This is a genomic window from Kumtagia ephedrae (assembly GCF_003012745.1).
In the GTDB taxonomy this organism is placed as follows: Bacteria; Pseudomonadota; Alphaproteobacteria; order Rhizobiales; family Rhizobiaceae; genus Kumtagia; species Kumtagia ephedrae.
This window is the reverse complement of sequence record NZ_PXYK01000003.1, coordinates 1-111,312: the sequence shown is the minus strand read 5'-3', so window position 1 is coordinate 111,312 and position 111,312 is coordinate 1. Positions and strand designations below refer to the sequence as shown.

The following is a 111,312-nucleotide window of genomic DNA, read 5'->3' as shown; positions in this document are numbered from 1 at the left end:
GCTGCGACAGCGTGTCGAGCGCGGCCCGCGTCTCCTGCTTGATGCGCTCGATATCGGCGCGCGCCTCGCCCAGCGTGCGCCCGCGGATATGGGCGTTGAGGAAGTTGGTCGCCTCCTGGAGCTGCGAGATCGTGACGCCGGGGGGCAGGTCGACAACGCGGTTCTCGACGTCGCCGTTCTGCGACACCATGATGGCCAGCGCCCGCTCCGGCTCGAGCTGAATGAACTCGATATGCTTCAGCGGCGTCTCGTGCTTGGCCGTCAGCACCAGGCCGGCGCCGCGCGAAACGCCGGACAGCATCTGGCTTGCATCGGTCAGCATCTGCTCGATCGACATCCCTTCGCCCGACGCCTTGATCTGCGAATCGATCGACCGCCGCTCGTCCTCGGTGAGGTCGCCAAGCTCGAGGAACGCGTCGACGAAGAAGCGCAGTCCCTTCTGGGTCGGCAGCCGGCCAGCCGAAATATGCGGCGCATAGATCAGGCCGAGCTGTTCGAGGTCGCTCATGACGTTGCGCACGGTGGCGGGCGACAGCGTCGCCGGCAGCATGCGTGACAGGCTGCGCGAGCCGAGCGGCTCGCCGTCGAGCAGATAGGAATCGACAATGCGCCGGAAAATGTCGCGCGAGCGCGCGTCGAGCGATTGCAGCGTCGGATCGGCAACAGGCTTGTTCATGGCGTCGGCTACTCCATGACAGAGCATATAGTCGGCACGCCCGCGAACACAATTCCAAGTGAAGGGCGATCCACCGCATGGACGCAAGGGCCCGGCGGCACTACCTTCCGGCTGTCATGGACACCGCGCCCACACCGTTCCGACCGCCCGCGCCGACGCCGCGCACGCGGCCGCCTTCCATGCTGGAGATGATCCGCATCATCTACCGCAACCCGCTGGAGCTGTGGGGCGAGCCCTCCTACAACGAGCCGTGGATCGTCGTGAACGGCGTCGGCGGCCCTCTGGTGATCGCCAATGACCCCGGCCTGATCCGCCACGTGCTGGTTGACAACGCGAAGAACTACAAGCTCGCCACCGTACGCCAGAAGGTGCTGCGGCCGATCCTGCGCGACGGCCTGCTGACGGCGGAAGGCCAGGTGTGGAAGCGCTCGCGCAAGGCGATGGCGCCGGTGTTCACGCCGCGCCATATCTTCGGTTTCGCGCAACCGATGCTGCGGCGTACGCTGGCCTTCGCCGAGCGCTACGAGCAGGAGGACGGCACCGTCGACGTCTCCCAGGACATGACGATGCTCACCTTCGACATCATGGCCGAGACGCTGTTCTCCGACGAGATCGCCGGCGAGCCCGGCAGTTTCGGCAACCACATCGAGCATCTGTTCGAGACGATGGGGCGGGTCGACCCGCTCGACATCCTGCGCGCGCCGGACTGGCTGCCGCGCTTCACCCATATCCGCGGCCGCCGCGTCATGGCCTATTTCCGCAAGATCGTCACCGACACGGTGGCAATGCGCATCGAGCGCATGCAGAAGAACCCGAACGACGTGCCCGAGGATTTTTTGACGCTGCTCCTGCGCGCCGAAGGCAAGGACGGCCTGACCCGCCAGGAGGTCGAGGACAACATCATCACCTTCATCGGCGCCGGCCACGAGACGACGGCGAGGGCACTCGGCTGGACGATCTACTGTCTTGCCGAGGCGCCGTGGGAGCGGGCGCCGATCGAGGCCGAGATCGACGCGGTGCTGGAGAGCGAGCCCGACCCGACGAAATGGCTTGAGCGTATGCCGCTGACGCGGGCGGCCTTCGAGGAGACGATGCGGCTCTATCCGCCGGCGCCGTCGATCAACCGCGAGCCGATCGAGCCCGAAACCTACAAGACGCTGAAGATCCCGGCGCGCGCGCAGGTGCTGGTCATGCCCTGGGTTGTGCACCGCCACCGCAAGCTGTGGGACGACCCCAACGCCTTCCTGCCCTCGCGCTTCCATCCGGACAACCGCGAAAAGATCGACCGCTTCCAGTACCTGCCTTTCGGCGCCGGTCCGCGCATCTGCATCGGCGCGGCCTTCGCCATGCAGGAGGCGGTGATCGCGCTCGCGGTGCTCCTGTCGCGCTTCCGCTTCGACAGCGTCGCCGAGACGAAGCCCTGGCCGGTGCAGAAGCTGACGACGCAGCCGCAGGGCGGGCTACCGATGCGGGTGACGCAGCGCTGAGGCGCGACCGCAGGCGCATCGGCATCGATTTGGATGCGCCAACGCGGCGCAGCTGTGCTATCGTCGATGAGCTCTCCAGGGGACGGCGCAATGGCTCTCGAACAGCTCAAGGCCCAGATCGCGCTGCTGATGCAGCAGATGGTGAACCAGCCCGAGGACGCCTACGAGGTGCACGAGCAGGTGCGCGAAAAGCTCACCGAGTACCGCGCGCTCGGCATGCCGCTGCCGCAGGATCTGGTGGATCTGGAGCGGCGGCTGGACGAGGCGGGATATTGAGGCCTACCGCCGCGTGCCGTTGAGCACCATGTCGAACTGCACGACGTTGGAATAGATCGGCGTGCCGACATCCATGCCGTAGGGCGAGCGGTAGATCGACCCGGTGACGTGGAAGGAGATCGAGCCGCCACTCAGCCGGCGCAGCGTCGCGTCGAACTGAGCCTTGCGCGCTTTTCCCCTCGCCGTCAGCACGCCGTCGATCCGCGCCGCATCCTCGCCGATGCGCTTCACCGCGGTCGAGCGGAACGTAATTTCCGGATGGTTCGCCACGTCGAAGACGGCGTCCGAGCGCAGAAAGTTCTCCATGCGCGCCTCATTGGCATGCACGCTTTTGGGATAGAGCGTGATCGTCACGCTCGACTTCGCTATGTCCTGCCCATCGATGCGAAAGGCGCCGCTATAAGCGCCGAAGCTGCCCCTGATGCCGCCGCCGCCCGCCTGGTCGACGCTGAAGCGGATCGACGAGGTCTTGTCGATGCGATAGCGGCCGGCTGCCTCGGAAAGGGCGTCGGCGGAGGCCGGAGGGGCCCAGGCCGCCAGCGAGGCCAGGACGGGCCAGATGGCGGCCGCGGGACGAACTCGAAACAGGTCACGCATCATCGCTCTCCGTCGTGGTTTGCCGACCGGCCAGCCTGCGCGGCGAAAGGATCGGCAGCATTCGCGCAAGCACGTCGTCGCGCAGCAAAAGGTGGTGCCTGAGCGCGGCGCCTGCATGCGCCGCCGCGAGCAGAATGGTCGCCCAGGCGAGAAAGCCGTGCATCTGCCGCCAGAACGCCTCGGCCTGCTCGGACGGCACGAGCGGCAGGTGCGGGATCAGCACCAGCTTGAAGGCAAGCGTGGGGATGCCCAGCGTCGACGTGGAGGCCAATGCCCAGCCGGCGAGCGGGACGGCGACCGTGGCGGCAAGCAACAGAGCCTGCACGATCGCCGCCGACGCTCTTTCGACCGGCGACAGGGCCGGCGACGGCCGTGGCCTGCCGGCTCCCAGATGCCAACCCAAGCGCAGCACGGCCAACCCGAGGATCAGAAAACCGAAGGACTTGTGCCACTGTATCAGCTCGAACTGCAGCGCCATGCCCTTCACCTTGGTCATAGACAGCCCAAGCGCGAACTGGCCGAGGAACAGCAGTGCGATCGTCCAGTGCAGCAGCACGGCAATGGTCCCGAACGTTTCTTTCCTGTCGTGGCGCATATGTCCGAGGGGCGGCTGGCTTCGTTGATGCTAACGGTTCCGCCGACCTGGTTCTTCCGGCGGTCGAGGGTAAACTGGCCCGCAGACCGGACGCCCCTGCCCTCTTTCCGCCGGTGGCCCGGCTGTGGCATAAGCCGCGGCTCACCGCGAAAGCGGGTTTGGAGTTGGACATGACCCTTGCCGGTTTCATCGCCTATAGCGGCGCGCTGGCGCTCGCGGCCGCCATCCCGGGGCCGGGCATCACAGCACTGGTCGCCCGCGCGCTCGGCTCGGGCTTCCGCTCGTCGCTGATCATGTCGCTCGGCCTGGTCGTCGGCGACCTAGTCTACCTGACCGCTGTCGTGCTCGGCCTAGCCCTCGTCGCGCAAACCTTCGGCGCGGTGTTCCTCGTCATCAAGTGGCTGGGCATCGCCTACCTCGCCTGGCTGGCCTGGACCTTCTGGACGAGCGGCATCACGGCAGAGAAGGTGGAAGCGCGCAAGGGCGAAGGCGGCGCGGTCGGCGCTTTCCTGGCCGGGCTGGCAGTCACCCTCGGCAATCCGAAGACCATGGTCTTCTATCTCGCCATTACGCCGACCCTGCTCGACCTGAAGACGATCACGATAGCCGACTATGGCATCCTGGCAGCGCTGACCGTCGTCGTGCTGCTAGTTGTGCTGGTGCCTTATCTGGCGCTGGCCGCGCAGGCGCGCTGGCTGCTGCGCACGCCGCGGGCGCTGAAAGCGCTGAACCGCACAGCCGCCGGCTTCATGGCGGGTGCGGCGCTGGCGATCGCGGCGCGGCAGTAGGCCGGCCCGGTCAACCCGAGGCCGGCCCGGCTTCGATGAAGGACGTGACCACCGACCTGGTGTCGGCGCTGGAGACGACCGGCACGATCTCCATGGTCACGCCCGTTCCGCGCCAGTGCAGAATCCACTGCTGAAACAGCTTCGGATCGTCGCATCGCATGAGTTGGAAGCAACGCGCGAAATTGGCTTCGACCCAACTGTCGACGAACTCCAGGCCGTCGGGAAGGCCGCGCTCGCTCTCGCGAAAGCGCTCGTAGACCGGAACCATGTCGTTGTTGTCGAAGCGCTCGATAACCATGAAGAGCATTCGTTCTCGCTTTCGTCCCTGCCGCCGAAGAGCTTTGCGCCGAAGCCGGTTGCCGCAGCCGTTTTGTTCCGGTCGCGGGTCTCGGCACACGGTCCAATCTCGGCTATCTTCCCCGCCAAAAGCAATCAGGACCTCGATGATGAGCCAGCCGACCACCTCCACGCATGTCCCCGGCCGCGGGCGCATCTTCAACTCCATCACCGAGACGATCGGCGACACTCCGCTGGTCCGCCTCGACAAATTCGCCAGGGAGAAGGGCGTCGGCGCCAATCTTCTCGCCAAGCTGGAGTTCTTCAACCCCATCGCCAGCGTCAAGGACCGCATCGGCGTCGCCATGATCGAGGCGCTGGAGGCAGAAGGCCGCATCACCCCCGGCAGGACCACGCTGATCGAGCCGACCTCGGGCAATACCGGCATCGCCCTCGCCTTCGCAGCCGCCGCCAAGGGCTACAAGCTGATCCTCACCATGCCGGAGACGATGTCGCTGGAGCGCCGCAAGATGCTGGCGCTGCTCGGCGCCGAGCTGGTGCTGACCGAAGGCCCCAAGGGCATGAAGGGCGCCATCGCCAAGGCCGACGAACTGGCCGCCACGCTGCCCGACGCAGTCATCCCGCAGCAGTTCGAGAACCCGGCCAATCCGGAGATCCACCGCACGACGACGGCCGAGGAGATCTGGAACGACACGCAGGGCGGCGTCGACATCCTCATTTCCGGCATCGGCACCGGCGGCACCATCACCGGCGTCGGCCAGGTTATCAAGCAGCGCAAGCCGTCGCTGCATGTGGTGGCGGTCGAGCCGGAGGCCTCGCCGGTGCTTTCGGGCGGCCAGCCGGGGCCGCACAAGATTCAGGGCATCGGCGCCGGCTTCGCGCCGAAAATCCTCGACACGTCGATCTATGACGAGATCGTCACCGTCTCCAACGACGATGCGGTCGCCAATGCGCGGCTGGTTGCAAAACTGGAAGGCGTGCCGGTCGGCATCTCCTCGGGAGCGGCCCTGCAAGCGGCGGTCGTGGTCGGCTCGCGTCCGGAGAATGCCGGCAAGAATATCGTCGTGATCATCCCCTCCTTCGCCGAGCGCTATCTGTCGACGATCCTGTTCGAAGGGCTGGCGGGATAAACCCGCCCCTGACGGGGACACCAAGAGAGCAGGCGACGGCGGTCGCTTCAGAACCGCCCAGAAGCCCGGCGCCGCCGGGCTTCTCACGGTTGGCATCGCGGAAGGACGTCAGACGTCCAGATTCGCCACCGAAAGCGCGTTGTCCTGGATGAATTCGCGGCGCGGCTCGACCTCGTCGCCCATCAGGCGCGAGAACAGCGAGTCGGCGTCGGTGGCGTCGGGGACCTGAACCCGGAGCAGCGACCGCACGTTTGGGTCGAGCGTGGTCTCCCACAACTGCTCGGCATTCATTTCGCCGAGACCTTTGTAGCGCTGCATTGTGAGGCCCTTGCGGCCGGAGCTGAACACGGCGTCGAGCAGCGACAGCGGCCCGGAAATCGTCTCCGACGTCTCCTTGCGGCGCAGTACCGGCGGGGCGGCATAGACCTCGCCGAGACGGCCGGCATGGCGGTCGAGCGCCCGCGCGTCGGCCGAGTTGATCAGCGCCATGTCGAGCGTCACCGCATCCTTGACGCCGCGCAGCATGCGCTCGAACACATAGCCGCCGGAGCCGTCATTGGCGGTGGAGATGCGGCCTGTCCAGCCGCGCTCGATATCCTCGGCGACGGCGTCGAGACGAGCCGCCACGGCGTCCGCCACGGCAGCGGCACGGCCGAGGTCGTCGAATATCTCGGGCTTCAGCGCACCGGCGATCGCCGCCTGCTCGACCACCGGGCGGCTGTAGCGCGTGTGCAGGCCGTTGATCAGACCGCGTACGGCAAGCGCGTCGTCGATGACGGCGCGCAGGTCGCCGCCGGTACGGACCTCACCGGACGACAGCGTCAGCGAGGCCTCTTCGATGCCTGACTGGACCAGAAATTCCTCATAGGCGCTCTCGTCCTTGAGGTATTGCGAGCTCTTGCCGCGCGTCACCTTGTAGAGCGGCGGCTGCGCTATGTAGAGGTGGCCGCGCTCGATCAGCTCCGGCATCTGCCGGAAGAAGAAGGTGAGCAGCAGCGTGCGGATATGGGCGCCGTCGACGTCGGCGTCCGTCATGATGATGATCTTGTGGTAGCGCAGCTTGTCGGCGTTGAACTCGTCCTTGCCGATCGAGGTGCCGAGCGCGGTGATCAGCGTGCCGATCATGTCGGAGGACAGCATGCGGTCGAAACGCGCCCGCTCGACGTTGAGGATTTTTCCGCGCAGCGGCAGGATCGCCTGGTTCTGGCGCGAGCGGCCGCTCTTGGCCGAGCCGCCGGCCGAGTCGCCCTCGACGATGAAGATTTCCGACTTGGCCGGGTCGCGCTCCTGGCAGTCGGCCAGCTTGCCGGGAAGCGAGGTGATGTCGAGGACGCCCTTGCGGCGCGTCAGCTCGCGCGCCTTGCGCGCCGCCTCGCGCGCGGCGGCCGCCTCGACCACTTTTCCGACCAGCACCTTCGCTTCGGAAGGATGCTCCTCCAGCCACGTGCCGAGCGCCTCGTTAACCAGGCTCTCGACCACCGGGCGGACTTCGGACGAAACCAGCTTGTCCTTGGTCTGCGAGGAGAATTTCGGGTCGGGCACCTTCACCGAGAGCACCGCAGTCAGACCCTCACGGCAGTCGTCGCCGGTGAGCGAGACCTTCTCCTTCTTGGCGATACCGGAACCTTCCGCGTAGCCGGTCACCTGCCTGGTCAGCGCGCCGCGGAAGCCCGCGAGATGGGTGCCGCCGTCGCGCTGCGGAATGTTGTTGGTGAAGGCCAGCACGTTCTCGTGGTAGCTGTCGTTCCACCACATGGCGACCTCGACGGCGATGCCGTCGCGCTCGGCGCGGATGGCGATCGGCGAGGCGATCAGCGGCTTCTTGGCGCGGTCGAGATATTTGACGAACTCTTCGAGGCCGCCTTCGTAGCGCAGCTCGATCTGCTTGACGTCGGCGTGGCGGCGGTCGGTCAGCACGATGCGTACGCCGGAGTTCAGGAAGGCGAGCTCGCGCAGCCGGTGCTCCAGCGTGCCGTAGTCGAACTCGACCATGGAGAAGGTTCCGGTCGAGGGCAGGAAGGTCACTTCCGTGCCGGTCTCGGCGCCGGCCCCGCCAGTGACCGCCAGCGGCGCGTCGGGCACACCGTGGGTGAAGCTCATCTCGTGGATCTCGCCCTTGCGGCGTATCTTGAGCCTGAGCCACACCGACAGCGCGTTGACCACCGAGACGCCGACGCCATGCAGGCCGCCCGACACCTTGTAGGAGTTCTGGTCGAACTTCCCGCCGGCATGAAGCTGCGTCATGATCACCTCGGCCGCCGAGACGCCTTCCGAGGGATGCAGGTCGGTCGGGATGCCGCGGCCGTTGTCGGTGACGGTGCAGGAGCCGTCGGGATTGAGCGTGACAGTCACGAGCGTGGCGTGGCCGGCCAGCGCCTCGTCGATCGCGTTGTCCACCACCTCGTAGACCATGTGGTGCAGGCCCGAGCCGTCGTCGGTATCGCCGATATACATGCCCGGCCGCTTGCGCACAGCGTCCAGGCCCTTCAGGACCTTGATGGAATCCGCCCCGTACTCGGCGGCGCCGCCGTTGCCGTTCTCGGTCTCGTCGTTCATGAAGAGCTTTCGTGTCTATGTCTTCGGAAGGCGCGGACAATCACCCGATTCGCGTGCCGCAGAGATGAGTTAGATATAGGCGTTCGTGGCCCTTTTTCCAAATCCGCCGTCAGGTGGAAAACCGGCGCCGGAGTACCGTCATTTTCGCGCGTTGTCGAGTTTTGGCCATCCCGACGGGCCGACCATGCGGAGCGGGCATCTGCCCATGCCACTGCGGCGCGGTCATGGCTCATGGCCGGCCGGGGGCAGGGATATCCGGGGAAATGCTTTGCGCGGCGGCGCAGGCGGCGGTACAAGCCGCGAACGAATCCGTGAGTTCCAGGAGTCCCGATGCGCTCGTCCAAGCGACAGTTCGACGAAATGCGTCCGATCTCCTTCGAGCGCAACGTCTCCAAGCATGCCGAGGGCTCGTGCCTGGTCAAGTTCGGCGACACTCATGTCTTGTGCACGGCGAGCCTCGAGGAGAAGGTGCCCGGCTGGATGCGCAACAGCGGCCGCGGCTGGGTGACGGCCGAATACGGGATGCTGCCGCGCGCCACCGGCGACCGCACCCGCCGCGAGGCCTCGACCGGCAAGCAGGGCGGCCGCACGCTGGAGATCCAGCGGCTGATCGGCCGCAGCCTGCGCGCCGTCGTCGACCTGCAGGCGCTGGGCGAGATGCAGATCACCGTCGACTGCGACGTGCTGCAGGCCGACGGCGGCACGCGCACCGCCTCCATCACCGGCGGCTGGGTGGCGCTCTACGACTGCCTGCGCTGGATGGAGGCGCGCCAGATGACCACCGTCTCCAAGGTGCTCAGGGACCACGTCGCCGCCATCTCCTGCGGCATTTACGAGGGCCAGCCGGTGCTCGACCTCGACTATCTCGAGGATTCCTCCGCCGGCACCGACGCCAATTTCGTCATGACCGGCAAGGGCGGCATCGTCGAGATCCAGGGCACGGCCGAAGGCGTTCCCTTCAGCGAGGAGGAGTTTTCGGCGCTGATGGCGCTCGCCCGCAAGGGCATTTCCCGGCTGGTGAGCCTGCAGCAGATGGCGGTCTCATGACCCCCTCGGCAATCCTCGAATCGGCGCTCTACGTCACCGACCTCGAGGCGGCGGAGGCCTTCTATGGCGGCGTGCTCGGCCTGCCGGTGATCGCCAAGGTCGAGGACAGGCATGTGTTCTTCCGCTGCGGTACCGGCGTGCTGCTTCTGTTCGTCGCCGAGGCGACGAAGGTGCCGCCCGCGCCGGACGCCAAGCTGCCGGTGCCGCCGCATGGCACCGTCGGAGAGGGCCATCTCTGCTTTGCAGCGGCCGGCGACGAGATCGACCGCTGGAAGCGGCATCTCGAAGGCCGCGGCGTCGCGGTCGAGACCGAGTTCGAATGGCCGAGCGGCGGCCGATCGATCTATTTTCGCGATCCGTCCGGCAATTCGCTGGAATTCGCCGAACCGAAGATATGGGGGCTGTGATGCGCCAGCTCACGGAAAGAAAGCTCGTGGTCGCCAGCCACAACGGTGGCAAGCTGCGCGAGTTCGCCGACCTGATGGGACCTTTCGGCATCGAGGCGAAATCGGCCAAGGAGTACGGCCTGCCCGAGCCGGACGAGACCGGCACCACCTTCGAGGAAAACGCCTACATAAAAGCCTTCGCGGCGGCCAAGGCGACCGGTCTGCCGGCACTGTCGGACGATTCCGGTCTGTGCATCGACGCGCTCGGCGGCCAGCCAGGGGTCTATACCGCCAACTGGGCCGAGACGCCGGAAGGCGGCCGCGACTTCGGCATCGCCATGCAGCGCGCCGAGGTCGCCATGCAGGAGGTCGGCGCGGTCGAGCCGGCGCAGCGCACCGGCCGCTTCGTCGCGGTGATCTGCATCGCCTGGCCGGACGGCCACGCCGAATATTTCCGCGGCGAGGCGGCGGGCCATCTCGTCTGGCCACCGCGCGGCGACAAGGGATTCGGCTACGACCCGGTGTTCATGCCGGACGGCCATGATCTCACTTTCGGCGAGATGAGCGCTGAACAAAAGCACGGCTGGAAGCCGGGGCAGGCCGAAGCCCTGTCGCACCGGGCGCGCGCCTTCCAGAAGTTCGCCCGTGCCATGCTGGGATCGGCCTGACCGGTATGCCGCTCGCTGGAGAGCCCGGTTTCGGCGTCTACGTCCATTGGCCCTTCTGCGCGGCCAAATGCCCTTATTGCGACTTCAACAGCCATGTCCGCCACCAGCCGGTCGACCAGCCGCGCTTCGCAGCGGCGTTCGAGCGCGAGATGGCGGCGATGCGCGCCCGCACCGGTTCGCGCACCGTCACCAGCATCTTCCTCGGCGGTGGCACGCCGTCGCTGATGCGGCCGGAAACGGTTGGCGCCGTGCTGGAAGCGGTGGCAAGGCACTGGAGCGTGCCGGACGGCATCGAGATCACGCTCGAGGCCAATCCCTCCTCGGTCGAGGCGGAACGCTTCCGCGGTTACCGCGCCACCGGCGTCAACCGCGTGTCGCTCGGCGTGCAGGCGCTGAACGACGCCGACCTGCGCTTCCTCGGCCGGCTGCATGATGTCGAGGAGGCGCTGAAGGCGATCGGACTGGCCCGCGACATCTTTCCGAGGCTCTCCTTCGACCTGATCTATGCCCGGCCGGGACAGACGCTCGCCGCCTGGGAGGCGGAGCTCGAACAGGCGATCGGCTATGCGGCCGACCACCTCTCTCTCTACCAGCTCACCATCGAGGAAGGCACGCGCTTCCATGCGCTGCATGCGGCAGGCAAGATCGCCGTTCCGGACGGCGACCATGCCGCCGACCTCTACGACCTGACGCAGGCGGTGACCGCAGCGCGCGGCCTGCCGGCCTACGAGATCTCCAACCACGCGCGGCCCGGTGCCGAGAGCCGGCACAACCTCGTCTACTGGCGCTACGGCGAATATGTCGGCATCGGGCCCGGCGCGCATGGCCGTTTCGTCGAGGAAGGCCGCCGCGTCGTCACCGTCACCGAAAAGACTCCGGAAACCTGGCTGAACCTGGTCGAGGCGAAGGGGCACGGCATTGTCGACGGCGAGATATTGAGCCGCTCCGAGGAAGCCGACGAGTTTTTGCTGATGGGTCTGCGGCTGGCCGAGGGGATCGAACTCGACCGCTACGAACACCTCTCCGGGCAGGAGCTGTCACGCGAACGCCTGGCGGTTCTGCAGGGCGAGGGATTGGTGGCGCCGATCGGCAATTCGCGCCTGCGCGTCACGCCCGCCGGCATGGTGGTGCTCAACGCCGTGGTGGCCGATCTGGCGCGGTAGGTCCGTACCGCGGTGCAACTTTCGTTCCCGGCGCTAGATTTCGTCAGGGGGACGGGAAATGACCAGGGACGAATGGCGAGCACGTGCGCGTGACTTCGAACGAAGCGCGTCCGTTCTACTGGTGAATGGCCAATACGGGTAGCTTACCACCTTGCCGGTCTGGCGGTCGAATGCGCGTTGAAGGCCAAGATAGCGACGCTGTTCCGGAAAAATGATGTCCCCGAGAAGAACCTGATCGACGACTTCTATCGGAATGGCCATGTCCTGACGGTACTGATCAGGCTAGCCGGATTGCAGGCAGTTCTCGCTGCGGAGGAGGCTGCCTCTGCGGGGTTTCGGGGCAAACTGGGCCACTGTCTGCAGCCTGGAACGTCCATTCGCGGTATTTTGCTTGGACCCAGTTGGAAGCAACAAATATGATAAATGCGGTCTCATGGCGCGGAACAGGAGTGCTCCCATGGATAAGACGCCACTGGTAGGACCGGATTTCATTGCAGGGCGGGAACTGACTGAAGCGCTGGAAAGGGCAGGAATTCCGATCGCGTTCGCGGGCTGGCTGAATTTGCGGGAGACGTTTGATTGGCAGCTTTTTATCGCTTCACCTGATGTGCAGACTTATGGCCCAACAACCATCATTCGGTTTGTCGATACGATTCTTGCTGCGATGAAATCCCCCCTCTCGCTGGGAACGGTCCGGATCGTCAATACATCCAATCACTTCGTCAACAGAATTCCGGATTCGTTCGGGACTTCAGAGATCACTTCAAATCCAACGCGAATCGTCGGGTTGGCTTTCGACGATGGGGATATCGTCGAAGGTTTTGTCTACAAGATAAACAAGAAGGCGAAGGCTTCTAGAAGCGAACCTCGGGCAAATGCCGCCGTGCTCAAGCGCGCGAAATCGCTTGCCGCCTGAGAACCCCAAGCCGAGGACGAGGACTTCATGACAGCCTCCTGGCAGTTCTGGGCGGTCCTCTCGGCCGTCTTCGCGGCACTCACCGCCATCTTCGCCAAGGTCGGCGTGAGCGGCGTCAATCCCGACTATGCGACGCTGGTGCGCACCATCGTCATCCTGCTGCTGGTGGCCGGAATCGTGGCTGTCACCGGGCAGTGGCAGCCGCCGGCGACGGTAGGGGGGCGCACCTGGCTGTTCCTGGTGCTTTCCGGGCTGGCGACGGGCGCCTCGTGGCTCTGCTATTTCCGCGCACTGAAGCTCGGCGACGCCGCCAGAGTCGCGCCGCTCGACAAGCTAAGCGTCGTTCTGGTCGCGGTCTTCGCGGCGGCCTTTCTCGGCGAGCGCCTCACCCTTGCCAACTGGCTTGGCGTTCTTCTGATCGCCGGCGGCGCGGTTCTTTTGGCCTACCGCGCCTGAGCGACGGGCGGCGTTTTCGATCCGGCCGATCAGTCCGTCGAAACGCAGCGGCACCGGATCAGCGGCCTTTCTTCTCGGCGGCGATGGCGCGGGCAAGCCGCTCGCGGCACGCCTCCAGCCGGGCCTTCACGTCGGCCGAGGAAATTGCCGTCTTCTCGCCCGGCACGGCGTCGGCCTGCTTGCGCACAGCCTGCGTTTTCGCCTGCTTGCCGCCGGCATAGTAGGGAGCAAAAGCGTCCTGGATCTGCAGCGAATCCATCACATCCTCCTCAGGCCGCCGTCAACGCGCGTGGGAAGACTTCGTTCCGCCACCTCGGCAAAATTGCGGCGGCGAAGGAGTTTCTTTGCCAATTGCCGGCGCGGCATGGCACAAGGCCCCGGAATGGAGTCTCCGGCGTGAAGGACAGTCTCGACAAGCGCGTCTTCGTCGTCGGCCAGACCGAGATTCCGGCGCGGCCGCTGGAGCCGGCGCTCTATCTGGTTGCCACCCCGATCGGCAATCTCGGCGACATCACGCTGCGGGCTCTGGAGACGCTGGCGGCTGCGGACGTGCTCGCCTGCGAGGATACGCGGGTCACCCGCGTCCTGCTCGAGCGCTACGGCATGCGCAGGCGCACCACCGCCTATCACGAGCACAACGCCGCCGAGGCTGGGCCGCGCCTGCTCGAGGCGCTGGCCGCCGGCAGTAGCGTCGCGCTGGTCTCGGATGCAGGCACGCCGCTGGTCTCCGATCCGGGCTTCCGGCTGGTCGGGGAGGCGCTGAAGGCGGGGGTCCGCGTCGTCCCCATTCCCGGCCCGTCGGCGGTGCTGGCCGCGCTGACGGCGTCCGGCCTGCCCTCCGACACCTTCCTGTTCGCCGGTTTCCTGCCGGTCAAGGACGGTCAGCGCCGTACGCGGCTGGAGGAGTTGAAGGCGGTCCCGGCGACGCTGGTCTTCTTCGAATCGCCGCGCAGGCTGGCCGATACGCTGGCTGCGATGGCCGAGGTGCTGGGGGACCGCGCCGCAGCGGTCGGCCGCGAGCTGACCAAGACGTTCGAAGAGATGCGTACCGGCAGCCTGCCGGAGCTGGCGGAAAATTATGCGGCCGCCGACACGCCGAAAGGCGAGATCGTGGTGTGTGTCGGCCCGCCCGCCGAGCGGGAAGCTGCCGATGCGGGAGAGGTCGACCGGCTGCTGCTGGCGCTCGCCGCCGAAATGCCGGCCTCCAAGGCCGCCGCCGAGGCGGCGCGCATGACCGGCGCCCGCAAGCCCGACCTCTACCGCCGGCTGATGGAACTCAGGGCGGATGCGGAGGGATGAGGCCCGCTTTCGGCTGAAGGCCTACCGACGCGGGCACCGCGGCGAGTGGCTGGCGGCGCTCGCGCTGATGGCGAAGGGGTTCCGCATCGTCGCGCGCCGTTACCGCACCAAGCTCGGCGAGATCGACCTGATCGCCAGGCGCGGCGACCTCGTGCTGATCGTCGAGGTCAAGGCGCGGCCGACGCTGATCGAGGCCATGGATGCGCTTTCGCGCGAGTCGGAGCGCCGCATCGAGGGCGCCGCCGACCTGTGGCTCTCCAGGCAGCGCGATTTCGGCCGCCTGTCGATCCGTTTCGACATGGTGGCGGTGCTGCCGTGGCGCTGGCCGGTGCATGTGGAAAACGTGTTCTTCGGCAGGAACTAGTTTCGCAAAAAACGCCGCTTGCGCGCACTTCGCCAACCAATCACTCTTGTCTCCTGCACAGCCAGAGGGAGCAAGAACCATGTGCCATCATTGCGTCATCGACGCCGTCAAATCCGACATGCTGAGCCGCCGCAGCTTCTTCAGGGGCGGGCTGGCCGCGGCAGCGGGCGCCGCGCTTGCCGTCGCCGCCCCGCCGGCGCCATTGTTCGCAGCCGAGACCCCGACCAAGGCCGAGGATCTTACGCACGAACTGTACGACACCTTCCCGACCTATTTCGGCGGACAGCAGCTTTTCTATGACAAGAAGTTCGACTTCGCGAAGGACACCTTCAACCTCTATGAACTGCGCGTGAGCGAGCATACCGGCACGCATATCGACGCGCCGCTGCATTTCACCGCCGACGGCAAGTCGGTCGCAGAACTGCCTGTGGAGGACCTGATCGCGCCGCTGGTGGTGATCGACATCGCCGCCAAGGCGGCCGAGAACGCGGATGCGCAAGTGACCCCCGACGACATCAAGGCCTGGGTCGACAAGAACGGCGATCTGCCGGCCGGTGCGGTCGTGGCCATGCATTCCGGCTGGGGTGCGCATCTCGGCACCGAAAAATTCCGCAACGCCAGCGCCGACGGCAAGAGCCTGCATTTCCCCGGCTTCCATGTCGAGGCGGCGCAGTATCTGATCGAGCAGCCGTCGATCAAAGCGATCGCGGTGGACACGCTGTCGCTCGATTTCGGCGCCTCGCCGGACTTCATCGTCCACAAGACCTGGCTGTCGTCCGGCCGCTACGGCATCGAGGGCGTCGCCAATCTCGGCAATGTTCCGGCCAAGGGTGCGACCATCGTCGTCGGTGCGCCGAAGGTGCGCGGCGGCACCGGCGGTCCGGCACGGATTTTCGCGCTGGTTTGAGAGGAAAATAGCCCCTCCCGGCAGAGATCCGCGCGCAAGGAGAAGCGGCCCGCGGGCCTGGTGGGCGGCCGAACCTCTCGCCGTTCCCGGCCCGCGGGACGGAGCGTCGCAGTGGCGCAACGCCGCAAGGACTGCACCCTCCCGGCCGAATAGGCTATGGTGCAGCAACCAAAGCGAGAGGACCTGCCGTGACCCACCGGCCGAGGACCATAGCCGCTCGATCGAGGTATTCATCCGTACAGGCGACGGCCGGACTCGACCCAGCGCGATCCGGCCGGGCCGGCTTCGTGGGAGGCGCGGCATGTTCGGCCTGACGGCACTGGAATTGGCGCGCATCCAGTTCGGCTTCACCATCTCCTTCCACATCATATTCCCGGCCATCACCATCGGGCTGGCGAGCTACCTCGCCGTGCTGGAAGGCCTTTGGCTGTGGAAGCGCGACACGGTCTACCGCGACCTCTACCATTTCTGGTCGAAGATCTTTGCCGTCAACTTCGCCATGGGCGTGGTCTCGGGCCTCGTCATGGCGTACCAGTTCGGCACCAACTGGAGCTATTTCTCGGCCTTCGCCGGCAGTGTCACCGGTCCGCTGCTCGCCTATGAGGTGCTGACCGCCTTCTTCCTCGAGGCAGGCTTCCTCGGGGTCATGCTGTTCGGCTGGAACCGCGTCGGGCCGGGGCTGCACTTCTTTTCCACCATCATGGTGGCCCTGGGCACGCTGATCTCGGCCACCTGGATCCTCGCCTCCAACAGTTGGATGCAGACGCCGCAGGGTTTCGAGATCGTCGACGGCATCGTGGTGCCGGTGAACTGGTTCGAGGTGATCTTCAACCCCTCCTTCCCCTATCGCCTCGCCCACATGACCATCGCCGCCTATCTGTCGACGGCGCTGTTTGTCGGCGCTTCGGCCGCATGGCATCTGCTGCGCGGCAACGACAACGACCGCGTTCGCACTATGCTGTCGATGGCGATGTGGATGCTGCTGGTCACAGCGCCGATCCAGGTCGTCGTCGGCGACCTGCACGGCCTCAACACCCTGGAGCACCAGCCGGCCAAGATCGCGGCGCTGGAAGGCCATTGGGAGAACAAGCCGGGCGAGGCCGTGCCGCTCAACCTGTTCGGCTGGCCCGACATGGAGGCCGAGACGACGCGCTTCGCTGTGCAGGTGCCGCATCTCGGCAGCCTGATCCTGACCCATAGCTGGGACGGCCAGGTTCCCGCCTTGAAGGACTTCCCGCCCGAGGACCGGCCCAACTCCACCATCGTCTTCTGGACCTTCCGCATCATGGTCGGCATGGGCCTGCTGATGCTTTTGCTCGGCGGCTGGGCGCTATTGCAGCGCTGGCGCGGCGTCCTGTACCGGTCGCGGCCCTTCCTGCATTTCGCCACCTGGATGGGCCCGGCCGGGCTGATCGCCATCCTCGCCGGCTGGTACACGACCGAGATCGGCCGCCAGCCCTGGATCGTCTACGGCGTTATGCGCACCCGAGATGCGGTGTCCAATCATTCGGCGCTCACCATGAGCGTCACCCTCGTCATCTTCGTGGTCGCCTATCTTTTCATATTCGGCATCGGCACGCGCTACATGCTGAAGCTGGTCGGCAAGGGACCCGAGACCGGCGAGGACGAGCCGACCGGCGGCAGCAGCAGCGCCGCGCGGCCCGCCCGCCCGCTTTCTGCCGCGCCCGACCATCCCGACGCGACCGAACAGGCGAGGAGCTAGATCATGGGCATCGATCTTCCGGTGATCTGGGCCGTCATCATCGGCTTCGGCCTGATGATGTATGTCGTCATGGACGGGTTCGATCTCGGCATCGGCATCCTGTTCCCGTTCGTCGGCGAGCGCGACGACCGCGACGTCATGGTCAACACCGTGGCGCCGGTCTGGGACGGCAACGAGACCTGGCTCGTGCTGGGCGGCGCCGGGCTGCTGGCGGCGTTCCCCCTGGCCTATTCGGTGATCCTCAGCGCGCTCTATCTGCCTCTGGTGCTGATGCTGCTCGGGCTTATCTGGCGCGGCGTCGCCTTCGAGTTCCGCTTCAAGGCCGACGAGCACCACAAGCGCTACTGGGACTGGGCCTTCGCCGGCGGCTCCTATCTCGCCACCTTCTTCCAGGGCGTATCGCTCGGTGCCTTTCTCAACGGCTTTCCGATGCAGAACGGCGCCTATGCGGGCGGCGCGCTCGACTGGATCACGCCCTTCGGCCTGTTCACCGGACTGGGACTGCTGGTCGCCTATGCGCTGCTCGGCTGCACCTGGCTGATCATCAAGACCGAGGGGGCGCTGCATGAGCGCATGGTGGCGCTGGCGCGGCCGATCACCATCGCGCTGGTCGTCGTCATCGGCCTGGTCAGCCTGTGGACGCCGCTCGCCCATCCCGCGATCGCCGAGCGCTGGTTCACCTTCCCCAACATCGTCTTCTTCTCGCCGGTGCCGATCCTGGTGCTGGCCAGCGCCTGGGCCATCCTCCACAGCCTCGGCCGGACGCCGCATGTCGCACCCTTCGTGCTGGCGCTGTTCCTGCTGTTCCTCGGCTACAGCGGGCTCGCCATCAGCCTTTGGCCCAACATCATCCCGCCCGAAGTTTCCATTCGGGAGGCCGCGGCGCCGCCGCAGAGCATGGGCTTCGCGCTGGTCGGGGCACTGTTCATCATCCCGATCATCCTCGCCTACACCGCCTGGTCCTATTACGTCTTCCGCGGCAAGGTGAAGGCCGGCGAAGGCTACCACTGATGGCAGCCCCCTCGCCTGCGCCGGATTCCTGGCTGAAGCGGATCGGCTGGCTGGTGCTGATCTGGACGGCGAGCGTGCTGGCGCTCGGGCTGGTGGCGCTCGCCTTCCGCCTGATCATGAATCTTGCGGGGCTGACAGTATAAGGGTTGGTGCCGCTCCCTACCCCACCACCGCCTTTGCCTGCGCCGCCTCGGCGCGCAGCAGCATGCCGAACAGGTCGCGCGGCTCATCCGGGTCAGCGAGCAGGTCGAGTTCCTCGTAGAGGCCGGTGTCGCGTAGCTTGTCGCGGACGTAGCGCAGCGCCGAAAAGTCCTCGATGGCGAAACCGACCGAATCGAACAGCGTGATCTGCCGCTCACCCGAGCGGCCAGGCGCATGGCCGGCGATCACCTGCCAGAGCTCGGTGACGGGATGGTCGGCGGCAAGCTGCTGGATCTCGCCCTCGATGCGCGTCTGCGGCGGGAACTCCACGAAGATGTCGGAACGCAGCAGGATGTCGCGATGCAGTTCCGTCTTGCCGGGGCAGTCGCCGCCGATGGCGTTGATGTGCACGCCGGGGCCGACCATGTTGTCGGTGAGGATGGTCGCATACTGCTTGTCGGCAGTGACCGTGGTGATGATGTCTGCCCCCTCGACCGCCTCCTGGCCGGAGGCGCAGATGACGATGTCGAAACCCATTCCCGCCAGGTTTTTCGCGCACTTACGCGAGGCGCTTGAATCAACATCGTAGAGACGGAGCCGGTCGATGCCGACGATCGCCTTGAAGGCAACGGCCTGGAACTCCGCCTGCGCGCCGTTGCCGATCAGCGCCATGGTGCGGGCGCCCTGCGGCGCCAGGTATTTCGCGGCGACCGCCGACATGGCAGCAGTGCGCAGCGCCGTCAGGATGGTCATCTCGGTGAGCAGCATCGGATAGCCGCTGCCGACATCGGCCAGAACACCGAAGGCCGTGACGGTCTGCAGGCCCGCGCGCGTGTTCTTCGGATGGCCGTTGACGTATTTGAATCCGTACAGCTTTCCGTCGCTGGTCGGCATCAGCTCGATGACCCCGTCATGGCTGTGCGAGGCGACTCGCGGCGTCTTGTCGAACAGCTCCCAGCGGCGGAAATCGTCCTCGATGTAGTCGGCCAGCTCGGTCACGAAGCGCTCGATGCCGACCGCCAGCACCAGCTTCATCATGTGGTCGACGCTGACGAAGGGGACGATGTTCAGCTTGGGCGCGGACATGTCAAAAACTCCGGGTCGGGCGGTCCATGATGCGGCGGCCCATCAGGCTGGCGGTGAGATCGACCATCAGGGTGGCGGTGCGGCCGCGCTCGTCGAGGAAGGGATTGAGCTCGACCAGGTCGAGGCTGGCGACGAGCCCGCTGTCAGACAGCATCTCCATGACCAGATGCGCCTCGCGGAAGGTGGCGCCACCGGGCACCGTCGTGCCGACGGCCGGCGCGATCGACGGATCGAGGAAGTCGACGTCGAGGCTGACATGCAGGAGGCCGTCTTCCGCCGCGACACGCTCCAGGAAGGCGCGCAGCAGCGGCGCGACGCCGTGCTCGTCGACGGCGCGCATGTCGTGAACGGTGACGCCGGCCTCCGCCAGCGCCCGGCGCTCGGCCGGATCGACGCTGCGCAGGCCGAGTGCACAGATGCGCTTCGGATCGACCGTCGCCGGCAAATCGGGGAAATAGCCGGAAAAACCCGGCTGGCCGGCGGCATAGGCGAGCGGCACGCCGTGCAGGTTGCCGCTGCTCGTGGTGTCGAGCGTGTGGAAATCGGGATGGGCGTCGAGCCACAGCACGAAGAGCGGCCGGCGGCGCTCGGCAGCGCGGCGGGCGAGCCCCGCCAAGGTGCCGGCCGAGATCGAATGGTCGCCGCCGAGGAAGATCGGCATGCCGCTATCGCTCGCCTGATAGGCGCGTTCGGCGATCACCGCCGTCCAGGCTGAAATCTCGGGCAGCGCTTTCAGTGCCACGTTGCCATGGACGACCGGCCGCGGGGCGGCCGGTTGCACGGCGCCGAGATCTTCCACCTCATGGCCGAGTTCACGCAGCGCCGCGACCAGACCGGCAGTGCGCAGCGCGCTCGGCCCCATCTCGCAGCCCATGCGGCCGGCGCCGTCCTGGACGGGCGCGCCAACGATCCTGCACAGCATGGTGAAACCCTCGTCTTCGTTCTTGTGAGTCGAAAGGATTTCACCCGCAAAGACCGGCGAAACGAACAGGTAAAATTGGCAAATTTATTCATTCATGCTAGCAAAACGGTCGGTTCAACCACCAAATCGGCAGAATGAACACGCTCGACGAAAAGCTGATCACCCTGCTGCGGCACGAGGCGCGGCGCAGCATCTCCGACCTCGCGATCGATCTCGGCGTGTCGCGCGCGACGGTGCGTGCGCGCATGGAGCGGCTGGAGAAGTCGGGCGAGATTCTTGGCTACACGGTCATCCTGCGCGCCGACGCGGTCGACCAGCGGGTGCGCGGCATCATGATGATCGAGATCGAGGGCCACGCCGCCGACCGGGTGATCCGCGCGCTGGGCGGCCTGTCCGAGGTCTCCACGGTCCATACGACAAACGGCCGCTGGGACCTGGTGGTCGAGCTCGGCACCGCCACGCTGACCGAATTCGACGCCGTGCTGCGGCGCATCCGCCTGATCCCCGGCATCACCGGTTCCGAGACCAGCCTGCTGCTCGCCACGCCGCGGACGACCAGGGCGCGGCTGTAGCTCGGAGCACGGCACGTTGCCGCAGCGCGACGATGCGGGTTCGCTGACGTGCCTCGCCATGCTACGTGAAGGTCGAACGATCGAAGGTTTTGCGGGTGAGGAAAGGCTGGACAGCACGGAGGCTCGGGGTCGCGCTCGCCGCGGCCTGGCTGCTGCTCGTCCAGGCGCTCTCCGGCAGCTTCGCGCTGGCAGCCAGCAGGCAGCACGTTCCGCTCGATGCCTTCGGCAATCCGCTCTGCATCACCAGCGCCAACCATGACCTGCCGGCGCCCGGCTCCGAGCACGGCCCGCCGCCCGCATGCTGCCTGCTGGGCTGTGCGACGGGCGCTCCGCTTGCCGCGCTGCCACCGCTTCATGCGTGGCTTGCCGTCGCCTTTCCGACCGGGCCGGGTACGCCGCCTCTGCTCGCGCGGGAAATCGCCGTTCCGGCCGACCCGCATGATCCGGCCAGCCCGCGAGCGCCGCCTCGCGCCGGTTGACGGACCGCCGGGTGGCGTCTGCGCCACCGGGCAGTCGATCCCGCTCATTTCCGTTCGCGCGGCCATTCGAGCCGCAGCCCAATCCATGGACACCCCGATGAAACCCTTCCCAAACACGCCGACGCGCAGCGTCGCTCTCGCCCGCTTCCGCAGCATCGAGGAGCGGATCGGCCTCGCGGCTTTCACGCTCATGCTGCTCTTCGCCCTCTCGCGTCCGCTCTGGGCGCACGAGTTTAAGCTCGGGGAGATCGAGATCGACCACCCCTGGTCGCGCGAGGTACCGGCCGGCGCCAAGGTCGCTGCCGGCTACCTGGTGCTCAACAACCACGGAGCGGAGGCCGACCGCCTCCTCTCCGTGAGTTCGGCAATCGCCGGCAAGACGGAAATCCACGAGATGAGCGTCAACGCCGACGGCGTGATGACCATGCGCCCCGTCCCGGACGGCATCGACATCCCCGCTCATGGCGAGGTCGCGCTGAAGCCCGGCTCCTTCCACATCATGTTCATGGACCTGAAGCAGGAGCCCAAGGCCGGCGTGAAGTTCCCGGGAACCCTGACCTTCGAGAAGGCCGGCACGATGGACGTCGAATTCGCCGTCGAGGCGAAGAGCGGCGAGGCCGACCACTCGCAGCATTAGGCGGCTCTGGTTTCGGGAGCAGCGCCTGCGCCGGCCTGCGTCTGGCTCTTGAACCACGAGGGCGCCAGTCGGACAGGGGAGCGGGAGCACGACGTGGCGCCCCCGCCTCTTCCCCGTTAAGCTGACGCAGTCTACCGACCTGCAGGGAGAGCCGCCATGCCGGAGACCTGGTTCGATATCCGTCCGGTGTCGCCCGGCGTCACGCTGATCACGGAACCCTTCGTCCACCCCTTCTTCCGCGCCAATCTCTACCGGATCGAGGGTCGCGACTTCGACATCCAGCTTGATTTCGGCAACGGCGTCGCCAGCTTGTCGGCCGCCCTGCCGGGCTCCGGCAGGCCGGTGCTCGCGGTAGCTACCCACGCGCATGTCGACCATGTCGGCAGTTTCCACGAATATGCGCGCCGCGCCGGCCATGAAGCCGAGGCCGAGGTCTTTTCCACGATGAACGACGAAGGCACCTTCGCATCGTGGTTCGTCAATCATGAGGACATTCTGGAGCGGCTGCCGGAACCCGGCTATCGGCTCGAGGACTACAGGCTCATGCCGGCACCGCTGATCGAGCTGCTCGGCGAAGGCGGCAGTATCGATACCGGCGGCCGCGTCTTTCGCGTGCTGCATCTGCCCGGACATTCGCCGGGGTCGATCGGCCTGCTCGACGAGCGGAACGGCGAATTCTTTTCCGGAGACGCGATCTACGACGACCAGTTGATCGACGACATAACCGGAGCGGATATTCCGGACTATGTCCGCACCATGCGGCGACTGGCCGAGCTCGACGTGAGCGTCGTCCATGGCGGACATGGCGCCAGCTTCGGCAGGGCGCGCCTGCACGAGATCGCGCGCGGCTATGTCGAGGACAAGGCGGGACGTTAGACTGAAGGTGCGGTCTTCACTGAACCGCGAAATAATCCTCGATCCGCGCCGCCGCGCGCTTGAGCGGCGGCAGCACGGTGCGCCTCATCTCCGCCACCGAAAAACGCGCCGACTGGGTGGATACGTTGATCGCCGCAGCGATCCTTCCCTGGCGGTCGCGTACCGGCACGGCGATCGAGCGCAAGCCGAGTTCCAGTTCCTCATCGACGATCGCAAACCCTTGCTCCGCGGCCTGCCGCACCCTTTCGGCGATCTCGCCCCGGTCGGTGATCGTCTTCGACGTGTTCGCCTCGATCCGAGCCCCGGCCAGAAATTCGGTCAGTTGCTCCGGCGTCATTCCGGTGAGCAGCACCCTGCCCATCGATGTGCAATAGGCCGGCAGCCGCGTGCCGACCTGCAGGGCGACGCGCATGATGCGGGCGCCGGGAATGCGGGCAACATAAACGACGTCATGCCCCGACAGCACCGCGGCCGAGCAGGATTCGTTCATCCCGGCCGCGACTTCGCGCATGAACGGCTCGGCGAAGGACCAGAGCGATGTGCCTTCGAGCCAGGTCCGCGCCAACGAGAGAAGACGCGGCGACAGCACGAACTGCCGGCCGGTCTGACTGGCATAGCCGGCGGAGGCCAGCGTGAGCAGCAGGCGCCGGGCGCCGGCCCGCGTCAGCCCGGCCCGCTCCGCTGTCTCGGTCAGCGTCAGCCCGGCCGGGTTACCGGCAAGAATCTCCAGCACGCCCAACCCTTTCTCCAGCGAGCCGACGAGGTCGCGCGACGGCATGGTGTCAGGCATGGACGCGGTGTTCTCCAAGCGGCAGACCGCCTCATTGACTTCGGCGGCATCGGCCGGATAATATCGCATATAAAACAAAAGTTCGCAATTCGAACTTTCTGGATTGAGGTGGTGCCATGGCGACGTTCCTGCCGCTCAGCCGGGCGGTGTCCGATAACTTGAACGACGGCGACACTGCCGCCTTCGAAGGCTTCACCCACCTGATCCCGACCGCGGCCGCGCATGAGGCGATCCGCCAGGGTTTTAGGGACCTGACGCTGGTGCGCATGACGCCGGACCTTGTCTACGACCAGATGATCGGCATGGGCATGGCCAACAAGGCGGTGTTCTCCTATGCCGGCAATCCCGGCGTCGGGTTGCTGCGGCGCCTGCGCGACGCGGTCGAGAACGGCTTTCCGCAGCCGCTGGAGATCGAGGAGCATTCTCACGCCGCCATGGCCAACGCCTACGAGGCGGGCGCGGCCGGTCTGCCCTGCGCGGTCTTTCGCGGCTATCGCGGCGCCGAACTGGCTAGGGTCAATCCGAACATCAAGTCGATCGTCTGCCCCTTCACCGGCGAAAAACTGGCGGCCGTTCCAGCGCTCAGGCCGGACGTAACCTTCATCCACGCGCAAAAAGCCGACCACAAGGGCAACGTGCTGGTGGAAGGCATCATCGGCATCCAGAAGGAGGCCGTGCTGGCGGCCAAGCGCGCGGTGGTGACGGTCGAGGAGGTCGTGGACAATTTCGCCGGCATCCATCCCAATGCCTGCATCCTGCCGTCCTGGACGGTACATGCGATCGCCGTAGTGCCCGGCGGCTCGCATCCGTCCTACACCCACGGCTACTACGCCCGCGACAATGCCGCCTACCTGGAATGGGACGAGATTGCCTCGGACCGCGAGAGATTTCGGGCGTGGATGCAGGAAAACGTCATCGAAAAGAGCGCCGACGATTTCGCCGGGCGCGTCGCGCATCTGAGGAAAGCGGCATGAGCGACTTCACGCCCAACGAGATGATGACGATCGCCGCCTCGCGCGCGCTGAGGAGCGACGACGTCTGCTTCGTCGGCATCGGCGCGCCGTCGGCCGCCTGCAACGTGGCGCGGCTGACGCACGCGCCGGACATCACGCTGATCTACGAGAGCGGCACGATCGGCACCGCGCCCGACGTGCTGCCGCTGTCGATCGGCGACGGGGAATTGTGCGAGACGGCCGTCACCACGGTCTCCGTGCCGGAGATGTTCCGCTACTGGTTGCAGGGCGGCCGCGTCACCATCGGCTTCCTCGGCGCCGCCCAACTGGACAAGTTCGGCAACATCAACACGACCGTCATCGGCGACTACGCGCATCCCAAGACCCGGCTGCCCGGTGGCGGCGGCGCTCCGGAGATAGCCACCTCGTCGCAACAGGTCTACATCACCATGGCGCAGTCGAAGCGCGGTATGGTCGAGAAGATCGATTTCTTCACCTCCTTCGGCCATGGCGACGGCGGCGATCATCGCAAGCGCCTCGGTATTGACACGGCCGGCCCGACCCTGCTCATCACCGACCTCGCGATCTGGAAGCCGGATCCTGAGACCAGGGAGTTCACCGTGGTCTCGCTGCATCCCGGCGCCACCCGTGAGACGGTGCAGGAGACCTGTGGCTGGACGGTGAAGTTCGCCGAGCGGCTGGAGGAAACCCCTGCCCCGACCGAACTGGAACTGAAGACGCTGCGCGACCTGCAGGCCCGCACAAAGGCGGCGCATGCGGGGACCGCGAAGAAGGGGAAGGCGGCCTAGCATGACCGAAGCCTATATCTGCGATTTTATCCGCACCCCGATCGGTCGGTTCGGCGGGGCGCTCTCCTCCGTGCGCACCGACGACCTCGGCGCCATCCCGCTGCGGGCGCTGGCCGAACGCAACGCGGCGGTCGACTGGGCCGCGGTCGACGACGTGATTTTCGGCTGCGCCAACCAAGCCGGCGAGGACAACCGCAACGTCGCGCGCATGGCGCTGCTGCTGGCCGGCCTGCCCCAGGAGGTGCCGGGCACCACGATCAACCGGCTGTGCGGTTCCGGCATGGACGCGGTGATCGCCGCCGCGCGCGCCATCAAGGCGGGCGAGGCCGAGCTGATGATCGCCGGCGGCGTCGAATCGATGAGCCGCGCGCCTTTCGTCCTGCCCAAGGCCGACAGCGCCTTCTCGCGCAACGCCGAAATCTACGACACCACCATCGGCTGGCGCTTCGTCAACCCGCTGATGAAGAAGCAGTACGGCATCGATTCCATGCCGGAGACCGGCGAGAACGTCGCCGAGGATTTTGCGATTTCACGCGCAGATCAGGATGCTTTTGCCGTGCGCAGCCAGAATAAAGCCGTGGCGGCACAGGAAAACGGCCGACTTACGAAGGAAATCGTTGCGGTGACGATCCCGCAGCGGAAAGGCGAACCCGTCGTCGTCGCCAAGGATGAGCACCCGCGTGCCGGCACGACGGTGGAGACGCTGGCAAGATTGCCGACGCCGTTCCGCGAGGGCGGCACAGTGACGGCGGGCAATGCGTCGGGCGTCAATGACGGCGCAGCGGCGCTCATCATCGCCTCGGAAGCCGCGGCGAGGAAGCACGGCCTGACCCCGGTCGCCCGCATCCTCGGCGGCGCGGCCGCCGGCGTGGCGCCGCGCATCATGGGCATCGGCCCGGCGCCGGCGACAAAAAAACTGTGCGCGCGGCTGGGCATCTCGCCGAGAGACTTCGATGTGATCGAACTGAACGAGGCGTTTGCCTCGCAGGGCATCGCCGTGCTGCGCGAACTCGGCATTGCCGAGGATGCGGATCACGTCAACCCGAACGGCGGCGCGATCGCGCTCGGCCATCCGCTCGGCATGTCGGGCGCTCGCATCACCGGCACCGCGGCGCTGGAACTGCGCGAACGCGGCGCGAAACTGGCGCTGGCGACCATGTGCATCGGCGTCGGACAGGGCATCGCGGTGGCGCTGGAGCGCGTGTAACGGAAGCCATCCACCAGGGTCGCCGACGGCCAGTACATTGAAAACGTCGGCAGGACAGCGCTCCGCTGTCCACCCGACGTTTGCGGAGCCTCGAGTCCAACGCCGACGCCGTCGATTTCGTCCTCAGCGATGCGCCAAAATGTTCACCAGCCGTCCGAACGGGTCGCGCACGAAGAAGCGGCGCACGCCCCACGGCTCTTCCGCAGGGCCGTATTCGACGGCAATGCCGGCCTTGTGCACGCGCCGAAGCGCTTCGTCGAGATCATCGACCTCGACCGACATGTCGGGCACCGGCGTTCCCGATCCGCCTTCCGACATGATGCTGACCTGCACGCTCATCGTCTCGGCGTTGCCGTAGGTGGCGATCCAGCCGAGATCCATCAGCACGTCGAGGTCGAGCACGTCGCCATAGAAGTGTTTGGCGGCGGCGACGTCATCGGTGGCGACGTTGGCGACGATGCGGTTGACTTTCATAGCTGGCTCCTCGCCTGCGGCGCAGTGCAGTAGTGCCACCCACCGGTCCAGATAACAGCATATCGCCTTCCGTCCAGTATCCCATTCCGACCAAGCATGAGTTCGTCGAGGGCGAGATCGGACGACGCCGGGCGGAGCGCGGGGGAACCGACCGGCTATCAGCCGGCCGTCCCCATGTTTCCGCGGTCGAAGGTCACGGCCTTGACGACGACGAAAACCGGGCGACCCGGCTGCAGGCCGAGCGTCTCCACCGAACGGCGCGTCACGCGCGCGGCCAGGCGGTCGCCGCCGCAGTCCAGCGAGATCAGCGCGTCCGGTCCGCCGTCGGCCGAGATGCCGGTGATCGTTCCTGCAAGCACGTTGAGCGCGCTGATGCCCTGCGGCCGCTCGAGCGATAGCATCACATCGCGGGCCCGCACGCGGGCGCGGATTTTTGCGCCGACCGGCGCATCGACCCGCGGCAGCCGCCATTCGCCGCCGGCGGCATGCAGCACCGTCAGCCCGAACGCCTCCTCCTGGCCGGCGACGGTGAGGTCGACCATGGCGCCGGCCTCGCCACGCTGGTCCTCGGGCAGAAGATCGAAACGCGACAGGATATCGGCGGCCGGCCCGCTCGCCGCGACCGTACCGGCGGAAAGCACCACGACGCCCGTCGCCAGCCTCGCCACCTCGCCGACCGAGTGGCTGACATAGACGATCGGGATCTTCGTCTCGTCGCGGAGCCGCTCGATATAGGGCATGATCTCGGCCTTGCGTGCGTCGTCGAGCGAGGCGAGCGGCTCGTCCATCAGGATGAGTTTCGGGCTGGCGATCAGCGCCCGGCCGATCGCCACGCGCTGCTTCTCGCCGCCCGACAGCGAGGCCGGCCGGCGGGCGAGCAGATGGCCGATGCCGAGCAGGTCGACCACGGCGGAAAAGTCGGCGTAGCGCTCCGCGGCGGGCGTGAAGAAGCGGCCATAGCCGAGATTCTGCGCGACCGTCATATGCGGGAACAGCCGCGCATCCTGGAAGACGTAACCGATGCGGCGCCGGTGCTTGGGCACGAACACGCGCTTGTCGGCGTCCACCAGCACCCGACCGTCTACGACGATGCGCCCCTCCCGCGGGCGCACCAAGCCGCCGATCATATTGATCAGCGACGTCTTGCCGGAGCCGGACGGGCCGAACAGCGCGGTGAGCCGCCCGCTGCTCTCGAACGCCGCGTCAAGCAGGAAATCGCCTTGCTTGTGGCGGATGCGGACCGACAGCGTCATTCGATTTCGAGCCGCCGGCTGACCCGCCGCGCCAAGAGCTCGGACGCCACCAGGGCGATCATGGCGATGACGATCGACACCAAAGTGAGCCGCAGGGCGCCGAGATCGCCCCCCGGCACCTGGGTGAAGGTGTAGATGGCCGACGGCAGGGTCTGCGTCTCGCCGGGAATGTTGGAGACGAAGGTGATCGTGGCGCCGAACTCGCCCATGGCTTTCGCGAAGGACAGGATCATGCCGGCGATGATGCCCGGGAAGATCAGCGGCAGCGTGATGGTGGAGAACACCCAGGCGGGGTTGGCGCCGAGCGTGCCGGCCGCCGCCTCGAGTTTTTTGTCGACCGCCTCGATCGAAAGACGGATCGCCCGCACCATCAGCGGGAAGGCCATCACTCCGCAGGCCAGCGCCGCCCCCGTCCAGCGGAAGGAGAAGACGATGCCGAAATTGTCGGCCAGGAACGCGCCGACCGGGCCGCGCCGGCCGAAGGTTATGAGCAGCAGGTAGCCGGTGACAACCGGCGGCAGGATCAGCGGCAGATGCACGATGCCGTTGAGCAGCGACTTGCCCCAGAAATCCCGGCGCGCCAGCAGGAAGGCGATGGCGATGCCGAACGGCAGGGCGACGACGGTCGCCCAGACAGACACCCTTATGGAGAGCCGGACCGCGTTCCACTCGTCCGGGCTGAGGTCCAGCCACTCCATGCCTTCACATCATGCCGCTCAGTTGGAGACCGGCGGCACCAGTACCGTGAAACCCTGCTCCTCGAAAAGTGCCTTGGCCTTGGCCGACTGCATGCACTTCAGAAAGGCCGGCGCGGCGGCGCTGTCGGCGCCGGCCGTCACCGCCGCGGGATACTCGATGGGAGGATGCGAGTCCGCGGGAAAGGTGTAGATGATTCTTACCTTGGGATCGGCCTTGGCGTCAGTCTGGTAGACGATGCCGAGCGGCGCCTCGCCGGTGGAGACCAGCGCCAGCGCGGCGCGCACGTTCTCCGCCTGCGCCACCTTGCCTTCGGCCGAGGCCCATACGCCGAGCTTTTCGAGCGCCGCCTTGCCGTATTTGCCGGCCGGAACCGCATCGACATTGGCCATGGCGAGCCTGCCGTCGCCGAGCAGCCCGGCAATGTCGAAACCGGGCGCGATGTCGGCGGCGGCAGGCGAATCGGCCGGCGCGACCAGCACGATGCTATTGCCGAGCAGCTTTACCTCGGTGTCCTTCTTCGTCAGATTCTTCTCCGACAGATAAGCCATCCAGTCGAGATCGGCGGAGACGAAGAGGTCTGCCGGCGCGCCCTGCTCGATCTGCTTGGCCAGCGCCGAGCTTGCGGCATAGGAGATCGTCGCCTTGCCGCCGACATCCGCCTCGCAGGCGGTGTTCACCGCGTCGAGCCCATTCTTGAGGCTGGCGGCGGCGAAGATCGTCAAGCCGTCGTCGGCGTTTGCCGCGGGCGCGGCAAGCAGCGCCGTCATTCCGCCGGCGGCCAGCAGCAGCCGCAGCCCCAAGCCGTTGCATTTCATCGCGACAAGTCTCCATTCATGACAAATGCGTCCGCTCCTCACACGGCACGGCGGCATCGATATATTCAATCAAACATAACTCTTGGCGTTTGTCCAATGGCAAAGCTGTAGGGAGTCCGGCGATAGCCCCGTGTGTCATGCCGTCGGATTTCCGAGCAGGCGCAGCGCATCCCCATCGGGGAACTGCTCCGGCGATGGATGGCTGGAAAGCTTCCGGCGCGGCGACCAAACGATCTCGGCCGCGAGCGAACCGCCATCGCTATAGCTTCACTGAAATAGCCCAGGGGGTCGGACACGTTTTGACGAAAACCCGTTGTCCGCCTGTCACATTCGGCCGATACTCCCCGATGCGAAGCAACCCCTTCGCCAATGACAAAACGGGAGTGAAACCATGAAGATCAACGGCGTGGCGGCCGTCACCGGCGTCGCCTTCACCCTGCTTTCCACCACCTCCTCCTTCGCTGTCACCGAGATCTCCTGGTGGCATGCCATGACCGGCGCCAACAATGAGGTCGTCGAGCAGCTTTCGAAGGAGTTCAACGAGAGCCAGAGCGACTACAAGGTGGTGCCGGTATTCAAAGGCACCTATCCGGAGACGCTGAATGCCGGCATCGCCGCCTTCCGCGCCAAGCAGCCGCCGACGATCATGCAGGTGTTCGACGCCGGCACCGGCACGATGATGGCCGCCGAGGGCGCCATCAAGCCGGTCGCCGACGTGCTGGCAATGGGAGACAAGCCGTTCGACAAGAGCCAGTACCTGCCCGGCATTGTCTCCTACTATTCGAAGCCGGACGGCACCATGCTGTCCTTCCCCTACAATTCCTCCTCGCCGATCCTCTATTACAACAAGGACATCTTCCAGAAGGCCGGCCTCGACGTCGACAACCCGCCGAAGACCTGGAATGAGGTCTGGGAGGCGGCCAGGAAGATCAAATCGAGCGGCGCCGCGCCCTGCGGCTTCACCTCGACCTGGCTCACCTGGATCCACACCGAGAATTTCGCCGCCTGGAACGATTATCAGTGGGGCACCAACGAAAACGGCATCGCCGACCTAAATGTCGAGCTGAAGATCAATGCCGAACCCTTCGTGAAGCATTTCCAGGCGCTGGCCGACCTCGCCAAGGACGGCACGTTCAAATATGGCGGCCGCACCTCCGAGGCCAAGCAGGTCTTCCTGGCCGGCGAATGCGGCCTGTTCACCGAATCCTCCGGCGGCCTCGGCGACGTCGTGAAGTCGGGCATGAATTTCGGCACGGGCATGCTGCCCTACGATACGGAGTCGCAGAACATGATTCCCGGCGGCGCCTCGCTGTGGGTCTTCGGCGGCAAGTCGGATGAGGAATACAAGGCTGTCGCCGCCTTCTTCAATTTCCTGTCGCAGACCGACATCCAAGCCCGCCTGCACCAGGTCTCTGGCTATCTGCCGGTGACACTTGCCGCCTACGAGAAGACCAAGGCGGACGGCTTCTACGAGAAGAATCCGGCGCGCGAGATCCCGATCAAGCAGATGATGGGCAAGGCCCCGACCGAGAATTCCAAGGGCGTGCGGCTGGCCAACCTGCCGCAGGTCCGCGACATCCTGAACGAGGAATACGAGAAGATGCTGGCGGGCGATCAGACCGCCCAGCAGGCGCTGGACAACGCCGCCCAGCGCGGCAACAAGGCGATCCAGGAAGCGCTGGGGAATTGATGCGGGCCGACGTATTCTCCCCCCTCGAGGGGGAGATGGCCGCGCAGCGGTCACAGCACGCGAATTCGTGGCGTCGAGCACTGCCGCTCGTGCCCCACCCGGCGGGCTGCACCCGCCGACCTCCCCTCAAGGCGGAGGTAATGCCCTCATGACACCCCGCGTCGTCTTTCCCAACAAGATCCTGCCCTATCTGCTGCTCGCGCCGCAGCTCGCCATCACGCTGATCTTCTTCTACTGGCCGGCTTCGCAGGCGCTCTACCAGTCGATGCTGCGCGAAGACCCGTTCGGGCTGAAGACGCAGTTCGTCTGGTTCGCCAATTTCCGCAAGGTCCTGGCCGATCCGAACTACGTGAACTCGCTCTACGTCACGGTGGTCTTCTCCGTCGCCACCACGGTGGTGGCGATGGCGGTGGCGCTGCTGCTGGCCGTCATGGCCGACAAGGTGGTGCGCGGACGCGGCATCTACCGCACGCTGCTCATCTGGCCCTATGCGGTGGCTCCGGCGATCGCCGGCATGCTGTGGCTGTTCCTGTTCAACCCGTCGATCGGCTCGCTTTCCTATGCCTTGCGCGCGATGGGTATCGCCTGGGATCCCCTGCTCAACGGCAACCAGGCCATGGTGCTGGTGGTGGCCGCGGCCGCGTGGAAGCAGATCAGCTACAACTTCCTGTTCTTCGTCGCCGGCCTGCAGGCGATCCCAAGGACACTGATCGAGGCGGCGGCGATCGACGGCGCCGGCGAGACGAAGCGGTTCTGGACGATCGTCTTCCCGCTGCTCGCGCCGACGACCTTCTTCCTGCTGGTGATCAACACCACCTACGCCTTCTTCGATACCTTCGGCATCATCCACGCGGTGACCGGCGGCGGCCCCGGCAAGGCGACCGAGACGCTGGTCTACAAGGTCTACAATGACGGCTTCGTCAACCTGATCCTCGGCGACTCCGCCGCCCAGTCGGTGATCCTGATGGCGATCGTCATCGCGCTCACGGCCGTGCAGTTCCGCTACGTCGAGAAGAAGGTGCATTATGGTTAGGCGCGGCGCATTCTCCCCCCTCGAGGGGGAGATGTCGGCGAAGCCGACAGAGGGGGTCGCCGAGGCAGCGCGCCAAGTATCCCTCCCCCTCGAAGGGAGGGTGGCCGCGAAGCGGCCGGGTGGGGTAAGTCCGGCAACGCGCCGGCCCTTTCTGAAACGCACGCGAACAACAGGGCGTCGAGCACGGCCGCTCGTACCCCGCCCGGCGGGCTGCGCCCGCCGACCTCCCCTCAAGGGGGTGGAGCCGCGCCGGGCCGGGCGCCGCGAACCTTTCGTCGCCGGCGAAAGGTTGGTTCCTCCTGAGGCTACCCCCTCCGCCGCCTTCGGCGGCACCTCCCCCTCGAGGGGGGAGGAAAGCCCATGATCGGCTCCTCCCCACTCCGCACCTACATCGCCCATGTCCTGCTGATCCTCGGCGTGGTGCTCGTCGCCTTCCCGATCTACTACACCTTCGTCGCCTCGACGCAGACGCTGCAGACGATCCTGCGCCCGCCGCTGCCGCTGGTGCCGGGCGATCGCTTCTTTGCCAACTACTACGAGGCGATATTCGGCGGTGTCGGCCGTATCGGTGGGGTCGGCGTCGGCACGCTGCTGTTCAATTCGACGGTGATGGCGCTCGGCATCGCCGTCGGCAAGATCGTCATCTCTATCCTGTCGGCCTATGCCATCGTGTTCTTCCGCTTCCCGCTCAGGATGACCTTCTTCTGGCTGATCTTCATCACGCTGATGCTGCCGGTCGAGGTCCGTATCCTGCCCACCTACAAGGTGATGGTCGATTTCGGGCTGATCGACACCTATGCCGGGCTGATCGTGCCGCTGATCGCCTCGGCCACCGCGACGCTGCTGTTCCGGCAGTTCTTCCTGACCATTCCCGGCGAGCTGGTCGAGGCCGCGCGCGTCGACGGCGCCGGTCCGTGGAAGTTCTTCAAGGACATCCTGCTGCCGCTGTCGCGCACCAACATCGCCGCGCTCTTCGTCATCCTCTTCATCTACGGCTGGACGCAATATCTGTGGCCGCTGCTGGTCACCAACCGCAACGACATGAACACCATCGTCATCGGTCTGAGAAAGATGGTGTCTTTCGCCGATGCCGACACGGAATGGCATCTCGTCATGGTGACGGCGGTGCTGGCCATCCTGCCGCCCATCCTGGTGGTGGTGCTGATGCAGCGGTGGTTCGTGCGCGGTCTCATCGAAACGGAGAAGTGAGTGGCCACCGTCGACCTGAAGGACGTCCGCAAGACCTATTTCGGCAATGTCGAGGCGGTGAAGGGCGTCTCGATCGCCATTCCCGACAAAGCGCTGTGCGTGCTGGTCGGGCCGTCGGGCTGCGGCAAGTCCACGCTGCTGCGAATGATCGCCGGGCTGGAGGCGATCACGTCGGGAACCGTGTCCATCGGCGAAAAGGTGGTGAACGCCGTCGGCCCGGCCGAGCGCGACATCGCCATGGTGTTCCAGAACTACGCGCTCTACCCGCATATGAACGTCTACGACAACATGGCCTACGGCCTGCGCAACCGCGGCACGCCGAAGGAAGAGATCGACGCCCGCGTGCGCGCCACCGCCAAGACGCTGGAACTCGCGCATCTGCTGGAGCGCCGGCCGCGCGAACTTTCCGGCGGCCAGCGCCAGCGCGTCGCCATGGGCCGGGCGATCGTGCGCTACCCGAAGGTGTTCCTGTTCGACGAGCCGCTCAGCAATCTCGACGCCAAGCTGCGCGGGCAGATGCGGGTCGAGATCAAGAGCCTGCAGCGGGCGCTCGGCGTCACCTCGGTCTATGTCACCCACGACCAGCTCGAGGCGATGACGCTGGCCGACATCCTCGTCGTCATGAATGCCGGAGAGGTCGAGCAGATCGGCGCTCCGCTCGACGTGTACGAGAAGCCGGCTTCCACCTTCGTCGCCGCCTTCATAGGTGCACCGCCGATGAACCTGCTGCCCGTAGCCGCATTGTCCGCCGGGCGGACCGCGCTGGCTGCGCCCGCCGATGCGGCAACCCTGGGCTTCCGTCCCGAGGACGCGACATTGAACCCCCGCGGCGGCGCAGCTTCAGGCAATGGAGCGGCCGGCCTGTCTCTCGATATGGCGGTCGAAGGAGTCGAACCGGTGGGGGCGGAGAGTTTCATCTACTGCCGCATGGCCGGCGAGCGCCTCGTCCTGCGTGCCGCCGGCCGCACGGCGACGCAGACAGGCGACGGCCTGTCGGCCATGGTCGAGACCGCAAAACTCCACTGGTTCGACGTGGCCGGAAAGCGGCTGTGACGGACTTTCCGATCGTCGGCCGCTATGCTGACGGGCGTTCCGATTCGTGCTGAGCTCGCCATGACGACCGATCCTCGTTCGACACCCTCCGGCAAGCCGCGGGCCCGCGCCTTCGCCATTCCCTTCGAGGGCGAGCCGACCGCTGGAACGCCATCACCGGCGTGCCGGGCGTTTCGGTCGGCTATGTCTCGCTGATCTCCGGCGACGGACCGCTTGTCGCCGGCAAGGGGCCGGTGCGTACCGGCGTCACCGCCATCCTGCCGAGACCGGTGGCCGAGCTGGCGACGCCGGTCTATGCCGGCATCTTCAGCGCCAACGGCAATGGCGAGTTGACCGGGTCGCACCTGATCGAGGAGATCGGCGCCTTCAACTTCCCAATCACCATCACCAACACGCATTCCTGCGGCGTCACCCGCGACGGCACTTTGCGCTGGCTGAACAAGGCCTTGCCGAAGGCCGTTGAATCGGCCTGGGGCCTGCCGGTGGCGGCCGAGACCTATGACGGTTTCCTCAACGACATCAACGGCCATCACGTAACCTTCGAGCACGTGTCGCAGGCGCTGGACACGGCAGCCTCCGGGCCGATCGAGGAAGGCAGCGTCGGCGGCGGTACCGGCATGGTCGCTTTCGGCTTGAAGGCCGGTTCGGGCACGGCCTCGCGGCTGGTCGACTGGCAGGGCCAGCGCTTCACCGTCGGCGTGTTCGTGCAGGCGAACTTCGGCAACTGCAAGAACTTCACCGTGCGCGGCCTGCCCGCCGCGCCAACCTTGTCGCAGCCCGAACTCGTGGAGAAGACGCTGCGTGCCGAGAAAGGCTCGATCATCGCCATCGTGGCGACCGACGCGCCGCTGCTGCCGCATCAGCTCAAACGCCTGGCGCGGCGTGTACCGCTCGGCGTGGCGATGACCGGCGGCCTCGGCTATCACAGCTCGGGCGACATCTTTCTCGCCTTCTCGACCGCCAACGCGGAAGCAGCAACCGCCGAGGCTGGAAAGCTTTGCCGGGCGGACTTCATTCCCGATTCCGACATCGATCCGTTTTTCGACGCTGTGGTGCAGGCGACCGAGGAGGCGATCCTCAACAGCCTCGTCGCCAACGACGACATGACCGGCCGCGACGGCAATCTCGTGCCGGCCCTGCCGAAGGAGTGGCTGGAACGGACCTTCCCTGCGGCGAGGTAGGTTACGGCCCCGCCGGCTTCGGCAGGCCCTCGCCCTCATAGACCGGCACGCCCTCGATCATCGTGGCCAGCACCTTGCCTTGGGAAATCTCGGTCGGCGGCACCTTGGTGATGTCGCGGTCGAGCACGACCACATCCGCTCGCTTGCCCACGGTCAGCGAGCCGGAATTGTCCTCGTCGAAAGCGGCATAGGCGCCGTTGATCGTATAGGCCGCGACCATGTCCATCACGTCGAGCTTGTGCTGCGGCGTCAGCACCTTGCCGTTGGGGTCGGCGATGTCCTGCCGCAAGACACCGGTCTGGATCGCCTCCAGAGGGTTCATCGACGATACGCTCCAGTCGCTGCTGCCCGCGAGCGTCGCGCCGGCGTTCTTCAAGGCGCCGAAGGGATAGAGCCATTGCGAGCGCTCCGGCCCGATCTTCTGCTCGGTCAGGTCGACGATATAGGTGTCGGGATAGGCCCACAGCGCCTGGATGTTGGCGATGACGCCGAGTTCCTTGAAGCGCGGGATGTCGGCCGGGTCTATCAGCTCGAGATGGGTGATCTGGTGGCGGCTGTCGCGCGCCCCGTTGGCCTTCCGCGCCGCCGCATAGGCGTCGAGCGCCATGCGCACGGCACGGTCGCCGATCGCATGTGCGTGCAGTTGCAGATTGACCCTGTCGGCCGCGACTGCAACGGCATCGAGTTGCTCCTGGGTGAACAGCGGGTCGCCGGCTGAATTGGAGCCGACATAGGCTTCGAGCAGCGCCGCCGTGCCGGTCTCGATGACGCCGTCGACGAAGAGCTTCACCGACGTCACCTCCAGGTGCGGACTGGTGTAACGGTTCTTGAGGCCAAGCACGCGTTGCGCGCCTGCCGCGCCCTCCTCCGCCTCGATCTTGACGGCGGCCTCCACGTTGAGCTTGAGTTTTTCCGCGCCGTCGGCGCGCTGGTAGCCGGCCAGCATCCACTCCGTGGCGGAAGGATCGATGATGGCGGTGATGCCGTAGCTCAGCGCCTCGGTCTGGCCCTTCTCCAGTCCGGCATCCACCTGCGCCTCGGGATAGTCGGGCAGAAGGTCGCCGACGAGCGCCATCGCGGTCTCGCGCAGCAGCCCGGTCGGGTTGCCCTGCGCGTCGCGCTCGATGCGCCCGCCTTCCGGATCCTTGGTGCAGGCATCGATGCCTGCCGCCTTCAGCGCGGCTGAGTTCGCCCAGCCGGAGTGGCCGTCGACATCCTCGAAGTAAGCCGGTCGGTCGCCGGTGATCGCGTCCAGCGCCTTGGCGGACAGATCCTTGTACACAGCAACGCTCCAGCCGCCGCCACGCAGCCAGGCACCGTCCGGCAATTTGGACAGCGTCGGCTCGATGGCGGCGCGCAGCCCCGCTTCGTCGGCGACATCCGTCAGGCTGATGTCCTCAGCCGCGGTCGCGCTCCAGATCAGGTGATTATGCGAGTCCTGGAAACCGGGCAGCACCAGCGCGGTTTCGGGCAGGTCGTAGACCGTCGCTCCCTTAAGGAAAGGCGCGATGTCCTCGGCCGAGCCCACCGCCGCGATGGCGCCGTCGACGAGCGCGATCGCCTGCGCCTCCGGTTTGGCGGGATCCATGGTGAGCACACGTGCGCCACGCAGCACGATTGCGCCGTCCGCGGCCGCCGCGGCGGTCCCGAGAAACAGCACAATTCCCGCAACCGCCAAGCCGGTGCGGCATCCTCTTGCCGTCATGATGTCCTCCCCTGCCCCTCTGCCGGCTTTCAGGGTACAGGGCAGGCAAGGCCCGTCAAGGCGGCGTCACATCGGTACGGGCAGGCGCCTCCGCTCGGCGGTTCGGGCGCCACGGACTGCACGTCATGCGCGTCGTCGTTCCCCGCGGCGGCTCACGCTCTGCGACCATCCGTCGCAGGAATTTGTCGCACAAATGAAGCATGATGCGCCTTTGGCGACCTTGGAGGAGGAGTCGAGTCGATACTCGACGCGCCGGGAGGAACGGAGCATGGCGATTGCGCTTGCACTCGTTCTCGTTGTCGTGGGCTCGGTGCTCTTTCACCTCTTGAGCCCATGGTGGTGGACGCCCATAGCGTCCAACTGGGACTATATCGACCACACCCTCGTCATCACATTCTGGATCACCGGCGTCGTCTTCGCCGCCGTGGTGCTGTTCATGGCCTATTGCGTCTGGCGCTTCCGCCACAAGGAAGGCTCCAAGGCGCATTACGAGCCGGAGAGCAAGCGGCTGGAGACCTGGCTCACGGTCGTCACCGGGATCGGCGTGGCGGCGATGCTCGCCCCCGGCCTCTATGTGTGGAGCCAGTTCATCACCGTTCCCGACGACGCGACCGATGTGGAGGTGATCGCCCAGCAGTGGCAGTGGAGCTATCGCCTGCCGGGCGCCGACGGGAAGCTCGGCACCTCCGACAGCCGCCTGGTCAGCGCGGAAAACCCCCTCGGCATCAATCCGGAGGATCCGAACGGCCAGGACGACGTGATCGTCGAGGCCGCCGACCTGCACCTGCCCGTCGGCAAGCCGGTCAAGATGCTGCTGCGCTCGATCGACGTGCTGCACGATTTCTACGTGCCGGAGTTCCGCGCCAAGATGGACATGGTCCCCGGCTCGGTGACCTATTTCTGGTTCACGCCGACCCGCACCGGCAGCTTCGAGGTGCTGTGCGCCGAACTCTGCGGCACCGGGCACGGCTTCATGCGCGGCGTCGTCGCCGTCGACACGGAGGAAGACTACCAGGCTTGGCTGCAGGAGCAGTCGACCTTCGCCCAACTCACCGCTCCCGAGCAGGTCGGCGCGGCCGAGATGGTGCAGCCATGAGCAGGGAGGCGGCGGCATAGCGGAATTCTGCATGTGACGCGGCCCGGACCGCCCCGGGCCTCGCCGGAGGATGAGGAGGTGACGTGATGGTCGATATCACGCCTCGCGCGGTCGATGCGATCCCGCCCGCGGAAGTCCCGGATGTCGAACTCTATCATCCCCATAGCTGGTGGACGACCTACGTCTTCTCGCAGGACGCCAAGGTCATCGCCATCCAGTATGCCGGCACCGCAATGGCGATCGGCCTGGTGGCGCTGGTGCTGTCCTGGCTGGTGCGCCTGCAGCTCGGCTTCCCCGGCACCTTCGACTTCATCACGCCGGAAGCCTACTACCAGTTCGTGACCATGCACGGCATGATCATGGTGATCTACCTGCTCACCGCGCTGTTCCTCGGCGGCTTCGGCAACTACCTGATCCCGCTGATGGTCGGCGCGCGGGACATGGTGTTCCCCTACGTCAACATGCTCTCCTACTGGATCTACCTGCTCGCAGTACTGGTGCTGGTGGCGAGCTTCTTCGCGCCGGGCGGCCCGACCGGCGCCGGCTGGACGCTTTATCCGCCGCAGGCGATCCTCTCCGGCACGCCCGGCGGCCAGCAGGCCGGCATCCTGTTGATGCTGGCGTCGCTGATCCTATTCATCATCGGCTTCACCATGGGCGGCCTCAATTATGTGGTCACCGTGCTGCAGGGGCGCACCCGCGGCATGACGCTGATGCGCATGCCGCTCACCGTCTGGGGCATCTTCACCGCCACCGTGATGGCGCTGCTCGCCTTCCCGGCGCTGTTCGTCGCCTGCGTCATGATGCTGTTCGACCGCGTGCTCGGCACCAGCTTCTTCATGCCGGCGCTGGTCGAGATGGGCGAGCAGCTCTCATACGGCGGCGGCAGCCCGATCCTGTTCCAGCACCTGTTCTGGTTCTTCGGCCACCCGGAGGTCTACATCGTCGCCCTGCCCGCCTTCGGCATCGTGTCGGACCTCATCAGCACGCATGCGCGAAAAAACATCTTCGGCTACCGCATGATGGTGTGGGCGATCGTCGGCATCGGCGCGCTGTCCTTCATCGTCTGGGCGCATCACATGTACGTCTCGGGCATGCATCCGTGGTTCGGCTTCTTCTTCGCCACCACGACGCTGATCATCGCCGTCCCCACCGCGATAAAGGTCTACAACTGGGTGCTGACGCTGTGGCGCGGCGACATCCATCTCACCATCCCGATGCTGTTCGCGCTGGCCTTCATCGTCACCTTCGTCAATGGCGGGCTGACCGGCCTGTTCCTCGGCAACGTCGTGGTCGACGTGCCCTTGTCCGACACCATGTTCGTTGTGGCGCATTTCCACATGGTGATGGGCGTCGCGCCGATCATGGTGGTCTTCGGCGCGATCTACCACTGGTATCCCAAGATGACCGGCCGCATGTTCAACGAGTGGATGGGCCAGTTCCACTTCTGGGTCACCTTCATCGGCGCCTACGCGATCTTCTTTCCGATGCACTATGTCGGCCTGGTCGGCGTGCCGCGGCGCTACCCCGAACTCGGCGAGACCGCCTTCATCCCCGATTCGGTGCACACGCTGAACGCCTTCATCACCGTTGCCGCGCTGATCGTCGGCTTCGCCCAGCTGGTGTTCCTGTTCAACATGTTCTGGAGCCTGCGCTACGGCCGCGACGCCGGCGGCAATCCATGGCGTGCCACCAGCCTGGAATGGCAGACGCCGACCACGCCGCCGCCGCATGGCAACTGGGGCAAGGAGGTGCCGCTGGTCTATCGCTGGGCCTATGACTACAGCGTGCCCGGCGCGCCGCAGGACTTCATCCCGCAGAACGACCCGTGGCCCGAGAAGGCGGCGCCGGCATGAGCGTCGTCATCGTCTTCATCCTGGTGATCGCCGGCATCTCCTTCTGGTGGCTGGCGCAGCAGCGGCTGATGTCGAAACCCTGGCTCGAACAGGGCGCGGCCGGCGTGCTGCCCGGCCTCGAATCCACCGGTGTCCCGACAGCGAAGCTCGGACTCGGCGTGTTCCTGGCCGTCGTCGGCTGCCTCTTCGCCCTGTTCGCCAGCGCCTATTTCATGCGCATGGAGCTGTCCGACTGGCGCGCTCCGCCCCTGCCCAGCGTTTTGTGGCTCAATACGGGGCTGCTGATCCTGAGCAGCGTCGCATTGCATGTGGCGGTCATGGCCGCCCGCAGGAACCAGCCGGACATGCTGCGGCTGGCGCTCGTCGCCGGCGGTCTCACGACGCTTGCCTTCCTCGCCGGCCAGATGACGGCGTGGCGGACGCTCGCCGACGGCGGCTATTTCCTGACCGGCAACCCCGCCACCAGCTTCTTCTACCTGCTGACCGGCATGCATGCGCTGCACATCCTCGGCGGCCTTGTCGGGCTCGGCTGGGCGATGGCCGGCGCCTGGCGCGAGGGCGCCTCGGCCCGGATCGCCCAGCGTGTCGAACTGTGCGCCATGTACTGGCATTTCCTGCTGCTGATCTGGCTGGCGCTGCTGGTGCTGCTCGCCGGCTGGGCCAACGACTTCATCGATCTCTGCCGGCAGCTGCTGACCTAAGGGAGTGGAGGATGGCCGAGACCACCGCAACCGATCACAGACAGCTCAGGCCCGGCCTCAGCGGCGTCGCCGCCGACTGGGCCTCCGACCAGCGGGCGTTCAAGAACGTCTCCTGGGGGAAGTCTATGATGTGGATCTTCCTGCTCTCGGACACCTTCATCTTCGGCTGCTTCCTGCTCTCCTATATGACCGCTCGCATGTCGACGCGCGTGCCGTGGCCCAACCCGAGCGAGGTGTTCGCCCTGCATATTGGCGGCCAGAACGTCCCGCTGATCCTGATCGCCATCATGACCTTCGTGCTGATCTCCTCCAGCGGCACGATGGCGATGGCGGTGAATTTCGGCTACCGGCGCGACCGCCGCAAGACCGCGATCCTGATGCTGCTGACCGCCGCCCTCGGCGCCACCTTCGTCGGCATGCAGGCGTTCGAATGGACCAAGCTGATCACGGAAGGTGTGCGTCCCTGGGGAAATCCGTGGGGCGCGGCGCAGTTCGGCTCCTCCTTCTTCATGATCACCGGCTTCCACGGCACCCACGTCACCTTCGGCGTGATCTTCCTGATCATCATCGCCCGAAAAGTCTGGCGCGGCGACTACGACACCGGTGCGCGCGGCTTCTTCACCAGCCGGCGGGGCAATTACGAGAGCGTCGAGATCATGGGCCTGTACTGGCACTTCGTCGATCTCGTCTGGGTCTTCATCTTCGCGTTCTTCTATCTGTGGTGAGGAAGGGACATGGCTGAAGCGACCGCACACGGGCAGGAGATGCATGCCGGCCAGATCGCCGCAGTCCCCACCGACACCCATCAGGAGCACCCGATAAAGCTCTACCTAGTCGTCTGGGTGTGGCTCTTCATCCTCAGCGCCGCCTCCTACATGGTGGACTATTTCCACGTTCAGGGCGCGCTGCGATGGTCGCTGATCCTGATCTTCATGATGCTGAAGGCGGGCCTGATCGTCGCCGTGTTCATGCACATGGCCTGGGAGCGGCTGGCGCTCGTCTACGCCATCCTTGTGCCGCCGATCGCCGTGCTGGTCTTCGTGTGGATCATGGCCGTCGAGTCGGAATACACGCTGTGGACCCGGCTCACCTTCTTCGGGCCCAGCCCGTAGGGACGGCCGCCGACAGCGTTTGAAGTCCCAATCCTTCAGAGACGCCGGCCGGCGTCAGGCTCACGGACAGGAAAGCACAAGCGGAAGTGGCGTCATGGACACGAGAACGCTTCTCATCATCGGCCTTGGCGCCATCGTGCTGCTGCTGCTCGGCTTCTGGATCACGCCGTGATCCGAGCCATGCTGCCGGGCGGCGCCCCACCAGTCCCGCGTTGAAGACAGGAGGAATACCCCATGAGAATGACGGCAAGCCTCGCCATGGCAGCGCTACTCATATCGTCGGCCGCGCAGGCGGACGGCGATGCCGTTGCCGGCAAGAAGGTCTTCAACAAGTGCATGTCCTGCCACGATGCGAAGACCGACAAGAACAAGATAGGCCCGTCGCTGCTCGGCGTGGTCGGCCGCAAGGCCGGCACTCTCGAGAGCTTTGCCGGCAAATTCTCGGACAACATCAAGGAGGCGGGCGCCGGCGGGCTCGTATGGGACGACGCCAATCTGACGGCCTATCTCCGCGATCCGAAAGCTGTCATCCCGAAGGGCAAGATGGCGTTTCCCGGCTTGAAGTCGGACGAGGACCTGGCCAACGTGATCGCCTATCTCAAGGCTGATCCTAAGCCGTAGAAGCCTGCAGCGCGGCGACCGACGCTGACGCCGCGGCCTTCCGGCGGATCATGCCAGCCCGCATTTTCTGGATCGGACACGGTCGGCTCGCCCTATTCCGCAAGGCCGGAACGGCGCTTGCTGGCGAAAAGCGCACCCAACCATCCGGTCGAGCGGCATGGTGCCGTCGTTCGCCGGTTCGGAGTTCGGCGAATCGCAACGCTGATGCCGAGAGGCTGTCGACCTACGCGACATTCATGATGCCGACGCCGGCTTCCTGAAAGTTTGTACCGAAATATGTCGACCGCGCGTCCTGGGACATTCGGCGACGCATTCCGGCTTGCCTGACAGAGCTCTGCGACATGTGGCGGTCATGATCGCCGCGGGCGTGGGAGCAGCTATGGCAAGCGAGGTTCTGAATGCCGGCACATGATCGTTCTCTTCCCCAGGCGTCGCTGTCGGTCTTCGACGCAGTCACGATCATGGTCGGATTGGTTGTCGGCATCGGAATCTTCCGGACCCCCTCGCTCGTTGCCGCCAACGTCGACAGCGAACTGGCTTTCGTGGCCGTCTGGGTCGCTGGCGGGCTCGTCACGCTGATTGGCGCGCTTTGCTATGCCGAACTGTCGGCCGCGCATCCGCACGCCGGCGGCGAGTATCATTTCCTGTCCCGCGCCTATGGCAAGCCGCTGGCACTGCTGTTCGGCTGGGCACGCGCGTCGGTGATACAGACCGGCGCCATCGCCGGAGTGGCCTTCGTCCTCGGCGACTACGCGGCGCGGATCCTGCCGCTCGGCGCCTACGGCCCCGCTCTCTACGCTGCGCTGGCGATCATCCTGTTCACAGGGATCAACGTCGTCGGGACCTTGCAGAGCAAGACGCTGCAGGTCGCCGTCACGCTCGTGGAGATCGCCGCGATCGCCGCCATCATCGGCTTCGGCCTGCTGGCCTCCCCGGGACCGGCGTTGGAAGCCGCAGCGCCGGCGCCGCAATCGGCTGCCCTCGGCATGGCGATGATCTTCGTGCTGCTCACCTATGGCGGCTGGAACGAGGCGGCCTATCTGACCGGCGAACTCAAGGACGCACGGCGGAACATCGCCAGGGTCCTGGTGCTGGGAACCGCAATCCTGACGACGCTCTACGTCCTGGCGAACGTCGCGCTCCTTTCCGTGCTGGGTCTCGACGGCCTGCGCGCCTCCCAGGCAGTCGCCGCCGACATGATGGCGTTGGCGGCGGGTCCGTCCGGTACGTTCATCGTAAGCCTTGCCATTCTCGTGGCCGCCGTTTCGACGCTGAACGCGACGATCTTCACCGGCGGTCGCGTCTACTTCGCCATGGCGCGCGACCTGACGCTGCTACCCCGCGTCGGCGAATGGGACGAGCGCGGCCGCAATCCCGCAAACGGCCTGATCGCGCAGGGTGCCGTCGCGCTGGCGCTGGTGGTGATGGGCGCGGCCACACGCGACGGCTTCCAGGCGATGGTCGATTATACGGCGCCGGTCTTCTGGGGGTTCCTGCTGCTTACCGGCCTGGCCGTGTTCGTCCTGCGGCTCCGGGAGCCTGACCGCGTCCTGCCCTACAAGGTGCCTCTCTATCCGCTGACGCCGATCCTTTTCTGCCTGACATGCGCCTACATGCTGCATGCCAGCCTTGCCTATACGGGCGCCGCGGCGCTCATCGGCGTCGGCGTTCTCGCCGTGGGCGCGGTGCTGCTGCTCTTTCGCCGCAACGGCGAGACTGCCAGACCCAAGCGCTCCCCCGCGCCTGCACCCGCCACGCTTCGCGACTGACGAACCGAAGTCCAACAAGGAGAAGCCCATGTTTAACTTCCGAAAGATCGCCATCGTCTGCACGGTGTCCGCCCTGGCGCTCGGCGGCCCTCTCGTGCCAGCCGGCATGGCCTCCGACCAGCCGTACTCTCCGAAGGTCGGACAGGACGGCAAGGATGTGGTGTGGGTGCCCACGCCGCAAGCACTCGTCGACCGGATGCTCGAGATGGGCGGAGTCACCAAGGATGACTACGTCATCGACCTTGGCTCCGGCGACGGGCGCACGGTGATCACCGCGGCCAGGCTCGGCGCGCGCGCCCACGGCATCGAATACAACCACGATATGGTCGCGCTTTCGCGGCGCAATGCCGAAGCGGCCGGGCTCTCGGACCGCGCCACCTTCGCGCAAGGCGACATCTTCGAATCCGACTTTTCCGAAGCCACCGTCATCACGCTGTTCCTGCTGCCCGAACTGAACCTGAGACTTCGGCCGATCCTGCTCGATATGGAGCCGGGCACGCGTGTGGTTTCCAACTCCTTCGACATGGACGACTGGCAGGCGGATGAACAGGTCGAGGCCGGCGGCGATTGCACGAGCTATTGCAATGCCTACAAATGGACCATTCCGGCCAAGGTGGAGGGCCAGTGGCGCCTGGGTGATGGCGAACTCACGCTGACCCAGACCTATCAGATGCTTGCCGGCACGCTGACCGCCAATGGCGAGACACAGCCCATCAGCAACGCGCGGATGGATGGCCGTTCGATCACCTTCACCGCAGGCGACCGCCGCTATACCGGACAGGTCGGGGCGGACGACACGATGAGCGGCAGCATCGAAGGCGGGGGCGAGTGGAGCGCTTCCCGGCAGGGCTGAAGACGGGGCCGCGCCCCACAGCACGACGCGGCAGGCAAGCGGCGGAGGCCGAGCTGATGCCTCCATGCCGCCGGCCCGCTGGAGCCAAGCAATTCCGGCCAGGCCGAAATGTCACCCAGGCGAGACCGGCTTCAATGCGCGCAGTAGGCGCCGTCGACCAGGTGACAGCTGCCGGTGACGAAGCTCGCCTGCTCCGACAGAAGGAAGCAGACGAGTTCCGCTACCTCTTCCGGCTTGCCGCGCCGGCCCATCGGCTGCAGCGCCATCATGCGCCGGCCGCCTGCCTCGACGTGTTCCGACAGCAGCGTCGTGTCGATCAGGCCCGGTGCCACGGCATTGATGCGGATGCCCAGCCGCGCATATTCCATCGCTGCGACCTTGGTCAGACCGATGATGCCGTGCTTGGCCGCCGTATAGGCGGCCGCGGTCGGCAAGCCGACAGTGCCCAGGACGGAGGACATGTTGACGATGGCGCCGCCGCCACGCTTCAACATGGCGGCAATCTCGTATTTCATACAGTAGAACACGCCGTTCAGATTGACGGCCATCTGTTCGTGCCAGCTTTCGAGCGGAACGTCGGCAGTAGCCTTGCGGACACCGACGATGCCTGCATTGTTGACTGCAAGGTCCAGCCCGCCGCATGTGCGCACGCTGAATTCGACCAGCTTTTCCACGGCCTGCGCATCGGACACGTCGACGGTGAAGTCGTGGGCCTTGCCGCCCTTGCTCCGGATTTCCCCGGCGACGCCGCTGGCAGTGTCGGCAACGATGTCGGCCACGATGACCTCGGCACCTTCCTCGCCGAGTTGTCTGGCAACCGCCGCGCCGATGCCGGAGCCGCCGCCCGTCACGATCACGACCTTTCCTTCGAAGCGAGGCCTCATGGTTTTGTTTCCTTATGGCCTGGAGCGGCGGGAGGCCGCAGCAAATTGGTTATCGTATGCAATGACATCAAAGCAGAGGGTGTTCCCTGTTTCCATCCCTTGAGCGCGTCTGTACCCAATGCAGCCGGGCCGGCGCGATCACAAGGCGTCCAGTGTGACGTTTTGGAGATACCGGAGATTAAGGCGGTTGTGGTATCTGCCGACGAGTTGTCGAACTTATGGATGGTGAATTTCACGATGACCCGTCGGGGATTGCTACTAGGCGGCCTTGCGCTGATGGTGAGCGGCTGCATGCCGTTCGCGCGTGCGGTGACGCCGCAGACGTCCGCCCACAACGTGCGGATCGATCCGCGTTTCCGCCGCCAGCGGGTGCGCTATTACGGCAGCGAGCCGGCGGGAATGATCGTCGTCAACACCTCGGAGCGTCATCTCTACGCCGTCGAGCCGGATGGCTGGGCGACCCGCTATGGCGTGGGCGTCGGACAGGAAGGATTGTCGCTCAAGGGGATTGCGACCATCGGGCGCAAGGCGGAATGGCCGTCATGGACTCCCACGGCTAACATGATGCGGCGCAAGCCGCATCTGGTCCAGTACGCGGGAGGTGTCCCGGGCGGGCCGCAAAATCCGCTCGGTGCACGGGCGCTGTATCTCTATCGCAACGGAAACGACACGATGTTCCGCCTGCACGGCACGAACGAGCCGTGGACCATCGGCACGGCGGTGTCGAGCGGCTGCATCCGCCTGACCAACGAGGACATCATCGACCTCTACGACCGTACCCCCGAAGGCACACGGGTTCTGGTCATCTGATTCGCGCTTCCGAATCAGCGATTGATTCGCCCGGCCGCCTCGCGAACCGCTCCTTCGATAGGATTTCTTAACCGCGCCCGTCGCTTACGGGCGCAAAGTCGCTCCTGAACGGCAGTCCGGAGCGCAGGTGTGTCTTAATTGCACTAGGCTTGGACTCCTTTCACGGCTACCTTGCTGCGACCCGCAACCATTGTGGGACGGTGCCGTTGACACCCATTCCATCGTAAGGAGAGGGATTGCTTATGAGCAAACTTCTAATCGCAGTAGTGGCCGTGATTTCCGTCGTCAGCCTCAGCGGCTGCGAAACGATCGGCAAGGGCAAGGGCAAAGCCCCGGCTCCAGCCGTCGTCGAGACCGGACCGGCTCCTGTCTACAAGTAAGGGACTCGTCCCGCTTGGATGTGGAAGGGCTAACCGCCCTTCCACATCGAGCATGTCCGGACCAGCGGTCCTTGGGACCGTCGTCGCTTGTTTTCTATAGTAGGTTGAAGACACGGATTGGCTTCTGGTCTGAACTTATCCGCGTTCGGAAGTGGAATCGCGGGAATGCAATCCATAGTCGGCCGCATACTCTCCGCCACCCTGCTGATGATGGCGGTTACTGCATGCCAGGACACCAGTCCGAGACCTCGCTTCGTATCGGGCGCTGATGATCCTGCCTCTCCGGTCGTTGCCACCGCTGCCGCCGCAGCGCAGCGGCAGGAGACGACGGCGTCGGTCCCCAGCGGCGACCAGCGCTACTTCATCGAATTCCGCTCGCGCTATGCCAAGAGCTACGGCCATACCTATGTCGTCTTCGGCCGTGCCACCAGGACCGGCGAGATGATCAATCCCGAGGTCGCCGGCCTCCATCCCAAGTCGGAAAGCGCCGTTCCCTACGTGCTCGGCCATTTGGTGCCGGTGCCGGCCGAAACCGGCTGGAGCGACGGCGACCTGGAAGAGGAATACCGGTCGGCGAGCTGGCGCGTCATGCTCACCGAGCCCGAATACCGAAAGGTGGTCGCCTCTATCCGCAAGCTGCAGGCGAGTTCGCCCGTCTGGCACGCGGCACTCTACAACTGCAACGCCTTCGTCGCCGACATCGCCCGGTCGATGGGCTACAAGACCCCGTCGATCCAGCTTCGGCCGCAGCAGTTCGTCACCAAACTGCGCGAGATGAACGCCGGAACCCGCGTCTCGCTGACCACGGCCGTCCGAGCGGGCTGAGGTGATCTCGAGCCTGTCGACGGCGCTCGCCGGCAAGATCCTATGGGTGCTGGGCGTCGTTGCCTGGTACGTGGTCCGCTATCCGTTCGAACGGCGGGCGCGGCGCGTGCAAGTGGTCACCAGCCAGCGCACATTATCCGACACGGTCGGCCTGGCTGCCGCGCTGCTCGGCATGGCCGCCCTGCCCGCGATCCATGTCGCGACCGGCTTTCCGAGCTTTGCCGACTATTCCGCCAATCCCTGGATCGTCGCGCTCGGCGCGATCATCCTTGTCACCGCCCTGTGGACGTTCCGCCGGTCGCACAAGGAGCTCGGCCGCAACTGGTCGATCTCCCTGGAGATCCGCGACCAGCACAAGCTGGTCAGCGGCGGACCCTACGCGCTGGTGCGCCATCCCATGTACACGTCCTTCCTGCTGCTGGCGCTCGGCCAGGCGTTTCTTCTGTCGAACTGGGTCATCGGCCTGGCCGGCCTCCTCGGCTTCGCTGTCCTTTTCTTCCTCCGTGTCGACGAGGAAGAGCGTATGATGCTGGAGGCGTTCGGCCCGCAATACCGCGATTACATGGAAAGGACGAAGCGCATCATTCCGTACGTCTACTAGGGGGGAAGCATGCGAGGCCGCGCCATCAAGCTGTCGGCGGCCAGGCGCCTCGTCGGCGACCTGATGCGTTTTTCGATGAAGGTGCCGAGGGTGACGGTGCAGCGGCGGATGAATCTCGCGCCGCTGCTCGGGGCAAGGACTGCTCAGCAGCCGCGGCCGTCCTGGACCGTGCTGTTCCTGAAGGGATATGCGCTGCTTTGCGCCGAAACACCGGAGTTCCGGCGCGCCTATGTGAAGCTGCCTTGGCCGCAGTTCTATGAATATCCGGCCAGCGTCGCTTCCATCGCACACGAGCGCGAGCATGATGGCGAGCGCGCGGTGCTGCTCAGCCGCATCCGCGCGCCGGAGCGCCGTCCGATCGGCGAACTCGACGCCGCGATCCGCGCGGCCCGATCCACGCCGGTGCTTGAGTTCGGCGAATTCCGCCGAGCCCTCAGGATCGCCCGGCTGCCCGGCCCGGTCCGCTGGCTGATGATGTGGCTGGGACTGAACATCGGCCGCCAGCGCGCCAACTATTTCGGCACGTTCCAGCTCTCCGTCTATTCCGGCTTGGGCGCCGAATCGCTCAATCCGCTGACGCCGCTCACCACCCTGCTCAACTATGGGCCGATCGGCGCCGACGGGTCCGTCGACGTCCGCATCCACTACGACCACCGGGTGATGGACGGCGCCAATGTGGCGCGTGCGCTGGAGCGATTCGAGCAGATCCTGAACGGGCCCGTGGCCGACGAGGTGCGGCGCATCGGCAGCGGCCCTGCCGCGGCGAGGGCAGCGCCGTGACGCCGCCGGAGGTCCGGCCTGCGGTCGTGGTGACCGGCGCCTCGCGCGGCATCGGGCGCGAGATCGCCAAGGTCGCCGCCCGCGACGGCGGCGCGGTCGTGCTGGTGGCGCGCTCGGCCGTCGATCTCGCCGCCGCCGCGGCCGACGTTCGGGCGGCCGGAGGCGAGCCCTTCCCGCTCGCGCTCGATCTCACGGCGGCCGACGCGCCGATGTCTCTCGAAAACTTCCTGGCGCAGAACGGCCTTGCCTGCGACGTGCTGGTCAACAGCGCCGGCTACGGCATGCGCGGCGCCGCGACGGCGCTTCCCGCCGCCGATCAGGTCGGCATCGTCGACCTGAACATCCGTGCGCTGACCGCCCTCACCCTGCATTTCCTGCCGGGCATGGTCGCGCGCAAGCGGGGCGGCGTCATCAATCTCGGTTCCGTGGCCTCCTTCGTTCCCGGCCCCTACATGGCGCTCTACTACGCCAGCAAGGGTTTTGTGCGCTCCTTCTCCACGGCGCTGCACCAGGAACTGCGGCGCACCGGCGTCACCGTCACCTGCGTTGCTCCCGGCCCCGTCGCGACCGAGTTCCTCGAACGCTCCGGCGCCGGTCGCGCCCGCCTTTTCCAGTACCTGCCGAAAATCTCTGCCCAGGACGTCGCGGAACAGGCGTGGCGCGGCTTCAAGGCCGGTCGCCGCCTTGTGGTGCCCGGCGCGGTGGCGAAACTGGCGATCCTGACCTCGGCCCTCCTGCCGTCGGCGATACTGCTGCCGCTGGTCGGCAAGCTGCAGCGGCGCGGCAACGACCCCTGCCCCTGCGGTTCAGGCCGCCCCTTCAGGAAATGTCATGGCGCCACCGGGCTCCGGCGCTTGCGCGGCTGCGAATGACGCCCCAAGGCGCTTTCGCTTTTCATCGGTTTCGAAAAAAGGCCGGGCTCGAAAGGCCCGGCCAAATGAAGGTTGATAAACCTCCAGAGGGGAACACCACCCGGCGACAATGGGAGGAGAACCGCCGGGTAGCACGACCTTTATGGGCTTTACGCGTGTAAAAAACCAATCATCAGATTTTCAATTTCCCGTCCCGCGAGAAAAAAACATCCAATTCTGCCGGTACTGGATCGCCCGGATCAGGAATTGATTTCCAAAAGGTCCGCGTAGTGGCGGCGGGCGACGTCCGGATGGGAGCGCAGCCGAGTCTTCAGGAGATTCGCGCCGACGTCGCGGAACAGCGGATTGTCCGGATCGCTGGCCGGGCCGCGCGCCTGCGCTGCCAGCTCAGCCGGCAGGTCGAGCAGTGGAATGGCGGCGTCCAGCCGGGCTCCCAAGAAGAAGGGCACCGAGATACGCTCCACCCCGGCAGGCGGCGCAACCACGCGATGGACGGTCGCCCGCAGATATCCGTTCGAGGCAAGTTCCAGCAATTCGCCGATGTTGACGACCAGTGTTCCGGGAATGGGGTCGACGTCGATCCATTTGTCGTCATAGTCGACCTGCAGCCCCCCGATTCCATCCTGCAGCAGCAGAGTCAGAAAGCCACTGTCCTTGTGAGCGCCGACTCCCTGATCGTCTCCGACGGCGTCACGCCCGGGATAGCGGACGATCTTCATGCGGTGGTTGGCGCCTCCCGTGTGGATGGGCTCGAAGACGTCTTCCGCCTGATCGAGCGCCAGGGCGAAGGCCCGCAGCAGATGTAGCGCAACGGCTGCCGCCTTGTCTTGCCAGCCGAGCAGCGCCGGCTTTAGCTCGGGCAAGGTAGCAGGCCACTGGTTCGGTCCTTCCAGCCGCGTCCAGGCTGGTCCGGCGGGCTGGCGCTCGGGCGCCTTGCGCTCGACGCCGATGTCGAGCTGCTCGCGCCAGTCGGCCCTGCCCTTCGTCAGTTCGCCGCCGGCCCGCGTGTAACCGCGAAACTGCGAGGAGTTGACCATGGCAATGACCAACTTGTCGGTGTCCGGCAGCGCGAAGAATTTTCGCGCGGTGGTCAGCACTTCGTCCATCCGGTCGATCGGGATGCCGTGGCCGGACAGATAGAAGAATCCGACATCCCTGGCCGCCGAACGCAGATCCGCCAAGAAGGCGCGGCGCTCCGACGGCCCCCTGTCGAAACCGGAAAGGTCGAGGACTGGTACAAGTCTGGTCATGGTGGAGTCCTTCCCTGCAGCCGCGATGCAGCGCCGTCGTGACGGCCGAGACATACTCTTCCGGGCGGCCTCTGATGACAGGCGGCATCGACGCCGAAACAGTGCCATGCTTGCCGACGCGTCTGAAGGAATCGGGCAGCTCGCGGATTCGCGAAGGGAAGATTTCCGAACCAAAGATCGCCCGGCCGACGGGCAAAATTTCCGCAGTCGTACGGGCGCAAGTCGGGACGTCGGCTCGCATCCCCGGACGAATCGAACGCCATCGGCGACTAGTCGCGTCCGGCCCAGGGCACCAGCGCCCGCTCGATCCTGCGGATGACGAATTCCAGCGCGAACGCCACCGCCGCAATCACCAGGATGCCCATCACCACCACGTCCGTCACCAGGAACTGGGCTGCCGACTGGATCATGAAGCCGAGGCCACGCGTCGCCGCCACCAGTTCGGCCGCCACCAGCGTTGTCCAGCCGGCGCCGAGCGCGATGCGCAGGCCGGTCAGGGTGGAAGGCAGTGCGCTCGGCAGCACGACATGCCGCACCACCTGTACGCGGGTCGCGCCGAGCGACCGGGCGGCGTTGATGCGTTCGCGCGAGACGCCGCGCACGCCCGCCGCCGTCGACAGTGCGATCGGCGCCAGCATGGCGATGGCGATGACCAGCACCTTCGACGGCTCGCCGATGCCGAACCAGATGACGATCAGCGGCAGATAGGCGAGCGGCGGGATCGGCCGCAGGAATTCCAGCAGCGGATCGAAGATGCCGCGGCCGATCGTGGTGGCGCCGATAGCCCAGCCGACCGGCACGCCGACGAGCACCGCCGCCGCCAGCGCGGCAAAGACCCTCCCCAGGCTGGCGACAAGATGCTGGAACAGCGTAGCGTCGACAAAACCCTGCTGAGCCACCGACAGGAACTTGCCCCAGACGGCGAGCGGCGACGGCAGGAACACCGGCGAGACGAGTTGCAGCCGCGCCGCCAGCGTCCATGCGAGCAGCAGCGCGAGCAGCGTGACGGCGCTGATCGTGCGCGCCGAGACAGTCCCGCTCCTCCGGCGGACCGGCGGCCACGGCACGGCGACCGGATCGGGACGTTCGGCCTTGGCCACCGGCCGTTCGGAATAGGAGGACATCGTCATGCCGGCTCTCCCTGGAAGATCGCATCGGTCAGGTCGCCGCGGGCCGCCGCGAAGGCCGGGTCCGCCTTGATGTTGCGGATCGGCTCTCCGGCAAGATAGCGGCGGCCGAACGTCGGCTCGAAGACGCCGACCACATGCCCCGGATGCGGCGCCAGGACGACGATCCGAGTGGCAAGGACCAGCGCTTCCTCGATGCCATGCGTGACCATCAGCACACCCGCCCGGCTGGCGGCCCAGATATCGAGCAGCGTGGTTTGCATGCGCTCGCGCGTCAGCGCATCGAGCGCGCCCAGCGGCTCGTCGAGCAGCAGGAACTTCGGCTCGGCCGCAAGCGCCCGGGCAAGGCCTACGCGCTGGCGCATGCCGCCGGACAGCTCCCAGACGCGCTTGTCGCCGCTGCCCTGCAGCTTGACCAGCGACAGCAGATCGTCCGCCCGCCGGCTCCGTTGCGCCGGCGCCACCCCGCGCAGCCGCAGGGCGAAGGCGACGTTCTCACGCGCCGTCAGCCACGGGAACAAGGCGTCGTTCTGGAACACGACGGCGCGGTCGGCGCCCGGCCGGACGATCGGCTCGCCATCCACGGCCGCCTTGCCATCGGCCGGCGATAGGAAACCCGCGGCGACGTTGAGCAGCGAGGTCTTGCCGCAGCCCGAACGGCCGACCAGCACGACGAACTCGCCGTTGGCGATCGAGAGCGATACGCGCTCCACGGCCGGCCGCGGCTGGCCGTCATAGCGGATGGACACCTGGTCGAGGACGAGTTTCGGCATCGGCTTTCCCGAGGATCATGCTTTTACGAAAGAACGTCCGCCCGCCGGAGGCGCTCGTCACGTTCCGGCGGGCGGACGGGGCGCGGTCTGAGGCCGCCGCATCCCCGTCAATTCGAGGCGAGCGCCTCGGAGACGTATTTGCTGGTGACGAATTTGGAGTAGTCGGGCAGCACCGCGTCGATCTTGCCCTGCTCCTTCAGGAACTCGGACGTGGCGGCGACCGCCTTGACGGTGTCGCCGCCGAGGAACGTCGTCGATGCCTGCTCCTCGAGCGTCGGGAAGACGTAGCCCTTCAGCAGCTGCGGCACCTCCTCGGCCTTTGCGCCGGTCAGCCTGGCAATCTTCTCCGCCTGCGGCGACGCCGTCGACCACGCGTCCGGCTTGGCGAGATACTCTGCATAGGCCGCGCCGGTGACCTTGACGAAGTCGCGCACGGCTTCCGGATGTTCCGCCGCGAAGTCGGCGCGCACGATCCAGGCGTCGAAGGTCGGCGCGCCCCATTCGGCCACTTTTGCCGAATCCAGCACCGTCTTGCCGCCGGTTTTGATCTGGCCGAGCGCCGGATCCCAGACATAGGCTGCATCGATGTCACCGCGCTCGAAGGCGGCGGCGATCTCCGGCGGCCTGAGGTTGAGTATCTCGACCGACTTGGGATCGACGCCCTCATGCTTCAGCGCCGCCAGCAGACTGTAGTGGGTGGTCGAGACAAAGGGCACGGCCACCTTCTTGCGGGGGAGGTCGGCTACTTTTTCGACGCCTGAGCCGTTGCGGGCGACCAATGCTTCGGATTCGCCGATGAGGCCGACGACGAAGATCGTCTCGATCGGCAGTTCGCGGCTGGCTGCGGCGGCCAGCGGGCTCGACCCGACATAGCCGATGTCGACCGCGCCGGAGGCGATCGCCGCGATGACGTCGGCACCGGAATCGAACTTGCGCCAGTCGATGGCTGCCCTGGTCGCCGCTTCGTAGGCACCGTCGGCCTGCGGCACCTTCGACGGCTCGACGACCGTCTGGTAGGCGATGGTGATCTTGAGGTCGTCGGCCGAGGCCGGTGCGACGGTGACCGCGGCGGCGAGCGCCGCCGTCGAGAGCAGGAGCATGCGCCGGGAAAGAATGGACATGGATGTGATCTCCAAAGGATGACACATCCATGATCCCTTAATTCTATCGTTCTTGTAGAGTTAATTCATTCCACAGGAAGCACCCCTCCGGAAAAATATTCCCGGCGCAAGCCTTGCGGTGGGCATTTCGGGATCGCGTACGCCGCGACGGCCTCACACAGTCTTCAGCATGCCGCCGTCGACATAATAGGTCGAGCCGACCGAGTAGGAGGCCCGGTCGGAGCACAGAAAGACGAAGAAGGCGGCGAGTTCCTCCGGCTTGCCGAAGCGCCGGATCGGCGCGTATTCGTCGGCGACGCCTTGGAGATAACCTTCCCAGTCGCCACCCTTGTCGGCGGTGAGCTGCTTGGCGGTCTTGATCCAGTCCGGTGTGAGGATGAGGCCGGCATTGACGGTGTTGACGCGGATATTGTCCTTGATCACCTCGTTGGCCAGCGTCTTGGAAAACATCATCAGCGCCGATTTGGTGACGTTGTAGATCGGCTCGTACCAGAGCGGCTGCGTAGCGCAGATCGAGGCATTGTGCAGGATGACGCCGCCGCCGCGCCGCTTCATGCCCGGCACGAGGCCCCGCGCCAGCCGCACCGCCGCCATCACATGCAGTTCCCAATAGTGCTGCCACTTCTCGTCCGGCGCCTCCATGATCGTCTCGTTGCTGCCCGAGCCGGCATTGTTGATCAGGATGTCGGCGCCGCCGAAGCTTTCGACCGCCGCGATCAGATTTTTCGTACCTTCGGCGGTGGCGACGTCGCAGGCGACCGGCAACGTCCTGACGCCATGGCGTCCGGCAACACGCTTCGCCTCCTCCTCCAGCCGCTCCGGCTGGCGTGCCGCCATGACGACGTCGACGCCTTCCGCGGCCAGCGCATCTGCCACGGCCAGCCCGATGCCGATGCTCCCGCCGGTGATCACCGCGACTTTCCCGCGAAGGTTCAAGTCCATCTCTAAACTCCTATTTGACGATCGGTATCTTCGACCGGTCGATGGTGATGGCGACGGCGGCGACCAGCAGGATGCCGAACACGATGTTCTGGGCGAAGATGTTGACGCCAAGGAAGGTCATGCCGATGCGCACGACCGATATGATCAGGGCGCCGACCAGCGTACGCCAGATGCTGCCGACGCCGCCGGTGATCGCGGTGCCGCCGACCACCACGGCAGCGATGGAAGGCAGCAGCAGCTCGGCGGCGAGCGTCGGCGAGCCGCTGGCCAGCCGCCCCGCGAGCACTACTCCGGCGACCGCGGCGAATCCGCCCGACAGCACGAAGGCGATGATCTTCTGGCGGCCGACCTTGACGCCCGACGCGTAGGCCGCCGGCTCGCCGGCGCCGATCGCCGAGCTGTAACGGCCGAAGCGTGTGTGGCTCTGCAGGACATGGGCGCCGACCAGCACGACCAGTCCGATGACAATGACGCCGGGCACGCCGAACAGCGTGCCGGTGATCCAGCTCTGATAGGAGCGCTCGGCATCGGCCAGCGTGATCGACCGCTCGCCCGAGATCACCAGGGCAGCACTGTAGAGCACGCCGCCCGTGGCGAGCGTCGCGATGAAGGACGGGATTTTCAGCCGCACATGCGCCAGCCCGGAAAGGAAGCCGGCTGCCAGCCCGATGACGATCGCCAGCGCGAAGGCCCCGTAGCCCAGCCGCGCCACCGTCAGTGCCACGACTACGCTGGCCAGCGACGCCATCGACTGGATGGACAGGTCGATGCCGCCGAGCATGATGACGAAGGTGACGCCCGTCGCCAGGATGAACAGCACCGCGGTGTCGCTGGCGAGCTGCAGCAGCGTCGCCGGCTGCAGGAAGACAGGCTGCAGCGTGCCGACCAGAACCACCAGGACGACAAGCGTCGCCAGCGGCAGCCATTGCCGCAGCCGCTCAGCACTCAAGCCGTCAAGACGTCCGTTCATACCATATGTCCGATCAGATCGACCTGGCGCGGTTTTTCACCAGGATTGGCCGACGTGCGATGCGTGATCTCGCCGTCGCGCATCACCAGCACGGTATGGCTGAGGCCGATCGTCTCCTCCAGCGTGTCGGAGGTGAGCAGCACGGCGACGCCCTCGGCTGTGACCGCGCGGACGAGCTCGTACACTTCCTCCTTGGCGCCGACGTCGAGACCGCGCGTCGGATGGTCGAGGATGAGGATCTTCACCCTGGCATTGAGCCATTTGGCGAGCACCACCTTCTGCTGGTTGCCGCCCGACAGGTTGAGGCAGAGCGCGTTGATGGAGGGCGTCCGGATCTTCAGCCGGTCCACCCAGTTCGACGCCAGCCGGCGTTCCTCGCGCGCGTCGATCAGGCCATGGCGGGTGAGCCCGCCAAGATCGGCCAGCGTGATGTTCGCCGCGACCGGCAGGAACAGCACCAGCCCCTCGACGCGGCGCTCGCGCGGGATGTAGCCGATGCCGGCGTCCACCGCCTCGGCCGGCGTCCGCAGCACCGCCTCCTTGGCTTCGACCACGAGCCGCCCGCCGCCATGCGGCGCGAACCCGGCCAGCGTGCGCGTCAGTTCCTCGCGGCCCGAGCCGATGACCCCGGCGATGCCGAGAATCTCGCCGGCATGCAGCTTGAAGCTTATGTCCTTGTAGGCGCCAGCCAGCGTCAGACCGTCGGCCTTTAGCATCACATCGCTGCGGTGCGGCTTCTGCAGCGGCTCGCGGTAGTACTCGGCCTGCAGGCTGCGCCCCACCATCATCTGGTGCAGCCGAGTGACATCGGCGCCGGCCGCCTCGAGCTCCCCGACAACGGCGCCGTCCTTCATCACATAGATGCGGTCCGACAGCTCCAGCACCTCGTCCAGCCGGTGCGACACGAAGATGAAGGAGGCGCGTGCCTTCAGCGCCCGCACGCGAGCGAATAGGATGTCGATCTCGGCGCGCTCCAGCACCGAGGTCGGCTCGTCGAGCAGGATGACGAGATGGCCGGCGGCGTTCTCCTCCAGCGTCAGCGCCTTGGCGAGCTCGACCATCTGGCGCGTGGCGAAGCCGAGCTCGTCGGTGCGGGTACGCGGATCGACGTCGACCTTGACCTTGGCGAGCTGCCGCGCCGCGGCAGCGTAGAGCCGCCGCCAGTCGACGATGCCCAGCCGCGTGAACTGCTTCTCGTTGCCGAGATAGATGTTCTCGCCCACCGTCAGGTTGGTGAGCAGCGACTGCTCCTGGAACACCATGCCGATACCCTTGCTGTTGGCATCGGCGGCGTCGTGGAAACGAGTCGGCTTGCCTTCTTTCAGGATCTCGCCGGAATCGTGCTGGTAGACGCCGGAAAGAATCTTCATCAGCGTCGACTTGCCGGCGCCGTTCTCGCCGATCAAACCGACCACCTCGCCGGGACGGATGTCGATCGACACGCCCTTCAGCGCATGCACGCCGGGAAAGCGCTTGTCGACGCCAACCAGCGACAGCACGGGCTGGACGGCGGCCGCGCTCATTTGACGATCCGCATCAGCTTGCGGTCGATCGACATGGCCACCGCGGCGATGATCATCAGGCCCTGCACGCCGATCTGGATGCTCGGCGGCACGCCCATCAGCACCATGCCGTTGGCGAGCACGACGACGATGAGCACGCCGACCAGCGTCTGCAGCACGCCGCCCTGCCCGCCCGACAGCGCCGTGCCGCCGACGACGACGGCCGTCACGGTGGTGAAAAGCCGGCCATTGCCGATCTGTGCATTACCGAGGCCGAGCTGCGCCGCCGCGAGGATGCCGCCTACGGCATAGAAGATGCCGGCCAGCGTGAAGGCCAGTATGCGCACGCGTGCCACCGAGATGCCGGAGAGCGCGGCCAGCTCCTCGCCGCCGCCGAGCGCATAGATGTGGCGGCCGAGGCGGGTATGGTTCTGGATGACCAGCGCGACGACAAGGCATGCGCCCGCCAGCCAGACGCCCCAGGGAAAGCCGAGGAAACGCTCGATCGCCAGCCCCCTCACCCACGGATCGTTGACGCGGATCGCCATGCCGCCGAGCAGTGCATTGGCGACGCCGACGCCGATGAACCAGACGCCGAGCGTCGTCATGAAGGACGGCACCTTGAGCCGCACATGCACCACGCCGTTGACGAAACCGACCGCCGCGCCGGCCGCGAGCACGAACAGCACCGCCAGCAAGCCGTAATCGTTGACGTTGGCGCCGTTCAGCACCAGCATCGACAGCATCACGGCCGACAACGTCAGCACGCCCTCGACCGACAGGTCGATCGAGCCCATCAGGATGATGAAGGTCGCCCCGAGGCCGAGCACCAGCGGGATCATCGCCGCCTGGCTGATGCGCACCAGATTGCCGAAGCTCAGGAAGTTCGGGTTGATCAGCGCGATGATCGCGCAAAGCAGGAGGAGGATGGCCACCGGCGCCCACGACGCCAGCCGGAATTTGCGGACCGGCTTTGGCGATTGGGCATGCTCTGTCGCTTCGGTCGTGCTCAGGGTCGCCATTCCGTGATCTGATCGCGCTTGGAAACAACAGCCGGCGGCTGCGGGACGGGGCGGAGCGGAAGACGCGAGGGCGAAAACAATTCCGCCCGCGCTGCCTCGATCAGTATTTGATCTGGCCGCTGACGCGGCCCCAGATGTCGTTCCAGTCGAGCTGCGGCTCCGACTTGATGTTGCTGTCGTAGAAGGACTGTGCGTTCTCCGCCGAGATGATCACGCCGGTGCCGTAGAACTCGCGATGCTCGTGCCCTTCCTTGGCCGGGTCGAAGGTGCCGGTCTTGGCGTGGTAGCCGATCGACAGGCCCATTCCGCCCTGCCAGTACGGGTCCCAGGCGACGGTGCCGGCGAGTTCGCCCTTCTGGATCGCCTCCACCGCCAGCTGGATGCCGTCGATGCCGGTCACCGGCACCTTGCCGGCGCGGCCCTCGGCGCGCAACGCTTCCACGGCGGCCAGCGCCATGTCGTCATTGGCCGCCCAGATGCCGCCGATCTCGTCGCCGAACTGGGTGACCCAGGCATTGGTCTTCTCAAGCGCCTCGGTGGCCGACCAGTTGGCCACCTGCATGTCGAGCAGCTTGACATCCGGGTTGGCCTTCAACGCCTCCTCGAGGCCGGCCTTGCGCTCGATAGCCGGTACGTTGGATTCGATGCCGCCCAGCGCCACGATGCCGCCCTTGCCGCCCATCGCCTTGATCAGCGTCTCGGCCATCGCCTTGCCATAGGGCACGCCGCTGAACGAGATATGGGCGACGTAGTTCGGATCGAAGTCCCAGGGATGCAGGTCGGCCGGCTTGTTCCACTGCGTCACCACATATGCACCGGCGGCCTTGCAGGCCTCGACGATGGGCCGTGCGTCGGGGCTGTCGTTCGGATCGACGTTGACGACGCAATTGCCACCGGTCTTGGCCAGGATCGCCTTGATATCGGCGATACCCTTCTCGCTGTTCCCTTCGGTCACCAGCGTCACGTACTCGGTGCCGACGGACTTGGCGAAGGCGGCGCCACCCTTGTTCCAGGTCGCGTGATAAGGATTGGACAGCGAGCGGATCGAATTCACCACCGTCGGCTTGTCCTGCGCAAGGCTCCGGCTGGTGATGATGGCGGGGAACGCGCCGGCTGCGCCAAGCAGCGTGGCCCCTTTCAGAAAATCGCGGCGGCCGAGCGAGCGGCGCATCGTGACGGCAAGGATATGCTTTGTCATGGACGTCTCCTCCCGAATTATGGGCTCCCGGCCCTGCATTCTCCTGACGAATTGGGATCGGCCGGCGATGTCCTCTCATAGCCGGCCGTCAATGCATGAAGGCGGTTCTCCTCCCGCCTGACCCGTCGCGGACATTATCGACAATCCAGTCCTTGGAGGGCGGATTGACGCCCCTGCGATGGGTGTGCATAGCTATGCACGATCGATTATCGCTGTCAATGGCCACATCCGCAAGGGGGAGAGACATGAAGCTCAAGGACAAGCTCGCGCTGATCACCGGCGGTGCCCGCGGCATCGGCCGCGCCATTGCCGAACGCTATGTGGAGGAAGGCGCCAAGGTCGTGGTCGCCGACCTTTTGATCGATGAGGCGACCAGGACAGCTGCCGAGATCGGGCCGCAGGCTTCGGCCACGGCCGTCGACGTCAGCCGCCTCGCTTCGATCGAGGAGATGGCGGCGAACGTGCAGGATCGGTTCGGCCCCGTCGACATTTTGGTGAACGGCGCCGCCGTGTTCAACATGGCGCCGCTGGCCGAGATCACCGAAGCCGATTTCGACCGGCAGTTCGACATCAACGTGCGCGGCCTGCTGTTCACCGCCCAGGCCGTCGCCAGGCGCATGATCGCCGCCGGCAAGGGCGGCAAGATCATCAATTTCTCGAGCCAGGCGGGCCGGCGCGGCGAGGCCAACGTCGCCGTCTACTGCGCCAGCAAGGCCGCCGTGATCAGCCTCACGCAGAGCCTCGCGCTGGAGCTCATCAAGCACCGCATCAACGTCAACGCCATCGCGCCGGGCGTGATCGACACGCCGATGTGGGACGTGGTGGACGCGCTCTTCGCCAAATACGAGAACCGCCCGATCGGCGAGAAAAAGCGGCTGGTCGGCGAGGCCGTCCCATACGGCCGCATGGGTGTTCCCGCCGATATCGCCGGCGCGGCGGTGTTTCTGGCAAGCGACGACGCAGACTACATCGTGGCGCAGACGCTGAACGTCGACGGCGGCAACTGGATGAGTTGAGCGGGCAGACGGCCGGCAGTTGTCCCGAAGGCCTGGGCCGGCGATGCTGGCAGCCGAATTTTCGTCTGATTCTCGGAGATCGCGTGGACCATACCGGAACCCGGCAGCAGCACAGGACGTCGGACATCGCTCGATGACCGCCCGAAAGAAATCCGCCGCTGCCACGCAGGGCCAGGCCGGCCACGCGGATCTCGTGCGCGAGGCCGGCAAGAAATACGCCTCCTCGGTGGATGTCGCGCGCATGGCTGGCGTGTCGCAGTCGGCCGTCTCGCGGACCTTCAGCGGCGGCGCCAAGGTTTCGGAGGTCACGCGCCAGAAGGTGCTGGACGCCGCAAAGCGCCTCGACTATCGGCCGAGCCTGATCCCGCGCATCATGCTCACCCACAAGTCCAACCTCGTGGCGATCGTCGTCGGCGGCCTGTACAACCCCTTCTACACGACGGTGCTGGACGAGTTCACCGTAAGATTCCAGGCCGCCGGGCAGCAGGTCCTCATCGTCCATGCAGAGAGCGACCACGCACTCGACGACGTCATCCCGAAGCTGGCGAGCTACCGGGTCGACGCGATCGTCAGCGCCCTGGCCGTCCTGTCGCCGCAGGCCGCCGATGCGCTTGCCAGGCTGAGGATTCCGGTGATCTCCTTCAATACCGCCATCCAGAACGACTGGGTCACGTCGGTGTCCTGCGACAATGTCGAGGCTGGCCGCACCATCGCCGACCTGTTCGTGGCGCGCGGAGCCCGCTCATTCGGATTCATCACCGGCCCGGCCGGCAGCCGTGCCAACATCGATCGCCGCAAGGGTTTCGAGGGCAGGCTGGCCGAACTCGGCGCCCGGCCGCCGGCCGTGGAACCTGGCGACTACCGCTATGAAGGCGGCTTCGCCGCCGCACTGAGGATGTTTTCAGGCAGGCAGAGGCCCGAGGCTCTGTTCTGCGCCAACGATCTGCTTGCCATCGGCGCGATCGACGCCTTGCGCCAGTCGCTCGGCCTGCGCGTTCCGGAAGACGTGCTGATCGCCGGCTTCGACGACATCCCCGCCGCGTCCTGGGCCTCGATCGGTCTGACCACATTCCTGCACGATGCCGCGGGCATGGTCGACAAGGCTGTCGCGGTCGTGACGGCAGCCACCGCCGGCGGCGCGCCGGTGGCCGCGCCGATGATCGTCTCGGCGCCCCTGATCGAGCGTGCCACGACACGGAGAAGGTAAGCGGCCAAGACGCGGCTGCGGGGAAGACATGGTTGCGATCCATCGATAGGCTCCCCCCTCGGTGCTCCCCCAGCGCCCCACGACGGAAAGGAACGATCGCCCATGAGCCGTCCGGAATGAGAGGCGGATTTGCCGGCTCCCTGCTGGTCCTGCTCCTGCTGGCCGGTGGCATCGGCGCTGCATCCGCTTGCCCGGTGCCGCCCGACGCCGTCACCGAACTGCAGACCAAGAACGTCTATGTCGACCGGCAGGGATCCGTAGCAGATCCGGAGATCGCGGCCGAAAATACCGCCAAGCGCCAATCGCTGGAGCGTTTTCTCGATCTGCTGATCGAGACGACCGACAAGTATGGACGCACCGGCGACGAAGCCGACCGGCGCTGCGCGATGGGTCTGGTGGAAGCTTGGGCGAAGGAAGGTTCGCTGCTGGGCTCGTCCTTCTCCGCCCAGGCGGACGCCGTCCGCGTCTGGGCGGCCGGCACGATAGCCGCGAGCCTCATCAAGCTCGATTTCACCAACCACGAGCAGCCGGCGATCGTGAAGGAATGGCTTTCCGCGCTGGCCCGGGAGCTTCTGGACTACGCCGAGCGCCGCGTCGAGAACCGTGGCGCCAAGGCGCGGACGAACATCTACTACTGGATCGGTTTCGCCGTCGCCGCGACGGGCTATCTCCTCGACGATCCAGAACTGACGGACTGGAGCAAGGGCGTCGCGGAGGAAGCGCTATCCTCGATCCAGGAAGACGGCACCCTGCCGATGGAATTGGAGCGCGGAAGCAAGGCAACCTCCTACCACGCCTTCGCGGCGCAGGCGCTCTTCGGCTTGACCCTCGTCCTGACCAAATCCGCCGGCGAGCCCTTCGTGCAGGACCCGCGGCTGGCACGCCTCATGTCCCTGGTGGACCGGGCTGCGAAAGACCCGGCCACGCTCGCGGGCGCGGCGGGCGCACCGCAGGAGCCCGCCGCCTACGCGCGGTCATGGCTTCGCCTCTACCGGACAATAGCCGCATCCCCGACACCTGGCCTCGAAGCAGGCAAATGCCCGTCGCTGCGGCGGCTGGGCGGGAACGTATGCATGCTCTACGATGCGATGAACGATGCCCGATGATTGGCGATCTTCTCAGCTCCGCTGGACACGCACCGCCGGGATCAGCCCCTGCGGGCGGACGAGCAGCACGGCGATAACGCCGGACAGCACGATGGCGTCGCGATAAGGCGCGGCCGCCGCAGGCAGCGTCGCCTGCAAAAACACCTCGATCACGCCGAGCAGGAAGCCCCCGGCGACCGCGCCGGGCAGGCTGCCCAGGCCGCCGACGACGGCGGCGATGAAGGCCTTCAGCACGGGAGTAAACCCCATCAGCGGGTCGACGGAGGCACGCTGCGCCACCCATAGCATGGCGGCGAGCCCAGCGAGCAGGCCGGAGAGCAGAAAGGCGGTGGCGATGATCCGGCTCGCCGGAATGCCCAGCAGCCGCACCACGTCGAAATCCTCGGCCGCGGCACGCATCGCCGTGCCGGTGACCGAGCGGCGCAGGAAAACCTCCAGCGCGATCAGCGCCAGCACGGAGACGACGATGGAGATGGTCGGCCCCACGCCGATGGTGAAGTCGCCAAGTGAGAAGGCGCCGGTCATCCAGCTGGGCATGGCGATCGCCTGCGGCCGAGCCGAGACGCCGTTCTGGAAGACCACCTTCAGCAGGCTGGAGACCGCGAAGCTGGTGAGCAGCAGGCTGGTTATGCTTGCGCCGCGCATCGGCCGGAAGGCGACGCGCTCCATGGCGACCGCCGCCAGCGCGCCGCACGCGACCGCCACGAGCACGGCGGCCGGAAAGGGAAAGCCGAGGAACAGCGAGGCCAGCAGCGCATAGCCGGAGACCGTCATCAGCTCGCCATGGGCGAAGTTGATCAATCCGACGATGGAGAAGACGATCGCCAGGCCGAGCGCCAGCAGCGCGTAGACGCCGCCGAGGCTCACCGCATTGATGATCTGCTGCGCGACCATTTTTCCTAAGCTCCGAGATAGGCTTGGCGGACGAGGTCGGAGGTGGCGAGTTCCTTCGCCGTGCCAGCCAACACCGCCTCGCCATTGGCAAGCACGGTGGCGCGGTCGGCGATCTCCAGCGCCAGCGCCACGTTCTGCTCGACCAAAAGCACGGTGAGGCCGTTGCGGCGTAAACCGGCGATCAGGTCGAACACCGTGTCGATCATCCGCGGCGCGAGCCCAAGCGACGGTTCGTCGAGCAGGATGAGGCGGGGCTTGGCCATCAGGGCACGCGCGATCGCCAGCATCTGCTGCTCGCCGCCGGAAAGGTTGCCGCCCTTGATGCGGTGGTAGCGCCTCAGAATCGGAAAAAGGTCCAACATCTCCTGCTCGCGCGCCTTGGCTTCGGGCGCCGCGAGATGCATCGCCCCGCCGAGGCGCAAATTCTCGGCCACGCTGAGGCTGGCGAAGATGCGCCGGCCCTCTGGCACCAGCGAGACGCCGCGGCGCGAGATCGTCTCCGGCGGCTTCCCCGTTATGTCTGTGCCGTCGAAGACGATCCGGCCGGCCGCAGGCGCCACCAGGCCGGCAATGGCGCCGAGCGTCGAGCTCTTGCCGGCGCCGTTGGCGCCGACCAGCGCGATGATCTCGCCGCCGCCCACGGAAAGGTCGACGCGGCGCACCGCCTCGACCTCGCCGTACCGGATCTTCAGGGCTTCGACGGCAAGCATGGCGTCACGGCGCCGGGACGTCGGCTGCGTCCGGCGTGACCGTCTCGACATGCTTCTGCTCGCCGCCCTCGTAGCGCATCAGCGCCACCGGCCTGAGCGGCATGCGGTCGGTGCCGGCATAGGTGATCTTGCCGGTAATGCCATCGAAGTCCTTGAGATTGGCGATGGCGTCGCGGATCGCCTTCGGATCGTCGGAGCCGGCCGTCTTCACCGCCTCGTCGAGGATCAGTCCGATCTCGTAGCCGTTCACCTCATAGGTCGATTCCGGCGCATGGCCGGCATGCTTGGCGAAGGCGGCGTTGAAGGCCTCCAGCTTGCTGCCCGGTTCTGCGTAACCGGCGGCGGTGAACACCACGCCGTCGACCAGGCTGCCGAGCCCCTTGATGGTCGGCGTGCCGATGGCGTCGGCGCCGTAGACGGGGATGGTCACGCCGGCGGCGCGCAGCTGCTGGATGAAAGCCGGGAAATCCGGCTCGTAGGCCGCCGTCATGATCAGGTCCGGCTGGTCGGCGAGGCCCTTAATGTTGGTGATTTCAGCCGAAAAATCAGGCTGTCCCATCGTAAAAGTGCCTCGTCCGACGACGGTTCCTCCCTTTTTCTCGAACACTTTTCCGAAATATTCGGGAAGATTGGCGGTGTAGGTGGCGTCCGGCGAGGTGAGCAGGAAGACCTTCTTCTTGCCCTCGGCGATGGCGAAGTCGGCGACCGCGGTCGCCTGCACGTTGTCGGCCGGGTAGGTGCCGAACATGACGTCGCCGACCGCCTCGGTGAGCACCGGCGCGGAGCCGCAGAGCGTCAGCGTCGGGATGCCGAGCGGCTGGGTGAGCTGGCCGGCGGAGATCGACGGGTCGGCGTCGCAGGGCGTGATCATGATCTTGGCGCCGGCGTCGATCAGTTCCTGCGCCACGGTAGCGGTCTGGGCGGTGTCGGAGCGGGTGTCCTTGATGATGAGGTTCACCTTGTACTTGCCGCCGAGCCCACCCTTGGCGTTGAGCTCGTCCAGCGCCATGCGAAGGCCGGCCAGTGCCGGCTGGTCGTAGGGCGCCAGCCCTCCGGTCTGGGCGGTGGCGGCGCCGATGATGATCTCTTCCGCGAGCGCCGGAGCGGCGGTCAGGGCAATGCCGAAGACGGCGGCGCACAGCGCTGCGTGGTGACGGCGGTAAAGGCTCGTGGGCATATCTTGTCTCCTTCTGTGTTCCCGGTTGTGGTTCAGTCTGTCTTGGCGTCCATGTGGGCGCGGGCGGTGCGGCTGCCGAGATAGGCGGCGACGACGGCCGGATTGGTCTGCGCCTCGGCCGGCGTGCCGTCGGCGATGACCCGGCCGTGGTCGATGACGACGACGCGCTCGCAGAGGTTCATGACCAGCCGCATGTCGTGCTCGATCAGGATGACGCCAATGCGCCGCTCGGCGCGCACCGCCGCGAGGATGGCAACCAGCTCCGCCGTCTCCACCGCGTTCATGCCCGCCGCCGGCTCGTCGAGCAGCAGGAAGCGCGGCTTCAGCGCCAGGGCGCGCGCCACCTCGAGTCGCCTGCGCAAGCCGTAGGCGAGCCCTGCGGCCGGCCGATCGGCAAACGCCTCCAGCCCCATGCGGGCAAGCTCGCGCATCGCGGCGGCTTCGGCGGCGGCGAGGTCCGGTTCGACCTGGCGGGCGGCGACCACGACATTCTCCAGCACCGTCATGCGCGGAAAAATGCGGATGTTCTGGAAAGTACGGGCGATACCGGCGCGGGCGAAGCGGAAGGCCGATGCCTTGCCGACCGGCATGCCGATCGACACGCTGCCGGCGCTCGGCTGGACGTCGCCGGCCAGCATGTTGAGCAGCGTCGTCTTGCCGGCTCCATTGGGACCGATGATGCCGGTGATGCTGTCGGTGTCGAAAGAAAGCGTGACGTCGTCGACCGCGACCACGCCGGCATAGCGGCGGCTCAGGTGGTCGGCGGCGACGTGGCCAGCACCGGCGCGCCGCGGCGGCTCCGCCGAGGCTGCGATGGAAGCGCTTTCCGAGCGACGCAGCAGATCGAGCTCGCGGTCGCCGAACAGGCCGGTCGGGCGCCGCCAGATGACGAGGATCATGGCGACGGCGAGCACGCCCTGGGTCAGGCCGAACAGGACGGGCAGTTGGAAGCCGAGCACCACCCCGCCGCCCTCGAAGCGGCGCACCACCTCGACGACGACGATCGTCACCACGACTCCGGCAAAGGCACCGAGCGAGGAACTCATGCCGCCGACGATCAACATGGCGAGCAGCGTGAAGCCGAGGTCGAAATAGAAGTCGCGCGGCGAGAACGCGCCGAGGAACTGCGCCATCATCGCGCCGGCGGCCATGGCGGCGACCGCGCTCAGAACCCAGGCGGCGAGCCGCGCGGTGCGGTGGTCGACGCCGACGGCCGCCGCCCCGCGCTCGTCGTCGGCGGCGGCGCGGGCCGCAAGGCCGAACGATGTCTCACGGAACAGCCGCGCCGCGAGCAATGCGATCGACGCAACGACGACAGCCGTCCACAGACCCACCTCGCGCGGCACGCCGTAGAAGGGCTGGCTGCCGCGCGTGATCTCGCGGCTCGCCACCAGCAGCGTGTAGACGATGATCAGCATGGCCAGCGTGGCGATCGCCATGCTCGACCCGGAAAGTCTCAGCAGCGGCGTGCCGGTGAGGAGGCCGATCAGCACGGCCAGCACCAGCACTACGGCGAGCGCGGCGAAGAAGGAGAGCTCGTGGCCGGCGAGGAATGGCGGCAGGTCGCGCAGCGCAGTGCGCTGCAAGGCGGCCGGCATGGTGAGAATGCCGGTGGCGTAGGCGCCGAGCCCCACGAACGCGGCATGGCCGAAGGAGACGATGCCGGTGTTGCCGGAGAATATCTGCAGCCCGAGCACGGCCGTCAGCATGATCGCGGCGTAAGTGACGACACGCTGCATCGCCGCCCCGCCGAACAGGAAGACGGCCAAGCCCGCGAGCACCAGCACCGCGACCATGGCGAGCGCATCGACAAAGGCATTGCGGAAGGCGGCCGGCAGGAACGGCCGCGACCTCGTCTCGCTTGCCGTCACCGACACCATCATGCGGCCTTGAAGCGGGTCGGCGAGAACGGCGCCAGGATCGGCTGCGGCCCTCGCGTCACCAGATGCGCGATCGCCTCGCCGACGGCCGGACCGGTCTTGAAGCCGTGCCCGGACGAGCCCGCCGAGACGACCAGCCCCTCGACGCCCGGCATGGCGCCGATCACCGGCAGGTCGTCGGGGCTCATGTCGTAGAGGCCGGCATAGCCCGGCCGGATGCCAAGTTGGAGCATGGCCGGGACGCGGGTGGCGAAGGTTTCGACGATCTCCACCGATTCGGCCTCGTCCATGCCTTCCATGTAGTGATCGGGGTCCTCGACCAAACGCGGCCGCACGGCCTCCTCGTGGCGCACGCCGGTGCCGCCGCCGGCCCAGGTGCCGGCAAGGATGACGCCGTCATTGTCGGGCCGGGCATAGTTGCAGGAGATGTCGTCGCACCAGGCGAAGGGCATCACCTGCCGCGCCTTGCCGCCGGCGTCGAGCACCGCCATCGGATGGCGCTCGACATGCAGCGGCAGGTCGAGCTGGGCGGTCGCCAGCAGCCGCCGCGTCCACGGCCCGGCGGCCAGCACGACCGTATCCACCTCCAGACAGGCGCCGTCCTTCAGCTCGACGCCCGTCACCCGGTCGCCCTGCCGCAGCAGCCGGGCCACCGGCGTGTTCTGCAAAAGCCTCGCGCCCTTGGCGCGCGCCGCGCGGGCGATTGCGTTGGTGGCGCCGAAGGCGTCGGCATAGCCGTATTCCGGCTCCCAGATGGCGAGCGTCACGTCATCCAGCGTGAAGCCCGGAGCAGCGTCGGCGAAAGCCTGCGGCGTCAGCGTCTCCATCGCGGCACCCTCGCCGCGGATGCGTTCGGCGGCGGCGCTCCAGCTTTCCGCATTGTCCTTTCCGCAGACCCACATCATGCCGATCTGGGTGACGAAGGCGCCCTCGCCGGCAATCTCCGGCAAGGAAACGAGGATGTCCCGGCCACGGATCGCAAGCTGCGACAGTTCCGGCATCAGGTAGAAGGCATGCAGCAGGGCGGAGGATTTGCCGGTCGGCCCGCCGGCCGGATGCGACTGCTCGATCAGCGTGACCGAAGCCCCTTCGGCAGCGAGGTGATAGGCCGCGCTCGATCCGACGATGCCGGCGCCTACGACGATGACGTCGCTTCCGTTCCCCATTGTGTTCCCCACAGTCTCCGCTGTTGCACGCACGCTAGAACGAGGCGTTCCTCTGCGTCAATATCTCTTCACCAATGATATCTCTCATTTGATATGTTTGTTTCTCTTCAGTGATCCCTACCCCCTTGAACGGTGCCGTATCGGTCAAGGAGCATGGGTGAATGCCTCGTTGAACACGTCGGAATCCGACAGGCCATGGGCGGCCAGCGCCTGCCGGGCGGCCGCGACCATTCCGGGCGGCCCACACAGATAGGCTTCGGTGCCGGGGCCGAGCGGAACGGCTTTCACGAAACGCACCGCCTCGACAGGATTGGCTTTCATGCCGCTCCACGACGAGCCGGCACGGTCGGCGGCAAGGATCAGTTGCAGCGGCAGCCTCTGACCGAGGCCGCGCAGCTCCTCGATCGCATAGGCGTCCCCGTCCGATGCGAAGCCTGCGACGAGGGCGAGCGGCGGGGCGGTATCGGGATCGATGCTCGCCAGCATCGACATGATCGGCGCCAGTCCGGTGCCGCCGGCGACGAACAGTTTCGGCCGGGACGTCGAGCGCAGGTAGAAGACGCCGAACGGCCCCCGCACGGTGAAGGCGTCCTCGGGCTTCGCCCGCCCGCCGAGATAGGCGGACATGCCGCCGCCGGGCAGGTCGCGGACGTGCAGCACCTGCTCCTTTTGCGAAGGCGCATTGGCCATGGAGAAACGGCGCGGCGCGTCGAGACCGGGAAACGTCGTCTCGACATACTGGCCGGGCAGGAACGGCAGCGGAAACTGCAAGCGGTAGCGCAACTCCCAGACCGACTTTGATACTCGCGAAAAACCGTTGATCTTGGCGCGGCGCAGCGACGGCGGCGTCACGTCGGTACGGCGGTAGGGCAGCTTGAGCGATAGGCCGGCGCGGGCAGGCTCGATGCACAGCAGCACCTCCTCGCCCTCGTTGTTGCGCGCCGCGCAGGTCCGGCAGGTGCCTTCGCGGCAGTTGGACGCGAGCACGTTGCCTGCCTGCTCCGCGGACGCCAGCACGCTGTCTCCCGTCACAGCAGGGAAATGCATGACCTCGCCGTCGGCGAAGGCAAGCGATATGGCGTCGGAAAGGCTCATCAGAAGTCGTCGGACACGTAGCCGGTCGGCAGGCCGTCGATGCTGACGACGTTGTTGGCGAGCCGGTAGGCTTCGATCCCATCCTCGCCCTTGGCCTTCGCCCAGTCGATCAGCTCGTCGCGCTCCCGCATCTCGCCGACGGCCGGGATGCTCCAGCCGCAGGAGGTGGCGACGCTGTCGACTGCGAGGCGGAAGATCTGTCGCGTTCCGGGAAATTCCGGAAACAGCAGACGCAGCTGCGGCCATTCCGCATGATCCGGGCGGATCAGCTCGGCCTTGCCGTAGAGGCGCAGCGTCATCGGCTCGCCGTTGAAGGCGCAGAACATCATGGTCATGCGCCCGTTCTCGGTGACATGCGCGGCCGTCTCGTTGCCGCTGCCGGTGAGGTCGAGATAGGCGACGGTGCGCTCGTCGAGCACGCGCAGCGTGTCGAGGCCCTTGGGGGAGAGGTTGACCCGCCCGTCAGTCGGCGCCGTCGCCACGAAGAACAGTTTCTGCGCCTCGATAAAGGCACGCATGTCGTCGGGAATGGTCCGCCAGCTCAGGCCCATGGCTCGTCCTCACCACATCATGAAGGAAGCGACGTCGGCGTCGGCGACCTTGCCGGCCAGCACGTCCTCGATCGCCCGGTCGACGATGGCGACGCCCTCGGCGGCCTCGTCGTCCGTCAGCGTCAGCGGCGGCATGAACTCCAGCACATTGGCCTTCAGCCCGACATAGGTGAAGGCAGCGCCCAGCTGGTAGCCGCGGTAGATGATCTTGGCGGTGGTGGTCGCCGGCACCGGGTCGCGCGTGCCGCGGTCAGCGACGAGATCGACGCCGACCGCCAGCCCCCTGCCCCGCACGTCGCCGATGATCTCGTGTTTTTCGGCCAGCGCGCGCAGCCCGTCCGAAAACAGCTTTCCGATCCTTGCCGAGCGCTCGACCAGGCCTTCGCGTTCAATGGTCTTCAGCACCGCGCCGCCTGCTGCGGTCGCCACCGGATTACCGGCCGTTGTCTGCAGGGCGAAGGCCGGCGCATGGTCCATGATCTCGGCCGGGCCGACCACCGCCGAGAGCGGCAGGCCGCCGCCGAGCCCCTTGCCGAAGACGACGAGGTCCGGCTCCAGCCCCTCGTGCTCGAAGCAGTGCATGCGGCCCGAGCGCGCCAGCCCGACCTTGACCTCGTCGACGACGATTTTGATGCCGTGCCGGCGACATCGGTCCTGCAACGCCTTCAGGAAGCCGTGCGGCGGCACGATGAGGCCGCCGTCCGACATCAGCGGCTCGATGAACACCGCCGCCACCTGGTCGGGCGGGCAGGTCGTCTCGAACTGGTAGTCGAGCAGCGCCAGCACGTCCTCGGCGCTGAATTTCGGCCGGAACGGGTCGGGATAGGGCAGCAGCAGGACGCCCGGCCGCGGCAGCGTGTGGGTCATCGCGGTGTGGCCGGAAATGCCCATCGAGCCGGACAGATTGCCGTGATAGGAGCCGATGAAGGAGATGAAGCGGGAGCGCCCGGTGACGGCGGCGAGCACGCGTACCGTGCAGTCATTGGCGTCCGACCCGGAATGTCCGAACCAGACGCGCCGCTCGCCGCTGCCCGGCGTGACCGCGAGCAGCCGCTCCGCCAGCGACACCGCCGGCTCGTTGGGATAGAGCAGCAGGCTGGCGCCGGCCATGTCGCGGACCGCCCTCTCCACCGCCTCGACCATCGCCGGATGGCCGTAGCCGAGCGCGGCCGGACCGGCCGAACCGGAGAGGTCGAGCACTTCGCGCCCACCCTCCTCGATCAGCCGGTTGCCCCTGCCGCCGACCAGGCTGAGCGGCGAGAAGCGCAGCCTGCCGATCTCGGCGATGACCCTTGCGTCCCGTTCGCGCAGGCTGGGCGTGCTCATCCGGCTCTCTCCGTTTGCAGGACCGGCAGCGCGGCGACAAGGCGGCCGGTCCACTCCTCGATGCCTCGCGCATCGGCGACGAGATCCTGCCGGATCTCGATCAGCACCGCCGGAATTCCGCGGTCGTCGCCGTGGATGGGCACGGCATAGTCGCCGTCGCGGCTAATCACGTAGGGCACGTTGGCCTCGGCATCGAGCGAGCCGTCGACTCTGAGACCGGCAAGGATGGCGGTCGCAAATTGCCGCGCCTCGCCGAACAGCACGCCGGCATGCCAGGGACGCGCGACGCCCAAAAATACCGGCGTGAAGCTGTGGATGGTAACGATCCGGGTCGGCCGGCCTTCGGCGATGCGCCGGTCGAGATGCGCCGCTACGCGATCGTGGAAAGGCACGAACATGATGGCCGCCCGCCTCGCCCTCTCGGCGACGTCGATGCCGACATTGCCGGGGATGGCGGTGTCTTCCGAATGGACGGGAATGCTGCCCTCGAGGCCAAGCGGCCGGTTGAGGTCGACGAGCAGCCGCGAATAGGTGCCCAGGAAGGCCGGCGCGCCGAGCCGGTCCGATAGGCGCCGGGTGACTTCCGCGGCTCCGATGTCCCAGGCGATGTGCCGCTCCAGGTGGCGGGGCTCGAGGCCCAGGCCCAGATACTCGGCGGGAACGTGGTTGGATGCATGCTCGCACAGGAGCACGATGTCGGAGCGGCCATCCTCGTTGAGTACCTCGACCGCCTCCGGCCAGTCTTTTTTGGGCTCCATCAATAGAGCTTCCCGTAGAGCTCGCAGACCGCCTCGGCATCGAGGTCGGCAAGGCGCTCCGCCTCGTGCCGCTTCAGCCCGACGAAGGTCTCGACGAAAGCCGGCGCGAACCAGCCGGTCACGGTCTTGTCAGCGACGAGCGCGTCGACGGCAGCCGGCAAGGTCTCGGGCAGGCGCCGCAAGTCCAGCCTGTCCAGCTCCGCCTCGCTCATCTGCGTCGGATCGCCGGAAACCAGCGGCGGCGTCGGCAGCCCCGCCTTCAGCCCTTCCAGCCCGGCGCGCACGATCGCCGCCAGCGACAGATAGGGATTGGCCGTCGCATCGGCCGCCCGGTACTCGACGTTGTACTGCCGCGACGGGTCGCGGCCGCCGATGGTCACGGTCGGGCAGATGCGCAGCGTCGCTTCGCGGTCGCGATCAGCAAGCCAGGTGTAGGACGAGCTCCAGCTATGCGGCTTGAGGCGGTAGTAGGACGGCACGCTCGACGCCGTCAGCGCCGTGATCGCCGGCAGGTGACGCAGCACGCCCGCGCAAAATGCGCCTGCCGGGTCGCACAAGCCGCCTGGCTTCGAGGCATCATGGGTGGCCGGCTTGCCGTCCTGGTCGACGAAGCTGAAATGGATGTGCACGCCGTTGCCGACGGCGTCCGGCGCTGTCTTCGGCGCGAAGGAGGCGCGGCAGCCGGCGCTGCGCGCCAGCTCGCGCGTGATCTCGCGGATGGCGACGGCACGGTCGGCCGCGGCAAGCGCGTCGGCCGGCGCGTGCGTCACCTCGAACTGCTCGCTGCCGAACTCGGCGATGATGACCTCCGGCGAGACGCCCGCCTCCTCCAACGCAGCCATCAGTCCGGGCGCGAAGGGATCGGTGCGCCGCAGCGCCGCGAACGACAGCGAATGCGCCGGCGCGAAGCCACCACCGAGAAGCTGGAACTCCTGCTCGAAGGCGGCGACCACCGACAGGCCGGTCTCGGCCTTCAATGCGGCGAGCGCGTCCTTCAGCATGGTGCGCGTGCAGCCGAGCCACGGGCTGCCGTCGAGCTCGACGATGTCGCCCGCCACCATGTCGAACGGCGTCGCCGAGCCGGTGCCGGCGGTGCGGAAGCGCGCGCCGAGATCCGGGATCAGCCGCAGGTCGCCCGAAGAACCCCACGGATTGGGGTCGACGATCGAGTTGAACGGCGTCAGCGACAGGTTGGCCTGCAGCCAGCCGACGCCGGTGGCGGCGATCTTGTCCAACCTGCTTTCCACCACGAAGCGGCCGCGCGTGATGGCGGCAAGGTCGGTGGTGACGACCGCGACGAGCGATTCGGCGTTCATGCGCGCTTCCCCAGGGCTTCGATGCGGGCAAGCACGGCGTCGGTGTCGGCGATCCAGCAATAGCCGCCGAACGCTTTCAGGGCGATGTCGTGGCGTTCCTGCGTGATGGTCGCGCAGGCGTCTGAAACGCAGGTGACGAGATAGCCGCGATCGGCGGCGTCGCGCACCGTCATGTCCACGCACTGGTCGGTCAGGACGCCGGCCACGATCAAATAGCGGATGCCGAGATTCTTCAGCACGTAGTCGACATTGGTCGAGTTGAAGATGCCGGACGATGTCTTCGGCAGCATGATCTCGTCGCCGACCGGTGCCAACGCAGGGATCGGCAGGCCTTCGGGCAGGCTGGGCGGGATGTGGATCGGCGTCAGCTTGTGATCGAGCGAGCGGTCGCGGCCGTCCTCAGTAAGGCTCTGGATGATGGTGTGCAGCACCTCGACGCCGTTGGCGCGGGCCGCCGCTAGCAGGCGCTGCTGGTTCGGGATCGTCTGGCTTGCCGTCTGGCGGTAGAAATAGTGGTCCGGACCACGCTCGGGATGATCCGGATCGGCGCCGGGCTCCAGCCAGATGCGCTGCATGTCGACGACCAGCAGCGCGGTCTCGCCGGCGCGATAGGGTTCGTCCCGCTTCGGGAGGGGTGGCTTCATGATTTCTGGTCCTGCCTTGCTGATTTGGGTCCGGGCGTGCGGCGCGCCCGGTTTTCCTGCGGATCGCTGTCAAGCGTCACGGCGTTGGCATGCCGGACTTCCTCCAGCCGTTCGATACGAACGCGGGCGTCGTCGCTCAGCGTCGAAAGGATGTGGGCGACCAGCGCCTCCATCTGCGCGATCGCCGGCGCCAGCGTGTCGTAGGGCGAGGCCACCTCGAGCGGGCTGACGATCGTCACCTCGGCAAGCTCGTCGACCGGCGACAGCCACTGGTCGGTGAACAATAGGATACGCACGCCGCGCGCCGCCGCCTGGCGGGCGAAATCGACGACATCGAGCTGGTAACGGCGGTAATCGAAGACCACCAGCACGTCCCTGCGGCCGAGATCGGCCAACACGTCCAATGCCTGCGCGGACAGGGCGCCGAGGTCACGCACACCGGGTCGGAACTGCAGCATGTAGCCCGCAAACATGCCCGCCACATAGCGGCTGAAGCGGCCGCCGAGCAGCACGACGTCGCCCCGCGCCTCCATCAGCAGCCGCGCCGCCCGCTCGTAGCTCTGCAGAGGCGTCGTGCTCACCGACTTCTCGATCGCAGTGCCGACCGAGCCCAGATAGGCCAGGATGGCATTGTCTTCGGAGCCGGCCGTCCGCTTGGCCTCCATCATCAGCAGCGGCGAGTGCAGCCGCGCCTCGACCTCGGCAAGCAGCTTCGCCTGGAAATCGGCGAAGCCGTCATAGCCGAGCTTCATGACCAGGCGGACCACCGTGGGATCGCTGACGCCGGCGCGCCTGGCGAGGCTGGTCGCCGTACCCAGACCCGACGTCGGATACTCTGCGAGCAGCAGCCGCACGATCTTCTCTTCCGACGGCGTGAGCGACAGCCCCTCGCTCATCAACAGGTCGCGGATCGCCATCTGTGCCTATCCCCCTATGCCGATCGCCAGCGTGTCCGCCCGGAGCCGAACGTTCTCTTCAACGGCGAATCCGAGCCGGGCAGGCACCCCCCGATCACGGTCCGCGTCCCGCCGGGATACTCTGGCGATCCGTATAGTGGAGCTGACCGACATTGTTGCGGAACCCGACCTCGATCCATCACGCATGGCGAAACAAAACCTACATTCAAATAGGTTGTTGTCAATAATGAAGACATATCTACAAACAGGAAGTAGCCGCGGCGACGGCGGCACAGAATCGATCTCGGGATTCAGCCGTGGGCTACTGAAGCCGGCCGTGATGGCGCAGCACCAGGCCGACCGCTCCGAGCAGGACGTCGTTCTCGGTATGCTTGCCGATCGTAATGCGGGTGCGCAACTCCGGCGGAAGATCGCGCGCCTTGATCAGCGTGTGCTTTTCGTAAGAGGCGACGAGCGGCACCAGCAAGATGTCGCCGGCCAACGCCATGCGTCCGCCGATGATGATCAGCGGCGGGTTGATCACCGAGCCGATCATGCCGAGGCCGCGCCCGGCGATCTCCGCCGTGTCCCCGATCATGCGCAGCGCCCGTACGTCGCCCTGCTCCGCCATCAGGATCGCGTCATCCATGGTGACGCTGCGGCCGACCACTCTGGCGATCTGCTCGAGCGGCCGCGTAAAGCTGGCATATAGCTCGAGGCAGCCGCGGTTGCCGCAACGGCAGAGATCGCCCGTCGGGTCGATGCTGATGTGACCGAACTCCCCCGCCCCTCCGGCGATGCCGGTCAGGATGCGGCCGTTCTGCACGATCGCGCCGCCGACACCCAGATCGATCTTGAACAGCACGAAGTCCTCATGGCCGACCGCCGCGCCCCACATCATCTCGGCGATGGCCGAGCAGTTGCTTTCGTTGTCGGCGAAAATCGGCTGCTGCAGCACAGGGCCGAACACGTTGCGGATGTTGACGCCGGCCCAGGTTGGGACAATGCTGGCCCTCTGCACGACGCCATCCGGGCTCACCGGGCCCGACACGGAAACGCCGACCCCGAGGAGGCCCGATACCGGCAGACCCTTGTCAGCATAGCTTTGCGCGATCACTTCCTTCGCCATCCTGGCGGCCTGCTGCGGCGTGTAGTCCACGCCTAAAGGGATATTTTGTTCAGCAATGACAGAATGCGAGACGTCGGCCACCATTAGCCGGACCTCGTCGAGGCTGATGTGGATGCCGACGCAGGTGCCGGCTTCCGGGTTGAGCGCCAGGGCCGCCGCCGGACGTCCAACACCCTTCGTACCCTCCTGTGGGCCGACGATTTCGACCACCATCCCTGATTTCCTCAGGCCTGTCAGCGCCGTCGACACCGTCGACCGAGCGAGTCCGGTCATTCGCGCGATCTGCGCCGCCGAAATGGCGCCGCGCTGGCTGAGGCAGCGCACGATGACGCTTTCCGGCGTTCCGGAAGGCTGATCGATCAACAGGGATTTGAGCAGGGTTTTTGTCATGAAGGCCTAAAAGCTCCTTGACTGAACGTTGTATTTGATCATTCTAGAAAAAACTAGAGATCGCGTGCATGAACCGCCGGTCTCTGCCGAAACGGTCGCAACGAACCGTGCAGAACCAAATGGGAGTGAAACGATGAGTTATCTGAGGACGGCCGCCGCCGCCGCGGCATGCACTTTTCTTGCGGGTTCGGCCTTTGCCGAGCCCAAGACCAACCTGCTGCATCAATGGGCGACCGGCTCGGACGCGCAGGCCATCGCCAAGCTCGGCGAGATGTTCCAGGCCAAGGGCGGCACCTGGCAGCAGACCTCGATCGCCGGCCACACCGCCAACACGCTGGCAAAACTGCGCGCCGACGTGATCGCCGGCAACGCGCCCCCGGCCGTGCAGCTCAAGGGCCCCGAGATCGCCGAGTGGAACGAGACCGGCATGACCGCCGACCTCGACGAGCTGGCGGCGGCCGAAGGCTGGGAGAAGGTGGTGGCGCCGGAGCTGCTGCCGGTGATGAAGCCGACCGGCAAATGGGTCGCCGCGCCGATGAACATCCATCGCATCAACTGGATCTGGGCCTCGCCGAAGGTGATGGAAGCCGCCGGCGTCACCGAGATCCCGAAGACCTGGGCCGATTTCAACGCGGCCTGCGACAAGATCGTGGCAACCGGCAAGATCTGCCTCTCGCACTCGACTGCCGACTGGACCGACTCGACCGTGTTCGAAGTCGTCGTCTACGGGCAGGATCTCGATCTCTACAAGAAGGCGTTCGTCGAAGGCGACATCGAGGCCATGCGCAGCGACGGCATGGTCAAGGCGTTCGAGCAGTTCCGCACCATGACCACCAAATACATGGATCCCGGCATGAACGGCCGCGACTGGGATTCCATGTCGCATCTGGTCGGCCGCGGCGAGGCCGCCTTCCACATCATGGGCGACTGGACGCTCGGGCTTCTGACCGCCGGCGGCTTCAAGCAGGGCACCGACTATGTCTGCGGCCAGGCGCCGACCGACTGGGGCAAGCCCGGCTTCATCCTCAACTCAGACTCGGTCGTGTTCTTCCAGCAGAAGGACCCGGACTATCAGGAGGGCCAGAAGCTGCTGGCAAGCACGATCCTCTCGCCGGAATTCCAGACCATCTTCAACCAGACCAAGGGTTCGATCCCGGCGAGGCTCGACGTCGACCTGTCCAACGGCTTCAATCCCTGCCAGCAGATCGCACAGAAGGATCTGCAGGCATCGATCGACGGCGGCACGCTGGTGCGGTCTATGGCGCACAACATGACCGTGCCGCAGAAGCTGCGCGGCGCCATGATGGACACCATCACCGAGTTCGTGGCAACGCCCGGCATGTCGGCGCAGGACGCCGCCAACGCCATGGCGGACGCCGCCGAAGCGCAGTTGTAGCTTGCCCTCCGGGCCGGGTGCGGGAGTTTCCCGCGCCCGCTTTCGTTTCCAGGCGGCGCGATGTCCACCCACGACCTGACCATTCCGATCGCCGCACCGGCGCGCCCCTGGCGGGAGCGTCTCGGCACGCTGATACCCATCCTCGTGCTCGCCCCGTCGCTGGCCGCGAGCTTCGTCTATGTCTTCGTCTTCGCAGCGTGGACGCTCTATCTGTCGGTTTCCACGTCGTCGCTGCTGCCGAGCTACGGCTTCGCCGGCCTCGACAACTACATGTCTCTGTGGGCCAACCGCCGCTGGAACATCGCCTACACCAATCTCTTCTTCTTCAGCGGCTTCTACATTCTCGGCTCGATGGCGGTCGGCCTGCTGCTTGCCATCCTCATCGACCAGCGGGTGCGCGGCGAGGCCGTGTGGCGCACCATCTTCCTCTATCCGCTTGCCGTCTCCTTCATCGTCACCGGCACGGTATGGAGCTGGCTCTACAATCCGGCCGACGGCATCCAGGCGCTGGTGCGCGGCCTTGGCTGGAGCAGCTTCAACTTCGCGCTCACCAGCGACCGCAATCTGGCGATCTACGCCATCATCATCACCGGCGTCTGGCAGTCGTCGGGCTTCGCCATGGCGCTGTTCCTGGCCGGGCTGCGCTCGGTCGATCCGGATTTGATCAAGGCCGCGCAGATCGACGGCGCCTCCACTTTCCGCACCTACAGAAGGGTCATCCTGCCGACCATCGCACCGATCTTCCTGGCGGTGGCCGTCATCCAGATCCAGTTCGCGATCAAGACATTCGACCTTGTCGCGGCGCTGACGCGCGGCGGCCCCGGCGTCTCCACCACCTTCCCGGCCATCTATGTCTACGACCTGATGTTCCAGCGCGGCCAGATTGGCGAGGGCGCGGCCGCTGCGGTCATGATGCTGGCCGCGCTTGCCGTGGTGCTGGTGCCCTACTCCCTCTGGGTGGTGTGGCGCCGCAGGCGGGAGAGCGGCCATGGCTGACACAGCGATCGCCCTGCCCTTCGACGCCGAAGCTGCCGCCGCGAGCCGCCGGCACTTCTGGAGCCGCTTCGCCATCTACGGCCTGCTGGCGCTGTTTGCCGTCATCTATCTCGTGCCGCTGCTGGTGGTCGTGCTCAACTCCTTCCGCGAGCAGGAAGAGATCGCTCGCAACGGGCTGATCTCCCTGCCCCAGTCTTTCCGGCTGAATGCCTGGAGCGACGCCTGGGGCACCTACTGCATCGCCGGCACATGCGAAGGCATGAAGCGCAATTTCCTGAACTCGCTGTGGATGACCATTCCGGCGACCATCCTCTCGACGCTGCTCGGCGCGATCAACGGCTACGTGCTTTCCAAATGGCGCTTCCGCGGCTCGGAAGTGCTGTTCACCTGCATGCTGCTTGGCGTGTTCATGCCGGGCCAGATTGCGCTGATGCCGTGGGCTTTCGTGCTCGGCAAGCTCGGCCTCACCAACTCGACCTACGGCCTGATCCTGGTGCACGTCATCCAGGGCATCTCCTTCACCACGCTGTTCTGCCGCAACTATTATGTCGGCATCCCCGACGACCTGATCAAAGCCGCCCGCATCGACGGCGCCGGCTTCTGGCGTATTTTCCGAAAAATCATCCTGCCGCTGTCGCCGCCGATCCTGATCGTCACGGTGATCTGGCAGTTCACCGGCATCTGGAACGAATATCTGTTCGGCGTGGTCTTCACCTCGGGCCAGCAGCAGCCGATCACCGCCGCGCTGGTCGCGCTCACGGCGAGCGGCACCACGGCCCGCAGCTACGACGTGATGAGCGCAGCCGTGCTGATCGGCGCGCTGCCGCCGCTGCTGATCTACCTGTTCGGCGGAAAATATTTCGTGCGGGGACTGACGCAGGGCGCCATCAAATGACCAACCAATCCGCGCTGACCATCCGCAACCTGCAGAAGAGCTACGGCGCCGTCGAGGTGCTTCGCGGCATCAATCTCGAAGCGCAGCCGGGCGAGTTCGTTGCGCTGGTCGGCCCCTCCGGCTGCGGAAAATCGACGCTGCTCGCCATGATCGCCGGGCTGGAAAGCGTGACCTCGGGCGAGATCCGCATCGGCGACCGGCTGGTGAATTCCGTGCCGCCCAAGGATCGCGACATCGCCATGGTGTTCCAGTCCTACGCGCTCTACCCGACCATGACGGTGCGGGAAAACATCACCTTCGGCATGGAAAGCCGCGGCGTGCCGAAGGCCGAGCAGGCGGAGGCGGTCAAGCGCGTGTCGGCGCTGCTGCAGATCGAGCCGCTGCTCAACCGAAAACCCGGCCAGCTTTCCGGCGGCCAGCGCCAGCGCGTCGCCATGGGCCGGGCGCTGGTGCGCGACCCGAAACTGTTCCTGTTCGACGAACCGCTCAGCAATCTCGACGCAAAGCTCCGCGTCGACATGCGCACCGAGATCAAGAAGCTGCACAACCGCGTCGGCAAGACCACCATCTACGTCACCCACGACCAGGTGGAGGCGATGACGCTGGCCTCGCGCATCGCCGTCATGCACCAGGGCTCGGTCCAGCAGTTCGACGCCGCGCAGACGATTTACAGCCGCCCGGCCAACATGTTCGTGGCCGGCTTCATGGGCTCGCCGGCGATGAATTTCATTCCGGCCGAGCTGACCGGCGTGGCCGGCCAGCCTTCCGTCACGGTGCGCACCGCCACTGGCGGCACGGCCACCCTGCCGCTCGCCCAGCCCGCGCCAGCGAATGCACCGAAACAAGTCGTGCTGGGCGTCCGGCCGGAGCATATCTACCGCTTCTCCGACGATCTCGGGCAGCGCAAGCCGGGCATCGCGGCGATGGATGCGCCGGTCGAGCTGGTCGAGCCGACCGGCGCCGAAACGCTCGCGGTGCTGAAATTCGGCGACCTTGAGGTCACCGGCCGGTTCGATCCCGACAGCGCACCGCGCATGGGCGAGACCATGACGCTGGGCATCGACATGGCGCGCGCCTGCCTGTTCGACCCGACCACCAAAACACTTCTTTGAAAGTTTTGCCCTTGTCCTTCGCCACTTATCCAAGCCTGACTGATCGCGTCGTGCTGATCACCGGCGGCGCCTCCGGCATCGGCGCCGACATGGTGCGCGCCTTCGCCGCCAACCAGGCGCGCGTCGCCTTCCTCGACATCCAGGCCGAGACCGGCGAAAGGCTCGTCGAGGAGCTTGCCGAAAAGTCCCGGCACGTGCCGCTGTTCGTCGCCTGCGACGTGACCGACATCCCTGCCTTGCAGCAGGCGATCGAGAAGGTGCGGGCCGAGCTCGGGCAGGTCGCCGTGCTGGTCAACAACGCCGCCAATGACGATCGCCATGCGATCGCCGAGGTGACGCCGGACTATTGGGACCGCACGCAGGACGTGAATCTCAAGCACCAGTTCTTCGCCGCACAGGCCGTGCATCCGCAGATGAAGGCGCTGGGCTTCGGCTCGATCATCAACTTCTCCTCGACCTCGTGGCGGTTCGGCGCCGACCAGATGGCCGCCTATGCAACAGCCAAGGCGGGCATCGTCGGGCTGACGCGGGCGCTGGCGCGCGCCTTCGGTCCCGACAACATCCGCGTCAACGCCATCGAGCCGGGCGCCGTCATCACCGAGCGGCAGCGGGAGCTTTGGTTCAAGGACGAGGAGGCGGTCGACCAGGTGGTGCAGCGGCAGCTGCTCCACCGCGTGCTGCTGGGCGAGGAGATCGCCCGCACCGCGCTGTTCCTCGCCGCCGACGACAGCCGCATGATCACCAAGCAGTCCATTCTCGTCGATGCGGGGTTGCGGTGATGCTGCGCGTCGGCCTGAACCCCTACGGACTGACCTACCACCTCGGCCTGCAGGGCCGCGGCACGCCCCGCGCCAACCCGCAGGGGACTGGCCTGGAGGGCTTCCTCGTGCTCGGCATCGAACTCGGCGCAAAGGCGCTGGAGATCTACGAGCCCTGGCTGACGGAACTGTCCGACGACGATGTCGTCGGGCTGCGCGAGCGGCTTGCCTCCCTCGATATCATCCCGATCGTCAGCGGCGGGCTGCTGGTCGCCGGGCCGCTCGACAACGCGTTTCGGGCCGCGCGCCTGCTTCAGGCGAGGATCATCCGCACGGCGCTGACGCCGATCCTTTGTGGCGACCGCAATGCCGCCGGCGAAAAGTGGGGCGAGTACAACGCGAAAATCCGCTCGGCGCTGAAGGAATGGGGTCCGCGGGCTGCGGCCGAGGGGCACACGCTCGCCATCGAAAACCACCAAGATTTCGGCAGCGCCGAACTCGTCGCCTTCTGCGAGCTGGGCGGGCCGGGCGTCGGCCTAACCTTCGACACCGGCAACACCTTTCCGGTCGCCGAGGCGCCGCTCGACTTCACCCGCCGCATCGCGCCCTATGTCAGGCATGTCCACCTCAAGGACTATCGTGTCCAGTTCACCGTCGAGGGGTATAGGCTCGTCCGCTGCGCCATCGGCGACGGCGCCGTGCCGTTCCGCGAGATGAAGGCAATCCTGGCGGAGCACCACAAAGACCTGACCGCCGTGCTGGAGCCTGGCGCGCTGGAGGCGCGGCATGTGCGCCTGCTGACCGACGACTGGTGGAACGGCTATCCTGAAAAGAGCGCGCGCGAACTCGCCGCCTGCCTGGCCGCCGCGCAGACAAACCGGCTGCCCGAAGACGCCGATTTCCGCACCCCCTGGGAGCGCGGCGACGACGCGGCCCTTGTTTCCTACGAGCTCGACATGATCCGGCGCAGCGCCGCCAACATGCGCTCGCTCGGCCTCATGACTGTGGAGAATGCTGCATGACCACCCGCGAACTCAGCGGCCTGACCGCCTTCGTCACCGGCTCCGGACGCGGCCTCGGCCACGTCATGGCCGACCGCCTCGCCGAGCTCGGCGCCGACGTCGCCATCCATGACCTGGACTGGAATCAACCGTCCAAATACGGCGAGTTCGCCGATCTAGGAGAATCCGCAAAACACATCGGCCGGCACGGCACGCGCGTCACCGCCGTCACCGGCAATATCGGCGACAAGGCCGCCGTGGCCGAGATGAAGCGCAGAATAGAGGCCGAGCTGGGCGACGTGCACGTGCTGGTCAATTGCGCCGGTGGCGACATCGGCGCCAAGGGCGGCAAGCCCAGCCCCAACAACGCGCTCGACATCGATTATGAAGACATCAAGGTCCTGACGGAAAACAACCTGATCGGCACCATGCTGGTCTGCCAGGCTTTCGTGCCACCGATGGTCAAGCGCGGCTCTGGGTCGGTGATCAACATCGCTTCCGCCGCCGCCCATATCGGCTGCTCGCCGGAAGTGGTCTATTCGACGCTGAAGGCAGCGGTCGTGCACTACACCCGCTGCCTCGCCAAGGAGCTGATCGAGGAGGGCGTGCGCGTCAACGCCGTCAGCCCGGGGGCGACCAAGACGGCGCGCTTCCAGGCGACGCGCGTCGTCGACCCGAGCCGCATGGATTCGGAAAAGCGCTCGCTCAACCGCTATGCCGAGCCGGAGGAAGTGGCCGAGGCGGTGGCCTTCCTCGCCGGACCGCGTGCCCGCTTCATCAACGGCCAGGTGATCCGCGTCGACGGCGGCTTCACCATCTTTCCGGGCTGAGCGAGGCAGTCATGCGCGAGACGGCAATCAAACGCTTCGACCTCACCGGCCGGCTGGCGCTGGTCACCGGCTCCTCCAAGGGGATCGGCTTCGCCATCGCCCGCGGGCTGGCGGAAGCCGGCGCCGAGGTGGTGCTCAATGCGCGCACGGCAAGCGCGCTGGAGGAGGCCCGTGCAAAACTCGCCGCCGAAGGGTTCAAGGTTCATGCCCGCGCCTTCGACGTGACCGACGCTGCTGCGGTGGCTGCGGCGGTGGACGCCATCGAAAGCGACATCGGCCCGATCGAGATCCTGTTCAACAATGCCGGCATGCAGCACCGGGCGCCATTGGAGGATTTCCCGCTGGATGCCTGGGAGCGGCTGAAGGCCACCAACATCGACAGCGTCTTCTTCGTCGGCCAGGCGGTGGCGCGCAAGATGATCCCGCGCGGCCGCGGCAAGATCGTCAACATCGCTTCCGTGCAGAGCGAGCTGGCGCGCACCGGCATCGCGCCTTACACGGCGACCAAGGGCGCGGTGAAGATGCTGACCAAGGGCATGGCCACCGACTGGGCGCGCCACGGTCTGCAGGTCAACGCCATCGGCCCGGGCTATTTCAACACCGAGCTCAACGCCGCGCTGGTCGCCAATCCGGAGTTCTCCGCCTGGCTGGAGAAGCGCACGCCGGCCGGCCGTTGGGCCGAGGTAGAGGAACTGATCGGCGCGGCCGTCTTCCTCGCCTCCGACGCCGCCAGCTTCGTCAACGGGCACGTGCTCTATGTCGACGGAGGCATCACGGCCTCGCTCTGAGCCGAGTCTGCCTATTTTCCGAGACGCCCCACCCCTCGCAGCCTGCCATGGGCCCCGCCCTGGATCGCCATGTTCGCTCCCAGCAAATCCTTGCCGATCGAGCAGAGCACGGTGAAGGCCGGGTTGACCAGATTGCCGATGCGCAGCGTGCAGGCCTGGCTGACAAGCTGATGGGCATCCATCGTGTCGAGGCCGGTCAGTTCTGCGATCCAGCGCACCAGGCCGGTCGCGGCGACACGGATCGCGTCGTCCACTGGGCGGGCGACGCCGACCACGCCGATATGGCTGTCCGTTTCCAAGCGCGGCCAGTCGAAGCGGTCGTCGGCCGGTAGGCGATCGACCACGAGTGTCGTATCGAAAGCCCCTTCGATCGCGGTCCCGGCGATCTCGCCATCGCCCTGCGCATAATGACCATCGCCAATATAGAGGTGCCCACCCTCGACATTGGCGCGCAGGTAGAGCGTCGCTCCTGGCCCCAGGTCGGGAATATCGAGATTGCCGCCGAAATCGCCGGGATTGAGGCCGAGGCGGACCTCGCCATGCGCCGGCGCGACACCGACGGTGCCGTGGAACGGTCGGAACGGCACGGTGAGCGTCGCGCGGTTGCTCGCCGTCGTCGAGAGCGATCTACGCTCCGCGTCGAAGCGCCAGATCCAGACGCGCTCGTCCTGCTCGGGCTGCAAATTGGGCGCGGCGCGCGTGCCGGAGAGCAGACCGAAGTTCGGCGAGATGGTCGCCACGCCCCAGTCCCGGGCCGGCTTGAGTGAAACGAGATGCGCCGCCAGGATGTCGCCGGCACGCACGCCCTCGACGGCGATCGGCCCGGTCAAGGGGTTGACCTTCGGGAACGGCGCTATCTCGCGCGGCCTGCCTTCGATCGAAGTCAGCCTGCCTGAAAAGCAGTCTTCGGTGAAGACGGAAAACGGCTTGCCCGCGGGCACGGTCCTCCGCGCAGCGTGACCACCGAGGTGGAAAACAAAATCCTCCCCGCCGGTCATTGTCCGAACCAGGTCCGAGCGCCGAGTTTTTCGACGATGTCGACGAAGGCTTCGGTCGCGTCGCGATGGATGCTGTGGCCGACGCCGGGCATGACGACCACCGACCGCTCCCCGGCCTCGCGCCTGAGCCGCGCGATGTCCTCGGGCGGAACGAAGCGGCTCTGCTCGGGCAGCACCCAGACCGTCGGGAGCCGGGCGGCGATCTCGGCCGCGTGCGGGCGCAGATCCCAGGGCGCGTTGTCGGAGAAGGCGGCGCGCGCATCGTCGAAATCGATCTGCTCCAGCGACAGCAGCTTCCATGCCGCGTCCCGCCGTGACCAGCCGGGGTTGAGCTCGAGCAAGCCGTCGATACCGCGCGGCAGGTTCGCCTCGTCCCAGTCGAGCATGGCCTTCGGCGTGGCCTTGTCGGCGAAATGCGACACCGGGTCTTCGAGCAGCAGCGCCTTCGGCCGGAAATCGCCGGACAGCACGCCGAGTTGCGCCAGCGCGCCGCCGAAGGAATGGCCGATCAGCACGTCGGGGTCGGTCGGAACGTTCTCGACAAAATCGGCGAGCAGCCGGGTGAACGAAAAATCGCCGTCGGCGCGGCTGCTTTCGCCATGCCCGCGCATGTCGGGCGCGATGAACTGCCAGCCGCGGGCGGCCAGCAGCCGCGCCGGCTCGGTCATGGCGCCGGCATTGGCGGTGATACCGTGCAGGGCGACCACCGTTTTTGGCGCGTCGCGGTCGCCCCAGCGCATGAGGTTGAGCGTCGCCATCTCAGTCTCCCGCGGCCCAGCCGGCGATCTGCCGCCACAGCGGTGCATAACCTTCCCACTCGACGAAGGGCGGCGGGGCCCAGTGCGGCCCGCAGTCGGAGGCGAAGGCGACCGAGCGGCCTTTGCCGAAGCCGCCCGCGACGATCAGCGGGTCGTCGCCGGCCCTGGCCACCACGGTCGCGCCGGCCTTCGCCGTGAAGCGGTTGTAGCCGAGAAGGCGAGGCCATGCTGTATCCAGCCCGCGCACGATCGGATGGTTCTTGTCGGTCACTCCGGGCTTGACGCCCTCCGGCCGCTCGACCCGGTCGTCGCCGGCTTCGATCGTGACCGGCAGGGCTTCCTCCACGGCGGTGCCGTGATAGCGCGCCTTGGCGTCGATGCCCTGGAAGGTCAGGTAGCCGCCGATCATCACGAGGCCGCCGCCGTCCCGGACGTAATCGCGAATGGCGTCGAGGCGGTTCGGCAGCACCTTCGACTTCTTGAAGGTGTCGGGATGCAGCAGCAGCGTGTTTGCACCGATGTCGCTCAGCATGACGCAGTCATAAGCAGACAAACCCTGCGCATCGAACGGAAAGTCAGTCGCCGCGACATGCGCCGGCTGGTAGGTCACGTCCCAGCCGCCGGCGAGCAGCGCGGCGCGCAGCCACTCCACGCCCTCGGCATATTCGGTGGTGGTGAAGCTGTCGAAACCCTTCTGGTGAATGGAGTGAACCGTCCAGGATTCCCCGGCGATCAGTACGCGGCGCCTGTTTGCCATCGTTTCCTCTTCTGCTTTCGTCTTCAATTTGCAAGCCGCGCGATGGCGTCGACGAAGGCACGATGCACGCGCTCCTCGTCGAGACCGATGACCACGTCGGCATTTGGCGGCCGGCCGGCCCTGCCGGCGAAGTCGATGACCGTGCGGCCATAGGTGAATTTTCCGGCCAGCTCGACGTCGACGCGCGCCGGAACCAGGCGGGCGAGCGTGGGATCGGCCGCGACCAGCGGCGCGACCGGGTCATTGAGCGGCATATGGTCGGGGCCGAACAGCCCCGGCTGGAACGTCGAGACCAGCGAGCGCAGCAATTCGGCCGCAAACGAGCCTACCGGCCCTCCGATCGCCTCGGTCGAGGTTATTAGCGACGGCGTGATGCCGGCATTTGCCGCTCCGTCGACCGGAATGAGGGTGACGGGAATTCCCGCGCCGAACACAATTGCCGCCGCCTCCGGGTCGCACAGGATGTTCCATTCGGCGGCCGCCGTCTTGTTGCCGAGGCCCCAGGCGCCGCCGAGCGTGACGATCCGCTGGATCTGGTCCGACAGCTCCGGTTCGCGGCGCAGCGCCATTGCCAGATTGGTGAGCGGCCCGGTCGTCACGATCGTCGTCGCGCCCTTGCGTGCCGTTTCAGCGATCAGCTCCGCCGAATGGCGGCGGTCCAGCCCTACGGCCTCGAGGTCCGGACGGTTCGGATCGAGTGCCGATTCGAGGTCGAGCACGCCGGCGATCAGCCGCTCGCGCACCAGCGGCGCCTGCGCGCCGGCGGCAACCGGAATGCCGCGGCGGCCGGAGCGCGCCACGGTGATCGCAGCATTGCGCGCCGTCCGCTCCCAGGCCAGATGGCCGGCGCCGGTCGTCACCGCCCTGAGGTCGAGCCCGGCATGACCGGCCGCCACCAGGATGGCCAGCGCGTCGTCATTGCCCGGGTCGCAGTCGTGCAGGATGGGGCTGGTCATGGCTTGCTCTCCGCGATCCTGGCCGGCCGATTGCGCCGATGGACGCGCCAGCGCGCGAAGGTTAGGCCGACGATCGCCGCGACATAGGGCAGCATCAGCACGAACTGCGACGGAATGGCGAACACCTGCAGCCGGTCGCCGAGCGCGCCGAAGAAGCCGAACAGGAAGGAGGCAGCCGCCGTCATCCACGGCTGCCCGCCGCCGAACAGCGTCGCCGCCAGGCCGATGAAGCCGCGGCCGCTGGTCATGTCGGGCAGGAAGAAATGCAGCTTGTCCATGGCAAGCTGGGCCCCGGCTAGGCCGGACAGCAGGCCGCTGATACCAACGGCGAGCGCCTTCATCCAGGCAACGCGGATGCCGGCCGAGCGCGCCGCATGCTCGTCCTCGCCGGCGGCGCGCAGATTAGCGCCGGTCGGGGTGAGATAGAGGAACACCGCCGACAGCGGCACCGCGGCGAGCGCCAGAATGACGATGAAGCTCTGCCCTTCGAACGCCTTGCCCACGATCGGGATGAAGGAGAGCGATCCTTCCGGGACATGCCAGACATCGGGGAAGCTCGTCGGCCTGAGCCCGCCCGGGCTGTTGTAGAAACGCTCGAGCATGAACAGCGTGCCGCCGGCCGCCAGCAGGTTGATGCCGAGACCGGCGACGATGAAATCGGCGGAGAAGCGCAACGTCAGCAGCGCCAGGAGCTGCGACAGCAGGATCGCCGCCGCCACCGCCGCGAAGAATGCCAGCGCGGCGCTGCCGGTCATGCTGCCGACGGCGATCGCGGTGAACGCCGCGACCAGCATCATGCCTTCCACCGCGACGTTGAGGATGTTGGCACGCAGCGTGATCATGGCGGCGAGCGCGGCGAGCAGGATCGGCGTCGATTGTTCCAGAACCGAGGCGAGGAGCGAGGAGACGGTCATGGCTTCTTGCCCCTATCCCCGCCGGCCCGCGGTGAGCCGGGCTGTCATCAACAGCACCAGCAGGCCGGTCAGGAGGTTGACCAGCGAGCGCGGCACGTCGGTGGAGATCTGCATATAGGCGGCGCCGTTCAGCATCATGGCGTAGAATAGCGCGGTCGCCAGCGCGCCGATCGGATGGATGCGGGCGAGCAGCGCGCAGGTCAGGCCGACCAGCCCGTAGGCCGGCGAGAAATTCTGCTCGAAGCGGTGGCCGATACCGAGCACGTAGAGCGCGCCGGCGAGCCCGGCCAGGCCGCCGGCCACCAGCATGGCGCCGATGATGCGCCGGTCGGCGGGCACGCCGACGGCATAGGCGAAACGCAGATTGGTGCCGGCGGCGCGCACCTGCGCGCCCCATTCGGTGCGGAACAGCACGACCCAGGCGACGACGGCGAGCACCACGGCCACCAGAAAGCCGCTGGTGGCGCCGGGCACGCCCGGCATCGGCGGCAGCCAGATCGCCTGCGGAACCACCCTGCTGACGGCGCCATAGGCCGCCGTGTCGCGGATGACCTGGTTGGCGAGATAGGAGGTGAAGAGCAGCACGATGGTGTTCAGCATCAGCGTCGTCACCACCTCGTCGACGGCGAGCCGCACTTTCAGCACCGCTGGTATCCAGCCGAGGATGGCACCCGCAATGATGCCCGTGGCAACGGCGAGCGGCAGCAGGAGGACTGCCGGCAGGTCGGCAAGGAACACGCCGACCACCGTCGCGGCGATCGCCCCGGCATAGAGCTGCCCCTCGCCGCCGACGTTGAAGATGCCGGCGCGGAAGGCGAAGATGACGCCGAGCGCGATCAGCGTCAGCGGCGTGGCACGGTTGAGGAACAGCGCGAAATTGCCGAGCGAATCGAAATTGGCGAAGAGCAGGTCGCGATAGGCCTGCACGGGGTCGTCGGTGATCGAGGCAACGAGCAGGAAACCGAGCGCCATTGTGATGGCGATCGCCACGAGCGGCGCGCCGAGGGCGCGGAACAGGGAGAGCGTCGCCTCGCGCATCAGGCCGCCCTCTCCTCACCGCCGTTCATCAGATAGCCGACCGTCGCCTCGTCCGCCTCGGCGCGCTCGAGGACGCGCATCAGTCGGCCGGAATACATCACGCCGATCCGGTCGGAGAGAGCGAAGATCTCCGACAGCTCGGATGAGATCAGCAGCACGGCGCGGCCGCGATCGGCTGCGGCCAGAATGCGCTCGTAGACGAATTCGGAAGCGCCGATGTCGAGCCCGCGCGTCGGCTGGCAGATGACGAGCAGCGCCGGATCGCGTTGCAACTCGCGCGCGATCACCACCTTCTGCATGTTGCCGCCCGACAGCCAGCCGACCGGCGTCGACGGTTGCGCCCCGCGCACGTCGAACTCCCTGATCTTCTCCGCGGCAAAGGCATCGAGCCGGGCGCGGCTGACGAAGCCGTGGCGCAAAATGCCGGCGCGCGAATAGTTGGTGGCCGCGATGTTTTCCGCCACGCTCATCGTGACGCTGAGGCCGCGATCGAGCCTGTCCTCCGGTACGAAGCCGAGCCCCGACGCCTGGCGCTCGGCGGCCGACGCCCTGGTCACGTCCCGGCCCGCAAGCCGGATCGACCCCGCCTGGATGTCCATCAGCCCGGCGATCGCCTCGGAAAGCTCGGTCTGGCCGTTGCCGTCCACTCCGGCGATGCCCAGCACCTCCCCTGCCCTGACGTCGAGGGAGACATGGTCGAGCAGCAGCCGGCCGTGGGGATTGGCCATGCTGACGCGGTCGAGCCGCAGCACCGGCGCGCCGAAGCTGCGGGCTGCGCCGCCGCCCTTGCGGCCGACCAGGAAGACGTCGCGGCCGACCATGTCGCGGGCGATGTCGGCCTCGCTGACGTCCGCGGTCCGATGCGTCGAGATGCTTTCGCCGTGGCGGATGACGGTGACGCGGTCCGACACCGATTTCACCTCGCGCAGCTTGTGGGTGATGAAGAGGATCGTCCGCCCGCGCGCCCGCAGGCCGTCGATCACCTCAAGCAGCTCGTCGACCTCGGGCGGCGTCAGCACGGCCGTCGGCTCGTCGAGGATGAGCAGCTCGGCATCGAAGGCGAGCGCCTTCAGGATCTCGACGCGCTGGCGCTGGCCGACCGAAAGCTGTGCGACCCGCGCGTTCGCATCGAGGCCGAAATTGTAACGCCGTATCAGCTCCTGAGCGCGGGACACCATCTCGCGCCGGTCCGAGAAGATGCCGAAGCGCCGCGGCTGGCGGCCGAGAAACAGGTTCTCCGCCACCGTCATGGACGGCACCAGCGTGAAATGCTGGTGCACCATGCCGATGCCGAGCGCGCTCGCGGCGATCGGATCGGGAATCCGCACGGCCCGGCCGTCGAGCACGATCTCGCCGGCGCTCGGCGCGTGGATGCCCACCAGTATGTTCATCAGCGTCGACTTGCCGGCACCGTTCTCGCCGCAGATGACGTGCACCTCGCCGCGGCGCACGTCGAGGTCGACGCGCTTGAGCGCGGCCTTGTCGCCGAACGACTTGGCGATGCCCTTGAGGCTGAGGATGATATCGGTTCCGGTCATCGTGCCCGTTGCGCGAAAAATATGGGCGGCGGTGCGAAGCGCCGCCGCCCAGGTCCTGGGAGGACTATTTGAATGCGGTCTCGACCTTGAGTTCGCCGCTGACGACCTTGGCCTTCGCCGCGTCGACCAGCGCCTTCACCTCGGCCGGCACCAGCGCGTCGTTGTAGACGAGCCCGACGCCCTCATTGGCGAGGCCGTAGACCTTCAGCGTGCCGAACTCCGCTTTGCCCGCCTGGATCTGCTGGATGGAGTCGTGGATCGAATTGCCGATCTGCTTCAGCATCGAAGCCAGCACGTTGTCGGGATGCAGGCCGTTCTGATCGGAATCGACGCCGATGGCGTATTTTTTGGAGTCGGCCGCGCCCTTGAGGATGCCGAGGCCGGCGGGGCCGGCGACGTTGTAGACGACGTTGGCGCCGTTGGCGATCGCCGTCCTGGTGAGGTCGTAGGCCTTCTGCGCGTCGTTGAAGTTGCCGATGAAGATGACCTGCACGTCGATGTCCGGCGAAACCGTCGCCGCACCTTGCTTGAAGCCGACGATGAAGTCCTGGATCACCGGCAGGTCCATGCCTGCGATCACCGCGATCTTCGGCTCGCCGGAAGACAGCGGGAAAGTCTTGGCGTCGGTCGCCGCGGCCGCGGCCAGTACGCCGGCGAGATAGGAGCCCTCGTTCTGCGCGTACTTCACCGACAGGACGTTGGGCTCCTTGAGCTCGTCGTCGAAGAAGACGTATTTCTGCTCGGGGTGCTGCGGCGCGACGGCGGCCAGATTGTCGTGCATGTTCGGCCCGGTGAAGACGACGCTCCACTTGCCGGAATTCGACACCGCTTCGAGGTTCTGCCGCCACAGCTGCGGATCGGTGGGCGATGCCTGCAGCAGGCGGACGCGCACCCCTTCCTTCTCGGCACGGGCAAAGCCGGTCGCGGCATTGTCGTTGAAGCCCATGTCGCCGAGATTGTCGCTCATCACGTAGACGGCGCTGAACTCGTCGGCCGATGCCGGTCCCGTCAGCAGGGCAAGGCTCATCAACGCGGCGGAAGCCGCGCGTCGTATCGATGCTGGTACTTTCATGACTGATACTCCCATTGTTGAAATCGGATGGAGGTTCCCTTTCAGCGCCTTGGGGCCGCGACCGACTGGCGTTCGACGAGCGTGACCGGCAGTCTGGTCAGGGCCGCGGGCGTCTTCTTCTCGAACAGGTCCAGCAACGCCCGCAGCCCGGCCCTGCCGAGTTCGGCGGCGGGCTGCCGGACGGTTGTCAGTCCGGGAGCCAGCAGGTCGGCGAACGGCATGTCGTCGAAGCCGACGAGCGAGATGTCTTCGGGAACCCGAAGGCCCCGCTCCTTGATCGCCTGCATGACGCCGATGGCGATGAAGTCGCTGCCGGCAAATACCGCAGTCGGCACCTGCCCCGAGTCCAGGATCGCCCGCATCGCCTCAAGGCCGAAGTCGCGCGAGTAGGCGCCGTGACGGGTCGGCGGCGGCGCCACTTCCGCTTCCGCCAGCGCGTCGAGATAGCCGGCGCGCCGCTCCATCGCGCTGAACAGGTCCGACGGTCCGCCGATATGGACGATATGACGATGGCCGGCCTTGAGCAGATGGCTGGTGGCCAGGTAGGCGCCCTGCCGGTTCTCGACGAACACCTTCGGCACGTTGACGCCTGGAATGTCCTCGTCGATCAGCACGACATGACCTTGCCGGTTGACCGCAGCCGCCAGCGTGCCGTCGTCCGGCTGGTTGGTCATCATGATCAGGCCGTCGACGTGGCGGTCCCTGAGGCGCCGGAGGCTGGCGATCTCGCGCTCGCGGCGGCCACCGGTGCTGGTCATCAAAACGGCATAGCCATGCTTCTCCGCCTCGTCCTCGACGGCCGCGGCCAGCTCCGCGAAGAAGGGATTGGCGATCTCGGGAGTCACCAGCCCGATCGCCTCCGAGCGCCCCAGGCTTAGCCGCTTGGCGAGCGCATTGGGGCGGTAGTCGAGCTCGGCGATGGCCGCGTCGATGCGGCCGGCGGTTTCCGCCGGCAGTTCGAGACGATTGTTGAGGTAGCGCGACACCGTCGTCGCCGAGACCTTCGCAGCCGCTGCCACATCCTGGATCGTGCTCATCTGCTCCCCTTGCTGCCCCGGACACTAGTCAGCACAACCGGTTTAGTAAAGCGGTTTCGTGCGTATTTCCAAGCTGACGACGGCGCGTTTTCATCGCACTCATGGCAGGCCGCGCAACAGACGACCACGGAGGGCGCCTTGAGTTTGGCGGTTGAATGTCCGGCGCGTCGCCCAGCTTCGACTTGACCTCGGGTCCAGCTCGTGAAATCGATGGAGGGACTCGCCAACCAGGACGCGATCCCGTTGATATCGTGAGGAAAAGTCCTGAGCCAGATATGCACCGACAGTGCCCGGCACCGCAAATGCAGAGCCGCAGGACGGCGGAAACCGAAACTGGATTGCCGAGGACGTCGGATGGCGCACGCGGCATCTGGAGCCGCCCGCTCCAGACGCTGCTCGCCGCCACGACCGTCTCGCTCATTCTGATCGTCGCCGCCGCGCTGATCGGACTGAACTACTATCGCGCTCGCAACGCCGCCATCGACGATGCCAAGGCCGGGATGCGCGTGTTCTCCGAGCGCCTGGTCGAGCGCTTCAACGCGCTGTCCGACCAGACGACGACGTCGATCGGTCTCATCACCTCGGTCCCCAACGCGTTCCTCAGGCCGCCGCCGGAAAGGCTCGACGACAAGGCCGTCGTGCTGCGAGAGATCATCAGGCGTGCCCCGCATCTCGACGGCGCCTATGCCGGCTATCCCGACGGTTCTTTCCTGCACGTCATCAACCTGCGCACGCCCGGCTGGGTGGCGGCGCTCGGCGCACCGGCCCATGCCGCCCTTGCCGTCCGTAGCTTGCATTCCGAGAATGGCGGCCCTGTCCAGGCCGTTGCGTTCCAGGATGGCAAGGGCGCCGCGGCGGGGCAGCTGCCGCCGGTTTCCACCGAGTTCGATCCGAGGACCCGGCCCTGGTACAAGGCCGCCGCGAACATCCCCGGCCCCGTGTCGATCGGCCCCTACCAGATGGCGACCACCGGCAAGCTCGGCATGACGGTGGCACAGTCGCACAGCGCCGACCGCAAGATCGTCATCGCCGTCGACATCATCCTGGACACGATCACCGACTTTCTCGCCGCCGAACGCATCACGCCGGGGACCGTGACCTTCATCGTCGATACCTCCGGCAATCCGGTGATCCATTCGGATCGCGCCTTCATGGACCGACTGCTGGCCGGCGGCGGAACCGCTTCGCCGCCGGCGGCGCCGGATCCGGTGGTCGACAGCGTCCGCTCCGACGATTCCTGGACCGCGCAGCCCAGGATCATCGCGGCCGGGGACCGGGATTTCCTCACCCTGGTGACCCCGCTCAAATCGCCGCTGCTGCTTGCCCACCACCGCGTCGTCGTCGCCGCCCCGATGGACGAACTGATGGCCGATGCAAACCGTTCGCTGCTGCAGGCCCTCATGGTCTCGGCAATGATCGTCATCGGCGCGGTGTTGTTCGCGCTCATGCTGTCGCGCCTGATCACCAAATCGCTTCACCGTCTGACCGACAGCGCCGACAGGCTGCAAAACCTGGATTTCGCGACCCCGGTGGACGTCAGTTCGCACGTCACCGAGATCACCACGCTCGGTCGCGCCATGAACAGGGCACGCGATGCCATCTTCACCTTCGCGCTCTATGTTCCCAAGGAGTTCGTGCGAAAGGGCATCCAGTCGGGCTATTTCACCGGACGGACCGCCGTGCGTCAGGAATTGACCGCGCTGTTCACCGACATCTACGACTTCACCACGATCAGCGAGGCGCATCCGCCAGAACAGGTGGTTGCGATGCTGTCGGAATATTTCGACATCCTCGAGGAGGCCGTCAGCCTGCACAACGGCTCGATCATCCAGTTTCTCGGCGATTCGATCTTCGCCATGTGGAACGCCCCCGTTCCCGATGCCCGGCACGCGGAAAACGCATGCCGGGCGGCACTCGAGGCACAGCGGAGGCTGGACGCTTTCAACCGGGCGCAGGCAGAGAAAGGCCTGCCGGCGTTCCGCACCCGCTTCGGTATCCATACCGGGCAGGCCGTCGTCGGCAGCGTCGGCGCGCAGGAGCGGCTGCAATACACGGCGATGGGCGACACCATCAACGTGGCGTCGCGCCTGGAAGGGATCAACAAGGCGTATCGGACCACCATCCTGGCGAGCGCCGCCGTGCGCGAGGCATGCTCGGCAGCGATCGCCTTCCGGCCGCTCGGCCTGGCCCAGGCCAAGGGACGCATGGAGGGCCTGCAGGTGTTCGAGGTCGTCGGCATCGTCACCGACGGCAGCCGCGGCAGCGCCGACCGCGAACCGCAAGCCGAAGCAGGTAGCGCCGCCTGACCGACGACCTGGCGTCCTCCAACCAGCCGTGCTGCACCGCCAGGGGCTCACAGGTCACGGCGCACGTTGACGGGACGCGCCAAGGTTTCTCGTGAGCCGAGTTCGTGCTGCAAAGCGCTGGAGGCTTGTGCGCAGACCGCGAACCGACTAATCCAGCGTCGTGTGGGGCCTGTAGCTCAATGGTTAGAGCCGGCGGCTCATAACCGCTTGGTTGGGGGTTCGAGTCCCTCCGGGCCCACCATTTCTTTCTTCGGACGTTGTTTTTCCATCATTTTTTCCTCGATTTGCCTCACCGGAATTCCGGCTCGATGAAAGTGGGACATTTTTGCGGGCCACATAGGTCTTCCGACGCTCGAAACCGGCATCGATAATCCGCTTGGACTGGGCGGCTTTGGTGTAGTGCTGAGCCATCTTGGAATCAGACCAGCCAAAGATCGCCATCAATTGATGTTCTGTAGCACCTGCCTCGGCGAGGATCGTTGCGGACGCTTTTCTGAGGCCGTGCGACGAGCATTCCGGCAAATCGGCATCGTTGCACCACTGGCGCATCTTGTTGCCGAAGCCGTTCCCGCTGAACGCCTTGCCGTATTCGGTTATAAGGAAGGTCGGCTGATCATGCGTGATCGCGTCCAGCGCCTCGCGGAGCTCGTCTGTGACAGGCAGGCTGAGCGACTGTGCATATTTGCCGGAACCTTTCTCCGGCATGAACTCGATGCGGTCGGCGACCAGGTTCCGCCAGCCGAGCTTGACGAGGTCCGAGCGTCTGACGCCCAAATTCAGCATCAGTTCCATTGCAAGCCGGGCCATAGAGCCGAACGGATAGGCTGCGCGATAGCGCGCCAGTTCCGCTTCGCTCCAGGTGTGGAAACCGGGAGACTTATGGATTTTCGTGACACCGTTCGCGGGATTGAAGGTCGCCAGCTCGGCGCTGATAGCCCAATTGAACAACGCCTTCAGATACTTCACCAGCTTGTCGGCTGCGCCGGGCGTGCCGCTGCGCTTCATCTGGCTGGCTTCAATGTCTGATTTGCGGATCTTCTTGAAGGGCAGTTCGCCTACATTGCTGCAATAGCGATTGAGAACGCTCTTCTTGTCCTTCTGCGTGGCCGGCGACTGGCTCTGAAACGCCTTGGACCGGTAATAGGTCTCGACCAGCCAGCGAACCGAGCCCGGCTCCAGTCTAGAAATCTGGACCGCCTTTTCACCACGATCGCCAGCCAGGACGCGGTGATATTCCTCGGTAAACGCTTGGGTGACGCTGCCCGCCTCGTCCAGATAGGTGGAGGTCATACGATACTTCGGCATGCCTGGCAGGCGGAGATAGAACCGCTCATTGCCGTGCCGGTCGATATCCCGCGAGCAATATTTGAAGGGGACGCGCTGATTACCCGACCGCGTAATCAAACGGGTTTTCGCCATCGTCTTCGTCTCCGCTCAAGCCGTGTTCTTTGATGTCGTACCAGGACGCCCGGATTTCCTCGGCATCCCAACGGCGCAACGCGCCGATCTTCACGCCTTTCGGCATAAGGCCACGGCGGACCCAGTGGTCAAAGGTCCCCGTCGAGACATCCAGAAGCTCCGCCGCACGGACGCGGCTGACCGCGAATTTGTAGAGCGGTCGCGGGGCTAACGTTTCAGCTTGCTGCTTCATGTGCCGCTCCTCACGCTCTGGAGGCGTTGTCAGCAAGCGCCAAAGCCTTCTGCTTGGGCTCGACCATATTCGCCGCAAGATACTCATCCACGGCGTTTTCCGGCAGGAACAGGCTTCCGCCAATCCGGACATGACGGATTTCTTGCTTGGCGATCAGGTTCCGGATGCGAGCGACCGGCCATCCGGAACGATCAGCCAATTGCTTCGGTGATAAAAGCTGAGATTGCATAACTGCTCAACTCCATAGAGATAATTCGACACGAGGCAGAACGAATCATATAATCGCGCTGGACGCAACACTTTTATCGCATTTGAGATATTTCGATGCAAGATGGATTCATGGAGGCAATGGGGCAACGGCTGGGGAAAATCCGCAAGGATTCCGGGTTAAAGCAGGTGCCCTTTTCCGAAGCGCTTGAGGTGTCGCAAAGCGCTTACAACACCTACGAGCGCGGAAATCGCGAGATACCGGCAAAAATTCTCCGGCTTCTGCATGTTAAATTCAATGTGAACCCCGTGTGGATGCTAACGGGGGAAGGAAGCCCGTACAATCGGGACACCGTCGATCTGTATCACCAGGTCACGCGGGCGGTTGACGCTTTCATCGCAAGAGAAAACTGTCAGGTGGAACCGGACAAGCGCTTGAAGCTCATCCGGTTCCTGATCGACTACGCCGAACAACACGGCGAATTCACAGAGGAAATTGCAGAAAAATATCTGAGGTCAGCGATATGAGTAACTCGAGCTTCGAAGAGCAGATAATGCAGGGCGTGTACGTGCTCGGTCGCCAGCGCGACCAACTGGCAACCGAAAGGCGGAAGTTAGCAAGGCAATTGCGCTATGCCCGACATTCGGCCCGGCTTACGAGCCTTTCAAAGCAATACGATTTCGGGATGGTCTTCTTCGCTGCAATGGGAGCCGTTTCGCTCATTTTGTTCGATGCAAACAGTGGATCCGATGCTTGGGTGAACCCTGTGCTGAGCTTGTCGCTGATGCTGTTCGCCTGCGGTAGCGCCGTCAGAGGCCGAAAGATGGTCAGCCGGATCAGGTACGTCCATGATCGGTTCGGAAAATGGTCGATGTAGCCTTGTGCAGGGCAAACAGATAAGAACGCCGATGCGCGAGTCGGCGTTTTCTTGACTCCCTGCGAAAAGATGTGATTTCCTACACCATGTGTGGGAGCGAAACGGTTACTTAACCAAAATTCGCTAAAGAATACAGAAGTCTGGCCGTTCTGTGTCTGGCGGACGACTGCAAGGTCTTGTTCTGTGACGCGGAATTTGCGTCAGAAGACAGGATCGGGAATGGACGACAAGACCATACAGCAAGCGAAAACCCTCGCAAATTTCGTCTGGCAGATCGCCGATATTTTGCGAGGCGACTTTAAGCAATCTGAATACGGCAAGGTGATCCTGCCCTTTGTGGTGCTGCGCCGCCTTGACTGCATCCTAGAGCCGAGCAAAGGCGCCGTTCTGAGGGCGCAACTGTCGTTGCCTCAGGGCATCGACGAACAAACCCGTGATATGATGCTGTTCGGGGCAATCGGCGGTGGCATTCGGGTTTACAATACCAGCAAGCTTACGTTTGCGTCGATCAAAGCGCAGAATCCGGCCCAACTGCACGACAATCTGATCGCATACATCACGAGCTTTTCGACGTCAGTGAAGGATGTCTTCCTCGACAAGTTCCTATTCACCGACCAGTTGAAGCGGCTGAGCGAAGCCGCGATCCTCTGGAAGGTGTTCGAGCAGTTTGCCGCGCTCGACCTGAAGCCCCAGTCGGTTTCTACGCTGGCCATGGGCTACTTGTTCGAAGATCTGATCCGTCGCTTCTCGGAAATCTCCAATGAGACGGCTGGCGAGCATTTCACGCCGCGTGAGGTCATCCGCCTAATTGTAGACCTTCTATTGGTCAACGATGCACAGGCGCTCACTGGTAAGGGCATCATCCGCCAGGTCTACGACCCGGCATGTGGTACAGGAGGAATGCTGGCGCTCACCGAAGAGGGCATGAAGGATTTGAATCCGGATGTCCGCGTCGAACTCTTCGGGCAGGAGCTGAATGGCGAGTCCTTTGGCATCTGCAAGTCGGACATGCTGGTCACCGGTCACGACCCAGAGAACATCGCATTCGGCAACACGCTGACGCACGATGCGCACAAGGGCCGCAAGTTCCATTACATGCTGTCCAATCCACCGTATGGCGTCGACTGGAAGAAGTATCAGGAGCCTATCAAGGCTGAAGCCGAGACGAAAGGTACGGACGGGCGCTTTGGCGCAGGTTTGCCGCGTATCTCGGACGGGCAGTTGCTCTTCCTTCAGCACATGATTTCCAAGATGCGAGACGACGAAGCCGGTTCGCGCATAGGCATCGTCATGAACGGCTCACCGCTCTTCACCGGCGGCGCGGGATCAGGCGAAAGCGAAATTCGCCGATGGATGCTTGAAAAGGATTGGGTCGAGGCCATTGTCGCACTTCCGACCGATCTCTTCTACAATACCGGCATCCAGACCTATGTCTGGCTTCTGACCAATCGCAAGCGCAAGGAGCGGCGAGGAAGAGTCCAGCTCATCGACGCATCGGGCGAGCAGTTCTGGAAGCCGATGCGCAAGAATCTCGGCTCAAAGCGCCGTGAAATCCGCGATGACGCCCGCGAGACCATCGCGCGCATTTTCCACGAGATGGCGAATGGTGGCGGGCCATGGGCGGAAGTGTCGAAAATCTTTGACACGACGGACTTCGGTTATCGCGAGATCAAGGTCGAACGGCCGTTGAGGCTCAATTTTCAGGCCTGTGTCGAGCGCATCGAGCGGCTGAAACTCGCCAAACCCTTCATGAAGCTGGATCCTGCGGAACAGGATGACGTGCTGAACGTCGTCACGAACCGCCTGTCTGATGCGCTTTTCAAGGATCGGCCCACCTTCGAGGTTGCACTCGCCAAAGCGTTGAAGGGCGCGGGCGTCAAGATCGGCGCGCCCGTGAAGAAGGTAATCCTTGCGGCGTTGTCCGAGCGAGATGAAACCGCTGCCATCTGCCGTGACGGTGATGGCAACCCAGAGCCAGACCCTGAGCTTCGGGATTACGAACTCGTGCCGCTCAAGGAGGATTGGCGGGCGTATGTCGCGCGCGAAGTGGCACCCTTTTTACCGGATGCCTGGGTGGACGAGGCCTACCGGGACGACGCTGACAGGGGCGTGGGCCGTGTCGGTTACGAGATCAACTTCAACCGCTACTTCTATCGCTACCACCCACCGCGCGCGCTGGCTGAGATCGATGCCGAATTGAAGACGCTGGAAGTGGATATCGCGGGTCTCCTAAATGAGGTGGCGGGATGAGTTTTCCGGCAGTCCCCATCGGCGCAGTCTTCGCAGTCAGGAACGGTGCAACTCCGGCGTCGGGAGAAGGCAGCTATTGGGACGGGGATATTCCATGGGTGACTCCAGCCGATTTGGGCGGGCTTGCCGATCGCTTCATTTCATCCGGCACACGAGACATCACCATCGACGGGTATGAGAGCTGCGGAACGCAGATGGTGCCTGCTGGCAGCATCATCCTGAGCATCCGTGCGCCCATCGGGCATATGGCCATCTCGCAACAGGCAATGTGCTTCAATCAAGGGTGCCGAGGCTTGGTGCCCTCATCTCGCATCCGGACGGATTTTGCCTATTGGGCGCTTGTCGCCGCTAAACCAGAGCTTGAGGCGGCAGGGCAAGGAACGACTTTTATTGAGCTTGGTCGCAGCAAACTGCGCTCAGTGAAGATTCCGCTTCCCGACCTCGACACCCAAAAGGCGATCGCTGCCTTTCTCGACCGCGAAACTGCTCGCGTCGACGAACTAATCGCGAAGAAACAACGACAAGTGGCGCTTCTCGATCAGCGTGCCCGGCAAGCTGTCAGTGAGATTGTGATCGGTCACGATGGTCAGGCGGCTCCAAGCGCTGAAACCGGCCTCGATTACATGCCTCGTATTCCCGCACACTGGATGATTAGGCGCGCGGGCCACCTCTTCCAACAGGTTGCGGAACCAAACACCGACGATCTTCCCGTTCTGTCCGTCTCGATTCACACCGGCATATCAGATCGACAACTTGGCGACGAGGAACGCGACCGCAAGGTGAACCTGATCGAAGACCGGTCAAGCTACAAGCGCGTGAGGCCTAGCTATCTTGCATACAACATGATGCGCGCATGGCAGGGAGCCGTGGGCGTTTCGACTGTCGATGGTGCCGTTAGTCCGGCGTATGTGGTGGCAAAGCCAGTGCGCGATCTTTACAGCCCGTACTATCAGTTCCTCTTGCGCACCCCGCCGTTCATTGAACAGATGCGGCAGGGCTCGAAAGGCATCACCGACTTCCGTCTGCGGCTATATTGGGAACAATTCAAACTGATCATGCTTCCCGTGCCACCACTGGACGAACAGAAGCGCATAGCCCAAGACGCCGAACACGAAATCAGCTACGCTGCCCAAGTTGCGGCGAAAGTCAGTTTGTCTGTGGAACGCCTCAAGGAACGTCGCGCCGCCTTAATAACTGCCGCTGTCACTGGCGAACTGGACATCCGTCAGACCGTAATTGTCACCACGACGAAGCCCGACCGCCTGAAATTTCGTGTGATCGTCGGAGCGGAGATCATCCACCGGCATCAGAACAATCCAAAGTTTGGGCGGGTGAAGCTGCAAAAAGAGCTTTACCTTGCCGAGGCCCATATCGGCATCACCGAACTTGAGGGCAACTATCTGCGGGAGGCTGCAGGCCCGCTCGACCGTGCCCTGATCGATGAGACGGAAAAGGCTTTGGAGACCCAGGGGTTCTATCGCGCTCGCCAGCCCGACGGAATCGGCGGGGCTGTTAGCTACACTCCGTTGCCGAAGGCCGGCCAGCATGTCGTCGAACTGAAGACCTTTCTCGGCCCACGCGCGGAAGCTCTGCGCAACCTCATCAACCTTTTGCGTGATCTCGATCGTCGTCAAGTCGAAGCCGTAGCCACGCTCTACGCCGTCTGGAACGACGCGCTGATGGACGGCAAGAAGCCGGATGACACCGCGATCATCAGCGGCGTTTTGGCGGAATGGCATGCGGAGAAAGGCGAAAAATTCAGCGAAGGCGATCTTCGTGTTCGGCTTGCATGGATGAAACGTCAAGGGCTCGTGCCGCGCGGCCAAGGCCCGAGAACCGCCCACACGATGACTCGGGATATGTTTTCATGAGAGTCGCATCGGAAACCTTCACCAAGGAAGCCATGACCCGCCCGCTATTCGAGCCGCTGTCGGAAAAGCACGAGCGGCCCGACGAATGGTCCGGTCCTCTTGGTTTCGTGGTCGGAGGCTTCGCCAGGCCCTCGATGCAGGCGGAGCGCGACGGAGCGCTTGCGGAACAGTATTTTGAGGCTGCAAACGCCCTGATCGAATCCATTTTGGACAAGCGTGTTGCCGATTATCAGGTCGCAAACGCGGCGCTTTTTCTATACCGCCATTGTTTCGAGCTTTTGTTGAAGGCGGGCCTTCCGCCCGCTGTCCGGGTGAAGAAAGACATCCATCACCTGGGCAACCTGGCAAAGAGTTACGCACACCACAAACAGCACGCGGGCGAAGATGTGCCTCCTTGGATCATCAAGCGGTGCGAAGAACTGGCATCTATTGATCCTGGTTCCGAGGCGTTCCGATATGGTGATTATGGGATGCCCAAATCTACGGACGGATCGACAATCGAGGATGAAATCCACGTCGATCTTCTGCATCTGAAGGCGGCAATGGCCGCACTCAACGTCGCCTTGGTAGCGCAGAATTGGCTCATTCGCATGGCAAGGGGGGAACGGCCATGAACTATGAACAGCCGCCAACTCCGCACCCCTACGCCAAGGGCTTCGCGGAAGACAACGTCCACCGCGAAGAGGTGCTGGAGGTTCATCTCTGTAAGGCCCTGGTTGAGCGACAGGGCTATCGCGCACGTGCACCGGAGGACTACGACCGATCATTGGCGCTCGACAAAGCAGTTGTGCTGGATTTCATCAAGGCGACGCAGGGCGAGGAATGGATCAAGCTCGAAGCTCACTATGGCGCGTCATCAGAGGCTGAATTCTTCAAGCAGGTGGAACAAGGGCTTAAGCAGCGCGGCACGCTGGACGTGCTGCGAAATGGCGTGAAACTGGTCCCAAATCTCAAGTTCTTCCTGTGCGCATTCAAACCAGCTTCTAGCCTCAATCCAGCACTTGTGCGCCTGTTCGAGGCGAATATTCTCAGCGTCATCCGGCAACTGCGCTACAGCACCAAGAACGAAAACGCGATTGATGTGGCGCTCTTCATCAACGGGCTGCCCGTTGCGACATTCGAGTTGAAGAATACGCTGACGGGGTCGACCTTTCGTCATGCCGAGCTTCAGTATCGCAAGGACCGCGCACCAGCGAATGAACCGCTTTTGACTTTCAAGCGCGGTGCATTGGTTCACTTTGCCATGGATCAGGACAACCTATCCATGACCACGCGGCTTCAGAACGGCAAGACCCGCTTCTTACCCTTCAACCGCGGCCATGATGGTGGTGCGGGCAATCCCGATATCGAAGGCGAGTTCCGCGTCGCTTATCTGTGGGCCGATCAGCCTGAGGGGCGTGCCGTTCTATCGCGTGACATTTTGCTCGACATCATCGGTCGGTTTGTCCACCTGGACATGACGGATGGCAAGGAAGCGCTGATCTTTCCGCGCTTCCACCAGATTGACGCGGTGTTGAAAATGATCGGACACGCCCGCGCTCACGGCGGCGGATGTAACTACCTCGTTCAGCATTCAGCAGGATCGGGCAAGTCGAATACCATCGCCTGGACCGCCCACCGGCTCGTTACCTTGCATGATGAATCCGACAGGCCCGTGTTCGATACCGCGATTGTTGTTACGGATCGCGTTGTCCTGGATCGGCAGCTTCAGGGCACGATCGCTCAATTCGAACAAACGCCCGGCGTTGTCCGCAAGATCGACGGCACGTCACGGCAATTGAAAGCCGCCATCGAAGGCCAAGCAAAGATCATCATCACCACAATTCAGAAATTTTCGACGGAACACCTACGGGTGATTTCCGGACAAGGCACCCGCCGCTTCGCTGTTCTGATCGATGAGGCCCACGGTTCGCAGTCTGGGAAGAGCGCGCAAGCGCTGAGCGATGCGCTTAGTCGTGACGACGAAACCACGACATCGGACGAGATTGAGGAACTTATCGCTGAATATCAGCGCCAGCGTGGGCCGCAGCAAAACATCAGCTATTTTGCTTTTACTGCCACGCCTCGCAATGTCACGCTTGAGCGGTTCGGGACGATGGGCGCGAATGGACTTCCGCATCCTTTCCATATCTATTCGATGCGGCAGGCCATCGAAGAGGGATTTATCCTCGACGTGCTGCAAAACTATATGACCTACAAGGCCTACTACGCCTTGGAGAAAACCATCGATGACGATCCTGAACTGGATACTCGCCGCGCGCAACGCAAGGTCGCTCGCTTTGCCTCGCTTCACCCCACGGCGCTGAATCAGAAGATCGAAGTCATCATCGAACACTTCAGGCGCCACGTTAAGTCGGAGCTGGATGGCCAGGCGAAGGCGATGATCGTGACGTCGAGCCGCGAAAGCGCCCTCCGGTACTTCTTCGCCCTGAAGGCCTATATCGATGACAAAGGCTATCGGGATTTGAAGGCATTGGTCGCCTTCTCCGGCGAACTGAATATCGACGGGCAGACCTACACCGAGGCAGAGTTGAACACGTTCAGCGAGACAGAGCTACCGCGCCGTTTCGACACTTCCGAATATCAAGTTTTGATTGTCGCGGAAAAATATCAGACCGGCTTCGATCAGCCAAAGCTCTGCGGGATGTATATCGACAAGAAATTGGCGGGGCTCCAAGCGGTCCAGACACTTTCTCGCTTAAATAGAACATTCCCCGGCAAGGAACGGACGTTCATACTCGATTTCCAGAACACCATGGAAGACATAAAGGAAGCATTCCGCCCGTTCTACGAAGTGTCCAGCCTCGAAGCGGTTTCCGACAAGAATCAAATCTACCAGTTGGAAACGCGTATCCGCACATTCGGCTATATTGATAGCACCGAAGTTGAACGTTTTGCTCTCACCTTCTTCAAGGGAACGCTTTCTACTCATGACCGGGTGAGCCTCGAAGCGCTCGTTCGTAACGCCGTGGGCCGGTTTGAGGCGGAAGAGGACGAGGGGCGCCAAGAGGAGTTCCGCCAACTTCTCAGAAGCTATAAGCGCTTCTACAGTTTTGTTGCCCAGATCATACGCCTTGGCGATACCAGCCTCGAAAAGCTTTATGCCTACACTGACTGGTTGGACAGGATGTTGCCGAACCGCGAGCAGCCTCCGGAAGTTGAAATCACGGATGACATGTTGCGACTTCGAGCCTTCCGCGTCCAGGAGAAGGAAGCTGGTTCTGCCTCCTTACAGGCCGGCGAGGCAAAGCCGCTCACAGCAATCAGCGAGTTCGGAGCGAAGCCCTACACGGAAGACGAAGCGAAAGCACTTTCGGAAATTGTCAGTTCATTTAACGAGCGCCATGGGACTCAGTTCACTGAGGAGGACTTCATCCGCCTTGAGCAAGTGAAGCGAAAGGCGCTCGATGAGGAGATGACGGCGGTTCTTCGAAATAACCCACCCGACGTTTCCAGACCCACATTCGTTCGTCGCCTTCTAGAGGAGACGATCAAGCAATTTCAGCGCGACAATAGCCTTCAGAATATCATCATGACGAATGCGGAAGATCGCGATCGCGTATTCAGTCATCTATTCAGCCGCGCATTGCGCGAAGTTAGAGAAGAGGCTTGAGCGACTGGGGCGCTTCGGGAGCCGTCCCAGGCGATTGCCGGCGGAAACACCTAGCCGGACAGGTAGTAGACACCGCATTAAGGACGTAAATTAAATGGACCACTATATGGGGTTTATTTTTCGAGTTTAATGCATTAAATGTTCCACTAGAGGGATCAATTAATGCGACTAACGCTTCAAGCCCATTTTGATAGTGAGTGGCACGACGCCGCGACGCTGGAACTCAAGGACGACGCGGCCGGCTTCCAGGGCGCGTCGATCGTCGATTACGATCTCGACTATTTCGTCACCGTGGCGTCGGCAGAATTCGCGGCCGGAAAAACGGTCCGTGACCATCGCGCTTTGTCGGTGCGTTATCCCGTTGACCTCGAAAATCGATTTAGTGGCAGCTGGCCGCCGTTTCTCTTGGATCTTATGCCACAGGGACATGCAAGGCGAAAGCTTGCCGACCACCTAGGGCTCGCTGAAGGCTCGCGCGCCTCTGATCTCCCGCTGCTTCTGCGATCAGCGACGGGCGGCATAGGCAATATCCGCATCAAAGAAGCGGCAGAGGCCGAAACGGAACGTCTGTATGGGGTAACGCGCCAAGGCGTGACAGAAGAGGAAATCCTCGTGCGGTCGGATCGCTTCATGGAAGTGGCCGATCGCTTTGGAATGCTCGCCTCTGGCTCAAGCGGACTGCAAGGCGAATGGCCCAAGGTCTCCATGACCCAGGCGAACGACGGTCTTTATTATCCTGATAGCTTCGTGTCCGATGATGAGGCCGTGAGCCACGTCATCGTCAAGCTGGTACGCAGCAACGAGCCCGTAGACCGTCTGATTCTCGAAGGCGAAGCCATCTATTCGCGGATTGCTCAAGCTATCGGTCTGAATGTCAGCCAACCTTCGACCTATGCCGAAGGCGTCCTGATCATTCCCCGTTTCGACCGGAAGAAGAGAGAAGGCGGCGGAACCGTCCGGCTGGGCCAGGAAAGCCTCGTGTCGGCGATCGGCGTTGCAGATTTTGGCCATGTCGGCACACACGAGGCGTATATCGACGTTCTGCGCCTATATTCGGCCGATCCCTTCTCAGACATCGTCGAATATGTGAAGCGCGATATTGCCAATCTGGCGCTCGGAAATCCTGACAATCACGGCCGGAACTCGGCTCTGAGCAAGCATCAAGATGGCACGATCCGTCTTGCTCCATTATTCGACTTCGCGCCTATGCGGCTGGCCAAAGAAGGAATCGTTCGCTCGACACGGTGGGCCATGATGCGTGACAGAGGTCTCGATCACCTCCCTGACTGGAAGAGGATTTGTACAGGGGTGATGACCATTCCCGATGAGCAGAAAGGTATCGCAGCTGCACTTTACTCTTTCGCTGAGCAACTGCGACAGGCGCCGAACCTTGCGAAAGACGGGGGCGCTTCTCCCGAAATTCAGCAGCGAGCGATGACGCGCTGCCTTGAAATAACGAATAGCGTTCTTGAGGCCTGCTCATGACGCGGAAGGTGAACTGATAAATGGCCCGCTGGAAGAAGCCAACGAAAGAACAAGTTCTTGAAAACCGCCGGACATTGGCCGAGCGTGCGCGCAATGGCGATTTACCGTTACCCGAAGCAGTCGGGGATATCCGTAAAGGCTTCGGCATGACCCAAGAGGAATTTGCCAGGTCGTTAAGCCTCACCAGGCGCCAAATAGCCGAGATTGAAGCTGGGACCGCAAATCCGACACTGGAGACGTTGGAGAAGATTGGCCGACTGTTTGGGTTTGGAGTTGGGTTTATCCCAAGATCACGAACAGCATAGACAGCGATAGCTTTTGTTCTGAAAAGCGTAATTGACGTATCTGCAGATGATAATCCAAATAGAAATTATATCAATTCAGTTTTGACCGGGAGGGGTGTGATGGTTAGTGTCGAGGACGCGCAACGTGTTGTTCGCGGTTTAAAGCGAAACTTGTCAGATTTTGACGAGCAGCATTTCTCAATTGAACGCGGGTCCGATAAATATCTGATATTGAAAGATGATATTGCTAGTTACCTAGAGAGCAAACCAAACCTTCGTTCCGATCTTGAAACGCAAATTTGGGTGCCTGGACACTATGAACACGTCGTTCAGTTCGAGGGATCGCGCCCGCGTCGACCGTTCTTGAGGGAGGACGACCAACTTCAGCTTGAATCCCGTGATGGTGTCACGGTGTCTGTAAAGAGACCATCCAGCCTTTTCTACTTGAGCCTGCTAGATACCGATGAACTGAACAAAGAATTGCGCCGGCTTATGTATGGCCCGCCGCCTGGCCGCTCTTCCTCTCGCGCGATTTCGGAGCTTTTCAGGATGTATACCATTCGTGTCAACGCACCGGCTGAGTCTGCCATTGGGAAGAGTGCCAGAAAATCGCACGAGATTGCAGAATCATGTATATTTCATTTCGCTTATGGAAATGGTACGCCAATATCTTTCACCAGATCATGGGCTCGTACGTATTATTGGATCGGGCGAAAGAACAGCGAATCTGTTCAATTTCCCTTAAAGACCTATAATTCGGAGTTGGTTGGATATTACAACCTTGCGCTTTCCAGCGACAGCATGGTTCTCGGCTTCCTGGCTCTGTACAAGATTTTGGAATATTTTTTCAGCAGCGCTTCTGAAGAAGACCTTCATGCTAAAATAAAAGAAAAAATCACGGCGCCTGATTTTTCGCATACAAAGCCGAAAAAACTTCGTGAACTGGTGAAAGCTATCCATGGCTTCGAGAGAACAACAAATGAAGTTTCTTCATTAAAGATTGTTTTGTCAAAATATTTCGACAAACAGGATTTAAAGGACTGGATTGATCTTTACGAATTAGATAACGGTCCTTATTTTACCGAAGAAAACGTAATTTTTAGTGGGAAGTACAGATTAGACACAAGCAGTAATACAATTATACCAAATATATCTGGCCGAATTTACGAGATACGGAACGCTATAGTTCATAATAAAGAGTCTGAAGTTTCGCGCTATATACCGTATTCCGGTCAAGAAGATATGCTTCAGAAGGAAGTGCAACTTCTTCTTTATCTGGCTGAGCAAATAATCATGAAGACGGGGAAGGACATTTAGCGGAACCTATGGTCACATTTTCTGACTGCGTGTTGACTGAGCGTCCGAGTCTTCGCAAAAGTCCCTTCGAGACCGCCATCAAGCCAAGGCGGACCTGCTTAATGCCTCTACCTCATCGCTTCCGCTCGCCTGGGAGCAGAATATCAACGGAGCAGCCCAGCGTATGCAGAACGTGCAGCACTTTTCCGATCTGTGCTGTAGGCTTACCTGCTTCGAGATCTACTATGTGTCAAACGGCTTGCAAAACTGACCCCGGATCGGCGTCCAATTTTGACCCCCTTTTGGTGCACGACGTTGAGCGCCCGACCGGGTAGAGCTGGTCGGGGTTGCGCAGCCCGGTCGGGCGCGTTGATT

Annotated in this window: 109 protein-coding genes, 1 tRNA gene and 4 pseudogenes (1 of these 114 only partly in view); 64 read left to right on the top strand and 50 right to left on the bottom strand. The window is 65.1% G+C overall.

Features of this window, described 5'->3' with window-relative positions; all coding sequences use genetic code 11:
• Window positions 1-676: the 5' portion of a heat-inducible transcriptional repressor HrcA gene (gene hrcA / locus C7I84_RS03770; protein ID WP_106770824.1), read on the bottom strand. 395 nt of this gene lie to the left of the window's left edge; the window shows 676 of its 1,071 coding nt (coding positions 1-676); the start codon lies at window positions 674-676; the stop codon falls past the left edge of the window.
• Between the two features lie 116 nt (window positions 677-792).
• Here hrcA and C7I84_RS03765 point away from each other — a divergent pair, with 116 nt between their 5' ends.
• Window positions 793-2,163, top strand: coding sequence for a cytochrome P450 (locus C7I84_RS03765; RefSeq protein ID WP_106770823.1), 1,371 nt, complete (start codon window positions 793-795; stop codon window positions 2,161-2,163).
• A 90-nt stretch (window positions 2,164-2,253) separates the two neighbouring features.
• On the top strand, window positions 2,254-2,439 hold the full coding sequence (locus C7I84_RS03760) for a hypothetical protein (protein WP_106770822.1): 186 nt from the start codon (window positions 2,254-2,256) through the stop codon (window positions 2,437-2,439).
• 3 nt (window positions 2,440-2,442) lie between these two features.
• Here the strand turns inward: C7I84_RS03760 and C7I84_RS03755 are convergent, their stop codons facing one another.
• Window positions 2,443-3,036: a YceI family protein gene (locus C7I84_RS03755; protein ID WP_165815973.1), complete on the bottom strand. Its 594-nt coding sequence runs from the start codon at window positions 3,034-3,036 to the stop codon at window positions 2,443-2,445.
• Window positions 3,029-3,631: a cytochrome b gene (locus C7I84_RS03750; RefSeq protein WP_106770820.1), complete on the bottom strand. Its 603-nt coding sequence runs from the start codon at window positions 3,629-3,631 to the stop codon at window positions 3,029-3,031. Before C7I84_RS03750 ends, C7I84_RS03755 begins: the two co-directional genes overlap by 8 nt.
• A 170-nt stretch (window positions 3,632-3,801) precedes the next feature.
• On the opposite strand from C7I84_RS03750, the gene C7I84_RS03745 reads away from it, so the two are divergent.
• Complete coding sequence (locus tag C7I84_RS03745; protein WP_106770819.1) at window positions 3,802-4,419, top strand: LysE family translocator; 618 nt, start codon at window positions 3,802-3,804, stop codon at window positions 4,417-4,419.
• Window positions 4,420-4,429: 10 nt separating this feature from the next.
• On the opposite strand, the gene C7I84_RS03740 is transcribed toward C7I84_RS03745, so the two are convergent.
• Entirely contained in the window at window positions 4,430-4,726 is a 297-nt protein-coding gene (locus tag C7I84_RS03740; protein ID WP_106770818.1) for a DUF3303 domain-containing protein, read from the bottom strand.
• 139 nt (window positions 4,727-4,865) lie between these two features.
• Between C7I84_RS03740 and cysK the strand changes: the two genes are divergently transcribed.
• Entirely contained in the window at window positions 4,866-5,846 is a 981-nt protein-coding gene (cysK, locus tag C7I84_RS03735; RefSeq protein ID WP_106770976.1) for a cysteine synthase A, read from the top strand.
• 108 nt (window positions 5,847-5,954) lie between these two features.
• Here cysK and gyrB read toward each other — a convergent pair whose 3' ends face one another.
• The gene (gene gyrB, locus C7I84_RS03730) at window positions 5,955-8,402 is read right to left on the bottom strand and encodes a DNA topoisomerase (ATP-hydrolyzing) subunit B (protein ID WP_106770817.1); all 2,448 of its coding nucleotides are present in this window, start codon (window positions 8,400-8,402) and stop codon (window positions 5,955-5,957) included.
• Between the two features lie 330 nt (window positions 8,403-8,732).
• On the opposite strand from gyrB, the gene rph reads away from it, so the two are divergent.
• The 6 genes from rph (at window position 8,733) to C7I84_RS03700 (ending at window position 13,038) form a co-directional block, all read left to right on the top strand.
• The gene (gene rph, locus C7I84_RS03725) at window positions 8,733-9,449 is read left to right on the top strand and encodes a ribonuclease PH (RefSeq protein WP_106770816.1); all 717 of its coding nucleotides are present in this window, start codon (window positions 8,733-8,735) and stop codon (window positions 9,447-9,449) included.
• Complete coding sequence (locus tag C7I84_RS03720) at window positions 9,446-9,856, top strand: VOC family protein (RefSeq protein ID WP_106770815.1); 411 nt, start codon at window positions 9,446-9,448, stop codon at window positions 9,854-9,856. Before rph ends, C7I84_RS03720 begins: the two co-directional genes overlap by 4 nt.
• Window positions 9,856-10,503: an RdgB/HAM1 family non-canonical purine NTP pyrophosphatase gene (gene rdgB, locus C7I84_RS03715; protein ID WP_106770814.1), complete on the top strand. Its 648-nt coding sequence runs from the start codon at window positions 9,856-9,858 to the stop codon at window positions 10,501-10,503. Before C7I84_RS03720 ends, rdgB begins: the two co-directional genes overlap by 1 nt.
• Before the next feature lie 5 nt (window positions 10,504-10,508).
• Window positions 10,509-11,666 carry a radical SAM family heme chaperone HemW gene (gene hemW, locus C7I84_RS03710; protein ID WP_106770813.1) on the top strand — a complete coding sequence of 386 codons (1,158 nt, stop codon included), beginning with the start codon at window positions 10,509-10,511 and terminating at the stop codon, window positions 11,664-11,666.
• A 457-nt stretch (window positions 11,667-12,123) separates the two neighbouring features.
• Complete coding sequence (locus C7I84_RS03705; protein WP_106770812.1) at window positions 12,124-12,582, top strand: hypothetical protein; 459 nt, start codon at window positions 12,124-12,126, stop codon at window positions 12,580-12,582.
• A 27-nt stretch (window positions 12,583-12,609) separates the two neighbouring features.
• Window positions 12,610-13,038, top strand: a complete 429-nt coding sequence (locus C7I84_RS03700) for an EamA family transporter (protein ID WP_106770811.1) — start codon at window positions 12,610-12,612, stop codon at window positions 13,036-13,038.
• A 58-nt stretch (window positions 13,039-13,096) separates the two neighbouring features.
• Here the strand turns inward: C7I84_RS03700 and C7I84_RS03695 are convergent, their stop codons facing one another.
• Window positions 13,097-13,297, bottom strand: a complete 201-nt coding sequence (locus tag C7I84_RS03695) for a hypothetical protein (RefSeq protein WP_106770810.1) — start codon at window positions 13,295-13,297, stop codon at window positions 13,097-13,099.
• Between the two features lie 137 nt (window positions 13,298-13,434).
• On the opposite strand from C7I84_RS03695, the gene rsmI reads away from it, so the two are divergent.
• From rsmI to C7I84_RS03665, 6 genes are all read left to right on the top strand, one after another.
• Entirely contained in the window at window positions 13,435-14,337 is a 903-nt protein-coding gene (rsmI, locus tag C7I84_RS03690; RefSeq protein WP_106770809.1) for a 16S rRNA (cytidine(1402)-2'-O)-methyltransferase, read from the top strand.
• Window positions 14,324-14,701 (top strand): YraN family protein, encoded by a 378-nt coding sequence (locus tag C7I84_RS03685; RefSeq protein WP_106770808.1) that lies wholly within the window; start codon window positions 14,324-14,326, stop codon window positions 14,699-14,701. The genes rsmI and C7I84_RS03685 overlap by 14 nt, the downstream gene beginning before the upstream one ends.
• A 79-nt stretch (window positions 14,702-14,780) precedes the next feature.
• Window positions 14,781-15,608, top strand: coding sequence for a cyclase family protein (locus C7I84_RS03680; protein ID WP_106770807.1), 828 nt, complete (start codon window positions 14,781-14,783; stop codon window positions 15,606-15,608).
• A gap of 301 nt (window positions 15,609-15,909) precedes the next feature.
• Window positions 15,910-17,331: a cytochrome ubiquinol oxidase subunit I gene (locus C7I84_RS03675; RefSeq protein ID WP_106770806.1), complete on the top strand. Its 1,422-nt coding sequence runs from the start codon at window positions 15,910-15,912 to the stop codon at window positions 17,329-17,331.
• Between the two features lie 3 nt (window positions 17,332-17,334).
• The gene (gene cydB / locus C7I84_RS03670) at window positions 17,335-18,342 is read left to right on the top strand and encodes a cytochrome d ubiquinol oxidase subunit II (RefSeq protein ID WP_106770805.1); all 1,008 of its coding nucleotides are present in this window, start codon (window positions 17,335-17,337) and stop codon (window positions 18,340-18,342) included.
• Entirely contained in the window at window positions 18,342-18,485 is a 144-nt protein-coding gene (locus tag C7I84_RS03665; RefSeq protein ID WP_106770804.1) for a DUF2474 domain-containing protein, read from the top strand. Before cydB ends, C7I84_RS03665 begins: the two co-directional genes overlap by 1 nt.
• 16 nt (window positions 18,486-18,501) lie before the next feature.
• On the opposite strand, the gene C7I84_RS03660 is transcribed toward C7I84_RS03665, so the two are convergent.
• A complete protein-coding gene (locus C7I84_RS03660; RefSeq protein WP_106770803.1) occupies window positions 18,502-19,569 on the bottom strand; it encodes an ornithine cyclodeaminase in 1,068 nt (355 codons plus the stop codon).
• A 1-nt stretch (window position 19,570) separates the two neighbouring features.
• On the bottom strand, window positions 19,571-20,491 hold the full coding sequence (gene rocF, locus C7I84_RS03655; RefSeq protein WP_106770802.1) for an arginase: 921 nt from the start codon (window positions 20,489-20,491) through the stop codon (window positions 19,571-19,573).
• A 134-nt stretch (window positions 20,492-20,625) separates the two neighbouring features.
• On the opposite strand from rocF, the gene C7I84_RS03650 reads away from it, so the two are divergent.
• From C7I84_RS03650 to C7I84_RS03635, 4 genes are all read left to right on the top strand, one after another.
• Entirely contained in the window at window positions 20,626-21,063 is a 438-nt protein-coding gene (locus tag C7I84_RS03650) for an Lrp/AsnC family transcriptional regulator (RefSeq protein ID WP_106770801.1), read from the top strand.
• Window positions 21,064-21,128: 65 nt separating this feature from the next.
• Window positions 21,129-21,542 (top strand): hypothetical protein, encoded by a 414-nt coding sequence (locus C7I84_RS03645; protein ID WP_207770962.1) that lies wholly within the window; start codon window positions 21,129-21,131, stop codon window positions 21,540-21,542.
• Window positions 21,543-21,639: 97 nt separating this feature from the next.
• A complete protein-coding gene (locus C7I84_RS03640; protein WP_106770975.1) occupies window positions 21,640-22,179 on the top strand; it encodes a copper chaperone PCu(A)C in 540 nt (179 codons plus the stop codon).
• Between the two features lie 156 nt (window positions 22,180-22,335).
• The gene (locus tag C7I84_RS03635; RefSeq protein WP_106770799.1) at window positions 22,336-23,055 is read left to right on the top strand and encodes an MBL fold metallo-hydrolase; all 720 of its coding nucleotides are present in this window, start codon (window positions 22,336-22,338) and stop codon (window positions 23,053-23,055) included.
• A 16-nt stretch (window positions 23,056-23,071) separates the two neighbouring features.
• On the opposite strand, the gene C7I84_RS03630 is transcribed toward C7I84_RS03635, so the two are convergent.
• Window positions 23,072-23,845: an IclR family transcriptional regulator domain-containing protein gene (locus tag C7I84_RS03630; RefSeq protein WP_106770974.1), complete on the bottom strand. Its 774-nt coding sequence runs from the start codon at window positions 23,843-23,845 to the stop codon at window positions 23,072-23,074.
• A 116-nt stretch (window positions 23,846-23,961) separates the two neighbouring features.
• Between C7I84_RS03630 and C7I84_RS03625 the strand changes: the two genes are divergently transcribed.
• From C7I84_RS03625 to pcaF, 3 genes are read left to right on the top strand one after another with little or no spacing between them, the layout of a single operon-like run.
• Window positions 23,962-24,819, top strand: coding sequence for a CoA transferase subunit A (locus tag C7I84_RS03625; RefSeq protein ID WP_106770798.1), 858 nt, complete (start codon window positions 23,962-23,964; stop codon window positions 24,817-24,819).
• Complete coding sequence (locus C7I84_RS03620; RefSeq protein ID WP_106770797.1) at window positions 24,816-25,607, top strand: CoA-transferase subunit beta; 792 nt, start codon at window positions 24,816-24,818, stop codon at window positions 25,605-25,607. The genes C7I84_RS03625 and C7I84_RS03620 overlap by 4 nt, the downstream gene beginning before the upstream one ends.
• A gap of 1 nt (window position 25,608) precedes the next feature.
• Window positions 25,609-26,814: a 3-oxoadipyl-CoA thiolase gene (gene pcaF / locus C7I84_RS03615; protein ID WP_106770796.1), complete on the top strand. Its 1,206-nt coding sequence runs from the start codon at window positions 25,609-25,611 to the stop codon at window positions 26,812-26,814.
• A 123-nt stretch (window positions 26,815-26,937) separates the two neighbouring features.
• Here the strand turns inward: pcaF and C7I84_RS03610 are convergent, their stop codons facing one another.
• The 4 genes from C7I84_RS03610 to modA all read right to left on the bottom strand — a co-directional run bounded on the left by C7I84_RS03610 (window position 26,938) and on the right by modA (window position 30,055).
• Window positions 26,938-27,288, bottom strand: a complete 351-nt coding sequence (locus C7I84_RS03610; protein WP_106770795.1) for a VOC family protein — start codon at window positions 27,286-27,288, stop codon at window positions 26,938-26,940.
• 158 nt (window positions 27,289-27,446) lie between these two features.
• Window positions 27,447-28,541, bottom strand: coding sequence for a molybdenum ABC transporter ATP-binding protein (modC, locus tag C7I84_RS03605; RefSeq protein WP_106770794.1), 1,095 nt, complete (start codon window positions 28,539-28,541; stop codon window positions 27,447-27,449).
• The gene (gene modB, locus C7I84_RS03600) at window positions 28,538-29,239 is read right to left on the bottom strand and encodes a molybdate ABC transporter permease subunit (RefSeq protein WP_106770793.1); all 702 of its coding nucleotides are present in this window, start codon (window positions 29,237-29,239) and stop codon (window positions 28,538-28,540) included. The genes modC and modB overlap by 4 nt, the downstream gene beginning before the upstream one ends.
• A gap of 18 nt (window positions 29,240-29,257) precedes the next feature.
• Window positions 29,258-30,055, bottom strand: a complete 798-nt coding sequence (gene modA, locus C7I84_RS03595) for a molybdate ABC transporter substrate-binding protein (protein ID WP_106770792.1) — start codon at window positions 30,053-30,055, stop codon at window positions 29,258-29,260.
• A gap of 391 nt (window positions 30,056-30,446) precedes the next feature.
• Between modA and ugpB the strand changes: the two genes are divergently transcribed.
• The 5 genes and pseudogenes from ugpB (at window position 30,447) to C7I84_RS03570 (ending at window position 36,221) form a co-directional block, all read left to right on the top strand.
• Window positions 30,447-31,745 carry a sn-glycerol-3-phosphate ABC transporter substrate-binding protein UgpB gene (gene ugpB, locus C7I84_RS03590; RefSeq protein WP_106770791.1) on the top strand — a complete coding sequence of 433 codons (1,299 nt, stop codon included), beginning with the start codon at window positions 30,447-30,449 and terminating at the stop codon, window positions 31,743-31,745.
• A gap of 148 nt (window positions 31,746-31,893) precedes the next feature.
• Window positions 31,894-32,778, top strand: coding sequence for a sn-glycerol-3-phosphate ABC transporter permease UgpA (gene ugpA, locus C7I84_RS03585; RefSeq protein ID WP_106770790.1), 885 nt, complete (start codon window positions 31,894-31,896; stop codon window positions 32,776-32,778).
• A gap of 360 nt (window positions 32,779-33,138) precedes the next feature.
• Window positions 33,139-33,987 carry a sn-glycerol-3-phosphate ABC transporter permease UgpE gene (gene ugpE, locus C7I84_RS03580; RefSeq protein ID WP_106770789.1) on the top strand — a complete coding sequence of 283 codons (849 nt, stop codon included), beginning with the start codon at window positions 33,139-33,141 and terminating at the stop codon, window positions 33,985-33,987.
• Window positions 33,988-35,040, top strand: coding sequence for a sn-glycerol-3-phosphate ABC transporter ATP-binding protein UgpC (gene ugpC, locus C7I84_RS03575; RefSeq protein ID WP_106770788.1), 1,053 nt, complete (start codon window positions 33,988-33,990; stop codon window positions 35,038-35,040).
• Between the two features lie 60 nt (window positions 35,041-35,100).
• Window positions 35,101-36,221: pseudogene (locus C7I84_RS03570) on the top strand (DmpA family aminopeptidase).
• Between the two features lies 1 nt (window position 36,222).
• Here the strand turns inward: C7I84_RS03570 and C7I84_RS03565 are convergent.
• Window positions 36,223-37,926 (bottom strand): amidohydrolase, encoded by a 1,704-nt coding sequence (locus C7I84_RS03565; protein ID WP_106770787.1) that lies wholly within the window; start codon window positions 37,924-37,926, stop codon window positions 36,223-36,225.
• Window positions 37,927-38,194: 268 nt separating this feature from the next.
• On the opposite strand from C7I84_RS03565, the gene C7I84_RS03560 reads away from it, so the two are divergent.
• The 8 genes from C7I84_RS03560 to C7I84_RS03525 all read left to right on the top strand — a co-directional run bounded on the left by C7I84_RS03560 (window position 38,195) and on the right by C7I84_RS03525 (window position 45,934).
• Entirely contained in the window at window positions 38,195-39,022 is an 828-nt protein-coding gene (locus tag C7I84_RS03560; RefSeq protein ID WP_106770786.1) for a cytochrome c oxidase subunit II, read from the top strand.
• 86 nt (window positions 39,023-39,108) lie between these two features.
• Window positions 39,109-40,878 carry a cytochrome c oxidase subunit I gene (locus C7I84_RS03555; RefSeq protein ID WP_165815972.1) on the top strand — a complete coding sequence of 590 codons (1,770 nt, stop codon included), beginning with the start codon at window positions 39,109-39,111 and terminating at the stop codon, window positions 40,876-40,878.
• Window positions 40,875-41,579 carry a cytochrome c oxidase subunit 3 gene (locus C7I84_RS03550; RefSeq protein ID WP_106770973.1) on the top strand — a complete coding sequence of 235 codons (705 nt, stop codon included), beginning with the start codon at window positions 40,875-40,877 and terminating at the stop codon, window positions 41,577-41,579. Before C7I84_RS03555 ends, C7I84_RS03550 begins: the two co-directional genes overlap by 4 nt.
• 11 nt (window positions 41,580-41,590) lie before the next feature.
• Complete coding sequence (locus tag C7I84_RS03545; protein WP_106770784.1) at window positions 41,591-42,304, top strand: heme-copper oxidase subunit III family protein; 714 nt, start codon at window positions 41,591-41,593, stop codon at window positions 42,302-42,304.
• 9 nt (window positions 42,305-42,313) lie between these two features.
• Window positions 42,314-42,691 (top strand): cytochrome C oxidase subunit IV family protein, encoded by a 378-nt coding sequence (locus tag C7I84_RS03540; protein WP_106770783.1) that lies wholly within the window; start codon window positions 42,314-42,316, stop codon window positions 42,689-42,691.
• A gap of 234 nt (window positions 42,692-42,925) precedes the next feature.
• Window positions 42,926-43,312 carry a c-type cytochrome gene (locus C7I84_RS03535; protein ID WP_106770782.1) on the top strand — a complete coding sequence of 129 codons (387 nt, stop codon included), beginning with the start codon at window positions 42,926-42,928 and terminating at the stop codon, window positions 43,310-43,312.
• A gap of 398 nt (window positions 43,313-43,710) precedes the next feature.
• Entirely contained in the window at window positions 43,711-45,081 is a 1,371-nt protein-coding gene (locus tag C7I84_RS03530) for an APC family permease (protein WP_106770781.1), read from the top strand.
• A gap of 28 nt (window positions 45,082-45,109) precedes the next feature.
• Window positions 45,110-45,934 carry an SAM-dependent methyltransferase gene (locus C7I84_RS03525; RefSeq protein ID WP_106770780.1) on the top strand — a complete coding sequence of 275 codons (825 nt, stop codon included), beginning with the start codon at window positions 45,110-45,112 and terminating at the stop codon, window positions 45,932-45,934.
• A gap of 131 nt (window positions 45,935-46,065) precedes the next feature.
• Here the strand turns inward: C7I84_RS03525 and C7I84_RS03520 are convergent, their stop codons facing one another.
• Complete coding sequence (locus tag C7I84_RS03520; protein ID WP_106770779.1) at window positions 46,066-46,818, bottom strand: SDR family NAD(P)-dependent oxidoreductase; 753 nt, start codon at window positions 46,816-46,818, stop codon at window positions 46,066-46,068.
• Window positions 46,819-47,040: 222 nt separating this feature from the next.
• Between C7I84_RS03520 and C7I84_RS03515 the strand changes: the two genes are divergently transcribed.
• From C7I84_RS03515 to C7I84_RS03490, 6 genes are all read left to right on the top strand, one after another.
• The gene (locus tag C7I84_RS03515; RefSeq protein ID WP_106770778.1) at window positions 47,041-47,628 is read left to right on the top strand and encodes a L,D-transpeptidase; all 588 of its coding nucleotides are present in this window, start codon (window positions 47,041-47,043) and stop codon (window positions 47,626-47,628) included.
• A gap of 242 nt (window positions 47,629-47,870) precedes the next feature.
• Window positions 47,871-48,008, top strand: coding sequence for an ABC transporter (locus C7I84_RS03510; RefSeq protein ID WP_106770777.1), 138 nt, complete (start codon window positions 47,871-47,873; stop codon window positions 48,006-48,008).
• A 165-nt stretch (window positions 48,009-48,173) separates the two neighbouring features.
• On the top strand, window positions 48,174-48,833 hold the full coding sequence (locus tag C7I84_RS03505) for a hypothetical protein (protein WP_106770776.1): 660 nt from the start codon (window positions 48,174-48,176) through the stop codon (window positions 48,831-48,833).
• Window positions 48,834-48,846: 13 nt separating this feature from the next.
• Window positions 48,847-49,434 (top strand): protein-S-isoprenylcysteine O-methyltransferase, encoded by a 588-nt coding sequence (locus C7I84_RS03500; RefSeq protein WP_106770972.1) that lies wholly within the window; start codon window positions 48,847-48,849, stop codon window positions 49,432-49,434.
• Between the two features lie 9 nt (window positions 49,435-49,443).
• A complete protein-coding gene (locus tag C7I84_RS03495) occupies window positions 49,444-50,214 on the top strand; it encodes a hypothetical protein (RefSeq protein WP_106770775.1) in 771 nt (256 codons plus the stop codon).
• Window positions 50,211-51,086, top strand: coding sequence for an SDR family NAD(P)-dependent oxidoreductase (locus tag C7I84_RS03490; RefSeq protein WP_106770774.1), 876 nt, complete (start codon window positions 50,211-50,213; stop codon window positions 51,084-51,086). Before C7I84_RS03495 ends, C7I84_RS03490 begins: the two co-directional genes overlap by 4 nt.
• A 239-nt stretch (window positions 51,087-51,325) precedes the next feature.
• On the opposite strand, the gene C7I84_RS03485 is transcribed toward C7I84_RS03490, so the two are convergent.
• From C7I84_RS03485 to C7I84_RS03445, 9 genes are all read right to left on the bottom strand, one after another.
• On the bottom strand, window positions 51,326-52,336 hold the full coding sequence (locus tag C7I84_RS03485) for an isopenicillin N synthase family dioxygenase (protein WP_106770773.1): 1,011 nt from the start codon (window positions 52,334-52,336) through the stop codon (window positions 51,326-51,328).
• A 269-nt stretch (window positions 52,337-52,605) separates the two neighbouring features.
• A complete protein-coding gene (locus tag C7I84_RS03480) occupies window positions 52,606-53,466 on the bottom strand; it encodes an ABC transporter permease subunit (RefSeq protein WP_106770772.1) in 861 nt (286 codons plus the stop codon).
• Window positions 53,463-54,236 carry a taurine ABC transporter ATP-binding protein gene (locus C7I84_RS03475; RefSeq protein ID WP_106770771.1) on the bottom strand — a complete coding sequence of 258 codons (774 nt, stop codon included), beginning with the start codon at window positions 54,234-54,236 and terminating at the stop codon, window positions 53,463-53,465. The genes C7I84_RS03480 and C7I84_RS03475 overlap by 4 nt, the downstream gene beginning before the upstream one ends.
• Window positions 54,237-54,343: 107 nt before the next feature.
• Window positions 54,344-55,357 carry a taurine ABC transporter substrate-binding protein gene (gene tauA / locus C7I84_RS03470; RefSeq protein ID WP_106770770.1) on the bottom strand — a complete coding sequence of 338 codons (1,014 nt, stop codon included), beginning with the start codon at window positions 55,355-55,357 and terminating at the stop codon, window positions 54,344-54,346.
• 153 nt (window positions 55,358-55,510) lie between these two features.
• Window positions 55,511-56,299, bottom strand: coding sequence for an SDR family NAD(P)-dependent oxidoreductase (locus C7I84_RS03465; protein ID WP_106770769.1), 789 nt, complete (start codon window positions 56,297-56,299; stop codon window positions 55,511-55,513).
• A gap of 10 nt (window positions 56,300-56,309) precedes the next feature.
• The gene (locus C7I84_RS03460; RefSeq protein WP_106770768.1) at window positions 56,310-57,269 is read right to left on the bottom strand and encodes an ABC transporter permease; all 960 of its coding nucleotides are present in this window, start codon (window positions 57,267-57,269) and stop codon (window positions 56,310-56,312) included.
• Complete coding sequence (locus C7I84_RS03455) at window positions 57,266-58,792, bottom strand: sugar ABC transporter ATP-binding protein (RefSeq protein WP_106770767.1); 1,527 nt, start codon at window positions 58,790-58,792, stop codon at window positions 57,266-57,268. The genes C7I84_RS03460 and C7I84_RS03455 overlap by 4 nt, the downstream gene beginning before the upstream one ends.
• Window positions 58,789-59,793, bottom strand: coding sequence for an ABC transporter permease (locus C7I84_RS03450; RefSeq protein WP_106770766.1), 1,005 nt, complete (start codon window positions 59,791-59,793; stop codon window positions 58,789-58,791). The genes C7I84_RS03455 and C7I84_RS03450 overlap by 4 nt, the downstream gene beginning before the upstream one ends.
• 100 nt (window positions 59,794-59,893) lie before the next feature.
• Window positions 59,894-60,991, bottom strand: a complete 1,098-nt coding sequence (locus C7I84_RS03445) for a sugar ABC transporter substrate-binding protein (RefSeq protein ID WP_106770765.1) — start codon at window positions 60,989-60,991, stop codon at window positions 59,894-59,896.
• 245 nt (window positions 60,992-61,236) lie between these two features.
• On the opposite strand from C7I84_RS03445, the gene C7I84_RS03440 reads away from it, so the two are divergent.
• From C7I84_RS03440 to C7I84_RS03430, 3 genes are all read left to right on the top strand, one after another.
• Window positions 61,237-62,007 carry an L-iditol 2-dehydrogenase gene (locus tag C7I84_RS03440; protein WP_106770764.1) on the top strand — a complete coding sequence of 257 codons (771 nt, stop codon included), beginning with the start codon at window positions 61,237-61,239 and terminating at the stop codon, window positions 62,005-62,007.
• 133 nt (window positions 62,008-62,140) lie between these two features.
• Window positions 62,141-63,214 (top strand): LacI family DNA-binding transcriptional regulator, encoded by a 1,074-nt coding sequence (locus C7I84_RS03435; protein WP_106770763.1) that lies wholly within the window; start codon window positions 62,141-62,143, stop codon window positions 63,212-63,214.
• Window positions 63,215-63,330: 116 nt separating this feature from the next.
• Window positions 63,331-64,320, top strand: coding sequence for an alginate lyase family protein (locus C7I84_RS03430; protein ID WP_106770762.1), 990 nt, complete (start codon window positions 63,331-63,333; stop codon window positions 64,318-64,320).
• 12 nt (window positions 64,321-64,332) lie between these two features.
• Here C7I84_RS03430 and C7I84_RS03425 read toward each other — a convergent pair whose 3' ends face one another.
• From C7I84_RS03425 to C7I84_RS03365, 13 genes and pseudogenes are all read right to left on the bottom strand, one after another.
• Window positions 64,333-65,214: a branched-chain amino acid ABC transporter permease gene (locus C7I84_RS03425; protein WP_106770761.1), complete on the bottom strand. Its 882-nt coding sequence runs from the start codon at window positions 65,212-65,214 to the stop codon at window positions 64,333-64,335.
• 5 nt (window positions 65,215-65,219) lie between these two features.
• A pseudogene (locus tag C7I84_RS03420) lies at window positions 65,220-65,849 on the bottom strand (ABC transporter ATP-binding protein); the annotation flags it as partial.
• Window positions 65,850-65,928: 79 nt separating this feature from the next.
• A complete protein-coding gene (locus C7I84_RS03415; RefSeq protein ID WP_106770759.1) occupies window positions 65,929-67,101 on the bottom strand; it encodes an ABC transporter substrate-binding protein in 1,173 nt (390 codons plus the stop codon).
• A 32-nt stretch (window positions 67,102-67,133) separates the two neighbouring features.
• Window positions 67,134-68,984, bottom strand: a complete 1,851-nt coding sequence (locus C7I84_RS03410) for a branched-chain amino acid ABC transporter ATP-binding protein/permease (RefSeq protein WP_245428303.1) — start codon at window positions 68,982-68,984, stop codon at window positions 67,134-67,136.
• Window positions 68,981-70,147 carry an NAD(P)/FAD-dependent oxidoreductase gene (locus C7I84_RS03405; protein ID WP_106770758.1) on the bottom strand — a complete coding sequence of 389 codons (1,167 nt, stop codon included), beginning with the start codon at window positions 70,145-70,147 and terminating at the stop codon, window positions 68,981-68,983. The genes C7I84_RS03410 and C7I84_RS03405 overlap by 4 nt, the downstream gene beginning before the upstream one ends.
• Window positions 70,148-70,291: 144 nt before the next feature.
• Entirely contained in the window at window positions 70,292-71,242 is a 951-nt protein-coding gene (locus C7I84_RS03400) for an FAD-binding oxidoreductase (RefSeq protein ID WP_106770757.1), read from the bottom strand.
• Window positions 71,242-71,793 carry a pyridoxamine 5'-phosphate oxidase family protein gene (locus C7I84_RS03395; RefSeq protein ID WP_106770756.1) on the bottom strand — a complete coding sequence of 184 codons (552 nt, stop codon included), beginning with the start codon at window positions 71,791-71,793 and terminating at the stop codon, window positions 71,242-71,244. Before C7I84_RS03395 ends, C7I84_RS03400 begins: the two co-directional genes overlap by 1 nt.
• Before the next feature lie 9 nt (window positions 71,794-71,802).
• Complete coding sequence (locus tag C7I84_RS03390) at window positions 71,803-73,119, bottom strand: aspartate aminotransferase family protein (protein ID WP_106770755.1); 1,317 nt, start codon at window positions 73,117-73,119, stop codon at window positions 71,803-71,805.
• Entirely contained in the window at window positions 73,116-73,877 is a 762-nt protein-coding gene (locus C7I84_RS03385; RefSeq protein ID WP_106770754.1) for an N-formylglutamate amidohydrolase, read from the bottom strand. Before C7I84_RS03385 ends, C7I84_RS03390 begins: the two co-directional genes overlap by 4 nt.
• Window positions 73,877-75,193 carry a type I glutamate--ammonia ligase gene (locus C7I84_RS03380; protein ID WP_106770753.1) on the bottom strand — a complete coding sequence of 439 codons (1,317 nt, stop codon included), beginning with the start codon at window positions 75,191-75,193 and terminating at the stop codon, window positions 73,877-73,879. The genes C7I84_RS03385 and C7I84_RS03380 overlap by 1 nt, the downstream gene beginning before the upstream one ends.
• Window positions 75,190-75,837, bottom strand: coding sequence for a cysteine hydrolase family protein (locus C7I84_RS03375; RefSeq protein ID WP_106770752.1), 648 nt, complete (start codon window positions 75,835-75,837; stop codon window positions 75,190-75,192). The genes C7I84_RS03380 and C7I84_RS03375 overlap by 4 nt, the downstream gene beginning before the upstream one ends.
• Window positions 75,834-76,754, bottom strand: coding sequence for a MurR/RpiR family transcriptional regulator (locus C7I84_RS03370; RefSeq protein WP_106770751.1), 921 nt, complete (start codon window positions 76,752-76,754; stop codon window positions 75,834-75,836). The genes C7I84_RS03375 and C7I84_RS03370 overlap by 4 nt, the downstream gene beginning before the upstream one ends.
• Window positions 76,755-77,055: 301 nt before the next feature.
• The gene (locus tag C7I84_RS03365; RefSeq protein ID WP_106770750.1) at window positions 77,056-78,252 is read right to left on the bottom strand and encodes an ROK family transcriptional regulator; all 1,197 of its coding nucleotides are present in this window, start codon (window positions 78,250-78,252) and stop codon (window positions 77,056-77,058) included.
• 133 nt (window positions 78,253-78,385) lie between these two features.
• Here C7I84_RS03365 and C7I84_RS03360 point away from each other — a divergent pair, with 133 nt between their 5' ends.
• Genes C7I84_RS03360 through C7I84_RS03325 form a run of 8 tightly spaced genes read left to right on the top strand, consistent with a single transcriptional unit; the run spans window position 78,386 to window position 86,028 of the window.
• Entirely contained in the window at window positions 78,386-79,648 is a 1,263-nt protein-coding gene (locus tag C7I84_RS03360) for an ABC transporter substrate-binding protein (RefSeq protein ID WP_106770749.1), read from the top strand.
• Window positions 79,649-79,708: 60 nt separating this feature from the next.
• Window positions 79,709-80,644 (top strand): carbohydrate ABC transporter permease, encoded by a 936-nt coding sequence (locus tag C7I84_RS03355; protein ID WP_106770748.1) that lies wholly within the window; start codon window positions 79,709-79,711, stop codon window positions 80,642-80,644.
• Window positions 80,637-81,539: a carbohydrate ABC transporter permease gene (locus C7I84_RS03350; protein ID WP_106770747.1), complete on the top strand. Its 903-nt coding sequence runs from the start codon at window positions 80,637-80,639 to the stop codon at window positions 81,537-81,539. The genes C7I84_RS03355 and C7I84_RS03350 overlap by 8 nt, the downstream gene beginning before the upstream one ends.
• A complete protein-coding gene (locus C7I84_RS03345) occupies window positions 81,536-82,651 on the top strand; it encodes an ABC transporter ATP-binding protein (protein ID WP_106770746.1) in 1,116 nt (371 codons plus the stop codon). The genes C7I84_RS03350 and C7I84_RS03345 overlap by 4 nt, the downstream gene beginning before the upstream one ends.
• 11 nt (window positions 82,652-82,662) lie before the next feature.
• A complete protein-coding gene (locus C7I84_RS03340; RefSeq protein WP_106770745.1) occupies window positions 82,663-83,430 on the top strand; it encodes an SDR family NAD(P)-dependent oxidoreductase in 768 nt (255 codons plus the stop codon).
• Entirely contained in the window at window positions 83,430-84,431 is a 1,002-nt protein-coding gene (locus C7I84_RS03335; protein WP_106770744.1) for a sugar phosphate isomerase/epimerase family protein, read from the top strand. Before C7I84_RS03340 ends, C7I84_RS03335 begins: the two co-directional genes overlap by 1 nt.
• Window positions 84,428-85,240 carry an SDR family NAD(P)-dependent oxidoreductase gene (locus C7I84_RS03330; RefSeq protein ID WP_106770743.1) on the top strand — a complete coding sequence of 271 codons (813 nt, stop codon included), beginning with the start codon at window positions 84,428-84,430 and terminating at the stop codon, window positions 85,238-85,240. The genes C7I84_RS03335 and C7I84_RS03330 overlap by 4 nt, the downstream gene beginning before the upstream one ends.
• 11 nt (window positions 85,241-85,251) lie before the next feature.
• Window positions 85,252-86,028 carry an SDR family oxidoreductase gene (locus tag C7I84_RS03325; protein WP_106770742.1) on the top strand — a complete coding sequence of 259 codons (777 nt, stop codon included), beginning with the start codon at window positions 85,252-85,254 and terminating at the stop codon, window positions 86,026-86,028.
• 11 nt (window positions 86,029-86,039) lie between these two features.
• On the opposite strand, the gene C7I84_RS03320 is transcribed toward C7I84_RS03325, so the two are convergent.
• The 9 genes from C7I84_RS03320 to C7I84_RS03280 all read right to left on the bottom strand — a co-directional run bounded on the left by C7I84_RS03320 (window position 86,040) and on the right by C7I84_RS03280 (window position 95,096).
• Window positions 86,040-86,969, bottom strand: a complete 930-nt coding sequence (locus C7I84_RS03320; protein WP_165815971.1) for an acetamidase/formamidase family protein — start codon at window positions 86,967-86,969, stop codon at window positions 86,040-86,042.
• 53 nt (window positions 86,970-87,022) lie between these two features.
• Window positions 87,023-87,784 (bottom strand): alpha/beta fold hydrolase, encoded by a 762-nt coding sequence (locus C7I84_RS03315; RefSeq protein WP_165815970.1) that lies wholly within the window; start codon window positions 87,782-87,784, stop codon window positions 87,023-87,025.
• A 1-nt stretch (window position 87,785) separates the two neighbouring features.
• Window positions 87,786-88,541, bottom strand: coding sequence for a glutamine amidotransferase (locus tag C7I84_RS03310; RefSeq protein ID WP_106770739.1), 756 nt, complete (start codon window positions 88,539-88,541; stop codon window positions 87,786-87,788).
• A 23-nt stretch (window positions 88,542-88,564) separates the two neighbouring features.
• Complete coding sequence (locus C7I84_RS03305) at window positions 88,565-89,497, bottom strand: nucleoside hydrolase (protein WP_106770738.1); 933 nt, start codon at window positions 89,495-89,497, stop codon at window positions 88,565-88,567.
• Window positions 89,494-90,411, bottom strand: coding sequence for an ABC transporter permease (locus tag C7I84_RS03300; RefSeq protein ID WP_106770737.1), 918 nt, complete (start codon window positions 90,409-90,411; stop codon window positions 89,494-89,496). Before C7I84_RS03300 ends, C7I84_RS03305 begins: the two co-directional genes overlap by 4 nt.
• Window positions 90,412-90,423: 12 nt before the next feature.
• Window positions 90,424-91,449, bottom strand: a complete 1,026-nt coding sequence (locus C7I84_RS03295; protein WP_106770736.1) for an ABC transporter permease — start codon at window positions 91,447-91,449, stop codon at window positions 90,424-90,426.
• Window positions 91,449-92,987, bottom strand: coding sequence for an ABC transporter ATP-binding protein (locus tag C7I84_RS03290; protein WP_106770735.1), 1,539 nt, complete (start codon window positions 92,985-92,987; stop codon window positions 91,449-91,451). Before C7I84_RS03290 ends, C7I84_RS03295 begins: the two co-directional genes overlap by 1 nt.
• 64 nt (window positions 92,988-93,051) lie before the next feature.
• On the bottom strand, window positions 93,052-94,059 hold the full coding sequence (locus C7I84_RS03285) for a BMP family lipoprotein (RefSeq protein ID WP_165815969.1): 1,008 nt from the start codon (window positions 94,057-94,059) through the stop codon (window positions 93,052-93,054).
• 41 nt (window positions 94,060-94,100) lie between these two features.
• The gene (locus C7I84_RS03280; protein WP_106770733.1) at window positions 94,101-95,096 is read right to left on the bottom strand and encodes a LacI family DNA-binding transcriptional regulator; all 996 of its coding nucleotides are present in this window, start codon (window positions 95,094-95,096) and stop codon (window positions 94,101-94,103) included.
• Window positions 95,097-95,434: 338 nt separating this feature from the next.
• Here C7I84_RS03280 and C7I84_RS03275 point away from each other — a divergent pair, with 338 nt between their 5' ends.
• Window positions 95,435-97,402 carry an adenylate/guanylate cyclase domain-containing protein gene (locus C7I84_RS03275; RefSeq protein ID WP_245428301.1) on the top strand — a complete coding sequence of 656 codons (1,968 nt, stop codon included), beginning with the start codon at window positions 95,435-95,437 and terminating at the stop codon, window positions 97,400-97,402.
• A gap of 165 nt (window positions 97,403-97,567) precedes the next feature.
• A tRNA-Ile gene (locus C7I84_RS03270) sits at window positions 97,568-97,643 on the top strand.
• A 200-nt stretch (window positions 97,644-97,843) separates the two neighbouring features.
• Here the strand turns inward: C7I84_RS03270 and C7I84_RS31005 are convergent.
• The 3 genes and pseudogenes from C7I84_RS31005 to C7I84_RS03255 all read right to left on the bottom strand — a co-directional run.
• Window positions 97,844-98,185 (bottom strand): annotated as a pseudogene (locus tag C7I84_RS31005) (tyrosine-type recombinase/integrase); the annotation flags it as partial.
• Between the two features lie 601 nt (window positions 98,186-98,786).
• Window positions 98,787-99,053, bottom strand: a complete 267-nt coding sequence (locus C7I84_RS03260; protein ID WP_106770731.1) for a helix-turn-helix transcriptional regulator — start codon at window positions 99,051-99,053, stop codon at window positions 98,787-98,789.
• A gap of 10 nt (window positions 99,054-99,063) precedes the next feature.
• Window positions 99,064-99,282, bottom strand: a complete 219-nt coding sequence (locus C7I84_RS03255; RefSeq protein WP_080816369.1) for a helix-turn-helix domain-containing protein — start codon at window positions 99,280-99,282, stop codon at window positions 99,064-99,066.
• 95 nt (window positions 99,283-99,377) lie between these two features.
• Between C7I84_RS03255 and C7I84_RS03250 the strand changes: the two genes are divergently transcribed.
• From C7I84_RS03250 to C7I84_RS29610, 9 genes are all read left to right on the top strand, one after another.
• Window positions 99,378-99,788: a helix-turn-helix domain-containing protein gene (locus C7I84_RS03250; RefSeq protein WP_106770730.1), complete on the top strand. Its 411-nt coding sequence runs from the start codon at window positions 99,378-99,380 to the stop codon at window positions 99,786-99,788.
• Window positions 99,785-100,138, top strand: coding sequence for a hypothetical protein (locus C7I84_RS03245; RefSeq protein WP_106770729.1), 354 nt, complete (start codon window positions 99,785-99,787; stop codon window positions 100,136-100,138). The genes C7I84_RS03250 and C7I84_RS03245 overlap by 4 nt, the downstream gene beginning before the upstream one ends.
• A gap of 219 nt (window positions 100,139-100,357) precedes the next feature.
• On the top strand, window positions 100,358-102,388 hold the full coding sequence (locus C7I84_RS03240; RefSeq protein ID WP_106770728.1) for a type I restriction-modification system subunit M: 2,031 nt from the start codon (window positions 100,358-100,360) through the stop codon (window positions 102,386-102,388).
• Window positions 102,385-104,259, top strand: coding sequence for a restriction endonuclease subunit S (locus C7I84_RS03235; protein ID WP_106770727.1), 1,875 nt, complete (start codon window positions 102,385-102,387; stop codon window positions 104,257-104,259). Before C7I84_RS03240 ends, C7I84_RS03235 begins: the two co-directional genes overlap by 4 nt.
• Complete coding sequence (locus C7I84_RS03230; protein ID WP_106770726.1) at window positions 104,256-104,873, top strand: hypothetical protein; 618 nt, start codon at window positions 104,256-104,258, stop codon at window positions 104,871-104,873. Before C7I84_RS03235 ends, C7I84_RS03230 begins: the two co-directional genes overlap by 4 nt.
• Window positions 104,870-107,872, top strand: a complete 3,003-nt coding sequence (locus C7I84_RS03225; protein ID WP_106770725.1) for a type I restriction endonuclease subunit R — start codon at window positions 104,870-104,872, stop codon at window positions 107,870-107,872. The genes C7I84_RS03230 and C7I84_RS03225 overlap by 4 nt, the downstream gene beginning before the upstream one ends.
• 162 nt (window positions 107,873-108,034) lie before the next feature.
• Entirely contained in the window at window positions 108,035-109,357 is a 1,323-nt protein-coding gene (locus C7I84_RS03220; protein ID WP_106770724.1) for a type II toxin-antitoxin system HipA family toxin, read from the top strand.
• 20 nt (window positions 109,358-109,377) lie between these two features.
• Window positions 109,378-109,662 carry a helix-turn-helix transcriptional regulator gene (locus tag C7I84_RS03215; RefSeq protein WP_106770723.1) on the top strand — a complete coding sequence of 95 codons (285 nt, stop codon included), beginning with the start codon at window positions 109,378-109,380 and terminating at the stop codon, window positions 109,660-109,662.
• Between the two features lie 99 nt (window positions 109,663-109,761).
• Window positions 109,762-110,958 (top strand): hypothetical protein, encoded by a 1,197-nt coding sequence (locus C7I84_RS29610; RefSeq protein ID WP_133170054.1) that lies wholly within the window; start codon window positions 109,762-109,764, stop codon window positions 110,956-110,958.
• Between the two features lie 112 nt (window positions 110,959-111,070).
• On the opposite strand, the pseudogene C7I84_RS03205 reads toward C7I84_RS29610, so the two are convergent.
• A pseudogene (locus C7I84_RS03205) lies at window positions 111,071-111,184 on the bottom strand (helix-turn-helix domain-containing protein); the annotation flags it as partial.
• Between the last annotated feature and the right edge of the window lie 128 nt (window positions 111,185-111,312).

Coding starts and splice junctions, on each gene's coding strand:
- C7I84_RS03685 (WP_106770808.1), top strand. CDS start 14,324: ATGCGGAGGGATGAGGCCCGCTTTCGGCTGAAGGCCTACCGACGCGGG.
- C7I84_RS03385 (WP_106770754.1), bottom strand. CDS start 73,877: ATGGAGCCCAAAAAAGACTGGCCGGAGGCGGTCGAGGTACTCAACGAG.
- rph (WP_106770816.1), top strand. CDS start 8,733: ATGCGCTCGTCCAAGCGACAGTTCGACGAAATGCGTCCGATCTCCTTC.
- cydB (WP_106770805.1), top strand. CDS start 17,335: ATGGGCATCGATCTTCCGGTGATCTGGGCCGTCATCATCGGCTTCGGC.
- C7I84_RS03400 (WP_106770757.1), bottom strand. CDS start 71,242: ATGAGCCTTTCCGACGCCATATCGCTTGCCTTCGCCGACGGCGAGGTC.
- C7I84_RS03295 (WP_106770736.1), bottom strand. CDS start 91,449: ATGCGCGAGGCGACGCTCTCCCTGTTCCGCGCCCTCGGCGCGCCGCTC.
- C7I84_RS03410 (WP_245428303.1), bottom strand. CDS start 68,984: ATGATGGTGTCGGTGACGGCAAGCGAGACGAGGTCGCGGCCGTTCCTG.
- C7I84_RS03215 (WP_106770723.1), top strand. CDS start 109,378: ATGGCCCGCTGGAAGAAGCCAACGAAAGAACAAGTTCTTGAAAACCGC.
- C7I84_RS03350 (WP_106770747.1), top strand. CDS start 80,637: ATGGCTGACACAGCGATCGCCCTGCCCTTCGACGCCGAAGCTGCCGCC.
- ugpA (WP_106770790.1), top strand. CDS start 31,894: ATGACACCCCGCGTCGTCTTTCCCAACAAGATCCTGCCCTATCTGCTG.
- C7I84_RS03435 (WP_106770763.1), top strand. CDS start 62,141: ATGACCGCCCGAAAGAAATCCGCCGCTGCCACGCAGGGCCAGGCCGGC.
- C7I84_RS03465 (WP_106770769.1), bottom strand. CDS start 56,299: ATGGACTTGAACCTTCGCGGGAAAGTCGCGGTGATCACCGGCGGGAGC.
- C7I84_RS03390 (WP_106770755.1), bottom strand. CDS start 73,119: ATGAGCACGCCCAGCCTGCGCGAACGGGACGCAAGGGTCATCGCCGAG.
- ugpB (WP_106770791.1), top strand. CDS start 30,447: ATGAAGATCAACGGCGTGGCGGCCGTCACCGGCGTCGCCTTCACCCTG.
- C7I84_RS03755 (WP_165815973.1), bottom strand. CDS start 3,036: ATGCGTGACCTGTTTCGAGTTCGTCCCGCGGCCGCCATCTGGCCCGTC.
- C7I84_RS03565 (WP_106770787.1), bottom strand. CDS start 37,926: ATGACGGCAAGAGGATGCCGCACCGGCTTGGCGGTTGCGGGAATTGTG.
- C7I84_RS03700 (WP_106770811.1), top strand. CDS start 12,610: ATGACAGCCTCCTGGCAGTTCTGGGCGGTCCTCTCGGCCGTCTTCGCG.
- C7I84_RS03335 (WP_106770744.1), top strand. CDS start 83,430: ATGCTGCGCGTCGGCCTGAACCCCTACGGACTGACCTACCACCTCGGC.
- C7I84_RS03760 (WP_106770822.1), top strand. CDS start 2,254: ATGGCTCTCGAACAGCTCAAGGCCCAGATCGCGCTGCTGATGCAGCAG.
- C7I84_RS03480 (WP_106770772.1), bottom strand. CDS start 53,466: ATGACGATGTCCTCCTATTCCGAACGGCCGGTGGCCAAGGCCGAACGT.
- C7I84_RS03650 (WP_106770801.1), top strand. CDS start 20,626: ATGAACACGCTCGACGAAAAGCTGATCACCCTGCTGCGGCACGAGGCG.
- C7I84_RS03530 (WP_106770781.1), top strand. CDS start 43,711: ATGCCGGCACATGATCGTTCTCTTCCCCAGGCGTCGCTGTCGGTCTTC.
- C7I84_RS03745 (WP_106770819.1), top strand. CDS start 3,802: ATGACCCTTGCCGGTTTCATCGCCTATAGCGGCGCGCTGGCGCTCGCG.
- modB (WP_106770793.1), bottom strand. CDS start 29,239: ATGGAGTGGCTGGACCTCAGCCCGGACGAGTGGAACGCGGTCCGGCTC.
- C7I84_RS03665 (WP_106770804.1), top strand. CDS start 18,342: ATGGCAGCCCCCTCGCCTGCGCCGGATTCCTGGCTGAAGCGGATCGGC.
- C7I84_RS03620 (WP_106770797.1), top strand. CDS start 24,816: ATGAGCGACTTCACGCCCAACGAGATGATGACGATCGCCGCCTCGCGC.
- C7I84_RS03235 (WP_106770727.1), top strand. CDS start 102,385: ATGAGTTTTCCGGCAGTCCCCATCGGCGCAGTCTTCGCAGTCAGGAAC.
- C7I84_RS03660 (WP_106770803.1), bottom strand. CDS start 19,569: ATGTCCGCGCCCAAGCTGAACATCGTCCCCTTCGTCAGCGTCGACCAC.
- tauA (WP_106770770.1), bottom strand. CDS start 55,357: ATGTCCATTCTTTCCCGGCGCATGCTCCTGCTCTCGACGGCGGCGCTC.
- C7I84_RS03695 (WP_106770810.1), bottom strand. CDS start 13,297: ATGGATTCGCTGCAGATCCAGGACGCTTTTGCTCCCTACTATGCCGGC.
- C7I84_RS03245 (WP_106770729.1), top strand. CDS start 99,785: ATGAGTAACTCGAGCTTCGAAGAGCAGATAATGCAGGGCGTGTACGTG.
- modC (WP_106770794.1), bottom strand. CDS start 28,541: ATGACGCTGTCGGTCCGCATCCGCCACAAGCAAGGCGATTTCCTGCTT.
- hemW (WP_106770813.1), top strand. CDS start 10,509: ATGCCGCTCGCTGGAGAGCCCGGTTTCGGCGTCTACGTCCATTGGCCC.
- C7I84_RS03475 (WP_106770771.1), bottom strand. CDS start 54,236: ATGCCGAAACTCGTCCTCGACCAGGTGTCCATCCGCTATGACGGCCAG.
- C7I84_RS03225 (WP_106770725.1), top strand. CDS start 104,870: ATGAACTATGAACAGCCGCCAACTCCGCACCCCTACGCCAAGGGCTTC.
- C7I84_RS03505 (WP_106770776.1), top strand. CDS start 48,174: ATGCAATCCATAGTCGGCCGCATACTCTCCGCCACCCTGCTGATGATG.
- C7I84_RS03460 (WP_106770768.1), bottom strand. CDS start 57,269: ATGAACGGACGTCTTGACGGCTTGAGTGCTGAGCGGCTGCGGCAATGG.
- C7I84_RS03440 (WP_106770764.1), top strand. CDS start 61,237: ATGAAGCTCAAGGACAAGCTCGCGCTGATCACCGGCGGTGCCCGCGGC.
- C7I84_RS03450 (WP_106770766.1), bottom strand. CDS start 59,793: ATGGCGACCCTGAGCACGACCGAAGCGACAGAGCATGCCCAATCGCCA.
- pcaF (WP_106770796.1), top strand. CDS start 25,609: ATGACCGAAGCCTATATCTGCGATTTTATCCGCACCCCGATCGGTCGG.
- ugpE (WP_106770789.1), top strand. CDS start 33,139: ATGATCGGCTCCTCCCCACTCCGCACCTACATCGCCCATGTCCTGCTG.
- gyrB (WP_106770817.1), bottom strand. CDS start 8,402: ATGAACGACGAGACCGAGAACGGCAACGGCGGCGCCGCCGAGTACGGG.
- C7I84_RS03545 (WP_106770784.1), top strand. CDS start 41,591: ATGGCCGAGACCACCGCAACCGATCACAGACAGCTCAGGCCCGGCCTC.
- C7I84_RS03445 (WP_106770765.1), bottom strand. CDS start 60,991: ATGACAAAGCATATCCTTGCCGTCACGATGCGCCGCTCGCTCGGCCGC.
- C7I84_RS03680 (WP_106770807.1), top strand. CDS start 14,781: ATGTGCCATCATTGCGTCATCGACGCCGTCAAATCCGACATGCTGAGC.
- C7I84_RS03345 (WP_106770746.1), top strand. CDS start 81,536: ATGACCAACCAATCCGCGCTGACCATCCGCAACCTGCAGAAGAGCTAC.
- C7I84_RS03425 (WP_106770761.1), bottom strand. CDS start 65,214: ATGGTCGCGCAGCAGATCATCAATGCGGTGAGCCTCGGCGGCGTCTAC.
- C7I84_RS03285 (WP_165815969.1), bottom strand. CDS start 94,059: ATGAAAGTACCAGCATCGATACGACGCGCGGCTTCCGCCGCGTTGATG.
- C7I84_RS03520 (WP_106770779.1), bottom strand. CDS start 46,818: ATGAGGCCTCGCTTCGAAGGAAAGGTCGTGATCGTGACGGGCGGCGGC.
- C7I84_RS03405 (WP_106770758.1), bottom strand. CDS start 70,147: ATGGGGAACGGAAGCGACGTCATCGTCGTAGGCGCCGGCATCGTCGGA.
- C7I84_RS03290 (WP_106770735.1), bottom strand. CDS start 92,987: ATGACCGGAACCGATATCATCCTCAGCCTCAAGGGCATCGCCAAGTCG.
- C7I84_RS03750 (WP_106770820.1), bottom strand. CDS start 3,631: ATGCGCCACGACAGGAAAGAAACGTTCGGGACCATTGCCGTGCTGCTG.
- C7I84_RS03720 (WP_106770815.1), top strand. CDS start 9,446: ATGACCCCCTCGGCAATCCTCGAATCGGCGCTCTACGTCACCGACCTC.
- C7I84_RS03765 (WP_106770823.1), top strand. CDS start 793: ATGGACACCGCGCCCACACCGTTCCGACCGCCCGCGCCGACGCCGCGC.
- C7I84_RS03610 (WP_106770795.1), bottom strand. CDS start 27,288: ATGAAAGTCAACCGCATCGTCGCCAACGTCGCCACCGATGACGTCGCC.
- modA (WP_106770792.1), bottom strand. CDS start 30,055: ATGAAATGCAACGGCTTGGGGCTGCGGCTGCTGCTGGCCGCCGGCGGA.
- C7I84_RS03415 (WP_106770759.1), bottom strand. CDS start 67,101: ATGCCCACGAGCCTTTACCGCCGTCACCACGCAGCGCTGTGCGCCGCC.
- C7I84_RS03510 (WP_106770777.1), top strand. CDS start 47,871: ATGAGCAAACTTCTAATCGCAGTAGTGGCCGTGATTTCCGTCGTCAGC.
- C7I84_RS03315 (WP_165815970.1), bottom strand. CDS start 87,784: ATGGCGACGCTCAACCTCATGCGCTGGGGCGACCGCGACGCGCCAAAA.
- rocF (WP_106770802.1), bottom strand. CDS start 20,491: ATGCTGTGCAGGATCGTTGGCGCGCCCGTCCAGGACGGCGCCGGCCGC.
- C7I84_RS03230 (WP_106770726.1), top strand. CDS start 104,256: ATGAGAGTCGCATCGGAAACCTTCACCAAGGAAGCCATGACCCGCCCG.
- C7I84_RS03555 (WP_165815972.1), top strand. CDS start 39,109: ATGGTCGATATCACGCCTCGCGCGGTCGATGCGATCCCGCCCGCGGAA.
- C7I84_RS03525 (WP_106770780.1), top strand. CDS start 45,110: ATGTTTAACTTCCGAAAGATCGCCATCGTCTGCACGGTGTCCGCCCTG.
- cysK (WP_106770976.1), top strand. CDS start 4,866: ATGAGCCAGCCGACCACCTCCACGCATGTCCCCGGCCGCGGGCGCATC.
- C7I84_RS03495 (WP_106770775.1), top strand. CDS start 49,444: ATGCGAGGCCGCGCCATCAAGCTGTCGGCGGCCAGGCGCCTCGTCGGC.
- C7I84_RS03630 (WP_106770974.1), bottom strand. CDS start 23,845: ATGCCTGACACCATGCCGTCGCGCGACCTCGTCGGCTCGCTGGAGAAA.
- C7I84_RS03455 (WP_106770767.1), bottom strand. CDS start 58,792: ATGAGCGCGGCCGCCGTCCAGCCCGTGCTGTCGCTGGTTGGCGTCGAC.
- C7I84_RS03380 (WP_106770753.1), bottom strand. CDS start 75,193: ATGAACGCCGAATCGCTCGTCGCGGTCGTCACCACCGACCTTGCCGCC.
- C7I84_RS03705 (WP_106770812.1), top strand. CDS start 12,124: ATGGATAAGACGCCACTGGTAGGACCGGATTTCATTGCAGGGCGGGAA.
- C7I84_RS03515 (WP_106770778.1), top strand. CDS start 47,041: ATGGTGAATTTCACGATGACCCGTCGGGGATTGCTACTAGGCGGCCTT.
- C7I84_RS03625 (WP_106770798.1), top strand. CDS start 23,962: ATGGCGACGTTCCTGCCGCTCAGCCGGGCGGTGTCCGATAACTTGAAC.
- C7I84_RS03485 (WP_106770773.1), bottom strand. CDS start 52,336: ATGACCAGACTTGTACCAGTCCTCGACCTTTCCGGTTTCGACAGGGGG.
- rdgB (WP_106770814.1), top strand. CDS start 9,856: ATGCGCCAGCTCACGGAAAGAAAGCTCGTGGTCGCCAGCCACAACGGT.
- C7I84_RS03325 (WP_106770742.1), top strand. CDS start 85,252: ATGCGCGAGACGGCAATCAAACGCTTCGACCTCACCGGCCGGCTGGCG.
- C7I84_RS03365 (WP_106770750.1), bottom strand. CDS start 78,252: ATGACAAAAACCCTGCTCAAATCCCTGTTGATCGATCAGCCTTCCGGA.
- C7I84_RS03305 (WP_106770738.1), bottom strand. CDS start 89,497: ATGACCAGCCCCATCCTGCACGACTGCGACCCGGGCAATGACGACGCG.
- C7I84_RS29610 (WP_133170054.1), top strand. CDS start 109,762: ATGGTTAGTGTCGAGGACGCGCAACGTGTTGTTCGCGGTTTAAAGCGA.
- C7I84_RS03310 (WP_106770739.1), bottom strand. CDS start 88,541: ATGGCAAACAGGCGCCGCGTACTGATCGCCGGGGAATCCTGGACGGTT.
- C7I84_RS03535 (WP_106770782.1), top strand. CDS start 42,926: ATGAGAATGACGGCAAGCCTCGCCATGGCAGCGCTACTCATATCGTCG.
- C7I84_RS03740 (WP_106770818.1), bottom strand. CDS start 4,726: ATGCTCTTCATGGTTATCGAGCGCTTCGACAACAACGACATGGTTCCG.
- C7I84_RS03300 (WP_106770737.1), bottom strand. CDS start 90,411: ATGACCGTCTCCTCGCTCCTCGCCTCGGTTCTGGAACAATCGACGCCG.
- C7I84_RS03250 (WP_106770730.1), top strand. CDS start 99,378: ATGCAAGATGGATTCATGGAGGCAATGGGGCAACGGCTGGGGAAAATC.
- C7I84_RS03280 (WP_106770733.1), bottom strand. CDS start 95,096: ATGAGCACGATCCAGGATGTGGCAGCGGCTGCGAAGGTCTCGGCGACG.
- C7I84_RS03640 (WP_106770975.1), top strand. CDS start 21,640: ATGAAACCCTTCCCAAACACGCCGACGCGCAGCGTCGCTCTCGCCCGC.
- C7I84_RS03360 (WP_106770749.1), top strand. CDS start 78,386: ATGAGTTATCTGAGGACGGCCGCCGCCGCCGCGGCATGCACTTTTCTT.
- C7I84_RS03675 (WP_106770806.1), top strand. CDS start 15,910: ATGTTCGGCCTGACGGCACTGGAATTGGCGCGCATCCAGTTCGGCTTC.
- C7I84_RS03240 (WP_106770728.1), top strand. CDS start 100,358: ATGGACGACAAGACCATACAGCAAGCGAAAACCCTCGCAAATTTCGTC.
- C7I84_RS03355 (WP_106770748.1), top strand. CDS start 79,709: ATGTCCACCCACGACCTGACCATTCCGATCGCCGCACCGGCGCGCCCC.
- C7I84_RS03330 (WP_106770743.1), top strand. CDS start 84,428: ATGACCACCCGCGAACTCAGCGGCCTGACCGCCTTCGTCACCGGCTCC.
- C7I84_RS03260 (WP_106770731.1), bottom strand. CDS start 99,053: ATGAAGCAGCAAGCTGAAACGTTAGCCCCGCGACCGCTCTACAAATTC.
- C7I84_RS03255 (WP_080816369.1), bottom strand. CDS start 99,282: ATGCAATCTCAGCTTTTATCACCGAAGCAATTGGCTGATCGTTCCGGA.
- C7I84_RS03370 (WP_106770751.1), bottom strand. CDS start 76,754: ATGGCGATCCGCGACCTGTTGATGAGCGAGGGGCTGTCGCTCACGCCG.
- C7I84_RS03635 (WP_106770799.1), top strand. CDS start 22,336: ATGCCGGAGACCTGGTTCGATATCCGTCCGGTGTCGCCCGGCGTCACG.
- C7I84_RS03395 (WP_106770756.1), bottom strand. CDS start 71,793: ATGGGCCTGAGCTGGCGGACCATTCCCGACGACATGCGTGCCTTTATC.
- C7I84_RS03540 (WP_106770783.1), top strand. CDS start 42,314: ATGGCTGAAGCGACCGCACACGGGCAGGAGATGCATGCCGGCCAGATC.
- C7I84_RS03375 (WP_106770752.1), bottom strand. CDS start 75,837: ATGAAGCCACCCCTCCCGAAGCGGGACGAACCCTATCGCGCCGGCGAG.
- C7I84_RS03220 (WP_106770724.1), top strand. CDS start 108,035: ATGCGACTAACGCTTCAAGCCCATTTTGATAGTGAGTGGCACGACGCC.
- C7I84_RS03550 (WP_106770973.1), top strand. CDS start 40,875: ATGAGCGTCGTCATCGTCTTCATCCTGGTGATCGCCGGCATCTCCTTC.
- C7I84_RS03430 (WP_106770762.1), top strand. CDS start 63,331: ATGAGAGGCGGATTTGCCGGCTCCCTGCTGGTCCTGCTCCTGCTGGCC.
- C7I84_RS03560 (WP_106770786.1), top strand. CDS start 38,195: ATGGCGATTGCGCTTGCACTCGTTCTCGTTGTCGTGGGCTCGGTGCTC.